Genomic DNA, 115343 nt, shown 5'->3' on the forward strand with positions numbered 1-115343 from the left:
GGTGCCGGCTGCGTTGATCGCCTCGGTGGTGTTCGCCGTGGGCAGACGGTGGTGGGCGGCCGGGCTGGCGGTGGTGGTGACTGCGGTGGGGCTGTGGTCGCAGGCTCCGCTGTACCGCGCCGACACCGCACACGCCGCCGGGGTGGAGCAACCGAGCGTACGCATCCTGCAGGCCAATATCATGCTGGGACAAGCAGATCCGGGTGCGCTGGTGTCCACGGTGCGGGACCGGTCGGTGGACGTCCTGACCGTGATCGAGCTCACCGATGCCGCGGTCGCCGGCCTCGATGACGCGGGGCTGCGTGAGCAGTTGCCGTACGCGGTGACGTTTCCGCGCTTCGGCGGCGGCGGTGCGGGCATCTTCTCGCGATATCCGCTGCGCTCGGGTGAGCTGTTGAATGGGTTCGCGCTGAACAACATCCGTGCGGAGATGACCGTGCCCGAAGCCGCCCCCCTGGCGGTGTACGCGCTGCACCCCATCCCGCCGTTTCCCGAGCCGTCCTGGAAATGGGCCGCAGAACTGGAGCACCTGCAGGCGCTGCTCGGCGATGAATCGGAGGACATACTCATCGGCGCGGACTTCAACTCGACGTTCGACCACAAACGTTTCCGTGACCTGCTCGCCGGTTCCGGTTCCGCCGGCTCGCCCGAGCTGCTCGACGCCGCCGAGCAGGTGGGCGCCGGCATCGTCGCCACCTACCCGGCGGGACGGCGGATCCCGCCGGTGCTGGCCATCGACCGCATCCTGGCCCGGGGAGCCAGTCCGGTCTCCTTCGCCAGGGTGGACCTACCCGGCTCCGACCACTACGGCGTGGTCGGCGAGGTTCGGCTGGATCAGCGCTAGTTGCCGCCCCATCGGGTACCGCCGAGGGCGCCGTCGCCGGGATTGATCTCGTCTTCCTGCAGTGCCTTGGCTCCCGGGTAGCGATAGACCACCGTCTGTCCGTCGCGGTGGATCTGCTCCCAGTTGGGTGCGGTGTTCAGGAACTGCTGGAACTTCTCGATCGAGTCGTCCGGATACTCCTGGTAGTAGTGCAGGGCAGTGTTGGACTGCTCGCTGAACACGACGTAGGTGGGGAACGTGTTGTTCTCCACCGACCACTGGAAGGCACCGGCCTGGTCCGCGGTGGGGAACGTGGATCTGTCCTGGGGCATGTCGGCGTTCAGCGGCTGATCGAAGTAGGGATCCTGCAGCGTCTGCGCGGCGTAGTGGTCGTTGAGCCGGGTGGGCATACCGCCCGGTTGCATCATGATGATGCGGGTGCCGGGTTCGATCTGCGCGGTCAGCTGGTCCATGTAGTCGACCTGACTGCGCGTCTCGAGCACCATGGGCCACAGCGCCACATACGCGTGCAGGCCGGCCAGCGACGTGACCGTCACCCACACCCAGGCCAGCAGCGGGCCGCGGCGGGCGGCCCCCGCCCGGTGCCGGATGTTGCGGGACCGGTTGAGCGCGACGGTGATCGCCGGGGCGATCAGCAGCCCGCACCCGAGCAGCCCGTACAGATACACCCGGAAGATCGCCTCGCCGCCATAGCTCTGTCCGAGCAGCAGCGCCACCGGCGAGAACGCCAGTAGTGCCGGCGCCAGCGCGGGCCGGCCGCGGCGGCGCAACCAGAGGGCGCACGCGGCGGCGCTGACGAAGATGACCGCGGACAGCCCGCGGCACACCCCGGAGGTGAACACCTTTTCGATGGTGCCCACCGCCGCGACGTTGCTGGACGCGTTGTCCAGGGGGTTACCACCGGACAGGATGCCGTAGGGGGCCACCGCGTCGAAGTTCACCACCAGATAAGCGCCCGCGATCACCGCCATCGCACCCACGGCCCACCACGGCCGGGCCCGCCTGGTGACCACCAGCAACCCGGCGGTGAACAGCAGCCAGAACGGCGTGAGCTGGTGGCTGGGCACGATGGCCGCGAACGGAATCACCGCCAGCACACCGGCGGTGCGGCTGGTCGGCGACGCCAGCAGCAGCGCCAGCACCCCGTAGGCCAATACCACCGCCCAGGACTGCGGGGAGAAATAGTCCTGCCCCACCCAGTTCGCGATCTCCACCACGTACGCCGCGGCCAGCGCAGTCCGCCTGCTGTACCTCAGGATTCGCGCCGCGGAGAACACCGTCAGCGCGATCAGGACGTGGATGGCGGGCGTGATCACGTGGGCCAGCGCGATGGGCGCCAGGCCGGTCAGATCGCAGAACCAGGCGGCGACGACAAAAAACGACGGCCACTGCGCGTAGATGTCGGTGCCGTCGGGGGTGATGGCGTTGTGCGTCAGGATGTAATCCGTCACCGCGATGTGCTTGTAGGCCCAGTCGTAGAGCGGAACCTCGGTGGCCAGCGTGGTGGTCAGCCGGGAGATGACGATGGCAGCACCCAGCGCGGCGACCGCGGTGCCCAGCATCCGGCGGCGCAGCGCGAGCAGGAAACCGGTGGAGCACAACACGAGTGTGACGGCCAGCAGCGGCCCGGTGCCGGAGAAGAGCAACCCCAGGAACCCGGCGTCCAGCCCAGGCAGCCCGGGCAGGGCAGCCGCCCAGATCACCAGGGCGAGTGCCACCAGGATCACCGCGGGTTGGCGCACCACCCCACTCACCGACACCCCGGGGCTCGGCAGGCGCAGACGGTGACGCTCCGGCCAGCCGTGGCGCGAGTACCACAGGCCGCTGCCGGCCGCCACGGCCGCCGCGCCGACGACCAGGAGGGCGTGGGGGTGCCACAGCGAGGCCCAGATGGCGCCGGTGGTCACGATGGTGGTCAGGGCCATGCCCAGCACGGGCACGGCAGCCAGTCGGGCGCGTGGCGGGATGTGCACCCAGCTGAGCAGGGCCGCGCCGGGGCCCAGCAGGATGAACGCGGTCAGTAGCAGCGCCCGCGCCGCGGCGGGAAGCGGCAGCAGCGCCAGAAAGCCGGCCGCCGCGCCCGCGGCGGCGATGTCGGCGGGCCGCGCACCCAGGCTGACGCGCGCAGCGGTGGGGGAGGGACGCGTTGGTGCGGCAACTGCGGACGCCTCGGTGTCATCTCCGACGAGTGGTTGCATCATCGCTCCAGGAGGGGAGTGGGCTCCACAACGGGACTCGGCTCCAGAAGGGGAGTCGCCCGGCGGCCTTGGCGCCGGCCCTGCCACAGCGCCAACGGTCCGCCGAGGACGGCAAAGACCTCATGGCGTCCGACCTCTTTGGGGATCTCGTCACCGAAATCCCGCGCGTGGGCCGCGATCGCGCCGTAGTCGGCGCCGCGGGCCAGCACCGAACGGAAGCGGCGACGCACGACGCGCAGGGCGAGGCGGCGGTGCTCACGGTGCAGGAACACCTTGGTCAGCCAGGCGCCCAGACCCAGGCCGTAGCCGCGGGCCTGGGTCAGCAGGGCGGCGCTGTCGCTGCGGTGGCGGTGCCACACGATGGCCGACGGCTCGTTGACCAGGGTGTCCCCGGCGGCCAGCACCCGGAAGAAGAGGTCGAGATCCTCCCCGCCGCAGGTTTTGGTCCCCACCCCCAGGGCCTCGTCAAAGCCACCCAGCTCCACCAACCGGCTGCGGCGGACGGCGAAATTGGCGCCGGTGCCGCACTTGCCGACCTGGAAGGGAAACAGAGGGTGGTCTGCCGGCGGGTTCTGGGTCGAGTACACCCGGGGTTCGATGGTGTCCGCCCAGGGCACCCGTTGATCGAAGTAGCCCTGCGCGGCGGTGCGCAGTTCGCCGCTGGGCACCATGCCGCAGACACAGGTCACGTTGTCCCCGCGGGTGAATCCGCGGGCGATGCCTTGCAACCACTGTGGGTCCACCACCACGTCGTCGTCGGTGAACGCCACGATCTCGTGTGTGGCGCTGAGCAATCCGGTATTCCTGGCGTTCGACAACCCGGGGGTGGGCTCCAGCACCCGCCGGATCCGGGAATCATCGCAGGCCGCCACGACCGCGGCGGTGGCGTCGGTGGCGGGGGCGTTGTCCACCACCACCACCTCGAAGTCCGCGTAGTCCAGCGCCCGGATCGAGGCCAGCGCACGCTCCAGATGCTCGGGGCGGTCCCGCGTGCACAACACCACCGAGACCGGCGGGTGCGGAACGGCATCCGACGCAGCCCGGCGATCGGGGACCTCGACGGTGACGGTGCCGTCGACGATGTCGGCGTCGACGAAGGTGACCGGGCTGCCGGCGCTGCGCAACAGCAACCGGGCGCGCCGGTAACCCTCGGCCTGCTCGGGGGTCACCGTCACTGTGCTGATGGAATCCGGGACGTCATCGAGGTCGATCATCGAGACCCACTGTGCGCCGGGCCAGACCGGAGGCTCGGTCAGCGGCATCGCAGGTGGGATCGAGCGGGTGGGACTCACAGCTTGCGCACCCGGACCCAATCCACCAGCATCTCTGCCGGGTTCGGCGTCGAGGCGTCCGTGGGGCCTGGCCAGTTGCCGCCCACCGCCAGGTTCAGCAGCAGATGGAACGGTTTGTCGAATACCCATCGCGCATTTCCTTGCAGGTCAGCGGGAGTCACGGTGAACAACGTGATGCCGTCGATACCGGTCACGATTTTCCCCGGGGTGCGCTCCACCCAGTAGGTGTGGAACTCGCCGAACAGCGGCACCGGGGACGGCCCGCCGGCCGAAACCTCTTGTCCGCGTGGGCTTCCGTCAGCAGGAGCGTGCACGCCGGTGTGGAAGTCCGGCACGTCGTTGATGGTCTCGATGACGTCGATCTCACCGGATTCCGGCCAGCCCACCTGGTCCACGTCGGAGCCCAGCAGCCAGAACGCCGGGTGCAGTCCGCGCCCGCCGGGCAGGGAGATGCGGGCCTCGGCGCGGCCGTAGGTGAAGGAGAACGAGTCGTGCGTGGTGATCCGCGCGGAGGTGACCGCACCGTTGGGTGCGGTGCGGGCGCTGATGACCAGGTGGCCCTGGCCGTCCTGGCGCACGTTGTCCGAGGCGGCGGTGTAGGTCTGGACCTCGTTGTTGCCCCAGCCGCCGGCACCGGCGTCGATCTCCCAGGGCCCGCCGGGAGGGGATCCGTCGGGGCCGTTGAAGTCGGTCTCGAACAGCATGTTCGGGTCCGGGGCGGGCTCGGCGTACCCGGGGCCGGCGCATCCGGTGCTGAGCACCAGGGCGGTGATCGCACCGACCACCAACGCCCGCAGCGGGGTTGCAGAGGTACGTGCTGATGAGAGCTTCATGCTCGGGTGTCCCTTCCGGCACGGCGCGCCCATGCCTGTTGTACGGCCCCGACGATGAATCCTGTTGCGGTGGCCGCGAATCCGGCCAGCAGCGCCGCGGCGCGGCGCGGGTTGGCGCGGGCATGCCACAAGCCCGTGGGCAGAATCTCGGTGGTGTAGGTGCGTTCACTCGACAACGCGGCCGAGGGCCCGCTGAGGCGGGACAGCACGGCTTTGGACCCACCCTCGTGGTAACAGCGACGCAGGAAGTAGGCGAACGTGGTGCGGTCGGCCGGAACGTGGTGTGCAACACGGAAACCGGTGTCGCGCACGATCCGCAGGTGCGGGAACTCCCGGCCCAGCGCCACGCCCATCAGGGTCTCCTCGCACCCGGCCGGCAGGGTGCCCACCCGGCCCAGCTCCGGGGAGAACCCGTTGATGCTCGACAACGCGTCCTTGCGGACCGCCATCGCCGCACCGATCGGATTGCGGATCGGCGCGCCGTCGGCGGGCAGGCCGCGGTAGTCGCAGCCCACCACCCAACCGAATTCCGGGGGAAACCATCCGGGTGCGCGGCCGGCCTGCCAGGCGGGTTCCACGCCACCGCCGAGCGCCACCACGTCGTCACCGGAGAACACCTCGCGGATGCGGTGCAGGGACCCGTCGTGCAGCACTGCGTCGTCGTCGAGGAACACCACCACGTCCCCGGGCGCCCAGCTCAGGCCGGTGTTCCGACCGCCCGACAGGCCGCGCTCGAAGCTGTTGGACAGCACGGTGATCCGGTTGTCGAGGGTGACGCTGAGGTCGGCCTGCAGGGCGGCGTTGTGGTCGACGACCACCACCACGTGTTCACCCGGCAGCAGTTGATCCAGCGCGGCCCGCGCGGCGGCGATGGTCTGGGCGCGCCGCCGATCGGTGAAACAGCAGATGACCACGGTCAGTGACGTGGTGGGCGGGGCGTCGACGGCGAGTGGTTCGGACACGAGTGGGGCTCCCGACGTCGCTAGATCACGGCCAGTGAATCGGTGGCGGCACCCTCGGCGATCGAGTCCAGGGCGGCGCGGACCTTGGCGGGGTCGATGGCGCTGCGGTGGAACTCGGCGGTGAACCACAGGTTGTTCATCGTCGTGACCGAGGTGACGGTGATGGAGTTGAGGTCGGCCGGATCGCTGGCCACCAGCATCCTGGCCTGCGCCGGATCGCGAAACGGCCACTGGCCTTTCCTCGGCAGCACTCCCACGCTGGAGTGCAGCAGGTGGACGGGACCCGTGGGCGATGCGGCGGGTTCGTCGCCGCCGCCGCGCAGAAGCTCGCGACGGGTCATCAGGGTGCCGATCAGCAGGTTGGCGACCGGACGGCCGGAGCGCGCAGCAGCGGTCATGGCCTCCTGCAGTGCCGCGGGGCCTTTCGTGGGTTCGATGCGGAAGTCCAGCCCGGCGGAGAAGGTGGCCAGGGTGTCGCGGCCCTCGGGCAGGTAGCGGCGCGCATCAAAAGGCAGCTTGACCACCGTGCTCATCGGCACACCTGCGTCGGCCAGCGCTCGCCACAGTGCGTGGGTGAACAGCGACACCAGGCTGACGCCGGGCAGCTGGGCGTCGCGGTAGCGGCGCACGCGTGCCACGGTCTCGGCGGGCAGCCCGACGGCCAGGGTGGTCGGCGCGGGCGAGGCGGGTGGGCCGGTCGCGGGCTCGACCGCCGGCCGGTCGTTGCGGGCGGCGGCCAGGGCGAGGGCTCTGCGCGGGTCGAGGGCGAAGGTGCGCAGCGCCGCGACGAGCAGCGGCGACAGACGGTGCCGGTAGCGCGCCCACATCTCGGGATCCGTGGGATCGGCGTTTCCCAGCAGCGAATCCACCAGCGAATTGATCATCAGGACCTCGCCGAGGCCGTGGCTGAAGTCGATGGCCAGGTAATCGCCGGCGGTGATGATCTGCATGCCGCGCTGGTCGTGGGTGGTTCTGACCCTGGCTGCCAGCACTGCGGGGTCCTCGCCGGGCCCAAGCGGGGCGGTCTCGAGCACCGCGGCCCGGCCCTCGGGCGCCACCGACCACCGGGTGCTCGTGGTCGACGGGTGCAGCGGCAGGCGGGTGATCGCCCCGTGCGCCGCCATCGCGCGGAAGCGGTCGTCCAGCACCGCGACCGGGGGGAGGTCGAAGGGCCCCACGATCGCGATGGAGCGGCGTCGACTGTGCGCGACGTCGAGCGCAGCCACCCGCACAGTCGCGTCCGAGGGCGCAGATTCGGCCAACCTTGTCATAGGAGGCCCACTGTAGCAAAGTCGAATTCAAAATCGCGTAACGCTGTGGCTAGGTGAGACGAGGATCATTTTGCCACTTACGACAATTTTGGCAAACGTTTGAAAAATGCGGAAAGTGGCTATTCAGCGTCGTCTGTTGATCACCGAGAGTGCCGGCCCCGCGGCGTCTGCCGGGGCAGCTGCACCGTCGGCGGGTCCTGCGGCACCGCAAACGCCGTGGTGGCGGTGTCATCCGGTGCGGGCTGGCCGCCGGCGATCTTCGGGTGTGCGCCCTTGGCTGCGATCAGCAACCCGACAACAGCGCCGACCACACACACCACCGCGGTGATGCCGAAGATCTCGCCGTACTGCATCGCAAAAGCCAGTCGGTAATTGCTCTGCACGGCGGCCGCCGTCTCGAGCAGGTTCCCGCTCGGCGGTTTCGGCAACTCGGCCAGGATGATGTTGAACCGGTAGAAGCCCCACGCCGACAACGCCGCGACGCCGACGAGCATGCCGGTCATGCGCGCCACCACCACCAGCGACGAGGCGATGCCGTGCTCCACCGGCGGCACCACCCGCAGCGCCGCCGACGTCAGCGGCCCGATCACCATGCCGAGCCCCAGCCCGGCGATGGCCAGGTCGGTGTCCAGCACCGGGACGGTGAACAGCCCCAGGTCGTGCCGGGCGGCCATCAGGTCCACCGGCCAGTGCGAGATCAGCCAGTACCCGCCCGCAGCGATCAGCAGACCGGCGAACGTGACGAGGCGGTCACCGAAGCGGGTGGCCAGCCACCCGCCCAGGACGGCGCCGATCGGCAGCGCCACCAGGAAGCGCATCAGCAGGAAGGCGGCCTGGTTCTGGTCCAGCGACAACACGCCCTGGCCGAACAGTTCGACGTTCACCAGCGTGACCATCAGCGCCGCGCCGGCGACGAACGACGCGGCCAGCGCGGCCAGGAAGGGGGTGAACCGCACCCCGGCGGGGTCGATCAGCTTGGTCTTGGCGTACCGCTCCCAGGCGAAGAATGCGATGAAGGTCACGGCGGCGCCGGCCAGCAGCCACAGCCGCCACGTCGGAACCACCTCGCGGGCGCTGGGCTCGGGGTTGTAGAGGCCGAAGACCACGAGGATCAGCACCACGGCCAGCAGCACGCCGCCCACCACGTCCACCTTGATGGGCGGGGCCTGCGACTCCTGCTTGCCCGGGACGCTGAAGTGGATCATCACCATGGCCAGCAGCGCCAACGGGATGTTGACCCAGAACACGGCCTGCCAGTGGGCGAACAGCGCCACCAGGCCGATGCCGTACAGCGGGCCGAGCACGCTGCCGAGTTCCTGGGCGGCGCCGATGCCGCCGAGCACCGCGGCCCGTTTGTGCTCTGCCCACAGATCCGCGGCCAGCGCCAGGGTGACCGGCAGCAGCGCACCGCTGGCCGAGCCCTGGATGATGCGGCCGATCACCAGCATGGTCAGGTCGGTCGACAACGCGGTGACCACCGAACCGATGGCGAACCCGGCCAGGCCGACCTGGATCAGCAGCTTGCGGCCGAAGCGGTCCGAGGCGCGGCCCAGCAGCGGCATCGCCGCGATGTAGCCCACCAGGTACCCGGTGATGATCGGCGCCACCCGCTGCAGCTGATTCAGCGGGATCCCGACATCGGTCATGATGTCGCGGATGATGGTGATCACCACATAGGTGTCGAGCGCACCCAGCAGCACCGCCAGTCCGCCGGCGCCGATCGCGATGGTGCGGTTGGTTCCTGTGGTGGAGCCGACGGCCGCGCCCGCGCGCATCAGATCTGCGGCTTGGTGACGGTGACGGGCTTGTTCCACCCGGACAGCTTCACCACGATGGAGTTGCCCTCACTCGGATCGATCTGCGCCTGGACCAGGTTGTGGTCGCCGTCCTTTTCGATCCACGCCGAGGCAGGCACGGCGTCGGTGGCCTTGAGCTGCGGGATGAGGGCGTTCACCGAATCGGCGCTGACGTTGCCGGACACCTTGACCGTGTCCACCCCGTCGATGGTCTCGGCGGCCTCGGATTTGGGATCGGTGAAGCTCTCCAGCATCGCCGAGAGTCCGCCGTCGGGGTTCAGGATGGTCGACGGATCGTAGATGTCGGCCGCCGGGCCCAGGTCCAGCCAGCTGTCCGGGGTCAGCGAGGCGTACAGCACGTTGTCGATGACGATCAGCCCGGCGTCGACGTCCGAGCCGGCCATGCTGATGGTGGCCTGGCCCTGCACGGCGGTGGCAGGCACGTTGGTCAGGTCACCGGTGAGCGTCTTCAGCGGCAGGCCGTCGATGGTGCCGTTGACGGTGATGTCGAGGTGGGCGCTCTGCAGGCCTTTGGTGGTCTGGGCGGACTGCGACAACAGTTCGGCGGCGTCCGGCAGGGACTCGGTGGACGTGTCGGACGACGAGCACCCGGCGACCAGCGCAGCGGCGGCGCCCAGGGCGACAAGCATTCTCGTGAAGCGAGGGGTCTGCATGCTTGCATCGTAGAGGGTGTGCCGGACGGCTTCCGGGCTCCGCTGCGCGCGTTGCGGGCCGTCGACGGCGGGGTTACAAGTGATGGTGTGACTGCCGCGCTGCGTTTCGAGCCTGTCGAGGTGGACCCGTCCGGGGCCGGAGACGCCGCGGCGCTGCTGGCCGCGATGGCCGCGGAGATGCGTGAACTCTACGAGGGCCTGGACCTGAACTCCGCGGCCATGCCCAGCGCGACACCCGCCGATCTGGGGCCGCCGGGCGGCACCTACCTGGTGGGATATTCGGCCGCCGGTGAGGTGGTCTGCGGCGGCGGGGTCAAACGCCTGCCCGACGGCGCATGTGAGATCAAACGCATGTACGTGGTGCCGCGGTTTCGCCGCCGCGGGGTCGCTCCACAGCTGCTGGCGGCGCTCGAGGACGCCGCCCGCGGCCTGGGCTACGGCGTGGTCCGGCTGGACACCGGCCCCCGTCAGGCGCACGCGCAGCGACTGTACGAGGCGCAGGGCTACCGGGCGATCGCCAACTTCAACGGCAATTCCGAAGCCAGCTTCTTCGGGGAGAAGCGGCTCTGACGGTCGCCGGTAGGCACGGATTAGGCTTGTCCGGTGTTCACCGGAATCGTCGAAGAGCTGGGCGAGATCGTCGGCAAGGAAGAGCTGACCGACGCGGCGCGGTTCGTCATCCGCGGGCCCGTCGTCACCTCGGACGCCGGACACGGCGACTCGATCGCCGTCAACGGCGTCTGCCTGACCGTGGTCGAGGTGCTGCCCGGCGGCGAGTTCAGCGCCGATGTGATGGCCGAGACCCTGGACCGCTCCAGCTTGGCGCAGGTGGACGTGGGCTCGCGGGTGAACCTGGAGCGGGCCGCCGCGGTGAACAGCCGCCTGGGCGGCCACATCGTCCAGGGCCACGTCGACGGCACCGGTTCGGTGATCTCGCGCTCCCCGTCGGAGCACTGGGAGGTGGTGCGGATCGCACTGCCCAACACGCTGGCGCGCTATGTGGTGGAAAAGGGCTCCATCACCGTCGACGGGATCTCGCTCACGGTGTCGGCGCTGGGTCGCAGCGGGTCCGACGACTGGTTCGAGGTGTCGCTCATCCCCACCACCCGGGAGCTGACGACACTGGGGACGGCGCCGGTGGGCACCCCGGTCAACCTCGAAGTGGACGTCATCGCGAAGTACGTGGAGCGATTGCTGGACCGGCCTGGGCAATAAGGCGGGCACTCTAGTGGTTCATACTGTCTGGCAGCAGTGGAATCCGTTCATTCGAAGGTGGCACAGATGACGAGGCTCGATCCCGTCGAACGGGCGATCGCCGACATCGCGGCAGGCAAGGCCGTCGTCGTCATCGACGATGAAGACCGCGAGAACGAAGGCGACCTGATCTTCGCCGCGGAGAAGGCCACCCCGGAACTGGTCGCATTCATGGTGCGCTACACCTCCGGTTACCTGTGCGTGCCGCTGGACGGCGAGATCTGCGACCGGCTGGGCCTGCTGCCGATGTATGCCGTCAACCAGGACAAGCACCAGACCGCCTACACCGTCACTGTGGACGCGAGAAGAGGTGTGGGAACCGGCATCTCGGCATCCGATCGCGCCACCACCATGCGGCTGTTGGCCGATCCCACCGCCGTCGCCGAGGAGTTCAGCAAGCCCGGCCACGTGGTGCCGCTGCGCGCCAAGGACGGCGGCGTGCTGCGCCGTCCCGGGCACACCGAAGCCGCCGTGGACCTGGCCCGCCTGGCCGGCCTGCAGCCGGCCGGCGCCATCTGCGAGATCGTCAGCCAGAAGGACGAAGGCGCCATGGCGCAGACCGATGAGCTGCGGGTCTTCGCCGACGAGCACGAGCTGGCCCTGATCTCCATCGCCGACCTGATCGAGTGGCGGCGCAAGCACGAAAAGCACATCGAGCGCATCGCCGAGGCCCGCATCCCCACCCGCCACGGAGAGTTCCGGGCTGTGGGCTACAAGAGCATCTACGAAGAGGTCGAGCACGTCGCGCTGGTGCGCGGCGAAATTGCCGGGCCCAGCAGCGACGGACACGACGTGCTGGTGCGGGTGCACTCGGAGTGCCTCACCGGCGACGTGTTCGGCTCGCGGCGCTGCGACTGCGGCCCGCAACTGGACGCCGCCATGGCGATGGTGGCCCGCGAAGGCCGCGGCGTGGTGCTCTACATGCGCGGCCACGAGGGCCGCGGGATCGGCCTGATGCACAAGCTGCAGGCCTACCAGCTGCAGGACGCCGGCGCCGACACCGTCGACGCCAACCTGAAGTTGGGCCTGCCCGCCGACGCCCGCGACTATGGCATCGGTGCCCAGATCCTGGTGGATCTCGGCATCCGGTCCATGCGGCTGCTGACCAACAACCCGGCCAAACGTGTCGGACTGGACGGCTACGGCCTGCACATCATCGAACGGGTGCCGCTGCCGGTGCGCGCCAACGCCGAGAACATCCGCTACCTGATGACCAAACGCGACCGGATGGGTCACGACCTGGCCGGGCTGGAGGATTACGAGCTGGGCGACGGAGGCGCGCTGTGAGTGGTGCCGGTGTTCCCGACATGCCGGAGCTGGACGCCTCGGGCATCTCGTTGGCCGTCGTCGCCAGCACGTGGCACGACACGGTGTGCGACGCGCTGCTGGAAGGAGCCATGCGGGTGGCCCGCAGCAGCGGGGTGACCACGGTCAAGGTGGTCCGGGTGCTCGGAGCCATCGAGATCCCGGTGGTGGCCCAGGAGCTGGCCAACCGCTACGACGCGGTGGTGGCGCTCGGGGTGGTGATCCGCGGGAGCACGCCGCACTTCGAGTACGTCTGCGACGCCGTCACCCAGGGCCTGACCCGGGTGTCGCTGGATGCCTCCACCCCGGTGGCCAACGGGGTGCTCACGGTCAACACCGAGGAGCAGGCCATCGCCCGGTCGGGCCTACCCGGCTCCGAGGAGGACAAGGGCGCCCAGGCCGCCGCCGCCGCGCTGTCCACCGCGCTGCTGCTACGGGATCTGCGTACCGGGTCGTGACCGCAGAGCAGAAGCCGCAGCAGTGGGATCTGACGATCCGCCCGCATCTGACGCCCTACTTCGCCTACGCGGCGGCCTTCGTGATCGCCGCCGCACACATCCTGGTCGGGTTCCTGCTCAAAGCCGGACAGACCGGTGTGATCTTCCAGACCTCCGACCAGGTGGGCATCGCATCGGTCGGGTTGGTGATCGCTGCGGCGGTGCTGATGTTCGCCCGCCCCCGCATGCGCCTGGGCCCGGCCGGCATCTCGGTGCGAAACCTGGCCAATGACAAGGTGATTCCGTGGAGCGACGTGGTGAGCGTGTCGTTTCCGCAGGGTGCGCGCTGGGCCCGGCTGAACCTGCCCGACTACGAGTACATCCCACTCATGGCCATCCAGTCGGTGGACAAGGACCGGGCGGTGGCCGCCATGGCGGAGGTCAGGGCGGCCCTCGACAAGTACCAGCAGCAGGCCGGCTGACGCTCGGTCCCTGCTGTCGCCGCGCGGTACTAGGCTGGCACGGTGCCTGATCCATCGACGTACCGGCCCGCGCCGGGTTCCATACCGGTGGAACCGGGCGTCTACCGGTTCAGCGACAGCCACGGCCGGGTCGTCTATGTCGGCAAGGCCAAGAGCCTGCGCAGCCGGCTGAACTCGTATTTCGCCGACATCTCCGGACTGCACCCGCGCACCCGCCAGATGGTCACCACCGCCGCCAAGGTCGAGTGGACGGTGGTCACCACCGAAGTCGAAGCGCTGCAGCTGGAATACAACTGGATCAAGGAATTCGACCCGCGGTTCAACGTGCGCTACCGCGACGACAAGTCCTACCCCGTGCTGGCGGTCAGCCTGGGGGAGGAGTACCCGCGGCTCTACGTCTACCGCGGACCGCGCCGCAAGGGCGTACGGTACTTCGGGCCGTACTCCCACGCGTGGGCCATTCGCGAGACCCTGGACCTGCTGACCCGCGTGTTCCCCGCCCGCACCTGCTCGGCCGGAGTGTTCAAGCGGCACAGCCAGATCGACCGGCCATGTCTGCTCGGCTACATCGACAAATGTTCGGCCCCGTGTGTGGGGCGGGTCACCGCTGAGCAGCATCGGCAGATCGTCGACGACTTCTGTGACTTCCTGTCCGGCAAGACGGACCGTTTCGCCAGGGAACTGGAAAACCAGATGACCGAGGCTGCCGAGGTTCTCGACTTCGAACGCGCCGCCCGGCTGCGCGACGACCTCGGGGCGCTGCGGCGGGCGCTGGAGAAACAGGCGGTGGTGCTCGGCGACGGCACCGACGCCGACGTGGTGGCCTTCGCCGACGACGATCTCGAGGTCGCGGTGCAGGTGTTCCACGTCCGCGGCGGCCGGGTGCGCGGCCAGCGCGGTTGGGTGGTGGAAAAGGCCAGCGAACCCGACGAGACCGGATCCCAGGCGGTGCTCGTCGAGCAGTTCCTCACGCAGTTCTACGGTGAGCAGGCCGAATTGGGCAGCGCGGCAGACGAAGCCACCAATCCGGTGCCACGCGAGGTGCTGGTGCCCTGTCTGCCGGACAACGCCGAGCAGCTGACCACCTGGCTGTCCGAACTGCGTGGGTCGCGGGTGTCGCTGCGGGTGCCCCAGCGCGGGGACAAGAAAGCCCTGGCCGAGACGGTGGCCCGCAACGCGCAGGAGGCGCTGCAACAGCACAAGCTGCGCCGGGCCGGCGACTTCAACGCCAGATCGGCTGCGCTGCAATCCATCCAGGATTCGCTGGGACTGGCCGAGGCCCCGCTGCGCATCGAGTGCGTCGACATCAGCCATGTGCAGGGCACCGACGTGGTGGCCTCGCTGGTGGTGTTCGAGGACGGCCTGCCGCGCAAGTCCGACTACCGGCACTACGCGATCAAGGAGGCCGCGGGCGACGGTCGCTCCGACGATGTGGCGTCCATCGCCGAGGTCACCCGGCGCCGCTTCTGGCGCCACGTCAAGGACCAGGCGACCCCGGAGGACTTCAGTGCGGAAGGCAAGTCGCGCCGGTTCGCCTACCCACCCAACCTCTACGTCGTCGACGGCGGCGCCCCCCAGGTCAACGCCGCCCAGGCGGTGCTCGACGAACTGGGGGTCACCGACGTCGCGGTGATCGGGCTGGCCAAACGCCTCGAGGAGGTGTGGGTGCCGGGCGAACCGGATCCGGTGATCATGCCGCGCACCGGCGAAGGGCTCTTCCTGCTGCAGCGCGTTCGCGACGAGGCGCACCGATTCGCGATCACCTTCCACCGCAGCAAGCGCTCCAAGCGGATGACGGCCTCGGCCCTGGACTCGGTCCCGGGCCTGGGGGAGCACCGGCGCAAGGCGCTGGTGACGCACTTCGGGTCGGTGGCCAAACTCAAACAGGCCTCCGTGGAGGAGATCACCGCCGTGCCGGGGATCGGCGTGACCACCGCCACGGCGGTGCTCGAGGCGCTCGGGGTGCCCGTGAGCACCGAGTCCGCCCCACCGGAGGCCGAAGTACGCGATGATGACTCCGGCCAACGGGTGTGGGGATGACGGACAACACAGGCGAAGCAGACGAAGCCGGCACCGGGATCGACGTCGTCCTGGTCACCGGCCTCTCGGGCGCCGGCCGCGGTACCGCGGCCAAGGTGCTCGAGGACCTGGGCTGGTACGTCGCTGACAACCTGCCGCCCGAACTGATCGCGCGAATGGTCGACTTCGGTCTGGCCGCCGGCTCGCGCATCACCCAGCTGGCGGTGGTGATGGACGCCCGGTCCCGCGGTTTCACCGGCGACCTGGACGCCGTCCGCAGCGAACTGGCCACCCGGGGCATCGCGCCGCAGGTGCTGTTCCTGGAATCCTCCGACGACATCCTGGTGCGGCGTTACGAGCAGAACCGGCGCAGCCACCCGCTGCAGGCCGGGATGACGCTGGCCGAAGGGATCGCCGCCGAGCGGGTGATGCTGGCCCCGGTGCGGGCCGGCGCCGACCTGGTGATCGACACCTCGAGCCTGCCGGTGCCCGCCCTGCGGGCCAGCATCGAGCAGGCGTTCGGCGGCGAGACGGTGCCGCTGACGTCCGTGACCGTCGAGTCGTTCGGCTTCAAGTACGGCCTGCCGATGGATGCCGACATGGTGATGGACGTCCGTTTTCTGCCCAACCCGCATTGGGTAGACCACCTGCGTCCGCACTCCGGCCAGCATCCGGAGGTACGGGACTACGTACTGGGTCAGCCGGGCGCAGACCGCTTCCTGCAGACCTACCGCGAGTTGCTGGGTCTGGTGGTCGACGGCTACCGCCGGGAGGGGAAGCGCTACATGACAGTCGCGATCGGCTGCACCGGTGGCAAACACCGCAGCGTCGCGATCGCGGAGGCATTGGCCGGCATGCTCACCGGCGGCGACCAGATGTCGGTGCGGGTGCTGCACCGCGACCTGGGTCGCGAGTGAGGGACCGGATGGACCTGGAGAACCGCAGGATCGTGGCACTCGGCGGCGGGCACGGCCTCTATGCCACGTTGTCGGCGGCGCGCCGCCTCACCGCGCACGTCACCGCCGTGGTCACCGTCGCCGACGACGGTGGTTCCTCAGGGCGACTGCGCAGCGAACTCGACATCGTGCCGCCCGGCGACCTGCGAATGGCGTTGGCGGCGTTGGCATCCGACAGCCCGCACGGCCGGCTGTGGGCCACCATCATCCAGCACCGGTTCAGCGGCAGCGGAGCGCTGGCGGGTCACCCGATCGGCAACCTGATGCTCGCCGGGCTCAACGAGGTCCTGGCCGACCCGGTGGCGGCGCTGGACGAGCTGGGTCGCGTCCTGGGGGTCAAGGGCCGGGTGCTGCCGATGTGTCCGATCGCGCTGCAGATCGAGGCCGACGTCGCCGGGCTGGAGACCGATCCCCGGATGAGCCGGGTGATCCGCGGACAGGTCGCGGTGGCCACCACTCCTGGCAAAGTTCGTCGGGTCCGGCTGCTGCCGGGCCACCCACCCGCCACCCGCCAGGCAGTGGACGCCATCATGAACGCCGACCTGGTGGTGCTGGGGCCGGGATCGTGGTTCACCAGCGTCATCCCGCACGTCCTGGTGCCCGATTTGCTGGCCGCGCTGCGGGCCACGTCCGCGCGGCGTGCGCTGGTGCTGAACCTGGCCGCAGAACCGGGGGAGACGGCGGGTTTCTCCGCCGAACGGCATCTGCACGTGCTGAGCCAGCATGCGCCCGACTTCACCGTGCACGACATCATCGTCGACGCGGGCAGTGTCAACGGAGAACGGGAACGCCAGCAACTGGTCCGCACCGCGAACGCACTCGATGCCCGAGTTCAGTTCGCCGATGTGTGCCGACCTGGTACACCTTTACATGATCCGGCGAAGCTGGCCGCGGCGCTGCACGGCGTCTCGGCACGGGGCGGCCAGCCGGTGGCACCGACCATGCCAACGGCGGCACCAGGTGCGCAGCCGAGTGCTGCAGACGAACAGAGCCAGACTGGACCGAGAGGTGACGATCCGTGGCGATGACGGCCGAGGTCAAAGACGAGTTGAGCCGCCTCGTGGTCAACTCGGTGAGCGCTCGGCGGGCGGAGGTGGCAGCACTGCTGCGCTTCGCGGGGGGCCTGCACATCGTGTCCGGTCGCGTGGTGGTGGAGGCCGAGGTGGACCTCGGCATCATCGCGCGCCGGCTACGCAAGGACATTTTTGATCTCTACGGCTACAACGCCGTGGTGCACGTGCTGTCGGCCAGCGGCATCCGCAAGAGCACCCGCTACGTGGTGCGGGTGGCCAAGGATGGTGAGGCGCTGGCCCGCCAGACCGGCCTGCTGGATCTGCGGGGCCGCCCGGTGCGCGGGCTGCCTGCTCAGGTGGTGGGCGGCAGCGTCGGTGACGCCGAGGCGGCGTGGCGCGGTGCGTTCCTGGCACACGGCTCACTGACCGAGCCCGGCCGGTCCTCGGCCCTGGAGGTCAGCTGCCCGGGCCCGGAAGCCGCGCTGGCGCTGGTGGGTGCGGCGCGCAGGCTCGGCGTCAGCGCCAAGGCCCGTGAGGTTCGCGGCGCCGACCGCGTGGTGGTGCGCGACGGTGAGGCCATCGGGGCCCTGCTGACCAGGATGGGCGCCCAGGACACTCGGCTGACGTGGGAAGAGCGCCGGATGCGCCGCGAGGTGCGGGCGACGGCCAACCGGTTGGCCAATTTCGACGACGCGAATCTGCGCCGCTCGGCTCGGGCCGCGGTTGCCGCGGCCGCGCGCGTGGAGCGGGCGCTGGAGATCCTGGGCGACACCGTGCCGGGACATCTGGCCACCGCAGGCAAGTTGCGCGTCGAGCACCGGCAGGCCTCGCTCGAGGAGTTGGGCCGCCTCGCTGACCCCCCGATGACCAAAGATGCTGTGGCAGGACGCATCCGGCGGTTGCTGTCGATGGCTGACCGCAAGGCCAAGCAAGACGGCATCCCCGACACCGAATCGGCCGTGACGCCGGATCTGCTCGAGGACGCCTGAGCGCTCCCAGCGTCACGCCGGCTAGCGCAGCCGGGCCAGCTTGTCGCGGGCGCGGTCCAATCCGTGCGCGCGCCTGCGCATGCCGTGCCAGGCGTCGCCGCGGCGGGAGATGCGGCCCAGCACGGTGGTGACGGTGAACTCGTCGGGGGACACCCGGTCCAATTCGTACCATTCGATGGGCGTGGACACCGGGGCGCCGGGAAGGGCCCGCGCGGCGTAGGGGGCGGCGGCAGTCTGGCCGTACCCGTTGCGGGCGACGTCGACGTACACCAAGCCGCCGCGCTTGTCCTTGCGCTGCGCCGTGGTCACCAGGCTGGGCGCCCGCTCCACCAGCGCCTCGGCCACCTCGCCGGCGAAAGCCCTTGTCTCGTCGAAGCTCTCGCGCTGGCGCAGAGGCACCACCACGTGATAGCCGCGGGCGCCGGAGGTCTTGACGAAGGATGTGAGCCCCAGCTCGTCGAGCAGCTCGCCGAGCATCGCGGTGGCCTTGCGCAGCCCGTCGAGATCTTCGGTCGACGGGTCCATGTCGAACATGAGCTGATCCGGGGCGTCCAGGGCGCGGGAGCGGCTCAGCCACGCGTGCGGGGTGATGCAGGCCTGATCAGCGAGGTAGACCAGGGTGCGCTGGTCGTTGACCATCACTTGGCACTGGACGTCCTCGGCGGTCTCGACCTTGACGTTGTCCACCCAGGCGGGGAAGTGCTTGGGGAGCTTCTTCTCGTAAAACCCCGGGCTGCCGATGCCGTCGGGGAAGCGTTGCATGCTGATGGGCCGGTCTGCGAGATAGGGCACCATGGTGGCCGCCACGGCCTGGTAATACTTGGCCAGCCCCAATTTGGTGAGGCCAGCAGTGGCGTCCGGGCCGAAGAGCTCCTTGTCCGGGTTGGAAATCTCCACTCGCGCGACTATCACTGGCGTCGAATACCCATCGTTGTACTTCTGATCACTTTCTTGTGCGTCAAACCTCGGGACAATGATTCTCCGCGATACTGGCCGACCAACCCGCACGACGCGCTGACTACACCACTAGGCTTGCTGCCGAGCAACACAAGAAGGCGAACCCTAGGGAGAGACAAGTGACCATCCGGGTAGGCGTGAATGGCTTCGGCCGTATCGGACGCAACTTCTACCGGGCACTCGCGGCGCAGCAGGCGGCCGGCAAGAGCGCCGACATCGAAATCGTGGCAGTCAACGACCTGACCTCGAACGCCACGTTGGCCCACCTGCTCAAGTTCGACTCGATCCTCGGTCGCCTCGATGCCGAGGTCAGCCTGGAGGGCGAGGACACCATCGTCGTCGGGGACCACAAGATCAAGGCGCTGTCGGTCAAGGAAGGCCCGGCGGCGCTGCCCTGGGGCGACCTGGGCGTAGACGTCGTGGTCGAGTCGACCGGCATCTTCACCAAGCGCGACAAGGCCCAGGGCCACCTCGACGCCGGCGCCAAGAAGGTCATCATCTCGGCGCCCGCCTCCGACGAGGACATCACCATCGTGCTGGGCGTCAACGACGACAAGTACGACGGCAGCCAGAACATCATCTCCAACGCGTCCTGCACCACGAACTGCCTGGGCCCGCTGGCCAAGGTCCTCAACGACGAGTTCGGCATCGTCAAGGGCCTGATGACCACCATCCACGCCTACACCCAGGACCAGAACCTGCAGGACGGCCCGCACAGCGACCTGCGTCGTGCCCGCGCCGCCGCCATCAACATCGTGCCCACTTCCACCGGTGCCGCGAAGGCCATCGGCCTGGTGCTGCCGGAGCTCAAGGGCAAGCTCGACGGCTACGCGCTGCGGGTGCCGATCCCCACGGGCTCGGTGACCGACCTGACCGCCGAGGTCTCCAAGTCGGCATCGGCCGAGGAGATCAACGCGGCGTTCAAGGCGGCCGCCGACGGACCGCTCAAGGGCATCCTGAAGTACTACGACGCACCGATCGTCTCCAGCGACATCGTGACCGACCCGCACAGCTCGCTGTTCGACTCGGGTCTGACCAAAGTAATCGACAACCAGGTCAAGGTGGTCTCCTGGTACGACAACGAGTGGGGTTACTCCAACCGCCTCGTCGACCTGGTCGGCCTGGTCGGTAAGTCGCTGTAGACCGGTGGCCGTCAAGACACTGGCCGATCTGCTGGCCGAAGGTGTTCAGGGGCGGGGCGTGCTGGTGCGCTCCGACCTCAACGTCCCGCTCGACGACAGCGGCAACATCACCGACCCGGGCCGCATCATCGCCTCGGCGCCGACGCTGAAGGCACTCTCCGATGCCGGCGCCAAGGTGGTCGTGATGGCCCACCTGGGCCGGCCGAAGGGCGAGCCGGACCCGAAGTTCTCCCTTGCTCCGGTGGCCGCCGCGCTCGCCGAGCAGCTGGGGCGCAACGTCCAACTGGCCGGTGACGTGGTGGGCACCGATGCGCTGGCCCGCGCCGAGGGTTTGACCGACGGGGACGTGCTGCTGCTGGAGAACATCCGCTTCGATCCCCGGGAGACCAGCAAGGACGACGCCGAGCGGCTGAAGCTGGCCAAGGCGCTCGCCGAGCTGGTCGACGACCCGGGCGGCGCGGAACCCGCGTTCGTCTCCGACGGTTTCGGCGTGGTGCACCGCAAGCAGGCGTCGGTGTACGACGTCGCCACCGTCCTGCCGCACTACGCCGGTGGCCTGGTGGCCACCGAAGTGGACGTTCTCAAGCAGCTGACCGGTTCTTCGGACCGGCCCTACGCGGTGGTGCTGGGCGGGTCCAAGGTGTCCGACAAGCTGGCCGTGATCGAGAATCTGGCGACCAAGGCCGACAGCCTCATCATCGGTGGCGGCATGTGCTACACGTTCCTTGCCGCGCAAGGCTTTTCGGTGGGCGACTCGCTGTGCCAGACCGAGATGATCGACACCTGCAAGAAGTTGCTGGAGGACTACGGCGATGTGATCCACCTGCCGGTGGACATCGTGGCGGCCGACTCGTTCGCCGCCGACGCACCGCACGAGACCGTCGCCGCGGACCAGATCCCGGACGGGAAGATGGGACTCGACGTCGGACCCGAGTCGGTGAAGCGGTTCTCGGCGCTGCTGTCGAACGCCAAGACGGTGTTCTGGAACGGCCCGATGGGTGTGTTCGAGTTCCCGGCCTTCGCCGCAGGCACCAAGGGGGTGGCCGAGGCCATCATCGCCGCCACCGGCAAGGGCGCCTTCAGCGTCGTCGGCGGGGGTGACTCCGCTGCCGCAGTGCGCCAGCTCGGCCTGCCTGAAGACGGCTTCTCGCACATCTCGACCGGCGGCGGCGCGTCGCTGGAGTTCCTCGAGGGCAAGTCCCTGCCCGGCATCGAAGTTCTGGAGTCTTGATTCATGGCACGTAAGCCGCTCATCGCGGGCAACTGGAAGATGAACCTCAACCACTTCGAGGCCATCGCTCTGGTGCAGAAGATCGCGTTCTCCTTGCCGGACAAGTACTTCGATAAGGTCGACGTCACCGTGCTGCCGCCGTTCACCGATCTGCGCAGTGTGCAGACGCTGGTGGACGGCGACAAGCTGCGGCTGACCTACGGCGCCCAGGACCTGTCCCAGCACGATTCGGGCGCCTACACCGGTGAGGTCAGCGGGGCGTTCCTGGCCAAGCTCGGCTGCACCTTCGTGGTGGTGGGACACTCCGAACGGCGGACCTATCACGCCGAGGGCGACGACCTGGTGGCCGCCAAGACGCAGGCGGCGCTCAAGCACGGGCTGACGCCGATCGTCTGCATCGGCGAGGGCCTGGAAGTCCGTGAGGCCGGCAATCACGTCTCGCATTGCACTGAGCAACTCACGGGGTCGCTGGCGGGACTGTCGGCTGAGCAGATCGCCTCGGTGGTGATCGCTTACGAGCCGGTGTGGGCCATCGGCACCGGGCGGGTGGCCAGTGCCGCCGACGCGCAGGAAGTCTGTGCCGCGGTCCGTGCCCAGCTGGTCGAACTGGCCGGCCAGGAGACCGCCGACACCGTGCGGGTGCTCTACGGCGGGTCGGTGAATGCCAAGAATGTCGGTGAGATCGTCGCGCAGAAGGATGTTGACGGCGCTCTGGTGGGTGGGGCGTCGCTCGATGGTGAGCAGTTCGCGACGCTGTCCGCGATCGCAGCGGGCGGACCCCTGCCGTAGGCAGCGTCCGAGACGCTGCGTCACGTTGAAGCAGCGGGCGGACCCCTGCCCTGATCCAGGGTTTTCGCTCGCAAATCCCCAGCATGTAAGGTGACCCCCATGGAATTGGCCCTGCAGATCGTCCTCATCGTCACCAGCCTGCTGGTGGTGTTGTTGGTACTGCTGCACCGCGCCAAGGGTGGCGGCCTGTCGACGCTGTTCGGTGGCGGTGTGCAGTCCAGCCTGTCCGGCTCGACCGTGGTCGAGAAGAACCTGGACCGGTTGACCCTGTTCGTCACCGGCATCTGGGTGGTGTCGATCATCGGCGTCGGACTGCAGATCAAGTACGGCTAGCCACTCAACGCACCTCGGCACCGCCGGACGGTCTTCGGACCGTCCGGCGGTGCTTTTTTGTGTCTCAGGGCCCCGCACCGTCATCGCCGAGGAGTTCGTCGGGGTGGTGGAAGCGGTTGACCTCGGGTGGGTGGCTGCCGTCGGTCCAGGCCAGGCGGCCGGTGTCGGTGACTTCGGTAATGTAGCGGCCGCGGGTCGCGCCGTCATGGTGGGGGTCGCAGCCCAGGTGCAGTGCATCGATGTCGGTGGTGCCGCCGCGGTTCCAGTCGGGCGTGTGGTGGAGTTCGCAGCGGTCGGCGGGGGTGGTGCAGGTAGGGAAGGTGCACCCTCCGTCGCGGGCATAGGCGGCAATGCGTTGGTCCAGGCTGGCAGTGCGCCGGGAGCGGCCCAGATACAAGGGGCGGTCGGAGTGGTTGTCGAAGACGGCGAGGTAATGCAGGGCGCCGGCCGCGGCCATCCGGATGAGGTCGCGAAACGGTAGCCGGCTGCCGCTCGCGGTGCGGGCCGGTGGGGGCATCGGCACGGTGGGGTCGACAGCGGCGCGGGCGGCTTGCTCGAGATCGGCGACGGTGGTGCGGGCGATGACGGTGACCGGGACGCCGCGATGAGTGCCGAGGTTGCCGGACTGCAGGGCGGTGCGCAGCCCCCAGTTCAGAGCGTCGTGACGGCGCTGGGCGGCGGTGCGGGTATCGGTGGCGGCATCGACAACGGTCTGGTCAGTGTCAGGCAGGTGGTGGCCGGGACGCACCGCAGCGGAGATGGCTTCGAGGTTGGCGCGGGCTTCGGGGGTGAGGTCGCCGGTGACGCGGCTCATGCCGTCGGGCCGCTGCTTGTGGATGGTCAGACCGCGGCGGGCCTGGCGGTCGGCGTCGTCGAAGACGCCGTCGGGGTTGTAGACGTCGGCCAGTGTGTTGCCGACCTCGGTGACGAATGCCGGGTCCTGCGTGCGGGCATGGCGGACCAGCTCGCGTTCGGCTCGGGCGTGATCGTCGGGGGAAACAGCATTGGGTAGGGCATCGAGGGCCTTGCGGATCTCTTGGAGGTGGGCCTCACTGAGGGCGCCGTCGTCGACGGCCGCGGCGACCTCGGGGAACTCGGGCGGGCGCGGCGGTCCGGTGAGGGAGCGCCGCGGCCTGATACGGGCGGCCAGTTTCATCCGGCGGGTGACCTCCCCGGCGGTGATGCGCAGACGTCGGCGCAGGAGGTCTTTGACGGTGATGTCGGGCGGTAGGCCGGGGTCGTCCGGGCTGTCGGGAGGGTCGGCGATCTCGCCGAAGATGCGGTACATCAGGCCGAGGTTGGTGCGGGATTGGGTTTCCAGGCTTTCGGCGATGTCGATGCGGAAGGCGTTGCCCACCAGGTCGGTGGACACCGATCGCAGCACGGTGTGGGCGGCGTCGATGGCGGCGAGTGCGTCGACCACCTGCCTGCGTGCTGTCGTCGGATCCATGCCCATCACGCTATTCGCACAGATGTTCGACAACCAGTCGCGACGGGCTATCTGTGGATGAAGGTGGAACTGTGCACAACTCAGGGTCGTCGATACGTCCGGCGGTCTTCTTTCATGCGGCCGAGGTGCTCCAATTCCACGCCACGGGCATGTATTGACAGTGTAACTATCAAAACCTAGGGTGGGTTCACCTCTCATGCCAACGATCAACGCGGAGAACGGATGACACACCCCAACCCCCGGTACGGTCAGCTCGATCTCGATTACGCCGCCCGGCTGGGAGGTGCGACGGCGGACTCCGGCAGGCCGGTCTGGATGGTCAATCTCATGAAGTACCGCGATGTCGCCGACTACGGCGACGGGCGCTCCAGCGCCATCACCGGGCGCGAAGCCGATGATCTGTATGCACCCTTGGATACGTTGGCCGAGATCGGCGCCGAGCTGTGCCTCTTGGCCGACGTCGACACCCAACTCCTCGGTGACGCGCCGGTGTGGGATCGGGTCGCCGTCGTGCGTTACCCGACCGGACGGGCGTTCATCGACATGCAGTCACGGCCGGCATTCCGGGCCGCGCACGTCCACAAGGAAGCCGGAATGGATCAGACGATCGTGCTGGGCTGCGATCCCCTGCCCCTTCCGCGTTTTCCCGAGGACGCTGAACAACACGATTGGGCCGACGTCCCCGAGCCGCCGACTGCCCAGGACGGACCGGTGATGATCGTGCACGTGCTGCGGTTCGCCGACCCCTGTTCCGCGCGCGCCACGCCCGAGGCCATGCGGGCTTACCAGGGCGCGGCCGCCCGGGTCGCTTCTGCCCACGGTGTGCGCGTGGCGGGGTGGTTCGCCGTGAACGGCACCATCGTGGGCGACGGTCGCAGCTGGCACCAGGTCCGGTTCAACCTCTTTCCCAGCAGGCGGGCGTTCATGGCGGTCGCCACCGACCCGGCACGACTCCAGGCCCAGAAGGCCCACCGCGACGTTGCCATCGCCGACACCTACTCGATGATCACCCGTCCCGTCATCAACACCCTTGCGGCTGTCCGCTAGGGATGTCAGCCGGTCAGGACGCGGGAGAGCGCCCTGGCCCACCCACGCCGGATCTGAGCAGGGGTGCGCCGGTGATCTTCGGTGAGCTCCGACCAGGCCTCGAACGAGGTCAGAGTGGCGATCGTGCCCACCATCTCGCCGGCCGTCACCGCGCCGAGCCCGTCGAGTTCGGTGGCGAAGTGACGCCGGACGTCGCGGGCCATGCCCGCACGGTGCCGATGCAGGATGTCGTGCAGCGCGGCCACCCTCGGGGCGCGGTTGCGCACCATTCGGGCCATCGGCGCAGTCGCGACGTACAGCTCGTGACGGATGTCGACGAAGCGGGTGATCCGCGCGTCCAAAGTGCCCTGACCGATCTCCGGAATCTCGAGCAGATGCGCGAACCGCTGGAAATAGCGACGGGTGGTCTCGTCGCGCAACTCGTCGAGGGTGTCGAAGTATCGGAACACCGACGCGGTGGAGACGCCCGCCCGGTCGGCGACCTGTTCCACTGTCGGCGGCGAGAAACCCTCCAGCACAAGATCGATTGTTGCCTCCACGACAGCGGCCCGACCCCGTGCACGCCGCGCGCGGCGGCCGTCGACCGGCTCGGCAGGCTCCGGCGGTGGCGTGTTCATCGATCGTGACGCTAGCACTGCCGGAAAGTATTGACAGTGGAACTATCAACACTTACGGTCGCGGTAGAGAAGGGCTCACCTGCGGCGATGACGCGCTGAGACCCCCGCCCAGTTCAGCCCAGGAGAAAACTCATGGATGTCGTGCGTACCCCCGACGAGCGCTTCGCCGACTTGCCCGGCTACGACTTCGCCCCGCACTATGCCGACATCCCCAGCGGAACCGGTCGAACCCTGCGCGTGCACTACCTCGACGAAGGCCCGCCAGACGCCGACCCGATCCTGCTGATGCACGGTGAGCCGTCCTGGAGCTATCTCTACCGGCATATGATCGGCCCTCTGGTTGCCCACGGTCATCGTGTGGTGGCGCCGGACCTGGTGGGGTTCGGGCGCAGCGACAAGCCCACCGCGACAAGCGACTACACCTACGCGCGTCACATCGGCTGGATGTCCTCCCTGCTCTTCGACACGCTCGAACTGCGCCGCATCACTTTCTTCGGCCAGGACTGGGGTGGCCTGATCGGACTGCGCCTGGTGACCGCACACCCGGAGCGCTTCGACCGGGTGATCGTGGCGAACACCGGGCTGCCCACCGGCGAATTCCCGCTCGGTGACGCGTTCGCTGCCTGGCAGAAGTTCTCCCAGGAGGTCCCGGACCTGCCCGTCGGCACCATCGTCAACGGCGGCTGCACCACCGACCTGCCCGCCGACGTCATCGCAGCCTACGACGCGCCGTTCCCCGACGACTCGTTCAAAGCCGGCGCCCGCGTCTTCCCCACCCTGGTTCCGACCACCACCGACGATCCCGAGTCTGCCGCCAACATCGCCGCGTGGGCGGTGCTGGCCACCTTCGAGAAGCCACTGCTGACCTGCTTCAGTGATCAGGACCCCATCACCCGCGGTGGTGAGCAGCTGTTCACGACCAAGGTGCCCGGTGCGCAGGGGCAGCCGCATACCACCATCACCGGGGGCGGGCACTTCTTGCAGGAGGACCGAGGCGCCGAACTCGCCGAAGTGATCGCAGAGTTCATCGCAGCGACACCCGTCGCGGGGCGCGCCGGTCGCTGACGGGACGACCGTTCTGTTCCTTGGAGACGATGCCTATCGGGCGCCGCCACGTTGCGTCGTCGATAATCGACGCATGGCAGAACCCGCGGAGACCGCCCTCGAACCGATCGGAGCCGTCCGTCGCACCCAGGTGGGACGGGAGGCGACCGAACCGATGCGCGAGGACATCCGCCTGCTCGGTGCGATCCTGGGTGACACGGTGCGCGAACAGAACGGCGACGCGATCTTCGATCTGGTGGAGCGCGCCCGGGTGGAGTCGTTCCGGGTACGTCGCTCCGAGATCGACCGGGCGGAGCTGGCCGAACTGTTCGACGGGATCGACGCCGCGACGGCCATCCCGGTGATCCGGGCGTTCACCCATTTTGCGCTGCTGGCCAACGTCGCCGAGGACATCCACCGCGAGCGTCGGCGCGCGATCCACGTGGCGGCGGGGGAGCCGCCGCAGCGCAGCAGCCTGGCCGCCACCTACCTGAAGCTCGACGCGGCGGATCTGGATGCGTCGGCCGTCGTCGATGCGCTGACCGGGGCGCTGGTGTCGCCGGTGATCACCGCGCACCCCACCGAGACCCGCCGCCGGACCATCTTCGACACCCAGCACCGGATCACGGAGTTGATGCGGTTGCGCGCGGCCGGTATGACCGACGCCGGCGAACACAGCATCGACTTCGAACTGCGCCGCCAGATCCTGATGCTGTGGCAGACCGCGCTGATCCGGTTGTCGCGGTTGAAGATCCAGGACGAGATCGAAACCGGGCTGCGGTACTACCCGGCGGCGTTCTTCGAGGTCATCCCGAGGGTCAATGCCGAAGTGCGCCAAGCGTTGCGGGCCCGCTGGCCCGAGGCCGAGCTGCTCGCCGAGCCGATCCTGCGGCCGGGTTCGTGGATCGGCGGTGATCGCGACGGCAATCCCAATGTCACCGCCGACGTGGTGCGACTGGCCACCGGCAGTGCCGCCTACACCGCCTTCGCGCACTACTTCAGCGAGTTGACGGCGCTGGAGGAAGAGCTGTCGATGTCGGCGCGGCTGGTGCGGATCAGTGCCGAGCTGACCGAGCTCGCCGACATGTGCAACGAACCGGCCCGCGCCGACGAGCCCTACCGCCGCGCCCTGCGGGTGATCCACGCCCGTCTGACGGCCACCGCGGCGAACATCCTGGACCGTCAACCCGAACACCTGCTGGATCTGGGGATGGAAGCCTACGAGACACCGGGTGAGCTGCTGGCAGATCTGGATGTCGTCGACGCGTCCCTGCGCGCGGGCGGCAGTGCGCTGCTGGCCGACGACCGCCTGGCTCGGCTGCGAGAAGCTGTGCACGTGTTCGGTTTTCATCTGTCCGGGCTGGACATGCGGCAGAACTCGGAGATGCACGAGCAGGTGGTGGCCGAGCTACTGGCCTGGGCCGGTGTGCATCCCGACTACGCGTCGCTGCCCGAAGACGAGCGGGTGGCGCTGCTGGTCGCGGAACTGAGCACCCGACGGCCCCTGGTCGGCGAACACGCCGAGCTCTCGGAACTGGCACACAAGGAACTCGGCATCGTCAAGGCCGCGGCGCGTGCGGTGGCGGTGTTCGGGCCCGCCGCGGTGCCCAACTACATCATCTCGATGTGCCAGTCGGTCTCGGACATGCTGGAGGCCGCGCTGCTGCTCAAAGAGGCCGGCCTGCTGGATGCTTCGGAGGAGACGCCCTACAGCCCGGTGGGCATCGTTCCGCTGTTCGAGACCATCGACGACCTGCAGCGCGGCGCCTCGATCATGCGCGACGTGCTGGGACTGCCGCTCTACCGGGCGCTGGTGCGCGCCCGCTGCGACAGCCAGGAGATCATGCTCGGTTACTCCGATTCCAACAAGGACGGCGGCTACCTGGCCGCCAACTGGGCGTTGTACCGCGCGGAGCTGGAACTGGTGGAGATGGCTGCCGACACCGGGATCCGGATGCGGTTGTTCCACGGCCGCGGTGGCACCGTCGGCCGCGGCGGCGGACCCAGCTATGACGCCATCCTGGCGCAACCCCCCGGAGCGGTGCGGGGGTCGCTGCGCATCACCGAGCAGGGTGAGATCATCGCGGCCAAGTACGCCGAGCCGCGGACCGCGCACCGCAACCTCGAGACCCTGGTGGCGGCGACGCTGGAATCGACCCTGCTGGACGTCGAAGGGCTGGGTGACGACGCCGCACCGGCCTACGAGGTGCTCGACGACCTGGCTGCCCTCGCGCAGCGGGCTTACGCCGAATTGGTCCATGACACACCGGGTTTCGTGGACTACTTCAAGGCGTCCACCCCGCTCAGCGAAATCGGCGCGCTGAACATCGGCAGCCGTCCGACGTCGCGCAAGCCCACCACCTCCATCTCGGATCTGCGGGCCATCCCGTGGGTGCTGGCCTGGAGTCAGTCGCGGGTGATGCTGCCGGGGTGGTACGGCACAGGTTCGGCATTCGAGTCCTGGATCGCCGACGGGGACGGGCGGCTGGAGGTGCTGCAGGACCTGTACCGGCGCTGGCCCTTCTTCCGGACGGTGTTGTCGAACATGGCGCAGGTGCTCGCCAAGGCGGACATGGGCCTGGCGGCGCGGTACTCCGAGCTGGTGGACGACGTCGAACTGCGTCACCGCGTCTTCGACAAGATCCTGGCCGAACACGACCGCAGCATCGCGATGCTCAAGGCCATCACCGGTCAGGACGACCTGCTGGCCGACAACCCGGCGCTGGCCCGGTCGGTGTTCAACCGCTTCCCGTACCTGGAGCCGCTGAACCACCTGCAGGTGGAACTGTTGCGGCAGCATCGCTCCGGTGCCACCGATGAACGCGTCCAGCGGGGCATCCTGTTGACCATGAGCGGGCTGGCCACTGCGCTGCGCAACAGCGGGTAGGCCTTGATCTTTGGTTAGGCTGTTCTAACATCGAGTCGTGATGTCGAGCAGCCGAAGCGTCCTGCGCTTTTTCGCCGGTGTGGTGACGATGGTGCTGGTGATCACCGGGTGCGGTTCTGCGGAGAACTCCGCGAGCGAGGCCCCGGAGGGTGTCACCATCACCCACAAGTTCGGCGAGACCGTCGTCCCCGCCGACCCGCAGCGGGTGGTGACCGTCGGCTGGACTGACCAGGACTACGTGCTGCCCTTCGGTGTCGTGCCGGTGGCCAGCCGCGAGTTCTTCGAGGAGTACAACGATTACCCCTGGGTGCAGGAAGCCACCGGCGGCACGCCCATCCCGACCTGGGGCGCCGACGAGATCGACTTCGAAGCCATCGCTGCAGAGCGCCCCGACGTCATCTTCGCCATCTACGAGACCATCGATCAGCAGACCTACGACCGGCTTTCGCAGATCGCCCCGACGGTGGTCCAGTCCGCGGACTACGCCGACGAGGAGACACCCTGGGATGTGCAGTTGCTGACCACCGGCACGGCGCTGGGCAAGGAGTCCGAAGCCCAGGATCTGGTGGCGCAGGTGCAGGGCCGTATCGACGAGGCCAAGACCGCCAACCCCGAGTTCGCCGGCAAGACGCTGGTGGTCGACTTCGGCCCGGAAAGCGGCGGGCACTGGCTGCTGCCGGAGAACGACCCGCGCCGCTCCCTGTTCACCGCACTGGGTTTCGCCACACAGGACGTCGACGGTGATGTCAGCGAGGAGAAGCTGGACCTGCTCAACCGCGACGTGCTGTTCGTCAACGGCGCCACCAAGGAACAGATGCTGGCCTCGCCGGCCTTCGCGCGGCTGCCCGTGGTCACCCAGGACCGCACCCTCTACACCACTTTCGAGTCGAATCTCAGTGGCGCACTGACCTACAGCGGCCCCGACGCGCTGCTCTACGCCCTCGACGTGCTGACTCCGCAGCTGGCCAATGCCTTGAATGGCCGACCCGTGGCGGATCTGGCCGACGCCTGAGCGGGTCTAGACTCGACTGCATGTCGGTGAGCGGATTCGCTGGGACCCGACCCCCGCGCGACGAGGTTTTGCTTCTGGGCCTCGTGGACTGGGTGCCGTTGGAGCGGATGCATCAGGCGGTCGTGGATGCCGATCCGGAGCGGCCGCCAGCGCAAACACAGCAACAGACGTTGAACCTGATCAATGACCTGGCCTCCGAGGGCCTGTTCACCATCGGAGATCTGACCGGTGAGGGTTCGCGTTTCGCGCCGTGGGCGATGACCATAGATCAATCTCTGCAGCGCATTCGGGACGTCTACGTCGACGGCTTTGACAACCCCGATTACTGGTTCTGGTTCTGTTGGCTGGACCTCACCGAGCGCGGGCAGCGCCTCGCCCAGCCGCTGGAGGACTCCCTCACCGCCGCCGGCGCAGATACGGTGACGCCACCGGCACCACCAGCGGAGTCCCCGTCTGCGGATCGTCGATGATCTGGCAGGCCAACCCGTAGACCTCGGACACCAGCGCCTCGGTGATCACGTCCGTCGGATCACCTTCGGCGACAATGTGTCCGGCCTTCATGGCGATGATGTGGTCGGCGTAGCGGCAGGCGTGGTTCAGGTCGTGCAGCACCGCCACCACGGTGCGGCCCTGCTCACGGTTCAGGGCCGCGAACAGATCCAGCAGCTCGACCTGGTGCGCGATGTCCAGATAGGTGGTGGGCTCGTCGAGCAGCAGCAGCGGGGTCTGCTGGGCGAGCACCATCGCCACCCAGACCCGCTGGCGCTGACCGCCGGACAGTTCGTCGACCAGCCGGGCCGACAGGGCCTCGACGTTGGTGGCGCGCATCGCGTCGGCCACCGCGGCTGCATCCTCGGCGGCCCACTGCCGCAACACCTTCTGGTGCGGGAAGCGTCCCCGGGCCACCAGGTCGGCGACCGTGATGCCCTCCGGGGCGATGGAGGTCTGGGGGAGCAGGCCCAACCGTCGGGCCACTTCCACGGTGTGCAGGGTGGAGATGTCGGAGCCGTCCAGGATCACCTGTCCACCAGCGGGTTTGAGCAACCGCGCCAACCCCCGCAGCAGGGTCGACTTGCCGCAGGCGTTGGGACCCACGATGGCGGTGATCCGACCGTCGGGGATGTCCACCGACAGGTCGGTGATGACGGTCGTGCGGTCGTAGCCGATGGTGAGGCGCTCGGTACGCAGACGGGGCACGGTCATCGGCTCCTGGCTTGGGTGACGAGCAGGTAGATCAGGTAGGCGCCGCCCAGGGACACGGTGACGGCACCCACCGGCAGTTCGGTGGCGAGCAGATGCTGGGCGAGCACGTCGCCGATCAGCAGCAGCACCGCACCCATGACCGCCGACGGCACCAGGCCCACTCCCGGGGTGGCGGTGAGGCGCCGCGCGATCTGCGGTGCCGCCAGCGCGATGAACGTGATGGGACCCGCTGCGGCGCAGGCAAAGGCGACCAGAGCGACGCCGGCTGCCAGGTACATCAACCGCACCCGCTCGGTGCGGACACCCAGTGCGCCCGCGGCGTCGTCGCCCAGCTGCAGGATCGGCAACTGCGGGCCCAGCGCCACCAGGGCTGCGCTCACCATCGCCACGCAGACGGCCATCGGCAGCACCTGCGCCCAACTCAGCCCGCTGAGCGTGCCCTGCTGCCACACCGACGCGGTGACGGCGGTGTGGAAGTCCAGCTTGATCACGATCCACTGGTTCACCGAGTTCAGCACGGCGCTGACGCCGATGCCGACCACGATCAGGCGATAGCCCGCCACCCCGTTGCGGTAGGACAGCGCGTAGACCAGCGCCGCGGTGAGCAGCGCACCCACCAGCGCGCCGCCGGCCACCGCGTAGTAGCCGACGCCGACGGTCGCCAGGACCGCCAGTGCACCGGTATAGGCACCGAAGTTGATCCCGATGATGTCGGGGCTGCCCAACGGATTTCGCGTCAGTGCCTGGAAGACGGCCCCGGACAGACCCAGCGCCGCCCCGACGAGCAGCGCCATCAACAACCGCGGCAGGCGCCACTGGAGAACCACCACCCGGTCGAAGGACGTGTTGGTACCGGCCAGCACACCGAGGACGTCGGCGGGTGCCACCGGGTACTTGCCGACGCCGACGGCGACGACGGCCAGCACCGCTGCGCCGGCCAGCAGGGCGCCCACCACCACGACCGCGCGCAGCGACATGCGCACCGACGCGCCGCCGAGGCGCACCACGCACTGGCGCCGGGCGAAAGCCACCGTCATGCCGCGCCCTGCCTGCGGATCAGCCAGATCAGCACCGGCGCACCCAGGAACGCCGTAACGATGCCCGCGGGGAGCTCGGCGGGCCGGATCACCACCCGGCCCACGATGTCGGCTGCTAATAGCAGAGCCGGCGCGACCACGGTCGCGTAGGCCAGGATCCAGCGCCAGTCGGGTCCGGTGAAGCGCCGTACCGCGTGCGGCACCATCAGCCCGATGAATCCGATGGGGCCTGCGCCGGCGGTGGCGGCGCCGGCCAGCAGGGTTACCGCGGCCAGGCTCAGCACCTGGGTGCGGACCACGGTGGCACCCATGCTCCTCGCCAGGTCGTCGCCCAGGGCGGTGACGTTCAGCGAGCGCGCCACCACCACACACAGGATCACCCCGGCCAGGATGAACGGGCTGATGGCCGCGGAGATGTCCAGGCCGCGGGCATCCAGAGCCCCCGCGTCCCAGAACCGCATGTTGTCAAACGCCCGCGGATGGCGCAGGCGGACGGCGAAGGCGATGCCGTCGAGCACGGCGGCGACTGCGACGCCGGACAGCAGTACCCGCACCGGGGTCGCCGCCCGGCGGCCTGTCATACCCACCAGGTACACCAGAACCATGGCGAACAAAGACCCGCCGAAGGCGAACCAGATGTAGCCACCCACATCGCGCACACCGAAGAAGGCGATCGCACTCACCACGAACAGCGCTGCGCCGGAGTTGATTCCGAGGATCTCGGTGTCGGCCAGCGGATTGCGCCCCACTGCCTGGATGAGGGCGCCCGCCAAGCCGAGCGCCAGGCCGACCAGGAACGCCAGCACCGTGCGGGGAATCCGGAGATCGTGCACGATCCACTGGTCCCCGATGTCGCGGTGGTCGGTGACGGCCTGCCACACCGTGCTCAGTGCGACGTTCTCGGTGCCGATGGTCAGGCTGGCCACACACATCAGCGTCAGCACCACCACCGCGACGCCCAGCCCGAGGGCGCGGCGGTCGGTTGAGAGCTGGTGCGGGCGTGCTTCGGTAGTGGTCAGAGGCCGGCCCGTTCGAGCGCCTCGTCGAACTCCTCGAAGGCCACCTTGTCGCTCTTGCCGGCGGCCAAGGCCTGCTGGTAGATCGCCACCACGTCGTCGCTGACCAGTGCGAACTGTGCATCCCAGGTCGCGGAGTCGACGCGCCAATAGCCGGTGACATCGAACCGCTCGATGCCCCAGCCGAGGCTGCGCAGGTATTTGCGCACGGCGCGGGACTCGGCGGCTTCCCCGGCGAACCAGCAGTAGCCGGTGCCGGCCGGCAGGGTCAGGTCACGGGTCAGAGTGGCGAGAGCGCTTGGTGCATGGCCGTTTCCGGTACCGACCGAGGAGGTGAGCGTGACATTCGGACGCTGCGGCAGGTAGTGCAGGTCGTCCTGGGCGGTGACTTCGGCGATCACCACCGTCGGCATCGCGGCGGGTAGGTTCTCGATGATGCGAGCACAGGCGGGCAGCCCCGACAAGTCGGTGACCAACAACTGCCAGTCGGTGTCGACGGGCGGTCGGTACCAGCTGCGGGCGTGGTCGAGGCCCACCCGGTCGCCGGGGTGGGCCTGCCGCGCCCAGGTGGTGCCAGGGCCAGTCGCATGCAGCACCACGTCGACGTCGATGCGGGCCCCGCGCTGGGCGCGCACAGAGTAGTTGCGACCCTCATCGGAGCCGGGGAAGTAGACGCCGACGGCCGAATCGGCTGCCGCGGTCACCGCCAACGCATCGGGGTCCTCGATGTCGAGCGTGATGCGCACCAGGCGAGTGCTCAGCGGGGTGGTCGCAACAACGGTGGCGTTCGAGAAGCTCATCGATGGACAGGCTAACCTAACCGCCGTATCGCAGCGGGCCCTGCCTAGAGACCGGTGCGCTGCCGGACCGCGCTGAGCATACCGCGCACCGCGCCCTCGGTGGCCGAGATGGGGGCCACCACGGCTTCGCCGACGCCGACAATGCGTTCCACCCGCTCGACGATGGACTCCAGCCGGTCGACGATGACCAGCAGCCGCGGCGCCAGCTCGTCGATCCGGCTGATGGTGGCGTTGAAGCGCTCCATGGTCGCGTCGAGGTTGTCGGTGGAGCTGTTCAGGTCCTCCAGCGTCTCGGCGAGACCGGCGAGCACGGCGTCGACCTGTCCCACCGTGACGTCGGCGTTGAGTGCGGCCTGAGCGAGCGTGCGCAGTCGTTGCTGCGCGGGACGCGGCGTGGCCGCCGTGCTGACGTCTCTGTCTGCCATGCCGCCATTATGGCGGGCTACAGCTGGGACGCGGCTCCGGAATCCAGTAGCCAGACGGTTTTCTCCGAACCCACCGCGCCGGCGGCGGGCCAGTCCAGCGGGTCGGCACCGCCCAAGGCAGCAGCCACCGCCTCGGCCTTGCCGTCGCCGGACACCACCAGCCACACCTCGCGGGAGCGGGCCACCGCGGGGAAGGTCAAGGTGATTCGTCGCGGGGGCGGCTTGGGGCAGTCCTCGACGCCTACTACGAACCGGGACTTCTCCGCGGCCTCGACGGTGTGCGGGAACAGTGAGTTGACGTGGCCTTCCGGACCCATCCCCAGCAGGTGCACGTCGAAGCGCGGAGTGGGCTCACCGTCGGGGGCGTTGGCAGCGAGCACCTGCGCGTACGCCAGCGCCGCGGCGTCGATGTCGGCGCCGAACTCCCCGTCCGACGCCGGCATGGTGTGCACGTTGCGCGCCGGGATGTCGATGTGATCCAGCAGCGCCTCGCGGGCCTGCTTGTCGTTGCGCTCGTCATCGGACTCCGGGACGTAGCGCTCGTCGCCCCAGTAGAGGTGCACCTTGGACCAGTCGATGTCCGCGCCCGCCGAGCGGACCCGCTTGAGCAGCCCGATTCCGGTGCCGCCGCCGGTCAGGGCAATGGCGGCCTGGCCGCGTTGCGCCAGCGCCGCGGTGATGGCCGACACCAGCCGGTCGCCAGCTGCTGCGACCAGTTCGTCTGTGTCGCTGTACTTCTCGACGACAGTTTCGCTCATGAGTAGTGCACCTTGTCGATTCCCTTCAGTGCTTCGAAGTAGATCTCGTCGGAGTCCAGCCTGCGCATGTCCTCGGCCAGACATTCCTTGGTCTCTCGCCGGGCCAGGGGCACCAGGGCGTCCGGGCGAGCGGTGCGACTCAGCGTTGCGGTGCGGCCCTCCTGCGGGCGGCTCAGCGTGATGGTCTCGGAGCCGCGCACCAGTTCCACCTTGAGCTCACCGACCACACGTCGCACCGGACCGTCGATCCGGGTGGCCAGCCAGCCGGCCAGCACGTCCAGCGCCGGCTCGTCGGCCAGCCCCGACACCACGGCCGACTCCAGCGGTTCGTGCGGCGCCTGGTCCAGCGCCGCGGTCAGCAGCGCCCGCCAGTAGGTGATCCGGCTCCATGCCAGATCGGTGTCACCGGCGGTGTAACCCGCCGCGCGTGACTTGATGGCCGCCAGCGGATCGGCATCGTTGGTGGCGTCGGTGATGCGGCGAATCGCCAACTGCCCCAGCGGATCCTGCGACGGATTGGCCGGAGCGATATCGGGCCACCACGTCACCACCGGGGTATCGGGCAGCAGGAACGGCATCACCACGCTGCTGGCGTGGTTGGCCAGCGGACCAGACAGCCGCAGCACCACCACCTCGTTGGCGCCTGCATCGCTGCCGACCCGCAACTGCGCATCCAGGCGTGCCTTGTCGGCCAGGCGGTCGGCGGGGCTGACGACGATCACCCGGCACGGATGCTCACGGCTGGCCGCGTTGGCCGCATCGATGGACTCCTCGAGCACCGCCTCGGTGTCAGGGGCGATCACCAGCGTGAGCACACGGCCCAGCGTGATGGCCCCGCCCTCTTCGCGCAGCGCGACGATCTTCTTGTTGATGGCACCGGTGTTGGTGTCCGGCAGATCGACGATCATGGCTAGGGCCGCCTCCATTCACGGCCCGAACGCCGCAACATCTCGAACGCCGACTCCGGGCCCCAACCGCCGGACTCATACGGGTCCGGCTTGCCGTGGCTGGCCCAGTACTCGAGCGCGGGATCGAGGATCTTCCACGACAATTCGACCTCTTCGTTCACCGGGAACAGCGACGGCTCACCCAGCAGCACGTCCAGGATCAGCCGCTCGTAGGCCTCCGGGGACTCCTCGGCGAACGCCGAACCGTAGGAGAAGTCCATGCTGACGTCACGGACCTCCATCGCGTTGCCCGGCACCTTCGACCCGAAGCGCAACGTGATGCCCTCGTCGGGCTGCACCCGGATCACAAGCGCGTTCTGCCCGAGTTCCTCGGTCATGGTGGCGTCGAAGGGCAGGTGCGGCGCGCGCTTGAACACCAGAGCGATCTCGGTGACCCTGCGGCCCAACCGTTTTCCGGTCCGCAGATAGAACGGCACCCCCGCCCAGCGCCGGGTGTCGACGTCCAGGGTGATCGCGGCGAACGTCTCGGTGGTGGAGGTCTTGGAGAACCCCTCCTCATCGAGCAGGCCGTCCACCTTCTCGCCGCCCTGCCAGCCCGTCGCGTACTGCCCGCGGGAAGTGGTCTCGTCGAGCGGTTCGGCCAACCGGGTGGCCGAGAGCACCTTGATCTTCTCGGCCTGCAGCTCGTCGGGGGAGAAGCTCACCGGCTCCTCCATCGCTGTGAGCGCCAGCAGCTGGATGAGGTGGTTCTGGATGACGTCGCGGGCGGCGCCCACGCCGTCGTAGTAACCGCCACGCCCACCCAGGCCGATGTCCTCGGCCATCGTGATCTGCACGTGGTCGACGTAGTGCGCGTTCCACACCGGCTCGAACAGTTCGTTGGCGAACCGCAGCGCCAGGATGTTCTGCACCGTCTCCTTGCCGAGGTAGTGGTCGATGCGGAACACGGACGACTCCGGGAAAACGCTGTTCACCACGCCGTTGAGCGCCTCGGCGCTGGCCAGGTCATGACCGAACGGCTTCTCGATGACCACGCGGGACCAGGAGCCCTCGGGCTTCTCGGCCAGCCCCGATTTCGACAGCTGCTCACACACCACCGGGAACGCGTTCGGCGGGATCGACAGGTAGAACGCGTGGTTGCCGCTGGTGCCACGTTCGGCGTCCAGGGTGGTCAGCGTCGACTTCAACCGCGCGAAGGCGTCGTCGTCGTCGAACGTGCCCTGCACGAACCGGATACCTTCGGCCAGGCGGTCCCAGACCTCCTGCCGGAACGGCGTGCGGGCATGCTGTTTCACGGCGTCGTAAACGACCTTCGCGAAATCCTCGTCCGCCCAGTCGCGGCGCGCGAAGCCCACCAGAGCGAAGGTCGGCGGCAGCAACCCACGGTTGGCCAGGTCGTAGATGGCCGGCATCAACTTCTTGCGGGCCAGGTCACCGGTGACGCCGAAGATCACCACACTGCACGGCCCCGCGATGCGGGGCATGCGCTTGTCGCGCTTGTCCCGCAGCGGGTTCACCAAGGCGCTCTGCGTCATTTCTTCTCGTCGAGCTGACCCTGGGTGGCCTCCATCAACTCCTGCCACGACTTCTCGAACTTCTCGACGCCCTCGTTCTCGAGTACCAGGAACACATCGGTGAGGTCGATACCGACGCCGGCCACCTTGTCGAAGGTCTCCTGCGCGGCGGCAGCAGTGCCGGTGATGGTGTCGCCGGTGACGACGCCGTGATCGGCCACCGCGTCGAGGGTCTTCTCCGGCATGGTGTTCACCGTGTTGGGCGCCACCAGTTCGGTGACGTACAGGGTGTCGGAGTAGTCGGGGTTCTTCACGCCGGTGGAGGCCCACAGCGGGCGCTGCACCCGGGCGCCGTCAGCCTTGAGCGCCTCGAAGCGCGCGCCGCCGACGAACACCTCCTCGTAGGCGGCATACGCCAGGCGGGCGTTGGCCACCCCGGCCTGACCGCGCAGCGCCAGCGCCTCCTCCGAGCCGATGTCCTCGAGGCGCTTGTCGATCTCGGTGTCCACGCGAGACACGAAGAACGACGCCACCGAATGGATCTTCGACAGGTCGTGACCGGCCTCCTTGGCCTTCTCCAGGCCCTTGAGGTAGGCGTCCATGACCAGGCGGTAGCGCTCCACCGAGAAGATCAGGGTGACGTTGACCGAAATGCCCTCGGCCAGCACCGAGGCGATGGCGGGCACGCCGGCTTCGGTGGCGGGGATCTTGATCAGCACGTTGGGCCGGTCGACGATCTTCCACAGCTCGATGGCCTGCTGCACCGTCTTGTCGGTGTCGTGGGCCAGTCGGGGATCCACCTCGATGGACACCCGGCCGTCTACTCCGTCGGAGGACTTGTAGATGTCGGCGAACACGTCGCAGGCGTTGCGCACGTCATCGGTGGTGACGGTGCGGATGGTGGCGTCCACGTCGGCGCCGCGTTCGGCCAGTTCCTTGACCTGGGCGTCGTAGGCCTCGCCCTTGGACAGGGCGGCCTGGAAGATCGACGGGTTGGTGGTGACGCCGACGATGCTCTTGGTGTCGATGAGCTCCTGCAGATTGCCGCTCTGCAGGCGGTCACGGGACAGGTCGTCGAGCCATACGGATACGCCGGCGGCGCTCAACGCCGCGAGGTTCTCGTTCTGAGTCATAGTGCTGGGTCCTTAGTTGTTGATGGTGCGTTCGGCGGCGGCGGCGACGTTCTCGGGGGTGAACCCGAACTCACGGAACAGCGTCTTGTCATCGGCCGACTCGCCGTAGTGCTCGATGGAGACGATCTCGCCGGTGTCGCCGACCAGCTTGTACCAGCTTTGCGCCACTGCGGCTTCGACGGCCACCCGGGCCGAGACAGTGGGCGGGAGCACCGAATCGCGGTACTCCTTGGGCTGGCTCTCGAACCACTCGACACACGGCATCGACACCACGGCGGCCTTGATGTCCTTCTCCGCCAGCAGCTTCTTGGCCTCGACGGCCAGTTGAAGCTCGGAGCCGGTGCCGATGATGATCACGTCGGCGTCGGCGGCGCTGCCACCACCGAGGACGTAGCCGCCCTTGGCGACACCCTCGGCGCTGGTGCCCTCCAGAACCGGGATGCCCTGACGGGTGAGGATGAAACCGACCGGGCCGCTGCCGTTGCCGCGGGCGATGATGCTGCGCCACGCGTACGCGGTTTCGTTGGGGTCACCCGGGCGCACCACCGACAGGTTCGGGATGGCGCGCAGCGCGGCCAGGTGCTCGATCGGCTGGTGGGTGGGACCGTCCTCACCCAGACCCACGGAGTCGTGGGTCCAGATGTAGATGGTGTCGATGTCCATCAGGGAGGCCAGCCGCACCGCGGGGCGCATGTAGTCCGAGAACTGCAGGAACGTACCGCCGAACGCGCGGGTGGGTCCGTGCAGCACGATGCCGGACAGGATCGAGCCCATGGCGTGCTCGCGGATACCGAAGTGCAGCACCCGGCCGTACCAGTCGGCCTGGAAGTCGTCGGTGGAGATTGACGGCGGGCCGAACGACTTCACGCCCTTGATGGTGGTGTTGTTCGAACCGGCCAGATCCGCCGAGCCGCCCCACAGCTCCGGCAGTTTGGGCGCGACGTCGTTGAGCACCTGGCCGAAGGCGGCGCGGGTGGCGACGGCCTTGGAGCCCGGCTCCCAGTAGGTGATGTCGGCGTCCCAGCCGTCGGGCAGTTCCTCGGCGGTGAGGCGGTCCAGCAACTTCTTGCGCTCCGGCTCACGCTCGGCCCAGGCGTCGAAGTCGGTCTGCCACTTCGCGTGGGCTTCCTGGCCGCGCTCGACGAGCTTGCGGGTGTGCTCGATGACCTCCGGGCGGACGTCGAACTTCTTGTCCGGATCGAAGCCCAGGATCTTCTTGGTGGCGGCCACTTCGTCGTCACCCAGGGCGGAGCCGTGCACACCGCCGGTGTTCATCTTGGTGGGGGCGGGATAGCCGATGATGGTGCGCACCGCGATGAACGACGGTTTGTCGGTGACCTTCTTGGCTTCTGCGATGGCCTTCTCGATGCCGACGACGTTCTCGCCGCCCTCGACCTCCTGGACGTGCCAGCCGTAGGCGCGGTAGCGATCGGCGACGTTCTCGCTCAACGCAATGTCGGTGTCGTGCTCGATGGAGATGTGGTTCTTGTCGTAGAACACGATGAGGTTGCCCAGCTGCTGCGTGCCTGCCAGGGACGAGGCTTCGCTGGTGACACCCTCTTCGATGTCGCCGTCAGAGGCGATGACGTAGATGTGGTGGTCGAACGGACTCTCACCCGCGGGGGCGTCGGGATCGAAGAGGCCACGCTCGTAGCGGGCCGCCATCGCCATGCCCACCGCCGAAGCCAGACCCTGGCCCAGCGGGCCGGTGGTGATCTCCACGCCCTTGGTGTGGCGGAACTCCGGATGCCCCGGGGTTTTGGACTTCCAGGTGCGCAGCGCCTCGATGTCCTCGAGTTCGAGGCCGAAACCGCCGATGTAGAGCTGGAGGTACAACGTCAGGCTGGAATGCCCGCAGGACAGGATGAACCGGTCGCGGCCCAGCCAGTGCACGTCGCTGGGGTCGTGGCGCATCTGGCGCTGGAACAAGGTGTACGCCAGCGGGGCAAGGCTCATGGCAGTGCCGGGATGGCCGTTGCCGACCTTTTGCACCGCGTCGGCGGCGAGCACGCGCACCGTGTCGACCGCTGCCGAGTCGATGTCGGTCCAGTCCTCGGGATGGTGGGGTTCGGTCAGCGTCGCGATTTCTTCGACGGTGGTCACAGGTTCACTCCTCGATGGCGTGTCTGGTTGGCAGGCCGCACCATCCAACCCTAGTGCTCGGTGGCGACCGAGTGCAGGCTGCATTCGGACAGTGTTCGTTCTCCCGTTACGGTGGGTAACGCGGAATCGACCCTGCGGTAATCCACGACTCGATCGTCGGTCTACCATCGTCTGTAGTAGATGCAGTGGGGCGGTCAGAACACTTCCGCGTGCGCGCCACCGGCCGAGGAGATGAGGAGTTGACTGCGTGAGCATTCGCGAGCGCCACCTCAGCTCCGGCTCCTCTTCCCGCGACGGCGCCCCGAAGCGGATTCGCAATACTTTGCTGGCGTACATCGCGCTGACGAAGCCGCGCGTTATCGAGCTGCTGCTGGTCACCGCGATCCCGGCGATGCTGCTGGCCAACCGCGGGGTCGTGGACCCGTTGCTGATCCTGAACACCCTGGTCGGCGGCATGCTGGCCGCCGCTGGGGCCAACACGCTGAACTGCGTGGCCGACGCCGACATCGACAAGGTCATGAAACGCACCGCGCGGCGCCCCCTGGCCCGCGCGACGGTGCCCACGCGGCACGCGCTGGTGTTCGGGCTGGTGCTCTCGGTCGGCTCGTTCTTCTGGCTGTGGTGGACCTCCAACCTGCTCTCCGGCGTGCTCGCGGTGGTCACCATCGCGTTCTACGTCTTCGTCTACACCCTGCTGCTCAAGCGGCGTACCTCGCAGAACGTGGTGTGGGGCGGCGCGGCCGGCTGCATGCCGGTGATGATCGGCTGGTCGGCGGTCACCGGGACCATCCAGTGGCCCGCGCTGGTGATGTTCGCCATCATCTTCTTCTGGACGCCGCCGCACACCTGGGCGCTGGCCATGCGCTACAAGGACGACTACGCCGCGGCCGGGGTGCCGATGTTGCCGTCGGTGGCCACCGAGAAGCACGTCACGCTGCAGATCCTGATCTACACCTGGCTCACTGTGCTGGCCACGCTGGCGCTGGTCCCGGCGACGGGCTGGTTGTACACCGGCGTGGCGCTGCTGGCCGGGGCCTGGTTCCTGGTGATGGCCCATCAGCTGTATGCCGGGGTGCGCCGCGGTGAGCCCGTGAAGCCCCTGCGGTTGTTCCTGCAGTCGAACAACTACCTGGCCGTGGTCTTCTGTGCGCTGGCCGTCGACTCGGCCATCGCGTTACCCACCGTTTTCTAGCGATTTGGGCGCGCTCGCAACCGCTCAGCGGTTACGAGCGCGCCAGAATCACTCAGCTCAGGGGATCAGGACGATGGAGCCGACGGTCTTGCGGCCCTCCAGATCGCGGTGCGCCTGCTCGGCATTCTCCAGCGGGTAGTGGGCGCTGACGTTGATGGTGATGGCGCCCGAGGAGATGGCGTCGAGCAACTCGCCGGCGCGCCAGGAGAACTCGTCGGGCGTGCGGGTGTGGTCGTTGAGCTTGGGCCGGGTCAGGAACACCGAGCCCGCGGCGTTGAGGCGCTGCGGATCCACCGGGGGCACCGGGCCGCTGGCCGCACCGAACAGCGCCAGCACTCCGCGCACCGCCAGGCTGGCCAGGCTGGCGTCGAACGTGGTCTTGCCCACCCCGTCGTAGACCGCGGCCACGCCGTCGCCGTCGGTCAGCTCACGCACCCGCGCCCCGAACGCGGCCGGATCGTCCGGGTAGTCCAGCACCTCGACCGCCCCGGCCTGGCGGGACAGCTCGGCCTTCTCCGGCGTCGACGCGGTGGTGATCACGCGGGTGCCGATGCTGGTGGCCCACTGTGTCAGGATCAGCCCCATGCCACCGGCGCCGGCGTGCACCAGGATGGTGTCCTGCGGCTGTACGGCATACGTGGACTTGAGCAGGTAGTGCGCGGTCATGCCCTTCAGCAGCGCCGAGGCCACCTGGTCGGGCGCGACCCCCTCGGGCACGTAGGCCACGAAGTCGGCCGGGGCCACGGTGTACTCGGCATAGGCGCCGTCGGCGGCGTTGGTGACCACCCGGTCGCCGACCTTGAGCGCGGCCACGTCGTCGCCGACGGCCTCGACGACGCCGCACACCTCACTGCCGGACACGAACGGCGTTTCCCGCGGGTAGCTGCCGGAGCGGAAGTAGGTGTCGATGAAGTTGACGCCGATGGCTTCGGCCTTGATGAGCACCTGCCCGGGGCCCGGCTCAGGCGTGGGACGCTCGACGTAGCTCAGGACTTCGGGACCGCCGGTTCGGGAGACTTCAATCGCATGCATGGTGACTATCATCCTTGAGCGTGAAGACCGGATGAAGCTGGCACGCCCTGATCTGTTCCATCCGAAGATCGTGTTGGCCGGATGCCCGAAGCTGGTGACCGGTGACGGCGACGACGACGGCCTGGTGGATGCGCTGCGTACCCGCGGCCTGAACGCGCGTTGGTTGTCGTGGGACGACCCCGCAACGCTGGACAGCGATCTGGTGATCATGCGCGCCACCTGGGACTACATCGAGCGGCTCGACGAGTTCCTGTCCTGGACCACCCGGGTGCCGCACCTGCTCAACGCGCCGGCGGTGGTGCGCTGGAACACCGAGAAGACCTACCTGGAGGACCTGGCCGTGGCCGGGGTGCCGGTGGTCGAGAGCGAGTTCTTCGCACCGGGCCAGATGGTGCACCTGCCCGCCGGGGAAGTGGTGGTCAAACCCGCGGTGGGCGCCGGGTCGGTGGGGGCGCAGCGGTTCACCGATCACTGCGCCGCCCGCGACCACGCCGCCACCCTGCAGGAGGGCGGTGTGACGGCGATGGTGCAGCCCTACGACCCGCGGGTCGAGGACGGGGAGATGGCGCTCGTGTTCCTGGCCGGGCAGCCGTCGCATGCCTTCACCAAGGGGCCGATGCTGCCGCCGCCGGGCAACACCCCGGTGTTCGACGCCTCCGGGACCTACGCCGAGGAGTCGCTGTCCTCAGCGGATCCGGACATGGCGCTGTGGGATGTCGGGCATGCGGCGCTGGCCGCTGCCGCCGCGCAGCTGGACTGCGCGCCGGCCGACTTCCTCTACGCGCGGGTGGACCTGCTGGGCGGGCACCGGGATCCGCTCTTGCTGGAGTTGGAGCTGGTGGAGCCGTCGCTGGGCTGGCGTCAGCTGGGCGCCGCCGAGCGCGACACCGCGCAGCGCCGGTTCGCGCTGGCCGTGGAGTCAGCTCTGGACAAGCTCGGGCTCGGACCGCTCTCGCACCGTCCGCGCCCGTAGTGCCGCATAGAGCGCCGCGGTGGCCGCGGTGCAGGCGCCCGCGCCGGCCACATGCAGCGCCACCAGGGCCTCCGGGACACCGGTGAAGAACTGGATGGCACCCAGCAGGCCCTGGGCGACCACGAGCCCGATCAGCACGTACAGCCGCAGCATCACGGGCCGGGGGGCGTGCACCGCCCACAGCCCGAAGCCCAGGCCGACGACCAGCGCCAGGTAACCGATCAGCAGCGACGAGTGCGCATGCACCAGGGTGACGATCTCCACCTGGAGTCGCGCGACGGGACGTTCGATGCTCTTGTCGCCGGCATGCGGACCGGCGCCGGTGACCAGGGTGCCGCTGACCAGCACTGCGGCCAGCGCCACGCCGGTCAGCGCGGACAGCAGGCGCAGTTGGCGGGGGGCAGTGCGGGTCGGCACGCCGTCGTCGGGTTCGCCGATCTTGACGAACAGCAGGGTGGCCACCCACACCATGGCCATTGAGGCCAGCAGGTGAATCGCCACGGTCCACCACAGCAGCCCGGTCAGCACGGTGATGCCGCCGATGATGGCCTGCACCACCGTGGACAGCGGCATCAGCCAGGCGTAGATCTTGACCTCGCGGCGCCGGTGGGCGCGGGTCACGGCGATCACCGCGGCGGCGGCGGTGGCCACCACCGCGAAGGTCAGCAGCCGGTTGCCGAACTCGACGGCCTGGTGGATGCCGGGCACCTCGGGGTGTGGGGTGGGGGTGAAGCTGCCGGGGAAGCACTGCGGCCAGGTGGGGCAGCCGAGGCCGGATGCGGTGACACGAACGATGGCGCCGGTGACGGCGATGCCGCCCTGGGTCAGGATGACCAGCGCGCCGATGATCCGCTGGGTACGCAGACTCGCTGCGGGAAGCCGGTCGACCAGCCGCTGAAACCACACGCTGAACAGAGTAGGCGTACGTTAACTACCGGCTGTAGTAGGGGTTACCAGGGGTAGCAGGATGTCGTCGACCAACCGCACCGCGAGCGCGTCGTCGATGGGGTCGCCGGTGATCAGGAGGCGGTGCCAGAGCACACTCTGCGCCAGCTCGCGCAGCAGGTCCACGGGCACGTCGGCGCGTACCTCACCGCGGGCCACGCCGCGAGCCAACAGCTCGGCCATCTGCTCCTTGCGCCAGCCGATGACATCTGAGCGGAACGCCTCGGCGAGTTCGTCGTCGTGGTCCATCGCGGCGATCACCGCACGCAGCGCCGGGGCCGTCGGTCCGGTGAACAGCGCCACCCAGCCGCGCAGGGTCGCCAGCATGTCGGTGCGGTAGCTACCGGTGTCGGCTGCGGGGATGGCCGTGGTGGCCAGGCGCAGCAGGGTGTCGCGCACCAGCGCGGGGCCGTCGGGCCACCGGCGGTACAGGACCGGCTTGCTGGTTCCCGCCACGGCGGCCACCGCTTCCATGGTGACCCCGGCGGCGCCGCGCTCGGTGATCAACTGCAGGACGGCGGCGCGGATCGCGTCCTCCAATTCGGCTCCCCGGCGGCGCTGCATGAACACTCCTCAAGACACGCTTGCGTTTCTTATGGCTCGACCTTACATTAGACACGCAACCGTATCTAATTGGCCTTGCCGAGCAGACGCGAATGCGGGCTCTTCCACGCCTCTGAGGCCGAGCTCGCGTCTGCTCGCGAAATCTAGGGAGCCCCGGCCGTGACCTGTCCTGTGCTGTATCCGATGCGGACCGTCGACTCCGCGGTGGTCCGCCACACCCACGCCCCGCACCTGCGCAGGCGCATCACCATCGACCACCGGCCGCTGCCCGGCATCACCCCGGCGATGCTGCTGGACTGGTTCACCCACCTCGGCGAGACGATGACCTACAACGGCGTGACGACGGCGCGCTACCTGGCCTGGCATCCCGTCGACCACATCGCCTGGGAGCTGGCCCGGGCGGCTCGCGGCGGGGGAGCCGCAGAAGGTGCGCGGTTCCGGATCGTCGAACAGTTCGGCAGTGACCGCTACGCCGTCGACGTCACCGACCGGGTCGAGAAGCTCGACGAGACCGGGATCCGCCTGGTGCAGCGCGTCGCCGGAGTGCCGATCCTGCAGCTCGAGCACACCTGGTCGGCGGGCACCGAGGGCACCCACTATGTCTCGGTGCTCGACATCGGCGCCCGCGCCGCGCTGCTGACGCCGCTGAACTACCTGCTGACGCGCCGCTTTCCCGACGCCATGACCCGGGCCTGGGTGAAGCACAACATCGAAGAGGTGGGCCGGCTGGAGTTCTTGCTGCCCGGGCTCGAGTGAAAGCCGGGGGTCCGCCGAGCAGACGCGAACTCGGACGGCGCCGCGCCTCTGAGGCCGAGTTCGCGTCTGCTCGCCAAACTGGGAACCGGGAAAATCAGGTGAAGCGGAACCACCGCAGCGCACACACCGCGGCCACCGCGCCCCACGCCGCCAGCACCGCCAGGCCGAACCAGTCCACCGACATGGCCATCGCCTGGGTCAACGACTCGGTGAGCGCGCCCGAGGGCGTCAACCGGGCCACCCAGCGCACCGCCGATGGCACCGCCTGGGCCTCCAGCGTCAGCGCGCCGAGGCCGGCGAACACGAACCACAGCAGGTTGGCCAGCGCCAGCACGATCTCGGCCTTGAGGGTGCCACCGAGCAGCAGCCCCAGCGCGGCGAAGCCCGCGGTGCCCAGCGCGATGATCACCGCGCCCAGCAGCAGACCGAGCGGGCTCGGCCGCCACCCCAGTGCCAGCCCCATGGCCCCCAGGATGAGGGCCTGCAGGAATACCACCGTCACCACTGCCAGCGACTTGCCGGCGATGATGCCCCACACCGGCAGCGCCGTGGCGCCCAGACGTTTGAGCGCACCGTAGCGCCGGTCGAAGGCCACGGCGATGGCCTGACCGGTGAAGGCGGTGGAGATGACGGCCAGCGCCATGATGGCCGGGACGAACGTCGCCGCCCGGTTCTCCCCGAACGAACCCAGCGGCAGCAGTGTCAGGCCCACCAGCAAGGTGATGGGGATGAACATCGTCAACAGCAGCTGTTCGCCGTTGCGCAGCAGCAGCTTCAGTTCGAGGCCGAACTGCGCCTTGAGCATCTGGGCCACGGTGTTGGGCCGCGGATCCGGGGTGAAGGTGCCGTCCGGGAACAAGATCCTGCTCACCGCAACTCCCGTCCGGTCAGATCGAGGAATACGTCTTCGAGGCTGCGCTGTTCCACCCGCATGTCGGTGGCCAGCACGTTCAGCCGGGCACACCACGCCGTCACGGTGGCCAGCACCTGCGGATCGATGTGGCCTTCGACCAGGTACTCGCCCGGGGCGATCTCGACGGCACGGTAGTTCTCCGGCAACGCGCTGACCAGCAGGGCGAGGTCCAGCTTCCGGGGCGCGGTGAAACGCAGCTGATCTTCGGCGCCGCTGCGCATCAGCTCCGCGGGAGTGCCCTCGGCCACGGCCTTGCCGCGGTCGATGATGATCAGCCGGTCGGCCAGCTCCTCGGCCTCCTTGAGCTGATGAGTGGTCAGAACGACGGTGACCCCGTCGCGGCGCAGACCGTCGATCAGCTCCCACACCACCAGGCGGGCGTGGGCGTCCATGCCGGCGGTGGGCTCGTCGAGGAACACCAGCTCCGGCCGGCCCACCAGGGCGCAGGCCAGCGCCAGGCGCTGCTGCTGCCCCCCGGACAGCCGCCGGTAGGTGGTGCGGGCAGCGTCGGTGAGGCCCAGGGTGTCCAGCAGCCACTTCGGGTCCAGCGGGTTGGCGGCGTAGGCGGCCACCAGGTTCAGCATCTCGCCGGCCCGTGCGGCCGGATAACCGCCCCCACCCTGCAGCATCACCCCGATGCGAGCCCGCAGCCGCGCATTGTCGGCGAACGGATCCAGGCCCAGGACCTCGATGGTGCCGCCGTCAGGGCGCAGGAAGCCTTCGCACATCTCCACGGTGGTGGTCTTGCCCGCGCCGTTGGGGCCCAGCAGGGCCAGCACTTCGGCGCGCTGCACCTCGAGGTCCAGACCGTTGACGGCGATGACCGCGCCATAGCGCTTGGTGACCCCGCGCAGTCGCAGGGGCACGGGTGCAGTCGAGCTCACGGGGACTCAGCGTAGGCGTCGGGGGCGACGCGGGTTGCTGCTGGTGCTCCGGCAGAGCTGGGGGCGGGTTCGGGCGGGTCGGTCTCGGTGACCGGCGGCGCCACCGCACGCCAGGGCAGCCTGCGGAAGGTGAGGGCGATGAGGATGAGGATGATGACGGTGCTGGCGACTGTCGCGTCGACGATCTGGAACAACGCGAACCGGTCCCCGTTGGCGGTGGGGCCGAAGATGCCGACCACCAGGGTGCCGACGATCGCCGCCGTCCGGAAGCCGGGTTTGGTGGCCCAGCACGCCAGCGGGATGATCGCCCAGAGCAGGTACCAGGGCTGTACGACGGGCGACAGCAGCAGCGTCGCGCCGAGGGCGACACCGAGCCCGCCCACCGGGTGTAGCCGACCCCGCAGCACCGAGAGCAGCAGCCAACTCACCACCACGGTGATGATGAGCACCCCGATGGCGCGGGTGAGGCCCAGCACCGCGGTGGTGTGATCGCCGAGGCCCAACAGGATGCCGACCTGTCCGGTGCCCAGCGCGATCAGGGTGGGCGGGGACATCCAGCTGCGCACCACATTGGCGGTGCCCAGGGTGAACAGCCAGCCGAAGCCCAGGCCGCTGGCCCATCCGATGAGCGTCATGACGGCCAGTGACACCGCGCCCAAACTGCAGCTGGCCAGGAGGAACGCCTTCACGGTGCCGCCCCAACGACAGGCCAGCGCCATCGCGACGAACCCCAACGCCAGCAGCGACGGGAGTTTGACCTGCGACGACATCGTGATCAGCACGGTGCCGGCGACCAGCATCCCCAGAGGCGCCCAGGCGGCCCACTGCGCCCGGGCGCGCGGCAGTTGCAGCGGCCGGGGGATCAGTCGGCGAGTGCCCTCGATGCCGCGCAGGGCGAACTCGGTGCCGGCCAGCATCAGGCCCAGCATCAGCGCCTCGTTGTGGATGCCGGCCACCAGGTGCATGAACAGCAGGGGATTGGTGGGCCCGAGCCACAGGGCGGACACCTCGGCCACCCCGCAGCGCCGCGCCAGGCGGGGAGTGGCCCAGACGATGAGCCCGACGCCCAGCAGTACCACCAGCCGGTGGAACAGCACCGCCCAGACGATGTTCTCCCCGGTCAGCGCCGAGATGCCTTCACCCAGCCACAGGAACAGCGGACCGTAGGGGGCCGGAGTCTCGCGCCACAGGCTGGGCACCGAGAGCGTGAACACGTGGTCGAGACCCAGGCCAGGCGCCGGGCCCACGCTGTAGGGGTCCTGACCGTTGCGGGCGATCTGGCTCTGCGCCAGATACGAGTAGACGTCCTTGCTGTACATCGGGGGCGCCATCAGCAGGGGCAGCGTCCACAGCACCAGCGTGCGGTCCAGCTGGCCGCGCGACATCTTGCGCTTGCCGAGCGCGAAGCGGCCCAGCATCAGCCAGGCCAGCGCCATCATCACCGCACCGGTGGTGGTCATGGTCAGCGAGACGGTCTGGATTCGCGACGGCAAATTGAGGAGCCTGACCCCGAAGGTGGGGTCCTGCACCACCGGCCGCGCGCCCGCACCGAGGGCGCCGATGGCCATCAGTACCGTGCCGGTGGCGCCGAACCACCGGGTGCGCCGCATGGCGACGGTCTCGTCCTCGTTCAGAGGCGAGCCGACGGGACGTTCGTCGCCGTGCCAGCCCGCGATCGACGAACTCCACGAACGTCGACGGCCGGCCATCAGAGCAGACTAACGGCCGGGGTCGAAGGTTCCGTGAGGGTTCCCCAGCGGATCGACAGGGCGGACGGGGACGTGGAGGAGCTCTGCCCGACGACCCGGCCGGGGGTATTCCCGAATTCACGTGTGACAATTCAGACGCACCCGGTAAGGGTGACCTTGCTAGACCGCCTCCGGCAATTGCGTCACACTGGTGTTGTGAAATTCCACCCTGAGGTTCCGCGTGCGCATGACGCCATGCCGGCCACCCAGGACGGACACACCCGCAAGGCCGTCATCCGCCTGCTGGTCGAGTCGGGTTCGATCACCGCCAGCGCGATCGGCGACCGGCTCGGACTGTCCGCGGCGGGGGTGCGACGCCATCTCGACGCGTTGATCGAGGCCGGCGATGCCGAAGCCAATGCGGCCGCTGCCTGGCAGCAGGAGGGCCGCGGCCGGCCCGCCAAGCGCTACCGGCTGACCCCGGCGGGTCGGGCCAAGTTGGAGCACGCCTACGACGACCTGGCCTCGGCGGCCATGCGCCAGCTTCGCGAGATCGGCGGCGACGAGGCCATCCAGACCTTCGCGCGTCGGCGGATCGACTCGATCCTGGCCGAGGTGCCGCCCAGTGCCGACGTCGAGGACGGCGCCGACCGGGTGGCCGACGCGTTCACCAAGGCCGGCTACGTCACCACCACCGCGAAGGTGGGCGGCGGCGTCCAGATCTGCCAGCACCACTGCCCGGTGTCGCACGTCGCCGAGGAGTTCCCGGAGCTGTGCGACGCCGAGGCCAAGGCCATGGCCGAGGTGCTGGGCACCCACGTCCAGCGTTTGGCCACGATCGTCAACGGCGACTGCGCCTGTACCACCCACGTGCCGCTCACCAGCTGAGCCCCGAACACCAGATCGACCTTCGGCACACAGCCCGCGCCGAAGCCAACCAGAGAGCAAGGAGTGTGTCGTCATGACACTCACACCGGAGACGCCGTTGACTCAAGAGGAGACCATCGCCTCCCTGGGTAACTACGGCTACGGCTGGTCCGACTCCGATGTCGCAGGCGCCAGCGCCCAGCGCGGGCTGTCCGAGGCCGTGGTCCGCGACATCTCGGCCAAGAAGAGCGAGCCCGAGTGGATGCTCGACGTGCGCCTCAAGGCGCTGCGCACCTTCGACAAGAAGCCGATGCCGAACTGGGGTTCGGAGCTCGACGGCATCGACTTCGACAACATCAAGTACTTCGTGCGCTCGAGCGAGAAGCAGGCGGCCACCTGGGACGACCTGCCCGCCGACATCAAGAACACCTACGACAAGCTGGGTATCCCGGAAGCGGAGAAGCAGCGGCTGGTCTCCGGTGTGGCCGCCCAGTACGAGTCCGAGGTGGTCTACCACTCGATTCGCGAGGACCTCGAGGCCCAGGGCGTGATCTTCCTGGACACCGATTCCGGGCTGCGGGAGCATCCCGAGTTGTTCCGGCAGTACTTCGGCACGGTGATCCCGGCCGGAGACAACAAGTTCTCCGCGCTGAACACCGCCGTGTGGTCGGGTGGCTCTTTCATCTACGTGCCCAAGGGTGTCCACGTCGATATCCCGCTGCAGGCCTACTTCCGGATCAACACCGAGAACATGGGCCAGTTCGAGCGCACCCTGATCATCGCCGACGAGGGCTCCTACGTGCACTACGTCGAGGGCTGCACCGCGCCGATCTACAAGTCGGACTCGCTGCACTCGGCCGTGGTGGAGATCGTGGTGAAACCCGGTGCGCGCGTGCGGTACACCACCATCCAGAACTGGTCGAACAACGTCTACAACCTGGTGACCAAGCGGGCCCGCGCCGAGGCCGGCGCCACCATGGAGTGGATCGACGGCAACATCGGCTCCAAGGTCACCATGAAATACCCGGCCGTGTGGATGACCGGTGAGCACGCCAAGGGTGAGGTGCTCTCGGTGGCGTTCGCCGGCGAAGGCCAGCACCAGGACACCGGTGCCAAGATGCTGCACCTGGCGCCGAACACGTCGAGCAACATCGTCTCCAAGTCGGTGGCCCGCGGCGGCGGCCGGGCGTCCTACCGCGGCCTGGTGCAGGTCAACAAGGGCGCACACGGCTCCAAGTCCAGCGTGAAATGTGATGCGCTGCTGGTGGATACCGTCAGCCGTTCCGACACCTACCCGTACGTCGACATCCGCGAGGACGACGTGACGATGGGGCACGAGGCCACCGTCTCCAAGGTCAGCGAGGATCAGATGTTCTATCTGATGAGCCGCGGCCTCACCGAGGACGAGGCCATGGCGATGGTGGTGCGCGGCTTCGTCGAGCCCATCGCCAAGGAGCTGCCGATGGAGTACGCGCTGGAGCTCAACCGCCTGATCGAACTGCAGATGGAAGGCGCTGTCGGCTAAATGACCCAGAATCTGACCGATGCCGTCGAAGGCATCGTCAAGAACAAGGGCGAGCTGTTCGCCTCGTTCGACGTCAACGCATTCGAGGTGCCCGGCGGGCGCGACGAGCTGTGGCGTTTCACCCCGCTCAAGCGGCTGCGCGGCCTGCACGACGGCTCCGCTACCGCGTCGGGGTCCCTCACGGTCGCCGTGTCGGAGAACCCCGGTGTCACCGTGGAGACCGTGGGCCGCGACGACGTCCGCCTGGGACAGGGTGGTACCCCCACCGATCGTGTTGCAGCGCAGGCGTATTCGTCCTTCGAGTCCGCCACCGTGATCACCGTCGGCCGCGATACCGAGGTGGCCGACCCCATCGTGATCACCGTCGACGGTCCCGGCGCGGACGCGGTGGCCTACGGCCACCTGCAGATCCGGGTCGAGGAGCTGTCCCGCGCCACCGCGGTGGTGGATCTGCGCGGCAGCGGCGTGGTGGCCGACAACGTCGAGATCATCGTCGGTGACGCCGCGACGCTGGGGGTCATCTGGATCGCCGACTGGGCCGACGACACCGTGCACGTCAGCTCGCACCACGCCACTCTCGGCAAGGACGCCCGGCTCAGCCACGTCAACGTGACCCTGGGCGGCGACGTGGTGCGGACCGCGGCCGCCGTCCGCTTCACCGCCCAAGGCGGCGACGCCCAGCTGCTGGGCACCTACTTCGCCGACGACGGCCAGTTCTTCGAGTCCCGGCTGCTGGTGGACCACGCTGTCCCGAACTGCAAGTCCGACGTGCTGTACAAGGGTGCGCTGCAGGGTGATCCGGACTCGAAGAAGCCCGACGCCCACACCGTGTGGATCGGCGACGTCCTGATCCGCGCCGAGGCCACCGGCACGGACACCTTCGAGGTCAATCGCAACCTGGTGCTCACCGACGGTGCCCGTGCGGACTCGGTGCCCAACCTGGAGATCGAGACCGGCGAGATCGTCGGCGCCGGACACGCCAGTGCCACCGGACGTTTCGACGACGAGCAGCTGTTCTACCTGCGCGCCCGCGGCATCCCCGAAGCGCAGGCCCGCCGACTGGTGGTGCGCGGCTTCTTCAACGAGATCATCGCGAAGATCGCCGTGCCCGCCGTGCGCGAGCGCCTCACCGAAGCCATCGAACGAGAACTGGCCATCACCGAATCGAGAAGCAGTTAATGACCACTCTGGAAATCAAGGACCTGCACGCCTCCGTCTTCACCGCCGAAGGTGACGAGGTGCCCATCCTCAAGGGCGTCGACCTGACCGTGAAATCCGGCGAGACCCATGCGGTCATGGGCCCCAACGGCTCCGGCAAGTCCACCCTGTCCTATGCCATTGCCGGCCACCCCAAGTACACCGTGACCTCGGGGTCGATCACCCTGGACGGGCAGGACGTCCTGGAGATGAGCGTCGACGAGCGGGCTCGCGCCGGACTTTTCCTCGCGATGCAGTACCCGGTTGAGGTGCCCGGGGTGTCGATGTCGAACTTCCTGCGCACCGCGGCCACCGCCGTGCGGGGCGAGGCGCCGAAGCTGCGGCACTGGGTCAAAGAGGTCAAATCCGCCATGAGCGACCTCGACATCGACGCCGCCTTCGGCGAACGCAGTGTCAACGAGGGCTTTTCCGGCGGCGAGAAGAAGCGCCACGAGATCCTGCAGCTGGGGCTGCTGAAGCCGAAGATCGCCATCCTGGACGAAACCGATTCCGGCCTGGATGTCGATGCCCTGCGCGTGGTCAGCGAAGGGGTGAACCGCTACAAGGAGACCGAGGATGGCGGCGTCCTGCTGATCACCCATTACACCCGCATCCTGCGCTACATCCAGCCGCAGTTCGTGCACGTGTTCGTGGCCGGACGCATCGTCGAGTCCGGCGGCCCCGAATTGGCCGACGAGCTGGAGGCCAACGGTTACGAGCGCTTCGCCCAGGCAGCCGCTGGGGCCTAGGAGGCAGCCATGACCACATCCGTCGGTATGCCGCTGGATGCCGCGGAGCTCAGCCGGATCAGGGCCGACTTCCCGATCCTGTCCCGGGTGATGCGGGGCGGAAACCAGTTGGCCTATCTGGATTCCGGTGCCACCTCACAACGTCCGCTGCTGGTCCTCGACGCCGAGCGGGAGTTCCTGCTGAACTCCAACGGCGCCGTGCACCGGGGCGCTCACCAGTTGATGGAAGAGGCCACCGACGCCTACGAGCAGGGTCGCGCCGACATCGCGGCCTTCGTCGGCGCCGACGACGACGAGCTGGTGTTCACCAAGAACGCCACCGAGTCCATCAACCTGGTGTCGTATGCGGTGGGGGACACTCGGTTCGAGGGTGCCATCGGCCCGGGTGATGTCATCGTCACCACCGAGTTGGAACATCACGCCAACCTGATCCCGTGGCAGGAACTGGCCCGGCGTACCGGCGCCACCCTGAAGTGGTATTCGGTGACCGATGACGGGCGCATCGACCTGGACTCGCTGCAACTCGACGAGCGGGTCAAACTCGTCGCTTTCACCCACCATTCCAACGTCACCGGTGCCGTGGCGCCGGTGGCCGAACTCGTCCAACGCGCGCACGCCGTCGGTGCCCTGACGCTGCTCGATGCATGCCAGTCGGTGCCGCACCAGCCGGTGGACTTCCACGCACTCGGGGTGGACTTCGCCGCGTTCTCCGGGCACAAGATGCTGGGGCCCAACGGGATCGGCGTGCTCTACGGCCGCCGTGAGCTGCTGAACGCATTGCCGCCGTTCATCACCGGCGGTTCGATGATCGAGACCGTCACCATGGAGGCCACCACCTACGCGCCGGCACCGCAGCGCTTCGAAGCGGGCACCCCGATGACCTCTCAGGTGGTCGGACTGGCCGCGGCCGCCCGGTATCTCGGCGCCATCGGCATGCCCGCGGTGGAAGCGCACGAGGCTGCGCTGGTGTCTGCCGCGCTGGACGGTCTGTCAGCCGTGCCCGGGGTCCGGATCATCGGGCCGGCGGCGGCGGAGTTGCGCGGGTCGCCGGTCTCGTTTGTGGTGGACGGTATCCACGCCCACGACGTCGGGCAGGTGCTCGACGACGACGGAGTGGCCGTGCGGGTGGGGCATCACTGCGCGTGGCCGCTGCACCGCCGATTCGGTGTGGCTGCGACGGCCAGGGCGTCGTTTGCGGTGTACAACACCCTCGACGAGGTGGACCGCTTGGTGGCCGGGGTGAAGCGGGCGGTCGATTTCTTCGCATGAGACTGGAACAGATGTACCAGGAAGTGATCCTGGATCATTACAAACACCCGCACCACCGCGGCCTGCGCGAGCCGTTCGGCGCCGAGGTGCACCATGTCAACCCGACCTGCGGCGACGAGGTGACACTGCGGGTGGCGCTGTCCGCCGACGGGGAGCAGGTGACCGACATCTCCTACGACGGGCAGGGCTGTTCCATCAGCCAGGCCGCGACATCGGTGCTCACCGACCAGGTGATCGGGCAGACGGTGGGCGACGCCCTCAAGACCGTGGCTGCCTTCTCCGAGATGGTGTCGTCCCGCGGCACCATCGAGGGTGACGAGGATGTACTGGGTGACGGCATTGCCTTCGCGGGGGTGGCGAAGTACCCGGCGCGCGTGAAGTGTGCGCTGCTGGGATGGATGGCATTCAAGGACGCGTTGGTGCAGGCGAAGGAGAAGGTGCAGTGAGTGAGACCCCGTTCAACGAAAAGACGGCGATCAACGAAGAGATGCTGGCCGATCTCGAAGAGGCCATGCGCGACGTGGTGGATCCCGAGCTCGGTATCAACGTGGTGGACCTCGGCCTGGTGTACGGGCTTGACGTCGAAGAGGCCGACGCCGGCAAGGTGGCGCTGATCGACATGACGCTCACGTCGGCTGCCTGCCCGCTGACCGACGTCATCGAGGATCAGTCCCGCACCGCCTTGGTGGGCGCCGGACTGGTCAAGGACATCAAGATCAACTGGGTGTGGAACCCGCCTTGGGGGCCGGACAAGATCACCGAGGACGGCCGCGAGCAGTTGCGGGCGCTCGGCTTCACGGTCTGAGTCGCCGGACCCGAGCGGGGTCTGACGTCCGCCGAAATGCGCCTGACCGCGGTCAGGCTCACCTGAGGTCTGCCGGGCGCGCGCGGCGCCGCAGCCGGTCGCGTGGTTGCTGAATCAGCGCGACACGAACCACCATTGTGCGCGACACGCCGATGAATTCTTTTCGCGGGCCGATGGGGTATCTGGCCGTCAGTGGCGCTGATCGGGAGTTAGCTGCGAATCCCTGTTTCACTTGCTGGGGTGGGTGTAGGCAAGGAAACCGCTGCTCAGCATGCTGTTCGCGTCAGCCCCCACGGCAGTAACGGTCATGTTATGTCATGCCCAAAATATTTTCTGTGGCGAATTGTCGTCGTCAGCACCGGGCTCGTGCGATTCACGGGTGATCGCGGTAAAACGGCACGTGAAAGCAGATGCACCCCAATCCTCTGACTGATGTGGCTCCTGCGACACAACGGTGTCAGCTATCTATTTCCGTCCATTACTCGGCCGTGGCGATGCTCGGCAAACTTCTCGGCAACTGCGACGCGGCTGGCGAATGGCCACACTCTCAGCAAATATCAAGTCCGCTTGCTCAAGCTTCCTGCCGGTAATCGGTCACCCGGCCTCTCCGTGGGTCTGCACACTGTTTTCCGCTCTGCCCTGGCGCCGGTAAGCAAACAAAGTTGCGGCTTTAACTAACGGTCCTGCAAAAACTCCGCTACATTTCTGCCTGCGCAGTTCTCGTGGGAAACCACGAGGTCTTGTACTCGGGAACCGCTGGCCAGTCGGCCCCGAGAGCAGCGGAAACGAACCAACGACGAACATCGTGTCCGCTGCACATCACGTGAACCCACCTGTGAAACCACCGCGGTCGTCTGCGATCCGCCGACGTGCTCGGATAGCTGTCCAGCGAACTCCTTTGGGGTGACCGGACGCTGTCCGAACGCTATCGGCGAATCAGCCGACCCCGATTCACCTGAACCGAGGTACCCGCAATGGCTGCTCGCTCTCGCACGAATGCGCAAGCATCGGCGCGCACCAAGAAACGCAAGAAGGCTGCTCGCAGGCAGCCGTTGCCCTGCACCTACTGGCTGGGTGTCGGGGTCGTCGCTGCCGGTCTCGGCGTGGCGATGGGCACCGCCGGGATGGCGGCGGCGACCGACGGCTCTTCCGGGGGCACGACATCCAGCAGTGCGGCGTCGAGCAGTGCATCCGATTCGGGCAGTGAGTCCTCCGGCAGTGACTCGACCAGCAGTGACTCCACGGGCACCGACTCCACGGATGCTGATTCCACGGACTCCGATTCCGAGGACGCTGATTCCACGGACTCCGATTCGGAGGACACTGATGCGGGGGACGCCGACGCCGACGCCGACGACGCTGATGACGACGTGGACGAGGCCGATGACGAGACGGACGGCGACGACGAGACGGCCACCGACGACGACACGACCACCGACGACGACACGAACGCCGGGACGTCGGTTGAGCCGGTCGCCGCGACCACGCCGAGTCGCGACCATCAGTCCATTCCCGCGGAGGAGTCCGAGGACGCCCCGGCTCCTGCGGTCGACACGCAGGCGCCCGCCGAGGTGGAGCCCGCCGAGGCCGCGCCGGCCCCCGAGAGTGTGCAGACGCCCGAGGCCGTCACCACACCCACCACGGCGGTGACCACCAGGGCCACTGCCGTGAGCACGGCCAAGATCAGCAATGCCGACGCCGCGCTGGTTGCCGGCCATGTGACGCTGGGAACCATGATCGTCGACGTCATGACGTGGATCGGTCTGGGTCCGTCGCCGTCGGCGGCCACCCTGTTGCCGATCAGGATGCCGGGATTCGTGGAGTCCTTCTGGGTGTCGCTGCGCACGCAGATGTACGGCAGCAACCCGGGGCCCAACCCCGGCAACCCGGGGCCGAACCCCGGTGATCCGGGAAACCCAGGCAATCCCGGAACCCCAGGAACAGGATTGCCCGACACCGAGGACCTGCCGCTGGTGTGGGAGACCAACTTCACCAGCATCGAGGAGGCGCTGAAGTACTGGGGCGTGCAGACCGGCCGCTGGGGCCAGTCGGCGGGGGAGAACCAGTACTACACCGACTTCGAGAACGTCTACCTCAACGACGAGGGCCACGTCGTCATCGTCACCCGGCAGGAGACCGCGCCCGACGGCCTCGGCGCACCCAACAACTACACCTCCACCCGTCTGGTCACCTACGGCAAGGCGTCGGTGACGGTGGGCCAGCGCATCGTGGCCCGGATCCAGATGCCCTACACCCAGGGCAGCCTGCCGGCGTTCTGGACGGTCGGCCTCGAGCCCGGGCACGAGTTCGACTGGCCGCGGCAGGGCGAGATCGACATCGTGGAACTGCCGGGCTTCGGCAACGTCGACGGCAGCAAGCACTGGACCGGCAACATCCACGGCCCGGCCCAGGGCAACAACACCGTCGACGTCAAGCTGCACGGCAACGGCGCCGACATGGGTGTCGACCTGTCCCAGGGCTTCCACGACTACGGCATCGACTGGCACGCCGACCGGATCGTCTGGCACGTCGACGGCAAGCAGGTCGGCGAGATCACCAAGCAGCAGTACGAGGCGCTCGGCGGCGACTGGACCCCGTTCTCCGGCAAGTGGCCGCACTACCTGATCCTCAACAACGCGGTGGGCAACCCCTGGACCGGCGATCCCGACAAGACCTCGGTGTTCCCGATGGAGATGAAGATCGACTGGGTCAAGGTCTACGAGCTCTGACCGGGGCTGATCCCATCCGGGAACATGCCCGGGGAGGGTCGCGTTGAACACCACGTGGCAACTCGAGATATCACAGCCGAACAGTTCAACGACACCATCAACGACAACGACATCGTGCTGGTGGACTTCTGGGCGTCCTGGTGCGGTCCGTGCCGCTCCTTCGCCCCGACCTTCGCCAAGTCCTCCGAGGAGCACACCGATGTGGTGTTCGCCAAGGTGGACACCGAGGCCGAGCAGCAGCTCGCCGCCGCGGCGCAGATCCGGTCCATCCCCACGCTGATGGCGTTCAAGAAGGGCAAGCTGGTGTTCAACCAGGCCGGGGCGTTGCCGCCGGCAGCCCTGGAGGACCTCATCAAGCAGGTGAAGGACTTCGACGTAGAAGCAGCGGAAGCCGCCGCCTCCGCAGAGGGCAACACCGAGGAAGCCTGACCCCCCCGGGAGGTCACGCGCTAACGTGCCTTCCCGTGAGCAGCGACACCTTCGTCCTCGTCGACCGGCCCCGCCCACACGTGGCGGTGGTGACGTTGAACCGCCCGGAGCGGATGAACTCCATGGCCTTCGACGTGATGGTGCCGCTCAAAGAGGTGCTCGAAGAGCTCACCCACGACAACAGCGTGCGTGCGGTGGTGCTGACCGGAGCTGGACGCGGCTTCTCCTCGGGTGCCGACCACAAGTCGGCGGGCAGTGTGCCGCACGTCGACGGCCTCACCCGCCCCAGCTTCGCGCTGCGGTCCATGCAGGTCCTCGATGACGTGATCCTGGGCCTGCGACGCCTGCACCAGCCCGTGATCGCCGCGGTCAACGGAGCCGCGATCGGTGGCGGGCTGTGTCTGGCGCTGGCGTGCGACATCCGGATCGCCGGTGCGGCTGCGTACTTCCGTGCCGCCGGCATCAACAACGGGCTGACCGCCAGCGAACTGGGACTGTCCTACCTGTTGCCCAGGGCGATCGGGACCTCGCGGGCGTTCGAGCTGATGCTGACCGGCCGCGACGTCGACGCCGCCGAGGCCGAGCGGATCGGTCTGGTGTCGCGCCAGGTTCCCGACGAGGACCTGCTGGAGACCTGTCTGGACATGGGGGAACGCATCGCCTCCTTCTCCCGTCCGGGAATTGAGTTGACCAAGCGGACTCTGTGGAGTGGGCTGGACGCCGGTACCCTGGAGGGGCACATGCAGGCAGAAGGCCTGGGCCAACTCTACGTACGCCTGCTCACCTCGAACTTCGAAGAGGCGGTGGCGGCGCGCGCGCAGAGCCGGCCCCCGGTTTTCACTGACGATCGAACCTGACACCGCACCAGCGGTGTCTCTCTTTGCGCGAGGAGCTGTACCCGGTGATCACCGCAACGGACCTGGAGGTTCGTGCCGGCGCACGTACGTTGTTGGCCGCCGAGGGACCCGCGCTGCGCGTGCAGCCCGGCGACCGGATCGGGCTGGTGGGGCGCAACGGCGCCGGCAAGACCACCACGCTGCGGATCCTGGCCGGTGAGGGTGAGCCCTACGCGGGTGCGGTCACCCGCGCCGGTGAGGTCGGGTATCTGCCGCAGGATCCCAAAGAAGGCGACCTGGATGTGCTGGCCCGCGACCGGGTGCTCTCCGCGCGCGGTCTGGACGTGCTGATGACGGACCTGGAGAAACAGCAGGTGCTGATGGCCGAGGTGGCCGACGACGCCGCCCGCGACAAGGCGGTGCGCCGCTACGGTCAGCTGGAGGAACGTTTCGCCGCGCTCGGCGGGTACGCCGCCGAGAGCGAGGCAGGCCGGATCTGCGCCAGCCTCGGTCTGCCCGACCGGGTACTCACCCAGCCGCTGCGCACGCTCTCGGGCGGGCAGCGCCGCCGGGTCGAGCTGGCCCGCATCCTCTTCGCAGCCTCGGACTCCGGGTCCGGGTCGGCCACCACGCTCTTACTCGACGAGCCCACCAACCACCTCGACGCCGACTCCATCGTGTGGCTGCGCGACTTCCTCAAGAGCCACTCCGGCGGGTTGATCGTGATCAGCCACGACGTCGAACTGCTGGCGGCGGTGGTGAACCGGGTGTGGTTCCTCGACGCCGTGCGCGGTGAGGCCGACGTCTACAACATGGGCTGGCAGAAGTACCTCGACGCCCGCGCCACCGATGAGCAGCGTCGCCGCCGCGAACGGGCCAACGCCGAGAAGAAGGCCTCGGCGTTGCGCACCCAGGCGGCGAAGATGGGCGCCAAAGCCACCAAAGCCGTTGCGGCACAGAATATGCTCCGTCGCGCCGAGCGCATGATGGCCGAGCTGGACGACGAGCGGGTGGCCGACAAGGTGGCCAAGATCAAGTTCCCCACCCCGTCGCCGTGCGGCCGTACGCCGTTGGTGGTCAAGGGGTTGAGCAAGAACTACGGGTCGCTGGAGATCTTCACCGGACTCGACCTGTCCATCGACCGCGGCTCGCGGGTGGTGGTGCTGGGTCTCAACGGTGCGGGCAAGACGACGCTGCTGCGGCTGCTGGCGGGGGTGGAAACCCCGGACTCCGGCGGCCTGGAACCCGGGCACGGCCTCAAGATCGGCTACTTCGCCCAGGAACACGACACCCTCGACGACCACGCTTCGGTGTGGGACAACATCCGCCACGCCGCCCCCGATACCGGCGAGCAGGATCTGCGTGGCCTCCTGGGGGCGTTCATGTTCACCGGTGCGCAGCTGGACCAGCCGGCCGGGACGCTCTCCGGCGGTGAGAAGACGCGGTTGGCGCTGGCCGGTCTGGTGGCCTCGTCGGCGAACGTCCTGCTGCTCGACGAGCCCACCAACAACCTGGACCCGGCCTCGCGCGAGCAGGTGCTGGATGCGTTGCGCAGTTATCTGGGGGCGGTGGTGCTGGTGACCCACGATCCGGGGGCGGCCGAAGCGCTGAACCCGCAGCGGGTGGTGTTGCTGCCGGACGGTACCGAGGATTTCTGGTCCGACGAGTACCGGGAACTCATCGAACTCGCTTGATGCGACTGGCCTTTCCGGCTGCTCGATTTGGGTGATTCACGTCACAGCGGGGCGTACTGTTCCTAGTCTGAGGAGCGGTCGGGGTCCTGGTCCACAGCTGGAGGCGTCGGTGAGGAAAACGGACGAGGCGCGCGCGCAACTGCTCGGCGAGCTGCGCGACGCGTACGAGAACGGAGCGAGTATCCGTACCCTGGCTGCCACCACCGGGCGGTCCTACGGATCGGTGCACAGCATGCTGGTGGAGTCGGGAACAACGCTGCGCAGCAGGGGAGGGCCCAACCACCGCACCCGCCACCGGTAGCGGCGCCGGGTGCTGCGCGAGCCGAAAGTTGCTGTCGCGCAGCACCACTGGCGCTGCTAGCCCAGTGAGGCCGAGGCTGTCTGCGCCGGTAGCGAGCTACCGTGACGCACCGAGGCTTCGACCAGGTCCAGCACCGCCGACAGCCGCTTCGGGTCCTCGCCAGAGGCCAGCCGGGCGACCAGGCCGTCGAGTACCAGGTCCAGATAGACGTGCAGCACGTCGCTGGGTACGTCGTCGCGTACCCGGCCCGCCTGGGTCTGGCGGCGCAGCCGGTCGGTGGTCGCCGCCGACAGCTCCGCCGAACGCTCCGCCCAGCCCCGGTTGAAGGCGGGGTCGTGGCGCAACTTGCGTGCGATCTCCAGACGTGTTGCCAGCCAGTCGAATTGCTCCGGCGTGGCCAGCATATCCCGCATCACCTGGATCAGCCCCTCACGGGAGGCCACCTCCGCCATGCGCTCGGCATCCTCGCGCGCGAGCTCGAAGAACAACGAGTCCTTGTCGCGGAAGTGGTGGAAGATGGCCCCGCGGGACAGCCCGATCGACTGCTCGAGCCGGCGCACCGTCGCCTTGTCGTAACCGAACTCGGCGAAGCAGCGACGGGCGCCGTCGAGGATCTGGCGGCGGCGGGCCGCCAGATGGTCCTCGCTGACTTTCGGCATCTACGACTTCAGCATGTTGCGCAGGACGTACTGCAGGATGCCGCCGTTGCGGTAGTAATCCGCCTCACCGGGGGTGTCGATGCGGACCACCGCGTCGAACTCGACCTTGCTTCCGTCTTCCTTGGTGGCAGTCACCTTGACCGTCTTGGGCGTCTTGCCCTCGTTGAGTTCGGTGATGCCGGTGAAGTCGAAGGTCTCGGTGCCGTCGAGCTTCAGCGAAGCCGCCGACTCCCCGGCGGGGAACTGCAGCGGGATGACGCCCATGCCGATCAGGTTGGACCGGTGGATGCGCTCGAAGGACTCGACGATCACCGCGCGAACGCCCAGCAGGCTGGTGCCCTTGGCCGCCCAGTCACGCGACGACCCGGAACCGTATTCCTTGCCGCCGAGCACCACCAGCGGGATCCCGGCATCGGCGTAGTTCACGGACGCGTCATAGATGAACGCCTGCGGCCCGCCATCCTGGGTGAAGTCGCGGGTGTAGCCGCCCGACACGTCGTCGAGGAGCTGGTTCTTGAGGCGGATGTTGGCGAAGGTGCCGCGGATCATCACCTCGTGGTTGCCGCGCCGCGAGCCCAGGGAGTTGAAGTCCTTGGGCTCCACGCCATGCGCCTCCAGGTACTGCGCTGCCGGGGTGCCCTTCTTGATGGCCCCGGCGGGGGAGATGTGGTCGGTGGTGACCGAGTCGCCCAGCAGGGCCAGCACCCGCGCGCCGGTGATGTCGGCGACCGGCTCCGGCTCGGCGGGCATGCCGTCGAAGTAGGGCGCCTTGCGGACGTAGGTGGAGTTCTCGTCCCACTCGAAGGTGTTGCCCTCCGGGGTGGGCAGCGCGCGCCACCGGTCGTCGCCCTTGAAGACGTCGGCGTAGGAGTCGGTGAACATGTCCCGGTTGATCGAGGAGGCGATGGTCTCCTGGATCTCCTGGGCCGAGGGCCAGATGTCCTTGAGGTAGACGTCGTTGCCCTCGGTGTCCTGCCCCAGCGGGTCGGATTCGAAGTCGAAGTCCATGGTGCCCGCGATGCCGTAGGCGATGACCAGCGGCGGGGACGCCAGGTAGTTCATCTTCACGTCGGGGGAGATGCGGCCCTCGAAGTTGCGGTTGCCGGACAGCACCGCGGTCACCGACAGGTCATTGTCGTTGATGGCTGCCGAGATCTCCTCGGGCAGCGGACCGGTGTTGCCGATGCAGGTGGTGCAGCCGTAGCCGCCCAGGAAGTAGCCCAGCTTCTCCAGGTAGGGCCACAGACCGGCCTTGTTGTAGTAATCGGTGACGACCTGCGAGCCGGGGGCCATGTTGGTCTTGACCCAGGGCTTGGTGGTCAGCCCCTTCTCGACGGCCTTCTTGGCCAGCAGGGCGGCGCCGAGCATCACCGTCGGGTTGGAGGTGTTGGTGCAGGAGGTGATGCCGGCGACCACCACCGCGCCGTGGTCGAGGACGAACTCGCCGCGCTCCTCGGAGCGCACGGTGATCGGCTTGCTCGGCCGGCCGTCGGAGCCGTTGGCCGCAGACGGACGGACGTCCACGGCGCCGTCGTCGGCGAAGGACAGCGACACCGGGTCACTGGCCGGGAAGGACTCGTCGACCGCTTCGTCCAGCTTGGTCTCCGGCGCCGGGTGGTTCTCCTCGACGTAGTTGTGGATGTCCTTGCGGAACGCGGTCTTGGCGTCGGACAGTTCGATACGGTCCTGCGGGCGCTTGGGGCCCGAGATCGACGGCACCACCGTCGACAGGTCGAGCTCCAGGTACTCGGAGAACACCGGCTCCTTGGCCGGGTCGTGCCACATGCCCTGTTCCTTGGCGTAGGCCTCGACCAGGGCCAGCTGCTCGTCGGTGCGGCCGGTCAGGCGCAGGTAGTTGATGGTCTCCTCGTCGATGGGGAACATCGCTGCGGTGGAACCGAATTCGGGGCTCATGTTGCCCAGGGTGGCGCGGTTGGCCAGGGGGACCTCGGCCACACCCTTGCCGTAGAACTCGACGAACTTGCCGACCACACCGTGCTTGCGCAGCATCTCGGTGACGGTGAGCACGACATCGGTGGCGGTGACGCCCGGCTTGATCTCGCCGGTGAGCTTGAAGCCGACGACGCGGGGGATGAGCATCGAGACCGGCTGACCCAGCATGGCGGCCTCGGCTTCGATGCCGCCGACGCCCCAGCCCAGGACGCCGAGGCCGTTCTCCATCGTGGTGTGGCTGTCGGTGCCCACGCAGGTGTCCGGATAGGCAACACCGTTTCGGGTCATCACGACCCGGGCCAGGTACTCGATGTTGACCTGGTGCACGATGCCGGTGCCCGGGGGGACGACCTTGAAGTCGGCGAACGCGCCCTGGCCCCAGCGCAGGAACTGATAGCGCTCGCCGTTGCGCTGGTACTCCAGCTCGACGTTGCGCTCGAAGGCGTCGGCGCGGCCGAACACGTCCAGGATCACCGAGTGGTCGATCACCATCTCCGCAGGCGAGAGGGGGTTCACCTTGTCGGGGTCGCCGCCGAGTGCGGCGACGGCCTCGCGCATGGTGGCCAGGTCGACGATGCAGGGGACGCCGGTGAAGTCCTGCATCAGGACGCGGGCGGGGGTGAACTGGATCTCGATGCTGGGATCGGCATTCGGGTCCCAGTTGGCGATGGCCTCGATGTGCTCTTTGGTGATGTTGGCGCCGTCTTCGGTGCGCAGCAGGTTCTCGGCGAGCACCTTCAGGCTGTAGGGGAGCTTCTCCGTACCGGGTACCGCATCGAGGCGGTAGATCTCGTAGGAATTGTCACCGACTTCGAGGGTCTGATGGGCATCAAATGAGTTCTTGCTGGTCACGTCAACTCCCGGCGATTGTTTTCCTCGCCGGCGGGCTGTGCCGGCGATCGGCTGTAACTCTAACAGTACGCTTGTCCTGTAATTCACCGACCCGGCACGGTTGCGTCGGTACCGGTCGTGTATCAGTCTTCCCCCGCAGCGCGCCGTATACCACCTGCTTCGGTGGCGCTCGCGTACCGTGCGTGTGAACGTTGCGGGCTGTCGTGAGAGTGGATGGTGGAGATGTCGGAGTCGGTACTGGGCAATCTCGGGGTGTACATCCCGCCCGAGGTCGACATGCCGGTGGTTCAGGCCGAGGTCGCACGTGACGGGGTGAGCGCACCGCCGGCCGACGAGCCCGGTCTGGCCGGCGTGGTGCAGGAGGCCGCGCGCGACGGCATCGATCTGAAGATCGTCGTGATCGACAACAATCCGCCGATCGACACCCCACTGCGCGACATCGCCACCGAAGTCGGTCAGGCCAACCCCGGTTCGACGGTGCTGGTGTTGAGCCCGTCGTTCGCCGGCACGTACAGCACGGAGTTCGACCGGGTGACCCTGGAGGCCGGCGAGGACCTCGCCAAGACCGGCAACCCGGTGCAGTCGTCGCAGAATTTCGTGAGCCAGTTGAATACGCCGGATTTCCCGTGGACCGCACTCACGATCGTGCTCACCGTGGCCGTTTTCCTGGCCGTTGTCGTTACGCGAGTCCTTACGGTAAAGGCGAAGTCGTCCGACGCGGAAAAAGAGCCTGCGACCAGCGACTCCTGAGCGAATTGCCGCGCTGCGGCCAATTCGAATTGTCACCGTTCGATAACGGCGTCCGAATTACATTCTTGTAGTTCGTAACTAAAGTTTCTTCAGGGACAATTGTGACGTACGGTTCTGAAGGTATCCATTGTTGTAGGTGTGCCTCCAGTGACTGGTGATACCCGTTTTGCGGGAGAATCCGGTCGCGTCGAACCATGAGGAGACATGAGTCGCATGAGACCCGTCCACGGCGCATCTCCGTTGCTGACGCTGGCCCTGCTGCTCAGCACCCCCGCCTTGGCGCACGCCGAACCCGCACCCGCGCCGTCCAGCCTGGCCGCCCTGATCGCCGACGTGGCCGAGGCCAACCAGCGACTCTCCGAGCTCGGGGCCGCCGTGCAGACGGAGCAGGAAACCGTGAACAAGGCGATCCTGGACGTGCAGACCGCCCGCGATGACGTCGTCGCCGCACAGCATGACCTCGACCGCAGCCAGCAGGGCGTGCGCGACGCCGAGGCCGCCATCGCCGCCGCGCAGCGCAAGTTCGACGACGTCGCCGTCGCCTCGTACATGAACGGTCCCTCGGCGTCCTATCTGACCGCGGCCGATCCCACCGAGATCATCGCCAGTGCCGCCACCGAACACACGCTGGCGCTGAGCACCCAGAAGGTGTTCGCCGACCTACAGCAGGCGCGCACCGAGCAGCTGAACTCCGAGTCGCAGGCCCGCGCCGCCAAAGCCAAGGCCGATGCCGCCGCCGGCACCGCCCAGGCCAGCCAGGACAACGCGGTGGCCGCGTTGGCCGCCGCGCAGCAGAACTTCCGCGACCAGCAGAACCAGATCACCGAGCTCGGTGCCCAGCGCGACGCCGCCGAGGCGCAGCTGGCCCAGGCCCGCGCCGCGGCCACCCCGCCGTCGGCGGATGCCGCGGTGATCCGCCCGCAGGCCGCCGCAGCCCGGCCGGCCGGCCCGGTGGCCGGGGACTGGGACCATGCGCCCACCGCGGCGGTGCCCTACGGCAACGCCAGCCAGTGGGACACGACGCTGCCGATGGTGCCCAGCGCGTTCGTCTCCGGCGATCCCATCGCCATCATCAACGAGATCCTCAAGATCGGTTCCACCTCGGCCCAGGTCACCGCCGATCTGGGCAAGGGTTTCCTGCAGAAGCTCGGCATCCTCAAGCCCGCCGACACCGGCATCACCAACGGCGGTGTCATCCCCCGGGTCTACGGCCGCCAGGCCTCTGAGTACGTCATCCAGCGCGCCATGCGGCAGATGGGTGTGCCGTACTCGTGGGGCGGTGGCAACGCGGCCGGCCCCAGCCGCGGAATCGACCAGGGCGCAGGCACTGTCGGCTTCGACTGCTCCGGGTTGATCCTGCACGCGTTCGCCGGGGTGGGCATCAAGCTGCCGCACTACTCGGGCTCGCAGTACAACATGGGCCGCAAGATCCCGTCGTCGCAGATGCGCCGCGGCGACGCCATCTTCTACGGCCCCGGCGGCAGCCAGCACGTCGCCCTGTACCTGGGCAACGGGCAGATGCTCGAAGCGCCCTACACCGGTTCGGTGGTCAAGGTCTCGCCGGTGCGCACCAGTGGGATGACACCGCACGTCGTCCGCTACATCGAATACTGATGGGTTCTGATTTGCTTTCGTTCACTCTGCCTCCCTTGCTCCTTCGCCTGCTGCGGCCGATCGCCGCCGCACTGGTGGCGATGGTGCTGGCGATCGGCACCGCCACCGGGGCGGCTGCCGAACCCGATCCGGGACAGTGGGATCCGACCCTGCCCAAACTGATCAGCGCCGGGGCTCCCGGGGATCCGCTGGCCATCGCCAATGCCTCGCTGGCGGTCACCGCCCAGGCCACCGAGGCCACCATGAATCTGGGCCGCAGCTTCCTGCAGAAGCTGGGGCTGGCGCCCGGCGACGCCCCGGCCGGCGTGGCGCCGGGCCGGGTCCGCGGCCCGCAGGCCATCGAGTACGTCATCCGCCGCGGCGCCTCCCAGATCGGCACGCCCTACTCCTGGGGCGGCGGCAAGCCGACCGGGCCCAGCACCGGCGTGGACTCCGGGGCCAACACCGTGGGCTATGACTGTTCGGGTTTCACCCAGTTCGCGTTCGCCGGCGTGGGGGTGCTGATCCCCAAGTACTCCGGTGACCAGTACAACACCGGCCGCAAGATTCCCCAGTCCCAGGCCAAGCGCGGCGACCTGCTGTTCTGGGGTCCCGGCGGCAGCCAGCACGTGGCGATCTTCCTGGGCAACGGCCAGATGCTGGAATCCTCCGGCAGCGCCGGGGGAGTCAAGGTCAGCCCGTTGCGCACCGCCGGCCTGCAGCCCTACCTGGCCCGCATCATCGAATCCTGAACGACCCGCCCACGGGTGGGCACGTCGACGTAATCCGAAGTGCCTGGAATAGTTGAGTCCAGCGCGGTGGCCCGACGTGGTGGCCGCCCGTACGGAGATCACGTTCAGCTGTGGAGGATTGTCGATGACGTCACCAGGTGGGTCGCCCAACTACACGCCGGGAGGTGCGCCGGGTGCGCACGCCGCCCCGGCCGCGCCGGCGCCGACCCAGAACAACCTGGCCGCCGAGGTGCACACGCTCGAACGCGCCATCTTCGAGGTCAAGCGCATCATCGTGGGCCAGGACCAACTGGTCGAGCGCATCCTGGTGGGCCTGCTGGCCAAGGGCCACGTGCTCCTCGAAGGTGTGCCCGGGGTGGCCAAGACGCTGGCGGTGGAGACCTTCGCCAAGGTGGTGGGCGGCACCTTCGCCCGCATCCAGTTCACCCCCGACCTGGTGCCGACCGACATCATCGGTACCCGCATCTACCGGCAGGGCCGCGAGGAGTTCGACATCGAACTGGGGCCGGTGGTGGTGAACTTCCTGCTCGCCGACGAGATCAACCGCGCCCCGGCCAAGGTGCAGTCCGCCCTGCTGGAGGTGATGGCCGAGCGCAAGATCTCCATCGGCGGCAAGACCTACCCGCTGCCCAAGCCGTTCTTGGTGATGGCCACCCAGAACCCCATCGAGAACGAGGGCGTCTACCCGCTGCCCGAGGCGCAGCGCGACCGCTTCCTGTTCAAGATCAACGTCGACTACCCGTCGCCGGAGGAAGAACGCGAGATCATCTACCGGATGGGCGTCACCCCGCCCAACCCCAAGGGCATCCTCAACCCCGGTGATCTGCTGCGCCTGCAGGACCTGGCCGCCAACAACTTCGTCCACCACGCGCTGGTCGACTACGTGGTGCGTGTCATCACCGCCACCCGCCAGCCCGAGCAGTTCGGCCTCGGCGACGTGAAGTCGTGGATCGCCTTCGGCGCCAGCCCGCGCGCGTCACTGGGCATCATCGCCGCCGCCCGCGCGCTGGCGCTGGTGCGTGGCCGCGACTACGTGATTCCCCAGGACGTCATCGAGGTCATCCCCGACGTGCTGCGCCACCGCCTGGTGCTGACCTACGACGCGCTGGCCGACGAGATCTCCGCCGAGACGGTGATCAACCGCATCCTGCAGACCGTCGCGCTGCCGCAGGTCAATGCCGTTCCGCAGCAAGGTCATTCGGTGCCGCCGGTGCAGACCGGGCCGCCGCCGGCCAACGTGGCGGCCAACGGGCGGTGACCGAACCGCAGTCCATCCATCCGCCGTCGTTCCAGCGCGGTGAGATCGGGGACCCCAAACTCGCCGCGGCGCTGCGCACCCTGGAGCTGACCGTGCGCCGCAAGCTGGACGGGGTACTGCACGGTGACCACCTCGGCCTGATCCCGGGTCCGGGTTCCGAACCCGGGGACTCGCGGATGTACCAGCCCGGCGACGACGTGCGCCGGATGGACTGGTCGGTGACCGCCCGCACCCAGGTGCCCCACGTGCGGCAGATGATCGCCGACCGCGAACTGGAGACCTGGCTGGTGATCGACATGTCGGCCAGCCTCGACTTCGGCACCACCGGGTGCGAGAAGCGGGACCTGGTGGTGGCGGCCGCCGCGGCCATCACCTATCTCAACAGCGGGGGCGGCAACCGCCTCGGTGCCATCATCGCCAACGGCGACAGCATCGTCCGGGTGCCCGCGCTGTCGGGACGCCAGCACGAGCAGAGCCTGCTGCGGGCCATCGCGACCGCCCCGCGCGCCCCGCAGGGCGTGCGCGGGGATCTGGCGGCCGCCATCGACGCGCTGCGCCGGCCCGAGCGCCGCCGCGGCATGGCGGTGGTGATCAGCGACTTCCTGGGTCCGATCACCTGGATGCGGCAGCTGCGCGCCATCGCTGCCCGCCATGAGGTGCTCGGCATCGAGGTGCTCGACCCGCGCGACGTCGAGTTGCCCGATGTGGGCGATGTGATCCTGCAGGACACCGAATCCGGTGTCACCCGCGAGTTCCGCATCGATGCGCAACTGCGCGACGACTTCGGCAAGGCCGCCGCGGCACACCGCGCCGAGGTGGCCCGCACCATGCGACGCTGCGGCGCGCCGCTGATGACCTTGCGCACTGACCGGGACTGGATCGCCGACATCGTCCGGTTCGTCGCGTCCCGCCGGCGCGGTGCGCTGGCCGGAATCTGAGTTGAGAAAGAAGTGACTGGGTTTTCATGACGTTGCCACTGCTGGGGCCGATGTCGCTGTCGGGCTTCGAACACCCGTGGTTCTTCCTGTTCTTCCTCGTGATCGCGGCGCTGGTCGTGCTCTATGTGATGGTGCAGCGGGCCAGGGAGAAGCGGGTCCTGCGGTTCGCCAACATGGAGCTGCTGGAGACGGTGGCGCCCAAGCGGCCCACCCGCTGGCGCCACCTGCCGGCCATCGCGCTCATCACGTCGCTGTCGCTGCTGACCATCGCCATGGCCGGCCCCACCCACGACGTGCGGATCCCGCGTAACCGCGCCGTGGTGATGCTGGTGATCGACGTGTCCCAGTCCATGCGCTCCACCGACGTCTCGCCGAGCCGGCTGGTGGCCGCCCAGGAAGCCGCCAAGCAGTTCGCCGACCAGCTCACCCCCGGCATCAACCTGGGCCTGATCGCCTACGCCGGCACCGCCACCGTGCTGACCTCGCCGACCACCAACCGCGAGGCCACCAAGAACGCCATCGACAAGCTGCAGCTGGCCGACCGCACCGCCACCGGCGAGGGCATCTTCACCGCGCTGCAATCCATCGCCACCGTGGGCGCCGTCATCGGCGGCGGCGACGAACCGCCTCCGGCGCGCATCGTGCTGATGTCCGACGGCAAGGAGACGGTGCCGTCGAATCCGGACAACCCCAAGGGCGCCTACACCGCCGCGCGCACGGCCAAGGACCAGGGCGTGCCGATCTCGACCGTGTCCTTCGGCACGCCGTACGGCTACGTGGAGATCAACGACCAGCGCCAGCCGGTGCCCGTCGACGACGAGATGCTGGCCAAGATCGCCGATCTCTCCGGCGGCAGTGCCTACACCGCGTCCAGCCTGGAGCAGCTCAAAGAGGTGTTCACCTCCCTGCAGGAACAGATCGGCTACGAGACCATCAAGGGTGACGCCAGCGTGGGCTGGCTGCGCCTGGGTGCCCTCGCGCTGGCCCTGGCCGCGCTGGCCGCCCTGGTGATCAACCGCCGCCTACCCGGGTGATGCGATTTCAACCGAGCGCGGGGCAGGCGATAAGTTGACGACCATGACCGACACCGCCGCTACCGAGGTCCCCGTGGGACGACCCCCGTTCATCGCCCGCTCCGTGCTGGTCACCGGCGGAAACCGGGGCATCGGTCTGGCCATCGCGCAGCGGCTGGCCGCCGACGGGCACAAGGTCGCCGTCACCCACCGCGGTTCCGGCGCCCCCGAGGGACTGTTCGGCGTGGAGTGCGACGTCACCGACACCGCCGCCATCGACCGCGCGTTCACCGAGGTCGAAGAACACCAGGGCCCGGTCGAGGTGCTGGTGTCCAACGCCGGGATTTCCAAGGACGCCTTCCTGATGCGGATGACCGAGGAGCGCTTCACCGACGTCATCAACGCCAACCTCACCGGCGCGTTCCGGGTGACGCAACGCGCGTCGCGGAGCATGCAGCGCAAACGGTTCGGCCGCATCATCTACATCGGCTCGGTCTCGGGCATGTGGGGGATCGGCAACCAGGCCAACTACGCGGCCGCCAAGGCCGGCCTGATCGGGATGGCACGCTCCATCTCGCGCGAACTGTCGAAGGCCGGCGTCACCGCCAACGTCGTCGCCCCCGGTTACATCGACACCGAGATGACCCGGGCCCTGGATGAACGGATCCAGGCCGGAGCACTGGATTTCATCCCCGCCAAGCGCGTCGGCACCGCCGCCGAGGTGGCGGGGGCCGTCAGCTTCCTGGCGTCGGAGGACGCGAGCTACATCGCCGGCGCGGTCATCCCCGTCGACGGCGGCATGGGCATGGGCCACTAGAAAGGGCAACAACACAACAATGACCGGATTTCTTGAAGGCAAGCGCATCCTCGTCACGGGGATCATCACCGACAGCTCGATCGCGTTCTACATCGCCAAGGTGGCCCAGGAGGCCGGCGCCGAACTGGTGCTGACCGGATTCGACCGGATGAAGCTGATCCGCCGCATCGCCGACCGGCTGCCCAACCCGGCGCCGCTGATCGAACTCGACGTGCAGAACTCCGAGCACCTGGACACCCTGGCCGACCGGGTGACTGCCGAGATCGGTGAAGGCAACAAGCTCGACGGCGTGGTGCACTCGATCGGCTTCATGCCGCAGACCGGTATGGGCATCAACCCCTTCTTCGATGCCCCCTACGAGGACGTCGCCAAGGGCATCCACATCTCGGCCTACTCCTACGCCTCACTGGCCAAGGCCGTGCTGCCGATCATGAACCCGGGCGGCGGCATCGTCGGGATGGACTTCGACCCCACCCGCGCCATGCCCGCCTACAACTGGATGACGGTGGCCAAGAGCGCGCTGGAGTCGGTCAACCGCTTCGTCGCCCGTGAGGCCGGCAAGGTGGGTGTGCGGTCCAATCTCGTTGCCGCCGGGCCCATCCGGACGCTGGCGATGAGCGCGATCGTGGGCGGCGCACTGGGTGCGGAGGCCGGCGATCAGATGAAGCTGCTCGAGGAGGGCTGGGACCAGCGCGCCCCGATCGGCTGGAACATGAAGGACCCGACACCGGTGGCCAAGACCGTGTGCGCCCTGATGTCGGACTGGCTGCCCGCCACCACCGGCAGCATCATCTACGCCGACGGCGGCGCGCACACGCAGCTGCTCTGAGGATGGACTTTCACGCGATCCTGCTCCTGTCCTTCGGGGGTCCCGAAGGGCCGGAGCAGGTCATGCCGTTCCTGGAGAACGTCACCCGCGGCCGCGGCATCCCACCCGAGCGCCTGGAATCCGTCGCCGAGCACTACTACCACTTCGGCGGCGTGTCACCGATCAACGCCATCAACCGCGCACTGATCGACCAGCTGCGCACCGTCACCGACCTGCCGGTGTACTTCGGCAACCGCAACTGGGACCCGTTCGTCGAGGACACCGTCGCCGCCATGCGCGACGACGGCATCGGCCGGGCGGCGGTGTTCGCCACCTCGGCCTGGGGCGGCTACAGCGGGTGCGCGCAGTACCAGGAGGACATCACCCGCGGACGCGCCGCCGCCGGGCCGGGCGCGCCCGAGCTGGTGAAGCTGCGTCAGTACTTCGACCACCCGCTGTTCGTGGCGATGTTCGCCGACGCGATCGCCGAGGCCGCCGCCACCCTGCCGGCCGGGCGGCAGGCACGGCTGGTGTTCACCGCTCATTCGATCCCGCTGCGCGCGGCCTCGCGGTGCGGCACCGATCTCTACGAGCGGCAGGTCCGCTACGCCTCGGCGCTGGTGGCTGCCGCGGCCGGATACCGGGACTTCGACGTGGTGTGGCAGTCCCGGTCGGGACCGCCGCAGGTGCCGTGGCTGGAGCCCGATGTGGGTGACCACCTCGACGAGCTGGTGGCCCGCGGGGTGGACGCAGTTGTGGTGTGCCCCATCGGTTTTGTGGCCGACCACATCGAAGTGGTGTGGGATCTGGACAACGAGCTGCGCGAGCAGGCCGATGCGGCGGGCGTGGCCTTGGCCCGCGCGCTGACGCCCAACGCGCAGCAGCGGTTCGCCGAGCTGATCATGGACCTGGTGGACGAACAGCGCCAGGGCCGCCCACCGGCCCGCGTCCCCGGTCCCGATCCGGTGCCGCTGCAGGGCAGCAGCGTCGACGGGGCGTACTGCACCGCGGCGTGCCGGCCGCCGGTCAGCTCTCCCAGGCCGAGTACAGGATCGCGCTGACCGCAGCCAGGCGTGCCGAGCGCACCACCTGACCGAGCGGGCGCAACGCGTCGCTGGCGATCTGCACCTCCGACGAGGACTGCGTGGAGATGGGCATCAGGCCCGCGCTGACGGTCATGATGGCGTCGACGTGGGCGGCATTGTCGAGTACCCGCAGCGCCCGGGTGGGCGCGTGTTCGGGGATCAGGTGCCCGCGCCCGGACTCCAGGATCTGTTCGACCATGCCGCGCGGGTCCTCGATGTCGACCCCCGTGCCGCCGGCCCGCAGCGCCGTCAGCGCTTCCGCCGCCGCACGCACCGCTGAGCGCAGGGCGAATTCGGCCTCGCCCAGGTCGGCGTGGGCGGGCACCGGCGGGGCGGGCAGCGAGTACACCGTCCAGGCCAGTCGGCGCAGTTCGGGAGCGTCGTCGAGATCGTCGTCCTCGGACCCGAAATCGAAAGCGTCGTCTGTGTCCTCGTACTCGAAGTCGGGCACCAGCCCCACCGGGGTGCCGCGCTCGGAGGTGACGATCACCGCTTCGCCGGCCTCTAGGGCGTCGCGGGCGAACGTGGTACCGGCGGGCAGTCCGCGCACGTCGCCGGGCACCGGCAGCGCCAGGGCCACCGACGGCTGGGCCGAGGTGCGCGGGCCCGCGGCGGTGCGCAGCGTCTGCAGCATGGACACCGCGCCGGCGTCGTTGACATCCGGCCACGGCAGGCCGGTGGCCGAAGCTGCCCCGGCGTCATAGGCCGTCACTGAATGTGTTGGCGCCCATTGGGATAACGCGTCCAGAACATCGTCGGGCGCGGCCTTGCCCGCCAACCAGGCATTGGCCCACACCACCAGGGAAACGCTCGGGCACCACATGATGGCAGCAGTGTAGTGCGTGGGCGGGAACGCCACCGGACGCGGCGCAGTCGACACACCCGCCGCGTCGCAGCAGCTAGGGTGGAGGTATGCCTGCGGCCCTGATCTGGCTTGTTGTCGCGTTGGGGCTGGCCGGTGCCGAAGCGCTCACCGGAGATCTGTTCCTGCTGATGCTCGGCGGGGGCGCGTTGGCCGCGGCGGGCACGGCAGCGGTGTTCGACTGGCCCATCTGGGCCGACGGGGTGGTGTTCCTCGTCGTGTCGATCCTGCTGCTGGTGTTGGTGCGGCCGGCGCTGCGCCGGCGGTTCACCTCGGCACCCGCCCTGGAGACGGGACCCGAGGCGCTCGAGGGCAAACCCGCTCTGGTCCTGGACAGGGTGAGTCAGCACGAAGGCCAGATCAAGCTCGAGGGTGAGGTCTGGACGGCTCGCCCGCTCAACGATCACGATGTCTACGAACCCGGTGATCAGGTGACCGTGATGCACATCGACGGCGCTACCGCCGTCGTCTGGAAGAACGCCTGACTCGAAGGAGGAACCGTCATGGACGGCGCTGTCGCAGGTCTGGTTCTACTGGCCGTTCTGGTCATCCTGGCGGTGATCATCGTGGCCAAGTCCGTGGCCCTGGTGCCGCAGGCGGAGGCGGCGGTGATCGAACGCCTGGGCCGGTACAGCAAGACGGTGTCCGGTCAGCTGACCCTGCTGGTGCCGTTCATCGACCGGATCCGGGCCAAGGTGGACCTGCGGGAACGAGTGGTCTCCTTCCCGCCGCAGCCGGTCATCACCGAAGACAACCTGACGCTGAACATCGACACCGTGGTGTATTTCCAGGTCACCAACCCGCAGGCCGCGGTGTACGCGATCAGCAACTACATCGTGGGCGTCGAGCAGCTCACCACCACCACGCTGCGCAACGTGGTGGGTGGCATGACGCTGGAGCAGACGCTCACCTCGCGTGACTCCATCAACGGGCAGTTGCGCGGGGTGCTCGACGAGGCCACCAACAAATGGGGTCTGCGGGTGGCCCGCGTGGAGCTGCGTTCCATCGACCCGCCGCCGTCGGTGCAGGAGTCGATGGAAAAGCAGATGAAGGCAGACCGCGAGAAGCGCGCCATGATCCTCAACGCCGAGGGTGTCCGGCAGGCGTCGATCACGCAGGCCGAGGGGCAGAAGCAGTCCCAGATCCTGGCGGCCGAGGGCGCCAAGCAGGCCGCCATCCTGGCTGCCGAGGCCGACCGGCAGTCCAGGATGCTGCGGGCCCAGGGTGAGCGGGCAGCGCAATACCTGCAAGCCCAGGGCCAGGCCAAGGCCATCGAGAAGACCTTCGCGGCGATCAAGGCCGGCCGGCCCACTCCGGAACTGCTGGCTTATCAGTACCTGCAGACGCTGCCGCAGATGGCCAAGGGTGAGGCCAACAAGGTGTGGGTGGTGCCCAGCGATTTCGGCGCCGCGCTGCAGGGGTTCACCAAGATGCTCGGCGCACCCGGAGAGGACGGCGTGTTCCGGTACACGCCGTCACCGGTGGAGGACGGATTGTCCAAGCCGGAGGACGACTCCGATGAGGTCAAGGACTGGTTCACCACCCAGACCGACCCGGAGATCGTCCGCGCGGTCGCCAAGGCGGAGGCCGACGCCCGGGAAGCCGTACTGCCCGAGATCGGCGCTCCTGCCCGGCCGGCCTCGGTGGAGCCCAGATACCCGACCGACGTCGACGCGTCCCACGGTCAGGAACCGCTGCCGCCCAGTGGCGCACACCGTTCGCCCTGATCGTCGGGGGCCGGTCGGGTGCTGCTGCGGCGGTGACTGCGGGCCTCGTGGTACAGCCCCGCCACCCCGAGGCTGGCGGTGGCCAGCGACACCACCACCAACAACGGGTTGACGCTGCCGGTGAGCGCATCGCCGAGGACCACCACCGCGACGGTGCCCGGCAGCAGCCCGACCAAGCTGGCCAGGGTGTAGGGCACCAGTCGCACCGCCGAGGCACCGGCGGCATAGTTCAGCACCGAGAACGGCACCGCCGGGATCATCCGCAGCGAGAGGATGGCCGGCCAGCCGCGGCGGCGCAGTCGGGCATCGAGTGCGTCCAGGGACGGATTACTGACCAGTCCGCTGAGCTGCCACCCGACGGCGCGCACCAGCAGCACCGCCAGCAGCGCACTGATGGTGCTGGCCGCGACCGCCAGCGCCACACCCAGCAGCGGACCGAACAGAAGGCCTGCTGCCAGCGTGAATGCCGTCCGGGGGAACGGGAAGACGGTGACCACGACGTGGGCGCCGAAGAACGCCAGCGGGAACCACGGTCCCACCGAGGTGGCCCAGTCCCGCAGCTGCAGGGCCGTCGGGAGCGGGACGAACACCGCGACTGCGACGAGAATCACACTGACAATCGCGGTGGTCACCAACCGGCGGCGGGGGATCTGCCGGACCGTCGCAACGACCGCTGCGCGCACACTGCGCACCGTACGAAGACTGGGCCTGGCCACGGCAAACAAGGGTACGCAACCCCTGTGAACGGTGGGGGACCCACCGGTTGCGCAGCACCTCCGGGCGCCTCCCGGTGCGTGACGGGCATCATTTAGCCTGGGAGTTCGGGTGGCCGGACACAGGCGTGTTCAGCCCGTAGTGAACCTCAGGAGCTGCCGGTGTCCCCAGAGACCTCAGTTGTACCCGCAGATCAGGCCGCTCTGACCGAGGCCCGCGACCGGTGGCGCGCCGGGGTGGCGGGGGTGCTGGCCAAGAGTCTGCGCACGGACATCGCGGACCTGCCCGCCGAGCCCGAACGACTGCTGGACACCGACACCTACGAGGGTTTTGCGGTGCGCCCCCTGTACACCGCGCTGGATGCGCGCCCCGAACCGGCGCTGCCCGGGCAGTGGCCCTACACCCGCGGCGGGGACGCCGGCCGCGACGTGCTGGCGGGCTGGAAGGTGCTCGAGGTGTTCCCGGCCCCGGGGCACGGCCTGTCCGACGGTAACGAGGCCGTGCTGGGCGCCCTCGCCGACGGGGTGTCGGGGCTGGTGTTGCGGGTGGGTGCCGACGGCGTCGCCGCAACCGACGTCGACCGCCTCCTGGAGGGGGTGTACCTGGAACTGGTGCCGGTGCTGGTGGACGCCGGCGCGGACTTCACGGCCGCGGCGGCAGCCCTGACCGCGCTGGTGACGGCGGTGGGCGAGGACAAGCGGCCCACGCTGTCGGTGGACCTGGGTGCAGACCCGCTGTCGGCGGGCCTGGTCGGGCGGGCAGCGCCCACCATGGACGAGGTCATGACCGTGGCGACCGGGCTGACCGGCTTCCACGGCGCGGTGCGCGCGGTCACCGTCGACGGCCCCACCGCCCACGGCCTGGGAGCGGGCGCGGCCTGGGAGCTGGCCGCTGCTCTGGCCGCGGCAGTGGAGTACGCGCGGGCCTTCGCCGACGCCGGTCTGCCGGTACCGGATGCGCTGCGCCAGATCAGCTTCCGCTTGGCCGCCGATGACGACCAGTTCATGACCATCGCCAAGTTCCGGGCCGCCCGGCAGCTGTGGGCGCGGGTCGCTGAGGTGGCGGGTGCTCCCGACGCAGGGGCGGCCCGGGTGCACGCGGCCACCTCGCTGGCCATGATGGCGCAGCGCGACCCGTGGGTGAACATGCTGCGCTGCACGCTGGCCGCGTTCGGCGCCGGCGTCGGCGGCGCAGACACCGTGCTGGTGCACCCGTTCGACGTGGCCATCCCCGGCGGCGCACCAGGGGTGTCGACGAACTTCGCACGCCGCATCGCCCGCAACACCCAGCTGCTGCTGCTCGAGGAGTCACACCTGGGCCGGGTGCTCGATCCCGGCGCCGGCTCGTGGTTCGTCGAGGACCTCACCGCGGAGCTGGCCGCCGCGGCCTGGGCGCTGTTCCAGGACATCGAGGCCCGCGGTGGCTTCACCGAGGCCCGCGAGCACATCCTGGCCGGGATCGCCGAGGTGGCGGCGGCGCGGCAGTCCGACATCGCCCACCGCCGGACCTCGGTCACCGGGATCAACGAGTTCCCCAACCTGGGTGAGGCGCCGCTGACCCAGACCGGCGACCTGCCGGACGTGGCCCGCTACGCCGCCGGGTTCGAGGCGCTGCGTAACCGCTCCGATGCCCACCTGGACAAGTTCGGCACCCGGCCGCGGGTGCTTCTGCTGCCGCTGGGGCCGCTCGCCGAGCACAACATCCGCACCACCTTCGCGGCGAACCTGCTGGCCTCGGGCGGCATCGAGGCCGTCAACCCGGGCCCGGTGGACGCCGCCGGCGTGGGTGCGGCCGTCGCCGACGCCGGTTCGCCGTCGGTGGCCGTGATCTGCGGCACCGACGCCCGGTACGGCGCCGAGGTGTCCGACGTGGTGGAGGCCGCGCACGTGGCGATGATCGAGCACGTGTACCTGGCCGGCCCGGACAAGGCCGTCGGGGACGCGGTACACCGGCCCGACGAATATCTGACCGCGAAAATCGATGCGGTACAAGCACTGTCAGAGCTGTTGACCCGATTGGGGGCATGAGCATGACCACCACCAAGCCGAGCATCGGCAGCTTCGCCGACGTCCCGCTGCACGGTGACGGCACGTCGACGCCGGCCACCGCCGACGGCGTGGCGCAGCTGGTGTCCACGGCCGCCGCGGCCCACGGGTACACCGCCGAGCAGCTGACCTGGACCACCCCGGAAGGCATCGACGTCAAGCCGGTCTTCATCGAGGCCGACCGCGCCGACGCCGCGGCGGCGGGCTACCCGCTGGACAGCTTCCCGGGCGCACCGCCGTTCATCCGCGGTCCGTACCCCACCATGTACGTCAACCAGCCCTGGACCATCCGCCAGTACGCCGGGTTCTCCACGGCCGCCGAATCCAACGCCTTCTACCGCCGCAACCTCGCCGCGGGGCAGAAGGGTCTGTCGGTGGCCTTCGACCTGGCCACCCACCGGGGTTATGACTCCGACCACCCCCGGGTGCAGGGCGATGTCGGGATGGCCGGCGTGGCAATCGATTCCATCCTGGACATGCGCCAGCTCTTCGACGGCATCGACCTGTCGACGGTCAGCGTGTCGATGACCATGAACGGTGCGGTACTGCCCATCCTGGCGCTGTACGTGGTGGCCGCCGAGGAGCAGGGCGTGCCACCGGAGAAGCTGGCCGGGACCATCCAGAACGACATCCTCAAAGAGTTCATGGTCCGCAACACCTACATCTATCCGCCGAAACCCTCGATGCGGATCATCTCCGACATCTTCGGCTACACCAGCGCCAAGATGCCGAAGTTCAACAGCATCTCGATCTCCGGCTACCACATCCAGGAGGCCGGGGCCACCGCCGATCTGGAGCTGGCCTACACGCTGGCCGACGGTGTGGAGTACATCAAGGCCGGCCTCGATGCCGGGTTGGACATCGACAAGTTCGCCCCGCGGCTGTCCTTCTTCTGGGGCATCGGGATGAACTTCTTCATGGAGGTGGCCAAGCTGCGGGCCGGCCGGTTGCTGTGGAGCGAGCTGGTGGCCGAGTTCAGCCCCACCAGCGACAAGTCGCTGTCCCTGCGCACCCATTCGCAGACCTCCGGCTGGTCGCTGACCGCCCAGGACGTGTTCAACAACGTCGCGCGCACCTGTGTGGAGGCGATGGCCGCCACCCAGGGTCACACGCAGTCGCTGCACACCAACGCCCTCGACGAGGCGCTGGCGCTGCCCACCGACTTCTCCGCCCGCATCGCCCGCAACACCCAGCTGCTGCTGCAGCAGGAATCCGGCACCACCCGGCCCATCGATCCCTGGGGCGGCTCGTACTACGTGGAGTGGCTGACCCATCAGCTGGCCACCGCGGCGCGCATGCACCTCGGTGAGGTGGCCGCGCACGGCGGCATGGCCCAGGCCATCAGTGAGGGCATTCCCAAGCTGCGCATCGAGGAGGCCGCTGCACGCACCCAGGCCCGCATCGACTCCGGTGCCCAGACCGTCATCGGCGTGAACAAGTATCGCGTGGATGAGGACGCCGAGATCGAGGTCCTCAAGGTGGAGAACAGCCGCGTGCGCTCCGAGCAGCTGGCCAAGCTGGAGAAGCTGCGGGCCGAGCGCGACGAGGCAGCCACCCAGGCCGCGCTGGCCGAATTGACCAGGGCCGCAGGGGAAAACACTGCCGCTGGGGAGGACGGGCTGGGCAACAACCTGATGGCGCTGGCCATCAACGCCGCCCGCGCGCACGCCACCGTCGGTGAGATCTCCGACGCCCTGGAGAAGGTGTACGGCCGGCACGTGGCCGAGATCCGCACCATCTCCGGGGTGTACCGGGACGAGGCGGGAAGCGGGGGAAACATCAGCAGCGCAATCGAATTGGTGGAGAAGTTCGCCGAGGCCGACGGTCGCCGACCGCGCATCCTGATCGCGAAGATGGGCCAGGACGGTCACGACCGCGGCCAGAAGGTGATCGCCACGGCCTTCGCCGACATCGGCTTCGACGTGGATGTGGGCTCGCTGTTCTCCACCCCGGACGAAGTGGCGCGCCAGGCCGCCGACAACGACGTGCACGTGGTGGGCGTGTCGTCGCTGGCGGCCGGGCACCTCACGCTGGTGCCGGCGCTGCGCGACGCGCTGGCCGAGGTGGGCCGCCCCGACATCATGGTGGTGGTGGGCGGCGTCATCCCGCCGGGTGACTTCGACGAGCTCTACGAAGCGGGCGCCACCGCGATCTTCCCGCCGGGCACCGTGATCGCCGACGCCGCCATCGGCCTGTTGCACAAGCTGGCCGAGCGCCTCGGCTACACCCTGAGCTAGATGGTCCCGTCTGTCGAAGACCTGGCGGGGGCGATCCGTACGGGTGACCGTTCGGCGCTGGCCCGCGCCATCACCCTGGTGGAGTCCACCCGGCGAGACCACCGCGACACCGCCCAGGAGCTGCTGCTGGAGCTGATGCCGGAAGCGGGATCGGCCATGCACGTCGGGATCACCGGGGTGCCGGGGGTCGGCAAGTCGACCGCGATCGAGGCGCTCGGGATGCAGCTGATCGAGCTCGGGCACCGGGTGGCGGTGCTGGCCGTGGACCCGTCGTCGACCCGCACGGGTGGCTCGATCCTGGGTGACAAGACCCGGATGTCGCGGTTGGCGGCGCAGCCGCAGGCCTACATCCGGCCCTCGCCCACCTCGGGCACGCTCGGCGGGGTGGCCCGGGCCACGCGGGAGACCATCGTGCTGCTGGAGGCCGCCGGCTTCGACGTGATCCTGGTGGAGACAGTGGGCGTGGGGCAGTCGGAGGTGACTGTCGCCAACATGGTGGACACCTTCGTGTTCCTCACCCTGGCCCGCACGGGAGACCAGCTGCAGGGCATCAAGAAGGGGGTGCTGGAACTCGCCGACATCGTGGTGGTGAACAAGGCCGACGGCAACCACGCCCTGGAGGCCACGAAGGCGGCGCGGGAACTGTCGGGTGCCATCCGGCTGATCTACCCGCCGAATTCGGTGTGGCTACCGCCGGTGCTGACCATGAGCGCACTGGAGGGCACCGGGCTCGCCGAGCTGTGGGAGACGGTCGAGAAACACCGGCAGGTGCTCACCGAGGCGGGGGAGTTCGAGGCACGCCGACGCGCTCAGCAAGTGGAGTGGACGTGGTCGATGGTGCGCGACACGGTGCTCGACCGGGTGTTGGCCCACCCCGGGGTGCGCGACATCCGGCGTGAGGTGGAGCGGCAGGTGCGCGACGGTGAGCTGACCCCCGCGCTGGCCGCACAGCAGATCCTGGACGCTGCCGCCGGCCCGGCCGGGTAACAACTCGCTAACAGGCCGGTCAGAGTGTGACCTGACACATGTAAATTCATCCATTGTGACTCCTGCAACAGGGCGCAGCGCGGCGCTCCCCGGCGGTGTGCACGGCGCCGCTGACCCCAGTTTTGCCTGTGCAGTGCGTTCCTTCGCCCGGTTGTTCCCAAGCCGGCGCTTCGGCGGCGGCGCCTTGGCGGTGTACCTGCACGGCGAACCCGTTGTCGACGTCTGGACCGGCTGGGCGGATCGCCGCGGCCGGGTGCCGTGGACGGCGGACACCGGCGCCATGGTGTTCTCCGCCACCAAGGGGATGGCATCGACGGTGATCCACCGGCTGGTGGACCGCGGCCTGATCCGGTACGACGCACCCGTGGCCGACTACTGGCCGGAGTTCGGGGCCGCCGGCAAGGCGGATCTGACCGTCCGCGAGGTGCTGGCGCACCGCGCCGGGCTCTCACACCTGCGAGGGGTCGGCCGGACCGACCTGCTGGACCATCTGCGCATGGAACAGCTGCTGGCGGCGTCGCCGGCGTCCTCGCTGCGCGGTAAGCCCGCCTATCACGCCCTGACCTACGGCTACCTGCTCTCGGGTCTGGCCAGAGCTGTCACCGGGTTGGGCATGCGGACCCTGATCCGCCAGGAGATCGCCGAACCGCTGGGCACCGACGGACTGCACCTGGGCCGCCCGCCCGCCGGGGCCCCCACCCGCAACGCGCAGATCATCGGCCCACAGCTGAACATCCAGAACCCGGTCTTCAACGCGGTGGCCCCGAGGCTCGCCGGAATTCAGCGCTCAGCGATCTTCGGCGCCATGTACTTCCCGGGCATGAAGGCCACCGTGCAGGGGGACATCCCGCTGCTGGACGCGGAGCTGCCCTCGGCCAACGCCGTGGCGACGGCGCGGGGGTTGGCCAGGATGTACGGCGCGCTCGCCAACGGCGGCGAGGTCTGCGACGCCCCGGAGCGGTTCCTGTCCCGGGAGCTGGCCGCGGCGCTGGTGGGCCGGCCCAGCTTGGCGCTGGACCACAGCATCGGGATGCCGCTGTCTTTCCACCTGGGGTACCACGCGCTGCCTCTACCTGGGGTGATGCCCGGTTTCGGGCATGTGGGCCTGGGCGGCTCGCTGGGCTGGGCGGTGCCGGAGACTGGTCTGGCCTTCAGCATGGTCCACAACCGGCTGCTGACCCCGTTCCTGGCCGCCGACCAGGCCGGATTCGTGGCCACCGCGGCGCTGGTACGTCGCGGGGCGGCGGTGGCGCGCGCGCGGGGGTATCGCCCGGTCTCAGAATTCGGGGCGCCGTACCCGAAGGAGTCGACACCTGTCGCGGGTTAGCTCGTCCGCCGTCGGCGGGCGTGGCTGACGCCGGCGCCGTAGCGGCGGGGCGGCCCTTTTCCGCCGACTGTGCACCAGCGGGTGCCCGGCTGCCCGGGGCAATCGGAGTTGTCCGCCAAAAGCCCTGCGCAGCAGCTGTTTTGACTGGTTTTCCTGCTGGTTCACTGAGAATTGTCTGAGTTTGCTGACAAGGAGGTTGATGTTTGCCACGAGTTCACAGGCGCGGTATGGCCGTTACGGGTCTGTCGATTGCCGACATACCGTAACCGCGAATCACTTGTGCCCCGTACGTATAAATTCATCACGCGACAACGGCGGCCACCGGGTGCCGCCGGAACGCACCTCGGAGGTGTTTTCCCTGAGACAACGCCAGTTTTCAGTCGACTGTTCTTGTCTGGAGTCTTCGCCGATGAGGGCGCATCGACGCCGCGGGGATGCCCCAGCTGTCTTCATCAAAGTTAGCTGCAGATCGGGTCAGCGAAAGATTTGGTCGAAAATGTCAAGACAAACTTTATAACGACAACGTAAATAACCTTCAACAGGCCAGGTGGGTTAAGGTTGCTGTTTGATTCAGCAAATCGAGGGGGCCTCGTGTAGTGTTTCGCCCGCAGAACTTGAATTTGCAAACTGCGACACGGCTTTGCTCGATATTTTGCACGGACGTCAGTGACAGTCGTTAGAGTACCGGTTCGCACACCAAACTCAGGGAAAACTCAGGAAGACCTAAGGGGACGAACGACCGGCCAGCAACACAGCCGATGTGGAGTGCGGGGGTGAACCACGTCGGCCATCGGCCGATCGAACGTCCCACAGCAAGCGCGGAAGAGGTTCGGATTCGTGGTTCAGGCATCAGTCACTCCCGTGGCGGTCATCGGCATGGCCTGCCGGCTGCCGGGTGGGATCGATTCGCCGCAGCGGTTCTGGGAAGCGCTGCTGCGCGGTGAGAATCACGTCACCAAGGTCCCCCTGGACCGCTGGGACGCCGAGGAGTACTACGACCCCGAGCCAGGTGTGCCCGGACGCTCGGTGTCGAAATGGGGCGCCTTCATCGAGGACATCGCGGGCTTCGACGCCGACTTCTTCGGCATCAGCGAGCGCGAAGCCACCGCCATCGATCCGCAGCACCGCCTGCTCATGGAGACCGCCTGGGAGGCCGTCGAACACGCCGGCATCGACCCGGCGACGCTGAGCGAGCAGTTGGCCGGTGTCTTCGTCGGCATGACCCACGGTGACTACCAGCTGCTGGCCGCCGACGCCCACGCCGTCGAGGGGCCCTACGGCTTCACCGGCAACAACTTCAGCCTGGCCTCGGGCCGCATCGCCTACCACCTCGGGGTACACGGTCCCGCCTACACCGTGGACTCGGCCTGCTCGTCGAGCCTGCTGGCCGTGCACATGGCCTGCCGCAGCCTGCACGACGGCGAGAGCGACCTCGGTCTGGCCGGCGGCGTCTCGGTCATGCTCGAGCCGCGCAAGATGGCCTCGGGGTCCGCGCAGGGCATGCTGTCGCCCACCGGTCAGTGCCACGCCTTCGACGTCGACGCCGACGGGTTCGTCTCCGGCGAGGCCAGCGTGATGTTCCTGCTCAAGCGCCTCGACGACGCCCAGCGCGACGGTGACCGGATCCTCGGCATCATCCGGGGCACCGCCAGCAACCAGGACGGTCACACCGTCAACATCGCCACCCCGTCGCGGCCGGCCCAGACCGCGGTCTACCGATCCGCGTTGCGCGCCGGCGGCATCGATCCCGCCAGCGTTCGCATGATCGAGGCGCACGGCACCGGAACCCCGGTGGGCGACCCCATCGAATACTCCAGTCTCGCCGACGTCTACGGCGGCGCGGGCCCGGTGGCCCTCGGCTCGGCCAAGACCAACTTCGGCCACGGCCAGTCCGCCTCCGGCGCCGTCGGCCTGATGAAGGCGCTGCTGGCTCTGCAGCACGGTCTGGTGCCGCAGAACCTGCACTTCAACAAGCTGCCCGACGAGATGGCGGCCATCGACACCGACATGTTCATCCCCACGGCCACCGTGCCGTTCCCCGACAGCGACGCCCACCCGCGCCGCGCCGCGGTGTCGGCGTACGGCCTGTCGGGCACCAACGTGCACGCCGTCCTGGAGCAGGCGCCGTCGGTCGAGGCGCCCCGCGTGGTGTCCGCCGAGGGCGCCCGGCGCAACGGCGGGCTGCTGTTCCCGCTGTCGGCCACCTCCGCCGACGAACTGCGCCGCACCGCCGGCCGGCTGGCCGACTGGGTCGCCGAGCGGGCCCGCGGCAACGCCCCCGCCACCGATCTCGAACTCGAGGACCTGGCCTACACCCTGGCGCGCCGGCGCTCGCACCGCCCGGTGCGCACCGCGGTGCTGGCCGCCGATCACGAGGAGCTGATCAAGGCGCTGCGCGAGGTCGCCGACGGCGACACCCCGTACCAGCCCGCCGTCGGCTCCGGCGACCGCGGGCCGGTGTGGGTGTTCTCCGGGCACGGCTCGCAGTGGGCCGGCATGGGCACCGCCGCGCTGGCCGCCGAGCCCGTCTTCGCCGCCACCATCGCCACCCTCGAACCGCTGATCCAGGCCGAGTCCGGCTTCTCCGTCACCGAGGCCATGACGGCCGACGAGAAGGTGTCGGGCATGGACCGCACCCAGCCCACCATCTTCGCGATGCAGGTGGCGATGGCCGAGACCATGAAGTCCTACGGCGTGCTGCCCGGAGCGGTGATCGGCCACTCCATGGGCGAGGCCGCCGCGGCCGTGGTCTCCGGCGCCCTCTCGCTCGAAGACGGCGTCAAGGTGATCTGCCGCCGCTCCAAGCTGATGGCCAGCATCTCCGGTGCCGGCGCCATGGCGTCGGTGGAGTTGCCCGCCAAACAGGTGCTCTCCGAGCTCGCCGCCCGCGGGGTGCGCGACGTCGTGCTGGCCGTGGTCTCCTCACCGCAGTCCACCGTGGTCGGCGGCGCCAAGGACTCCGTCCGCGACCTCGTCGAGCACTGGGAGTCGCGCGGCGTGCTGGCCCGCGAGGTGGCCGTCGAGGTGGCCTCGCACTCCCCGGAGGTCGACTCGATCCTCGACGAGCTGACCGAGGTGCTCGAGGACCTCGAGCCGATGGAGCCGTCGGTGCCCTATTACTCGGCCACGCTCTACGATCCGCGCGACCCGGCCGACTACGACGCCTACTACTGGGCCGACAACCTGCGCCACACCGTGCGGTTCTCCGCCGCGGTGCAGGCCGCCCTCGAGGACGGGTTCCGCGTGTTCGGCGAGCTCTCGCCGCACCCGCTGCTGACCTATGCCGTGGAGCAGACCGGGCGCGGGCTGGACATGCAGCTGGCCGCGATCGCCGGCCTGCGTCGCGAGCAGGAGCTGCCCAGCGGCCTGCGCGGCTTCCTGGCCGACCTGCACGCCGCCGGTGCCGCGGTGGACTTCGCCACCCAGTACCCCGACGGCCGGCTGGTCGACGCACCGCTGCCCACCTGGAACAAGGTGCCGCTGATCCTCACCCGCGACGCTGCCGAGCAGGCGGCGGGCGGCAACACCGTGGCCGTGCACCCCCTGCTCGGGGCGCACGTCCGGCTGCCCGAAGAGCCGGAGCGCCACGTCTGGCAGGCCGACATCGGCACCGCCGCCCAGCCGTGGCTGGGTGACCACCAGGTGCACAACGTGGGCGCACTGCCCGGCGCGGCCTATTGCGAGATGGCATTGGCCGCGGCGCGCACCGTGCTCGGTGAGGACACCGAGGTCGACGACATCACCTTCGAGCAGATGCTGCTGCTCGAAGACCAGACGCCGGTGTCGGTGGTGGCCGAGGTGAAGACCCCCGGCGTGGTGGACCTGGTGATCGAGACCTATGCCGATGGCGAGCAGACCCGCCGCGCGTCGGCGACCCTGCGCACCGCCGCTGCCGGGGAGCCCAAGTCCTACGACATCGACACGCTGGTGACGGCGCATCCGCAGCGCTTCGAAGGCGCCGACATGCGCGACTGGTACGCCGAGCGCGGCATCCAGTACGGCCCGGCATTCGCCGGGCTGGTGGCGGCCAACACCGCCGAGACCGATTCCAGCGCAACGGTGCTCGCCGAGGTGTCGCTGCCCGGCTCGATCCGGTCGCAGCAAGGCGCCTACGACATCCACCCCGCACTGCTGGATGCCTGCTTCCAGGCCGTCGGTGCGCACCCGGACCTGCACTCCGACACCACCGGCACGCTGATGCTGCCGCTGGGAGTGCGCTCGCTGCGGGTGCACGCCTCGACCCGCAACGCCCACTACTGCTACGTGACGATCACCAGCGCCACCGCCACGGCCGTCGAGGCCGACATCGAGGTGCTCGACGAGCACGGCGCGGTGCTGCTGACCGTCGGTGGCCTGCGCCTGGGCACCGGCGCGTCGGCCACCGGCCGGGCCCACCGCGTTCTCAACGAACGGCTGCTCACCATCGACTGGCGCCGCCAGGAACTGCCCGACGCCGAAGGTGCCGAGGCCGGCCGTTGGCTGGTGATCGGCCTGACCGCCGACGCCGAGGCCACCACCGCGGCGCTGGCCGGCGAGCTCACCGGCAACGGTGCCACCGTCACCAGCTTCACCTGGGCCGAGGAGGCCGCGGCGACGCTGCGGGACACCCTCTCGGCCGAACACCACGCCGGTGTGGTGCTGGTAGCCGGCAGCGCGGGGGAGTCCGTTGCGGCGGCCGCCCAAGGTGCGGACTACGTGCGCACCGTGGTGCGCATCGCTCGCGAGCTGCCCGAGATCGCGGGCGAGCCGGCACGGTTGTTCGTCGTCACCCGCAATTCGCAGGTGGTCAGTCCCGAGGACATCCCCAATCTGGACCAGGCAGGCCTGCGCGGTCTGATGCGTGTGCTGGCCATGGAGCAGCCCGGGCTGCGGGCCACCCAGATCGACCTCGACGACGCCACCGAGCCGGCGTCCGTCGTCACCCAGCTGCTGTCCGGCTCCGAGGAGGACGAGACGGCCTGGCGCGAGGACGAACTGCACGTTGCCCGGCTGAACCTGACGCCGCTGCAGGCCGAGGAGCGGCGCACCACCGTGGTCGACAACGCCACCGACGGCGTTCGCCTGCAGATCCGGGTGCCCGGAGACCTGCAGTCTCTCGAGCTGGCCGCCTTCGACCGGGTGCCGCCGGGTCCCGGCCAGATCGAGGTCTCGGTCGCCGCGTCGAATCTCAACTTCGCCGACGTCCTGGTGGCCTACGGCCGCTACCCGTCCTTCGAGGGCCGGTTGCCCCAGCTGGGCGCCGACTTCGCCGGCGAGGTCACCGCGGTGGGCCCGGGCGTCACCGACCACCGGGTGGGGGACCGGGTGGCCGGCATCTCGCTCAACGGGGCCTGGACCACGTTCGTCACCTGCGACGCCAGTCTGGCCGTCACGCTGCCGGATTCGGTTCCGGCCGGCCGCGCCGCCGCAGTGCCCAGCGCGCACGCCACCGCCTGGTACGGCCTGCACGACCTGGCCCGCATCTCTGCGACGGACAAGGTGCTCATCCACTCCGCCACCGGCGGCGTGGGGCAGGCGGCGGTGGCCATCGCCAAGGCCGCCGGCGCCCAGATCTTCGCCACCGCGGGCACGCCCGAGAAGCGAAAGCTGTTGAACGAGTGGGGAATCGAGCACGTCTACGATTCGCGCACGCTCGAGTTCGCCGAGCAGATCCGCGCCGACACCGACGGTTACGGCGTGGACATCGTGCTCAACTCGCTGCCCGGCGCGGCGCAGCGGGCCGGGCTGGAACTGCTCACCTTCGGCGGCCGCTTCGTCGAGATCGGCAAGCGCGACATCTACGGCGACACCAAGATGGGCCTGTTCCCGTTCCGCCGCAACCTGTCGTTCTACGCCGTGGACCTGGCGCTGCTGACGCTGACCAACCCCGATCACACCCGCCGCCTGATGCAGACGGTGTTCGACAAGATCGCCGACGGCACCCTGCCGATGCCGGAGACCACCCACTTCCCGCTGGCCGACGGAGCCACCGCCATCCGCGTGATGGGGGCCGCCGAGCACACCGGCAAGCTGGTGCTCGATGTTCCGCACGCCGGTTCCAGCAGCGCGGTGGTGCCCCCGGAGAACGCCACGGTGCTGCGCGCCGACGGCGCCTACGTCATCACCGGCGGCCTGGGCGGCCTCGGGTTGTTCCTGGCCGAGAGGATGGCCGACGGCGGCGCCGGACGCCTGGTGCTCAACGGACGTTCGGAGCCCGGCGCCGAAGCCCAGGAGGTCATCGACCGGATCCGCCGCGGCGGCACCGAGGTCGAGGTCACCCGCGGGGACATCGCCGACCCGGACACCGCCCGCCGCCTGGTGGAGGCGGCGTCGGCCACCGGCAAGCCGCTGCGCGGTGTGCTGCACGGCGCCGCGGTGGTCGAGGACGCCACGTTGGCCAACATCACCGACGAGCTGATCGAGCGCGACTGGAACCCCAAGGCCAAGGGGGCGTGGAACCTGCACGAGGCCGTCAAGGGCACCGAGCTGGACTGGTTCTGCTCGTTCTCCTCGGCGGCGGCCATGGTCGGCTCGCCCGGCCAGGGTGCCTACGCCGCGGCCAACAGCTGGCTGGACAGCTTCACCCGGTGGCGGCACGCCCAGGGTCTGCCCGCCAGCGTCATCGCGTGGGGAGCCTGGGCCGAGATCGGCAAGGGCCAGGCGATGGCCGAGGGCGGCGCCGACGGCGGGGCCATGGCCATCGATCCCGAGGATGGCGCCTACGCCTTCGACCAGCTGCTGCGCCACAACCGCACCTACACCGGCTACGCGCCGGTCGCGGGCACGCCATGGCTGGCCGCTTTCGCCCAGACCAGCAAGTTCGCCGAGTCCTTCGCCTCCATCGGGAAGAACCCATCGGGCACCAGCGCCTTCCTGGCCGAGCTGCACGAACTGCCGCTCGAGGAGTGGCACGCCCGGCTGCGCAGGCTGATCTCCGACCAGATCGGCCTGGTGTTGCGGCGCTCGGTGGATCCGGACCGGCCGCTGGCCGAGTACGGGCTCGATTCGCTGGGGATCCTCGAGGTCCGCACCAAGATCGAGACCGAGACCGGGGTGCGGATCGGCTCCACGGACATCACCACGGTCCGCGGTCTGGCGGAGCGGCTCTACGACGAGTTGGCCGCAGATCAGGTTTCGGCCGATACAGTGTCGGCGGCGAAGTAATGATCAAGATCGTTGATTCGATAGATCTGCGGGCGGCGGACCGGCGGGCCGTAGCCATGCACGCACAGTCGGCACGACGAGTTCGGGGAGAGTGAATGGTTGCAATCAAGGCCATCCATGACTGGATGGGCGAGCCGGGCACGGTCGTGTCCTGGCACCCGTCGCCAGCCACACTCAAGAAAGTGGAGCAGGCGCCCGTCAGCGACGTCCCGGTCAGCTACCAGCAGGCCCAGCACATCCGCGGCTACCGCAGCCACGTCGCCGCCGGTACCGACATGGCCCGGCTCAACATCCCGGCGTGGGACATCCCGGGGCAGTGCGACCTGCGGGCGATGACCCACGTCATCAACTCCTATGTGCGCCGCCACGACACCTACCACAGCTGGTTCGAGCTGCCCGAGGGCAGTGACGAGGTCATCCGGCACACGGTGGCCAACCCCAAGGACATCAAGCTGGTCCCCACCGATCACGGTGAGATGACCCCGGCGCAGTGGCGTGAGCACGTGCTGGCCACCCCGGATCCGCTGACCTGGGACTGCTTCCACTTCGGGATCATCCAGCGCGACGACCACTTCACCTTCTACATCAGCGTCGACCACGTGCACACCGACGCCATGTTCATGGGTCTGGTGCTCGTCGAGATCCACATGATGTACCTCGCCCTGGTCGACGGTGCCGCACCCCTGCAGTTGCCGCCGGCCGGCAGCTACGCCGACTTCTGCCACCGCCAGGCGGCCTACACCGCCGCGCTGACGCTGGACACCCCGGAGGTGCGGGGCTGGGTCGAGTTCTTCCAGCGCAACGACGGCACCATGCCGGTCTTCCCGCTGCCGCTGGGCGACTTCTCGCTGACCAACACCGGCGACGTGATGACCGTGCAGTTGCTCGACGCCCAGCAGTCGCACGCGTTCGAAGCGGCCTGCATGGATGCCGGTGCCCGCTACAGCGGCGGGGTGATCGCGTGCGCGGCCATCGCCGAGGCCGAGCTGACCGGCACCGACACCTACCACATCATCACGCCGACCACGACGCGCAACGGTCAGTCGGAGTTCATGACCACCGGGTGGTTCACCGGCCTGGTGCCGATGAGCGTGCCGGTGGGGTCGTTCGCCGAGACCGCCCGCGCCGGTCAGCAGGCCTTCGACGCGGGGATGCCGCTCAAGGACGTCCCGCACGACCGGGTATTCGAACTCGCCGAGGGCACCGATCTGGGGCTGCGGACGCCGGGCCCAGGGGTGCCGATGCTGTCCTACCTCGACGCCGGTCTGCCGCCGCTGTCGCCTGCCGTCATCGCGCAGTGGGAAGCCATGAACGGCAAGGTCTTCAGCGATGCCCGCGCGGCCTACCAGGTGGGGATGTACGTCAACCGTTCGGCCACCGAGACGGCGCTGACGGTCACCTTCCCCAACAACCCGGTGGCGCGGGAGTCGGTGCTGCGCTACGTGGCGGCCATGAAGGCGGTCTACGTCCGGGTGGCCGAAGGTCGTGAGGTCCCCAGCCCCAGTGGCCGACCGGAATTGACGCGCGTCGTCGGCGGCTGACGCCGGTGCTGCAGGACAACCGCCTCCATCACATCGATCAGGCGCTCTACCTCGGGCTGCGCGCCACCGGCCAGGCCGCGGTCTGCCAATGCCTCTGGATCTATGAACACGACGTCGACGTCGAGGGCCTCACGAGGTTCCATCAGCAGTTCGGGCACGGTCTCGCCGGCCGCCGCATCGAACCCTCGCCGCTGCCGTTCGGCCGGCACCGCTGGGTGGCCTGCCCGGGTCCGCAGGCCGACATCCGTTTCGAAGAGGGGGTGCGCCCCCGCGACGAGCTGATGGAGTGGGCCGACGAACACGCCTGCCTGCCGGTCGACCCCGAATGGGGCCCGGTCTGGCACATGGGTGTGCAGCGCTTCGACGACGGGTCCACCGCGGTGAGCCTGGTCGGATCGCACTGTGTCGGCGACGGCGGCGGTGCCTGCCTGACCGTCTTCGAGGCCGTCACCGGCAACACCCGCGACCTCGGCTATCCGGCGCCCCGCTCCCGCACCCGGCGTCAGGCGCTGCGTGCCGACGCCCGCGACACCCTGCGCGACCTGCCCGAGGTGGGTCGCACCCTGGTCAACGCGGCCAAGCTGGCGGTGAAGCGCCGCGGTGAGCTCACCAAGTCCGGCGGTCCGAAGGAGGCCGACAGCCTGGGCCCGGCCGGCGATCAGCACGTCCGGGTGCCCGCGGTGGCGGTCTACGTCGACGGTGCCGCCTGGGACGCCCGCGCCGCCGAGCTCGGCGGCAACAGCTACTCGTTGGTGGCGGGCATCGCTGCGCGGCTGGGGGAGCGGATGGGCCGGCGCAGCACCGTCGACGGCACGGTGCCCCTGACGGTGCCCATCAACGACCGCACGCTGGAAGACACCCGGGCCAATGCCGTGGTGCTGGCGAACGTCCGGGTGGATCCCACCAACGCCGCCACCGACCTCTCGGGGGCCCGGGCAGCGTTGAAGGAGGGTCTCAAGACCGCCAAGGACACCCCCGACGAGACGCTGGCCCTGCTGCCGCTGACGCCGTTCCTGCCGAAACGCGCGGTGCGCAGGACCGCGGATCTGGCGTTCGGGTTCAGCTCCGACCTCCCGGTGTTCTGCTCGAACATGGGGCAGTTGCCCGCCGAGATCGGTCGGGTCGACGGCACCGACGCCGAGCACACCGTGCTGCGCGGGGTGGACCAGTTCGTCCCGCTGCGGGTGCTCGAACAACGCCGCGGGTTGCTGACCGTGGTCGCGGCCCGGGTGGGATCCGAGCAGTCCCTGGCCATCGTCGGCTACCGTCCCGGCGCCGAGAACACCAAGGCCCGGCTACGGGAGATCGTCTCGGAGACCCTCGAGGAGTTCGGCGTGACAGGCAGTCTCGAATGACGCGGCGTGACGACCGCCTCGACTACATCGACCAGGCGTCGTTCCTGTCGATCCGCGCCACCGGCCGCCAGCAGCTGGGGCAGCTGGTGTGGCTCTACGAGCACCCCGTCGACTACGACGCCCTGCGCCGGTTCCACCGCAATTACGGCCACGGGCTGGTGGGCCGGCGGATCGAGCGGTCACCGCTGCCGTTCGGCCGGCACCGCTGGGTCGCCGACGTCGGGACCACCCGCGAACTCGAGATCTCCTCGCCGCGCCCGCGCGAGGACCTCAATGCCTGGATGGACGAACAGGCGGAACTGCCCATCGACCCCGAACACGGACCCGGCTGGCGGGTGGGGGTGCTGCCGATGACCGACGGCTCCACCGCTGTCAGCGCCGTGCTGTCCCACACCCTGGCCGACGGTATCGGGCTGCTGCTCACCAGCGCCCGGGCGGCCACCGGCCAGGTCACCGACTTCGACTACCCCGCCCGCCAGGCTCGGACCCGGCGGCGGGCTCTGGCCTCCGATGCCGCCCAGACCATCCGGGACCTGCCGGAGGTGGGCCGGACCCTGGCCGCGGCGGCGAAACTGGCCTATAAGCGCCGCGGCGATCTCGGGGGCGGGGACGCGCCGTCGCCGACCCCGACGGGTGCCGACGCGCACGTCGTGGTTCCCACCGCGGCGGCGTTTGTCAGCGCGGCGGAGTGGGACGCGCGCGCAGAAGCTCTCGGCGGCAACAGTTACTCACTGATGGCCGGCTTCGTGTCCCGGCTCGCCATCCAGATGGGACGTCACCGTCCCGACGGCACGGTGAGCCTGCTGGTGGCGATGAGCGACCGCACCGAGGGCGACACGCGTGGCAACGCGGTCTCGCTGGCCACCGTGGTGGTGGACCCGGCGCCGGTGGCCGAGGATCTGTCCGCGGTGCGGGCAGCGATGAAAAAGGGTCTCCAGGAGCTCAAGGACACCCCCGACGAGACCTTCGCGCTGTTGCCGCTGAACCCGTTCGTGCCGAAGAAAGCGGTGCAGCGCACCGCCGGCCTGATGTTCGGTGACCTGCCCGTGTCGTGCTCGAACGTCGGCCCGCTCGATCCCGCGGTCAACCGCCCCGACGGCACCGACGCCGAGTACCTGTTCCTGCGTCCGGTCGACCAGGGCGTCACCCGTCACGAACTCGAACGCGTCGGCGGCCATCTGGTGGTCGCCTCGGGTCGTCTCAACGGCACCGTGAGCATCGGCGTGGTGGGGTACAAGGTGGGCGGCGCCAACACCCACGCCGCACTGCGCGCGACCGTGACGCAGGTACTGGCCGAGTTCGGCCTCACCGGCACCATCATCTAGGTTCGCGAGCGCGCGCCTCCAGCAGATCCGCCGTCATCCGCACAGTCTCATTTGCCGGCGTCAGCCGCGGGGACAGCTCTCGGATGTTGGTCATCACCTCCGCCGACAGGGTCCGGCGCAGTGCGGTGCGCAGGTTCTCCGGTGTGGTCTTGGCGAACCGCTGCGCGGTGCCCACCTTCAGCCGCTTGATCTGATTGGCAAAGAACGGCTGGTCGGCCCCCACCCACAGCACCAGCGTCGGCACCCCGGCGCGCATCCCGGCCGCCGTGGTTCCCGCCCCGCCGTGATGCACCACCGCGCGACAACGCGGGAACACCGTCCGGTGGTTCACCGCACCCACCAGCAACACGTTCTCGGGCACGGTGAGCCCGCGCAGGTCCCAGGTCCCTGACGAGATCAGCGCGCGCTCACCCAGCTCGGCGCACACCTGTGCGATCATCGCGACGGCGTTGGCGGGGGATTCCACCGGCATACTGCCGAAGCCGAAGTAGATCGGGGCCGCCCCGGCGTCGATCCAGCTGTGCACGTCACCGTCGGTGGCGGTGTCGCGCTGCAGGGTCAGGGCGCCGACGAATGGCCGCACCCCGGCCCACTCGTCGGCCAGCCCGGGGAACAGCATCTTGTCGTAGGCCTGGATCTCCAGAGAGCCCGCTTCGGTGAGCCGGCGGATGGCCCGGGTCCGCGCCTTCGGCAGGCCCAGGCTGCTGCGCTGCGCGTCTTCGGCCTGGCGCATCACCTGCCAGTGCAGCCATTCGCCGGCGGCGTACCCGGAGTCCACCACGGCGCCGGGCAGCCGGACCGGCAGCACGCTGCGGTTGGCGCGGTGCGGAAAGTAGTGCAATGCGGCCAGGGGGATGCCGCGCGCCTGGGCCACATTGCCCGCGACCTCCTGGTAGGTGGTGCCGGTCAGCAGCAGATCTGCGCCGTCGGCCACCGCCTCGGCCGCCCGGCCCATGTCCGCCCAGCCTTCCGTGGCGTATTCGCGGCTCTCGTGCCACACCGTCACCGGGTTGCGCAGCGTCCAGAACTTCCGGAACACCTCCGCTTCGAGCTGCTTCTGGGAATCGACGCCGTAGGCGATCGCCGGCCCCAGGCCGACCTCCTCGACGAAACCGACGAGGTTCGGGGGCACCGCCAGCCGGACCTCGTGGCCGCGGGAACGCAGTTCCAGGGCGGCCGCCGCGCACGGTTCGATGTCTCCCCGGGTCCCGTGCACCGCTACGGCGAAAATCACAGCGCCGATCTAAGCACGGGTCTGTGTCCGTGCTGCAAACCCGCTGCGTGGTGGCTTTTGGGGCACTTTGCGGACCGGTTCACCGTGTAACCTGTTTGGGATGTTCAAACGCGCCTTCACCCGCGGTGCGTTGTCGGGGGGCGGGTTTCCATTGCTGTCCCGCGTGGTGGTTCGCCACCCGCTGTGGGTGATCGCCACGTGGGTGATCGCCGGAATCGTACTGCTGCTCTCGCTGCCGTCGCTTGCTGTGGTGGCGGCCAAGAACCCCCCGGAATTCCTGCCGGAGGAAGCGCCGGTGTACGCCTCGACGGACGTGATGAACGAGGCGTTCTCCGAACCCGCGGCCGCCAACAGCGTCGTGATCGTCCTGATCAACGAAGACGGGCTCACGCCGCAGGACGAAGCGACCTACCGCGAGTTGGTGCAGAAGCTGCGCGCCGACACCGACCACGTGATGAACACGCAGGACTTCGTGTCCATCCCCGAGCTGCGCACGGTGATGACCAGTGAGGACAACAAGGCTTACAACCTGCCAGTGAGCCTGACCGGTGTGATGGCCTCCGGGCCGGGGCAACGGTCCTACAACGCCGCCCTCGACATCGTCAAAGAAGTGACCGACGGCTCCACCCTCACCCCGAACATCGTCGGCGCCGCCGCCACCCTGGATGACGTCAACAAGATCGGTGTCCGGGACCAGATCGTCATCGAGACCACCACCGGCATCCTGGTGTTCACCATCCTGGTCCTGGTCTACCGCAGCTTCGTGGCGATGATGCTGCCGCTGTTGACGATCGGCGCCGCGCTGGTGGTGGCGCAGCAGGTGGTGGCGGGCCTCGGTCTGGTGGGGCTGGGCGTCGGCCCGCAGACGCTGCTGCTGATGACGGCGATGATGCTCGGCGCCGGCACCGACTACGCCATCTTCCTACTGAGCCGCTACCAGGAGGTGATGCGTTCCGGCGTCACCTCGGACGAGGCCATGGAGACGGCGCTGACGTCCATCGGCCAGGTGATCGCCGGTTCCGCCTTCACGGTGGCCGCGGCGTTCATGGGGATGGCGTTCACCGACCTGGGGGTGTTCTCCACCGTCGGGCCGCCGCTGGCGGTCACGATCCTGGTCGGGTTCTTCGGCGCGGTCACCATGCTGCCCGCCCTCATGGTGCTGGCCGGCCGGCGCAACTGGCTCAAACCCCGCAAGGACCTCACCGGCCGGATCTGGCGTCGCTCCGGGGCTGAGATCGTCCGCCGTCCCCGCATCGCGCTGGCCGGCAGCCTGAGCGTCCTGTTGGCGTTGGCCGCCTGCATGGCGCTGATCGAATACAACTATGACGACCGCAAGAACCTGCCGGACGACATCGACAGCAACCTCGCCTACGAGGCGATGAACAAGCACTTCACCACCAGCAGCACCGCTCAGCAATTCCTGCTGATCCAGTCGCCGGGGGATCTGCGCTCCCCAGAAGCGCTCGCAGACATGGAGATGATGGCGCAGCGCATCGCCGATCTCCCCGGCATCGACGCGGTGCGCGGCATCACCCGGCCCACCGGCGAGATGATCGAACAGGGCAAGGCCACCTGGCAGGCCGGCGAGGTGGGCACCCGCCTCGGCGACGCCGCCACCCTCATCGACGACAACAACGACAACCTCACGGCGCTCACCAGCGGCGCCGACCGGCTGGCCGACGCTCTCGATGAGATCCGCCGCACTGTTGTCAACGCCGTCGGCAGTGTCCGGGGGCTGGCCTCGGCGCTGGACGACATGGCCGACAAGTACGGCGGCACCAAGACCCTCAACGAGATCGACAAGACCGCCAGCCTGGTGTCCAACATGCGTTCGCTGGGCAAGGCCCTGGGCTTCGACCGGGTGCGGCTCGGCGATGTCGGCGGCTGGGCGGCCCCTGTGCTCGGGCCGCTGAACAGCAGCCCGACCTGTTCGGCCGACCCGGAATGCGTCGCCTCCCGCGCTGACCTGCAGAAGCTGGCCAACCTGCGCGGCGACCCGGCGCTGGACAAGATCGCCGAGCTGGGCGACCTCCTGGTGTCCACCGATCCGAACCAGACACTGGACCAGACCGTCGGCGGACTGAGCCGCACCCTCACCGAACTCACCACCGCCGCCCGCGACCTGGGTCTCGGCGAATCCGGCGGGGTCTCGAGCCGGCTGAACACCGCCATGGAAGGCGCCAACACGCTGGCAGATTCCAGCCGGCAGCTGGCCGAAGGTGTGCAGCTGCTGGTCGATCAGACCCGCAACATCGGCTCCGGGCTGGACCAGGCGTCGAGCTTCCTGATGGCGATGAAGCGCGACGCCGCCGACCCGCCGATGTCCGGCTTCTACATCCCCCCGGAGATGCTCACCCAGGAGGAGTTCAAGAAGGCCGCCGAGCTGTTCATCTCACCCGACGGCCACACCGCGCGCTACCTGGTGCAGACCGCCCTGGACCCCTTCAGCGTCGAGGCGATGGATCAGCTGCAGCTGATCGTCAAGACCGCCGAGGACGCCCGCCCCAACACCACACTGCAGGACGCCACCATCTCGATGGTGGGGTTCACCGTCGTCAACGACAATCTGCGGACCTACTACAACGGCGACATCAAGTTCATCATCTTCGTCACGCTGGTGGTCGTCTTCCTGATCCTGGCGATCATCCTGCGGGCGGTCATCGCGCCGCTGTACCTGGTGGCGTCGGTGGTGCTGTCGTTCGTCTCGGCGGTCGGCATCGGGGTGCTGTTCTTCCAGTTCCTGCTGGACCAGCCCCTGCACTGGAGTGTGCCGGGAACGGCCTTCCTGGTGCTGGTGGCCGTGGGTGCCGACTACAACCTGCTGTTGATCCACCGAATACGCGATGAGGTCCGCCACGGCCACACCATGAAGGCGGCGGTGGTGCGCACCGTCGGCGCCACCGGTGGCGTCATCACCTCGGCGGGCATCATCTTCGCGGTGTCGATGCTGAGCCTGACGGTCAGCAGCCTGAGCACCGTGGTGCAGATGGGCTTCGTCATCGGGGTGGGCCTGCTGCTCGACACCTTCATCGTGCGCACCGTCACGGTGCCCGCGATGGCGGTGCTGGTGGGCGACCGCAACTGGTGGCCGTCGAAGTCGGTCGGCACGCTTTACCTGCCGTCGAAACCGGCGGCGGGGGCAGGCGACGAGGACACCGACCGCATCCCGGACGGGGTGTTCCACGACGCGACCACCGATCCGCTGGACCTCGACTTCTCCTCGGACACCGATCAGCTGTGCCTGGATCTGGACATCGACACCGCGTCTCTGCACCGGGCCTACTCAGCGGTGGATACCGATCAGCTGGATACCGAGGAGCTGGCCGCTCACGTCGACGAGCCGCGGGACGACGACGATGAGCTCGACCTCGAGACCGAGGCCGAGGAGCCGGAGTCTGAGGTCGAGGCTGAGGCCGACGAGGTCGAGCCGGAGCCGGCGGCCGACGAGCCGGAGACCGAGGAGGCCGACGAGGTCGAATCGGAGGCCGACGAGGTCGAGCCGGAGGCCGACGAGGCCGAGGCGGAGGAGCCCGAGGTCGAAGCTGCCGAGGTTGAGGTCAGCGAGGAGACCGACGAGCCGCAGCTCGAGACGGATGATGCCGAGGCGGAGGAGCCCGAGGCCGAAGCTGCCGAGGTTGAGGTCAGCGAGGAAACCGACGAGATCACAAACAGCCCTGCCGACACCGACGCCCCGACGAAGCGGCGCTGGTTCGGGCGGTGGCGCAGGTGAGCACCCCGGGGGGGACCTGGTGTGCCGATACAGAGGATGTGAATGACCGAGAAGTCCATCGAGGTGATCATCCCGGTGCGCAATCTGGCCGGCCAGATTCCGGAGCTGGCCCGGCCGCTGCTCGAGCAGCGCCACGAGGGTGACGTCATCACGGTGATCAACGACGCGTCCACCGACGACACCGCGGAGGTGGCCGCCGGCCTGGGCCTGAACGTGATCACGCTGACCGCGAGCCACGGACCCTATTTCGCCCGGCAGACGGCGGCCCGGCGGTCGACGGCGGACATCCTGTTGTTCATCGACGGCCGATGCCGCCCGCTACCCGGCCTGCTCGACGCGCACCGCGAGATGCAGTCGCGCGACGGCGTGGCGCTGTCGTGCACCGATGTGCGGACCCGCACCGGGCCGTCGCTGGCCGCCCGGGTGGCCGAGCTGCAGCAACCGTTCAGCCTGCGCGGGCGGGTCGACATCCCCGGGCGGCCGCCGTATTTCCCGACCTGCAACCTCGGCATCGCGCGCCCCGCGTTCGAGGCCGTCAACGGCTTCCGGGTGATGCGCGGTGGGGGCGATGTGGACATCTGCTGGCGCATCCAGGAACAGCAGCTGGGGGAGATGGCCGTCGACCACCGGGTGCTGATGGAGTGGGAGCCGCGCACGTCGATGCGTGATCTGGCCAGCCAATACCGCCGCTACGGTCGCAGCACCGCCTACCTCAAGTGGGCGTTCGGGGACCAGTCGCCCGCGGTGTACCGCAAGGACTCACTGGTGGAAGCGGTCAAAGGCGAGATCGCCCGGCGCAAGGCCATCCGGTGGCCCACCGTCACCGAGGAGCTGGCCCGGATCAGCATCGACACGGTGTTCCAGTTCGGATATCTCGAGGCCAAACGCAAACGCGACACCTTCGAACCGCCCCGCAACTACGGCGCCGAGGTGCGCTGAGGGTCAGGGCGCGGTTTCGGCGGTCAGGCGGTACTGGCGCATCACCAGCGGGCAGAAGATCAGGGCCAGGCCCACGATCCACGCCGCGGCGATCACGATCGTGCCCAGCGCCGGCTCGCCCTCCGACAGCGCCCGCATGCTCTCGATGACGGGCGCCATGGGCTGGTAGGCCACGATCGGCTGCAGCCAGCCGGGGAACGACTCCACCGGAGCGATGCCGGGGCTGCAGAACGTAAGACCCACCGCACTGGTGCCCAGCCACATGAACAGGGCGTTGCCCGTGGCCCGCAGCGACAGCGCGGTCACCATCACCGAGAACGTCAGCACCACGAGCACCGGCAACAGCAGGTAGGGGATGAGGCCCAGCAGGTTGCCGCTGAACCGCAGGCCCAGCGCCACTCCGACCGCGGTGATGATCAGCACGCCCAGGAACGTCCGCAGCGCCTCGGCCAGCAGCCGGCCCAGGATCGCGCTCATCCGGTGCACCGGCTGGGTCCAGAACCGCCGCAGCAGCCCGGACCCGCGTTCGATCTGCAGGGACAGCGCGCTGCTGATGGCGCCGAACATCCCGCCGGCGAGCGCACACATCGGCACCAGACGTTCCAGGTTGTCGGTGCCGTTGATGGCGACCATCGATTCGCCCGCCAGCAGGTGGTAGAAGACCAGCAGCGCCGTCGGGAACAACAGGCCCTGGATGGGGACGGCCGGATAGCGGCGCCAGCCGCGCAGCAACCGGCCCGCAAAGATGACGCTCTCAGCCGGCAACGACAGCTTGCTCGTCGGATACTCGGTCATTCCGCCCGCCTCTGGGACCGGGCGGCGATCACGCCGAAGACGAGCAGCAGGCCGAAGCACCACGCCAGCGTCCCGGCAAGGCTGCTCGACGACACCGAACCGTCGGTGAAGCCCCGCAGCGTCCCGGTGATCACCGACACCGGCTGCATCCGCACGAACGGCTCCACCCAGTCGGGGAACGCACTGGCCGGCGCCATGCCGGTGGACAGCAGCACCAGGCCCAGGATCGGGATCAGCAACAGCTGGCTGGACGCGTCGATGCGTTTGATGCGGGTGCCGATCGCGTCGGCACCGAGGGACAGCGCCAGCGTCAGCACACCGATCACCAGCACGAAGGCGACGGCGTAACCGACACCGCCGGCCAGCCGGAAGCCGAAGGGGTAGGCGATGGCGATGGAGGCCACCACCACGACGGCCGAGCGGATCAGGCAGTACAGCATCCGGGCGGCCAGCGGCACCAGAGTGTGCATCGGCATGGTCAGCATCCGGCGTCCGAACCCGTGGGAGGCGTCCCGGGCGGCGCGGTCAGCGGCGGTCAGCGCCCCGAAGAGCAGGGTCTGCATGATGATCGTCGGCAACACGTATTGCGCGTACGGCATCGAGCCGGTGTTGATCACGTCGCGCAGCACCAACGTGAACCCGACGAATGTGGCGACGGGAACCACGACGGCGAGGACCAGATCGAAGTCGCGCAGGGTGCCGCGGAAAACTCGTTCGGTCAGGGTGACCAGTGCGCTCATGCCGTGACTGGACGCTCCGTGAGATGCAGGAACACCTCGTCGAGCGACGGTTTACGCAGCGAGATGTCGAGCAGTTCGACGCCGAGACCCTCGATGCGGCGGAACACCTCGCCGAGGGTGGCGACCCCGTTCGCCGCGGGCAGCGACACCGTGTTCAGGTCCGTGTCGATCTCGAGGCCCTCGTAGTCGGCCAGCGCCGTGGCCACCGCGGACAGATCGTCCGGGCTCACGGGGGTGACCTGGCAGTAGGCGAAACCCAGATGCCGCTTCAGCTGCTCGGCGGTTCCGCTGGCGATGATCTCGCCACCGTTGAGGATGATGATCGAGTCACTGAGGACGTCGGCTTCCTCCAGGTATTGGGTGGTCAGCAGCACCGTGACACCCTGGTCGCGCAGCTCGGAGACCAGCGACCAGACGTCGCGCCTGCTGCGCGGGTCCAGGCCGGTGGTGGGCTCGTCGAGGAACAGCACCTGCGGGGTCACCACCAGCGACGCGGCGATGTCGATGCGGCGCCGCATACCGCCGGAGTAGGTCATCACCTGTCGGTCGGCGGCCTTGGCGAGGTCGAAGCGCTCGATCATCTCGTCGGCGCGTTTGCGCGCGTCGCGCCGGCTGAGCCCGCGCAGGCGGGAGAACAGAATGAGGTTCTCGCGGCCGGTGAGCAGCAGATCCACCGAGGCGTCCTGGCCGGTCACCGAGATGGCCGCCCGCACCTTGTCGGCGTCGCGCACCACGTCGTGGCCGCCCACCAAGGCGTGACCGGTGGAGGGCCGCAGCAACGTGGAGAGGATGTTGACGGTGGTTGTTTTGCCGGCGCCGTTGTGACCCAGCAGCGCACACACCGATCCGGTGGGCACGGCGAAGGTGATGTCGTGCAGAGCACGCATAGCCCCGAATGTCTTTCCGACACCACTGAGCTCGATCACGGGTCAACGATACAGGCGCAGGTGGTCCGTTCAACCGCCACGTGAAGCCTGTCACCCCGGGCTTCGCGAGGTGCGGTCGGGGCTCGGCGTGACGCTACGGTGGTTACCGCCAGCCGCCACGCCCACTGTCTGGGGGACTCTTGATCAGCCTGTCCGAGCCGACATCCGTTGTCGCGGCGATCCCCAACTACAACATGGGGGAGTCGCTGCAGCGGTTGCTGCCGCAGGTGCTGGGTCAGGGATATGACCGCGTCCTGGTCCTCGACGACGCGTCCACCGACCACAGTGTCGACGTGGTGGCGGGCTTCTCCGGCGCGGTCGAGATGGTGCGCAGCCCGGTGAACCAAGGCGCCGGCGCCAACCGCAACCAGGTGCTCAACCACGTGGCCGACGGTGACCTCATCCATTTCATCGACGCCGACATGGATCTGGCCACCGACAACATCGGCGCGGTGGCCCGCGACGTGTTCACCCGGTATGCCGCCGACGGCGTCGGGGCCGTCGGCGGCCTGGTCAGCCGTGCCGACGGCAGCCAGGAGCCCTTCAACTTCGGTCCGGTATTCTCCCTCAAGACCGTGCTGGCCTCGGCGCCGCCGATGCTGGACCGGATCCGCCACCGGCCGCGGCTGGTGCGGGCCATCCGCCGGGTCGGCGTGCCCGGCCAGCGGTACTGGCCGGACGTCTTCGCCACTCCGGTTGCGCGCCCGGCCTATTGGCTGCACGAGGGCAACATGCTGATCAATGCCGGGGTGTTCGCCGCGGTGGGCGGCTACGACACCAAGGTGCGCTATCACGAGGCCCAGGACCTCGGGATCCGGTTGGAGAAACTGGGCGTCAAGCGCCAGTTCGACCCCGTGATCGCGGTGGTGCACCACTACATCGACGTTCGCGGCACCAGTCGCGGCAAACAGGAACGCGATTCAGTGGCCTACCTGATCCGCAAACACGGCGTCGGTCGTTTCCTGTTCGAGCGCTGAGACGGGTCAGGCCCCCGCGGGTACGCCGTTGGCCACGTCGAGACGCTCGAACTTGTCGGCCTCGTAGAGCTGCGCGCAGCTGGCGCGGCGGATCTTGCCGCTGGTGGTGATGGGCAGGGCGCCGCGGCCCACCAGGACGATGTCCGCCGGGCTGAGGGCATGCGCCTGGGAGATGGCAGCGGTGAGCCGGCCTTTGAGGGACGTCAGCTTTTCGCGCAGGTTCTCGTCACCGTTCTGGTTGGTCTTCACCTCGACGATGACCACGAGTTGCTCGGCCCGGTCCTTGTCCACCGAGATCGCCGCGGAACGGCCGTTGCTGATCTCGGTGATGGTGGCCTCGATGTCGTCGGGGTAGTGGTTGACCCCTCGCACGATCAGCAGGTCCTTGATGCGCCCGACGATGAACAGCTCGCCGTCGGCCAGGAAGCCGAGGTCTCCGGTGCGCAGCCAGGGCCCGGCGTCGGTGCCCTCCGACGGCTGATTGATGACGGCGCCGAAGACGGACTCCGACAGCTCGGGCTTGTGCCAGTAGCCGACACACACGTTGTCGCCGCGCACCCAGATCTCACCGACTGTTCCCTCCGGGCATTCGGTGGCGGTGTCCGGGTCCACGATGCGCACGGTCGGCGACGTCGGCCTGCCGTACCCGACCAGCGGGGTGCCGCCGTCGTCGGTGCTGACGCGCGGTTGCCCCGCCGAGAGCGACTCGGGCTCGAACGACACGACGGTGGGCGGCTTGTTCGGTCCGTCGGTGGCCACGTAGAGGACGGCCTCGGCCAGGCCGTAGGACGGTCGCAGCGTCTCCGGCTTGAGGTTGAACCGGGCGAAGCGGGCCGCGAAACGTTTCAGCGTCGCGTCGTGCACCCTTTCGCTGCCACTGATGATGGTCAGCACGGCGCCCAGGTCCATGCCCTCGAGGTCGGCGTCCGAGGTGCGCCCGGCGGCCAATTCGAACGCGAAGTTGGGGCCCGCGGTCAGCGCGCCGGGGTGGGTGGCCAGCAGCTGCATCCAGCGGGCCGGCCGCGCCAGGAAGCCCAACGGGGTGGTGAACACCGTTTTCCAGCCGCCCATGATCGGGGCCACGACGCCCAGCAGCAGACCCATGTCGTGATAGAAGGGCAGCCAGGACACCACGGTGGTGCCCATCGGGGCCACCCCGCCGTGGTCGGAGAAGTAGGCGTTGACCTGCTGCTCGAAGTTCACCGCCAGGTTGTCGTGGGTGACCATGACCCCGGCCGGGGTGCGGGTGGACCCCGAGGTGTACTGCAGGTAGGCGACGTCGGGGCGCACCAGGTTGCGCAGGGTGGACTTGCGCCGGGACTCCAGATCCAGCTGGTCGACGGCGAGGACCGTCGGGGTGCGGCCCGAACTGTCGGGGGTGAGGTACTCGGACAGGACCTCGGTCAGCGCCGCGGTGGTCAGGATGGCGGTGGGTGCGGAGTCAGCCAGGACCGCGCTCACCCGCTCGTCGTGCTGGCCGGCGAACGGCATCGACAACGGGACGGCGATCACCCCGGCCTGCAGCGCGCCCAGGAAGGCGACGAGGTAGTCCAGCCCCTGAGGCGCGACGATCACCGCGCGATCACCGGCGGCGGCGTGGGTGCTCAGTTCCTCGGCCATGTTCAGCGTGCGCCGGTAGAGCTCGGCCCAGGTCAGGGTGCGCTCGACGCCGTCCCAGTCCTGGTCGTAATCCATGAAGACAAATGCGGTGTCGGTCGGCTGCAAACTCGCACGTTCCCGGAGGATCGCGGGAATCGATGACGCGGTCATGAACGCGGCGCCTCGCAGTGACCGGCTGGCAATCGTGTCGACATCCCCCGAGCATAGGGCCACCGCTGCCGTCGATGTGCGAGAGGGCGATCCCGCACGCCGCCGCACGCTGGGGTCGGGGCTACCGCGCTGAGACGCGAATCACCCACGGCGGGTGTGGAGTTGACGGCGGTGTCAGATCAGCGCGAGAGGCGGCTGAACCATTTGGTCTTGATGCGCCAGGAGTGCGCCGCGGCCACAGCGAACACGGCGCCGCAGGTGCAGGCGAACAGCCACACCGCCTTGCCCTCTTCCCAGGCGGCAAAGGCGGGCCAGTAGGCGGTCAAGATTCGCACCGCGCACGCGATGATGCCGCTGGCGGTGGCCACCAGATACACGTCGGCCATCATCCGGGAGCGGGGGTCCTTGCGCAGGATCAGCAGGGCCCGCCCGCCGTAGCCCAAGAGGTAGATGAGCATGCCGCAGAGCACCAGCCAGTACGCGCTGAGCCAGAAATCGGTGGGCACCAGGAAGAAGTCGGGCCGGTAGATGGCGGCCCCGTTGCCGAGGGTGAACAGTACGAGCAGCACCGGGATGCACAAGGTTGCCGGGCGCTCGATGTGTTGCTTGAAAACCTTGTGCATCGACTGGTCGTCGTGCAGGCGGCCCAGCGCGTTGTAGACGATCGCTGAAGCGGCCACGATGTAGGCGTCATGACCGATGTAATCTTCGAGATTCCACTTGCCCGTCAGGGCGTGTAGCCAGTGGCCGAGGGTCTCGGACGCCAGCGGCGTCATGAGCAGGATGGCCAGACCCTGCAGCGCGACGTTGAGGGTGGCGGCAACTTCCCATCGGCACGACCAGGTGACGCGGCGGATCCACAGGCTCCACGCGATGCACGCGATGGTGATGACGATGAGAGTGGCCAGTGCCATTACCTGACGCCTTCTAGCTGAATTCCGGTCAGCAAATTGTAACGCTAGAGCGGTGGGGCGTCTCGGCGCGGCGACAATTCCGACAACCGCGGCAGCCGGTGGCGAATGCCGGTGGCTGTGGGAGCGGCGGCGGTGACGGTGGCAGTTGTGCCTGCTTCGGGGGCCGTCTGGACCATCAGCGGCGACGACTCGATGTAGCGCCAGACCTCGTCCCGGGTCATCAGCCCGAACCGTATCTGGAGGTCCGGGTAATTCAGATCAAAACGATCTGCGACCAGGCGCAGCTCCTCGGCGTTCGGGTAGTCGGGCTCTTTGAGTCGCCGGTAATAGGTGGAGCTCGACACACCCAGGGCGTCATAGATGTGCTTGGCTTCGACATCCCCGTCCAGGAGATAGTCGAGCAGCGCTTTGAGCTGTCTGCCGTTCTCGTCGGTACGTGGCACGAATACAACCATAGACGCCAATCCCGGGAATGGGCACCAGCAACCACTAATTAGACAACACTCGTTTTATTGACATAGCCGTCACACTTTCGGGATGGGTCTCCCATTTCTGGGACATCCGTGTACGGTTGGCCACATGGTCGCACCCTCCATCGCGTGGCAACCCGGGCAGATTGCCCGCGTAACCGATCACCTCGTTGCCGGTGCACCCGGCCTCAACGACATCGTCCCGCTGTCCGCACCGCTGAGCGAGATCCTCAGCGCGGAATTCGACGGCGCCATCGAAAGCCTCGGCGTCGCTCCTGATGCATTGCTGCTCGCCACCCTCGGCCGTGCCGTCGAACGCACTCTGGGTGCCGGACACATCGCCGTCGACATCGCCGACGGGAAGTTTGCCGGCGCCACGGTGGCACTGCGTTGCGCCTCGGCCCGGGACACCAACGCCAACGAGATGCTGCTGGAGGCCGAGAGCGTGCTCGGCCTCAGCGGGGTGCAGGCCGCGGCCTCGCTCACGGGTGCCGAGGTGGCGCTCTCGCCCGCCGGTACCGCACCGGTGGAGATCACCGAGACCCGGGCCCTGCAGCTGTGCGCTTCGCGGCGTGACGAGCTGGTGCAGTTGGACTGGTGGTACGACTCGCGCCGGTTCAACAGCTACACCGTGGAGGAACTCGCCGAGCAGTTCGCCCTGTCGCTCATCGAACTCACTTCTGAGGCCGCGGCGCCGCTGCACAGCTGACCATCCGGCGATTTGCACCCCCGGCGTAGACTCCACACCCGAAGCACCAGCGGCGTCGATCCGGCCATCACCGGGGAGCCTTCGGAAGAACGGCCGGGAAATACTGCGGCTCAGTAGAACCGAACGGGTGGGCCCGTCACAGCCCGCAATGAGCGGCCACGCCCTGTGCGTGTGCAAGCGGGGTGGTACCGCGGCGCTCGCGCCCATGCGCGTCGTCGTCCCCGTGCCCGAGACGGCACGCAGGACGCAGGAGACGCAGTGACTGAACACCAGGCCTACCCCAAGCCGGCCAGTGGCACCCCCAGCTTTCCGGCGCTCGAGGCCGACGTGCTGGCCTACTGGGCCGCCGACGACACCTTCCGCGCCAGCATCGCCGGTCGCGACGGCGCCCCGGAGTACGTCTTCTACGACGGCCCGCCGTTCGCCAACGGTCTGCCGCACTACGGGCACCTGCTGACCGGCTACGTCAAGGACATCGTTCCCCGCTACCGCACCATGCGTGGCTACAAGGTCGAGCGGCGGTTCGGCTGGGACACCCACGGGCTGCCCGCCGAGCTCGAGGTGCAGCGCCAGCTCGGCATCACCGACAAAGCCCAGATCGACGAGATGGGCATCGAGAAGTTCAACGATGCCTGCCGCGCCTCGGTGCTCAAGTACACCGACGAGTGGCGCAGCTACGTCACCCGCCAGGCCCGCTGGGTGGACTTCGACAACGACTACAAGACGCTGGACCCCAGCTTCATGGAATCGGTCATCTGGGCGTTCAAACAGCTCTGGGACAAGGGTCTGGCCTACGAGGGCGTGCGGGTGCTGCCGTACTGCTGGAACGACGAGACCCCGCTGTCCAGCCACGAACTGCGCATGGACGACGACGTCTACCAGAGCCGCCAGGACCCGGCCATCACCGTGGGCTTCCAGGCCGTGGACGGTCCGCTGGCCGGCTCGTACTACCTGGTGTGGACAACCACACCCTGGACCCTGCCGTCGAATCAGGCCGTGGCCGTCAACCCCGAGGTCGCCTACGTCCAGGTCGAAGGCCCCGACGGCAAGCGCTGCGTGCTGGCGGAGGCCCGCCTGGGTGCCTATGCCCGCGAACTGGGGGAGGAGCCGGCTGTGCTGGCCACCGTCACCGGTGGGCAGCTGCTCGGCACCCGGTATCTGCCGCCGTTCCCGTATTTCGTCGATACCGACAAGGCGCACAACGCTTTCCAGGTGCTGCGCGGCGACTTCGTCACCACCGAGGACGGCACCGGTATCGTGCACATGGCACCGGCCTACGGCGAGGACGACAAGGCCACCACCGACACCGTCGGGATCATCCCCGTCACCCCGGTCGACTCGAAGGGTCGGTTCGACGTCACCGTGCCGGACTACCAGGGTCAGCACGTGTTCGAGGCGAACCCGAACATCATCCGCGACCTCAAGAACGGCACCGGTGCCGCGGCCGCCAACGGTGCAGTGCTGGTGCGTCACGAGACCTACGAGCACTCCTACCCGCACTGCTGGCGGTGCCGCAATCCGCTGATCTACCGCGCGGTGTCGTCGTGGTTCGTCAAGGTCACCGAGTTCCGCGACCGCATGGTCGAGCTGAACCAGCAAATCACCTGGTATCCCGAGCACGTCAAGGACGGCCAGTTCGGCAAGTGGCTGCAAGGCGCCCGGGACTGGTCGATCTCGCGAAACAGGTACTGGGGCACGCCGATTCCGGTGTGGAAGTCCGACGACCCGGCGTATCCGCGCATCGACGTCTACGGCAGCCTCGACGAGCTCGAGCGCGACTTCGGGGTGCGCCCGGACAACCTGCACCGGCCCTTCATCGACGAGCTGACCCGGCCCAACCCCGACGACCCGACCGGGAAATCGACCATGCGCCGCATCGAGGACGTGCTCGACGTGTGGTTCGACTCCGGGTCCATGCCGTACGCGCAGGTGCACTACCCGTTCGAGAACCAGGCGTGGTTCGACGGGGATCAATCCCAGGACGCCCATTTCCCCGGCGATTTCATCGTCGAGTACATCGGCCAGACCCGCGGCTGGTTCTACACCCTGCACGTGCTGTCCACCGCGCTGTTCGACAAGCCGGCGTTCAAGACCTGCGTCAGCCACGGCATCGTGCTGGGCAACGACGGGCAGAAGATGAGCAAGTCGCTGCGCAACTATCCCGACGTCTCCGAGGTGTTCGACCGCGACGGCTCCGATGCCATGCGGTGGTTCCTGATGGCCTCGCCGATCCTGCGCGGCGGCAACCTGGTGGTCACCGAGCAGGGCATCCGCGACGGGGTGCGCCAGGTGCTGCTGCCGCTGTGGAACGCCTACAGCTTCCTGACGTTGTACGCCCCGAAAGTCGGTACCTGGCGCACGGATTCGACGCACGTGCTGGATCGCTACATCCTGGCCAAGCTGGCCGAACTGCGGATGAGTCTGACCCCGGCGCTGGACACCTGTGACATCTCGGGGGCGTGTGAGCAGCTGCGGCAGTTCACCGAGGCCCTGACCAACTGGTACGTACGACGCTCTCGCAGCCGGTTCTGGGAAGAGGACGCCGACGCCATCGACACCCTGCACACCGTGCTGGAGGTGACCTCCCGGCTGGCGGCACCGCTGCTGCCCATGGCCACCGAGGTGATCTGGCGCGGACTCACAGGTGGGCGTTCGGTGCATCTGACCGACTGGCCCGATGATGACATCCTGCCGCGTGACCCCGACCTGGTGGCCGCGATGGACCAGGTGCGTCAGGTGGCCTCGGTGGGCTCCTCGCTGCGCAAGGCCAAGAAGCTGCGGGTGCGCCTGCCGCTGCCGAAATTGACTGTGGCCGTGCAGGATCCGGATCAGCTGGCGCCGTTCGCCGACCTGATCGCCGACGAGCTGAACGTCAAGGCCGTCGAGCTCACCGACGACATTGCCGCCTACGGCCGCTTCGAGTTGGCCGTCAATGCGCGCGTCGCGGGCCCCCGCATCGGCAAGGACGTGCAGGCAGCCATCAAGGCGGTGAAATCGGGTGCAGGCGTGGTCAATTCGGATGGCACGCTGACCGCGGGGCCGGCCACGCTGCTGCCCGAGGAATACAGCTCCAAGCTGGTGGCCGCCGATCCCGAGTTCACCGCGGCGCTGCCCGACGGCGCCGGGCTGGTGGTGCTGGACGGCACCGTCACCCCGGAACTCGAAGCCGAGGGCTGGGCCAAGGACCGCATCCGCGAACTGCAGGATCTGCGCAAGTCCAGCGGCCTGGAGGTCTCGGATCGCATCCGGGTGGTCATCGAGGTGCCCGAGGACAAGCTGGACTGGGCGCGCACCCACGCCGATCTGATCGCCGGAGAGATCCTGGCGACGTCCTTCGAGTTCGGCGCGCACCCCGAGGCCGCCGAGATCGGCGACGGCGTGAGCGTCGCGATCGCCAAGGCCTGACCTCAGCCGTCGGTCACGCGCGCGCCGCGGCCCGCATAGCTCACCACGTCACCGGGGTGCAGCTGGCGGCCGCGGCGCGTCTCGACCTCGTCGTTGACCTGCACCAGCCCGTCGGCGATCACCGCCTTGGCATCGGCACCCGAATCGATCAGCCCTGCGGCCTGCAGGAACTGACCGAGCCGGATGACGCCGGTGATGGGGACCTCGGTGATGCTCACGCCGGTCAGGTTACTCAGTTCAGCCGGGGGTCGATCAGGTACTTGCTGCCCACGCCCTTGGCCATGTCCTCGAGGCTCTCGATCAGCTGATCCAGCGGTCGCACCTCGGTGATCAGGTCCTCACCGTTGAGTTGCCCGGTTTCGATCAGCCGCAGGGCGCGCTCGACGTACAGCGGTTCGTGGTGGAAGACGCCGGTGACGGTGTACTCGAAGTAGTGCATGTCGTTGGCGTTCAGCGAGAAGTGCGCGCCCACCGGCGGGCCGCCGAACATCACGGCCTTGCCGCCCGGGCGCAGGCACTTGGCGGTCTGCTCCCAGACCTGCGGCAGTCCGACGGCCTCGATGGCCACATCGGAGCCCTTGCCGTACGGGGTGAGCGCGCGCACCGCGGCGGCCACCTCGTCGACACCCGGATGCTCGGAGATGTCGATGATCTCCTTGGCGCCCATCTTCTTCGCGGCCTCGAGGCGGAAGGGGGACTGGTCCACAGCGATGACGTGCGCGCCGCGCAGGGTGGCCAGCCGGATGAACATCTGGCCGATGGGCCCGGCGCCGTTGACGGCCACCACGTCCCCGAGTTCGATTCCACTGACGTACATTCCGTGCACCACGGTGGCCAGCGGCTCCAGCGGGGCGACGGAGGCGAACGATGTGGTGTCGGCGATCTGGTAGGTGTTGCGCCGCACGATGGCCGCGGGGATCACCACCTCCTGGGCGAAGGCGCCGTTGAGGAACTCCAGGTTCTCGCACAGGCTCAGCCGCCCGGCCTTGCACGCCCAGCATCCGCCGCAGGGCGCGGTGTTGGCAGCCACCACCCGCATGCCGGGTTCAAAATCCGCCACCCCGGCACCCACGCGCGTCACCACACCGGCGAATTCGTGGCCGAAGGGGGCGGGGAAGCTCTTGAACAGCTTGTGGTGGCCGCGGCGGTAGGCCTTGAGGTCGGTGCCGCAGGTGGCGGCGGCGTGCACCTCGACGACGATCTCACCGGCACCGGGATCGCGGCTGGGGACGTCCTCGATCCGCAGGTCGCCGGGTCCGTAGAAGACGGCTGCGCGCATGGTTTCTCCCTGTTCAGGCGGCTCGTAAAGATAACATCAAAAATGTTCGATTTAACTTATTGTGCCATGCGCCCCGGTCCTCACCGAGGCGGGGCGACGGTGACGCTGCTGTGGTGCTGGCACAGCGCCTCCAGCGTGGCCTCCGGGATCGCGGAGTCCACCACCACATGGTCGAAGTCCGCCAGCGCGCACAGTTTGAACAGGGCGCGGCGCTCGAACTTGGTGTGGTCCACCAGCAGCACCCGCGTCTCGGCTGCCGCCATGAGGGCGCGCTTGACCGAAATGGTGTCCTGCCGTTGGTGATAACACGCAGCGCCGGTCACCGCCGAGGTGGACATGATCAGCACATCGGCGTGCAGCGCGGCGATGGCGTCCAGCGTCATCTGGCCCATGAAGGAATTGCACCAGGACCTGTACTCGCCGCCGATCAGCACCACCTCGACGTCTTCGGTGTCCACCAGGGCGTTGACGACGCTGAGGTTGTTACTGGCCACCGTCAGCGGGGCCTTGGCGCCCAGCAGGTCCAGCAGGGGCAGCACGGTGGTCGAGTCGTCCAGCATGATCGTGTCGCCCGGGTGGACGAATTCGGCCGCCGTCGCCGCCAGGGCCCGCTTCTCGGCGCGTTGCTGCCCGCG

98 protein-coding genes (2 of these 98 running past the window's edge) are annotated in these 115343 nt (G+C 68.7%); 58 read left to right on the top strand and 40 right to left on the bottom strand.

The features are described 5' to 3' along the window. Nucleotides 1-844: the 3' portion of an endonuclease/exonuclease/phosphatase family protein gene (locus G6N58_RS21945; RefSeq protein ID WP_115277290.1), read on the top strand. It extends 134 nt beyond the left edge of the window; only the last 844 of its 978 coding nucleotides appear in the window; its start codon lies beyond the left edge, outside the window; its stop codon occupies nucleotides 842-844. Here the strand turns inward: G6N58_RS21945 and G6N58_RS21950 are convergent. The 7 genes from G6N58_RS21950 to G6N58_RS21980 form a co-directional block, all read right to left on the bottom strand. Then, nucleotides 841-3042 (bottom strand): hypothetical protein, encoded by a 2202-nt coding sequence (locus G6N58_RS21950; protein ID WP_174904639.1) that lies wholly within the window; start codon nucleotides 3040-3042, stop codon nucleotides 841-843. The genes G6N58_RS21945 and G6N58_RS21950 overlap by 4 nt on opposite strands. Further along, nucleotides 3042-4334, bottom strand: a complete 1293-nt coding sequence (locus G6N58_RS21955) for a glycosyltransferase family 2 protein (RefSeq protein WP_435406123.1) — start codon at nucleotides 4332-4334, stop codon at nucleotides 3042-3044. The genes G6N58_RS21950 and G6N58_RS21955 overlap by 1 nt, the downstream gene beginning before the upstream one ends. After that, entirely contained in the window at nucleotides 4331-5167 is an 837-nt protein-coding gene (locus G6N58_RS21960; protein WP_083231085.1) for a glycoside hydrolase family 16 protein, read from the bottom strand. Before G6N58_RS21960 ends, G6N58_RS21955 begins: the two co-directional genes overlap by 4 nt. Next, nucleotides 5164-6129 carry a glycosyltransferase family 2 protein gene (locus tag G6N58_RS21965; protein WP_115277288.1) on the bottom strand — a complete coding sequence of 322 codons (966 nt, stop codon included), beginning with the start codon at nucleotides 6127-6129 and terminating at the stop codon, nucleotides 5164-5166. Before G6N58_RS21965 ends, G6N58_RS21960 begins: the two co-directional genes overlap by 4 nt. A 20-nt stretch (nucleotides 6130-6149) precedes the next feature. Continuing rightward, complete coding sequence (locus G6N58_RS21970) at nucleotides 6150-7400, bottom strand: hypothetical protein (protein ID WP_147289286.1); 1251 nt, start codon at nucleotides 7398-7400, stop codon at nucleotides 6150-6152. Nucleotides 7401-7540: 140 nt separating this feature from the next. Continuing rightward, complete coding sequence (locus G6N58_RS21975) at nucleotides 7541-9175, bottom strand: MFS transporter (RefSeq protein WP_068916676.1); 1635 nt, start codon at nucleotides 9173-9175, stop codon at nucleotides 7541-7543. After that, nucleotides 9175-9870 (bottom strand): LppX_LprAFG lipoprotein, encoded by a 696-nt coding sequence (locus G6N58_RS21980; RefSeq protein ID WP_068916677.1) that lies wholly within the window; start codon nucleotides 9868-9870, stop codon nucleotides 9175-9177. The genes G6N58_RS21975 and G6N58_RS21980 overlap by 1 nt, the downstream gene beginning before the upstream one ends. A gap of 18 nt (nucleotides 9871-9888) precedes the next feature. Here G6N58_RS21980 and G6N58_RS21985 point away from each other — a divergent pair, with 18 nt between their 5' ends. From G6N58_RS21985 to whiA, 9 genes are all read left to right on the top strand, one after another. Then, entirely contained in the window at nucleotides 9889-10440 is a 552-nt protein-coding gene (locus tag G6N58_RS21985; protein ID WP_147289285.1) for a GNAT family N-acetyltransferase, read from the top strand. 33 nt (nucleotides 10441-10473) lie between these two features. Then, nucleotides 10474-11085: a riboflavin synthase gene (locus G6N58_RS21990; protein ID WP_115277285.1), complete on the top strand. Its 612-nt coding sequence runs from the start codon at nucleotides 10474-10476 to the stop codon at nucleotides 11083-11085. Nucleotides 11086-11151: 66 nt separating this feature from the next. After that, nucleotides 11152-12411 carry a bifunctional 3,4-dihydroxy-2-butanone-4-phosphate synthase/GTP cyclohydrolase II gene (locus G6N58_RS21995; RefSeq protein ID WP_068919808.1) on the top strand — a complete coding sequence of 420 codons (1260 nt, stop codon included), beginning with the start codon at nucleotides 11152-11154 and terminating at the stop codon, nucleotides 12409-12411. After that, the gene (gene ribH, locus G6N58_RS22000) at nucleotides 12408-12887 is read left to right on the top strand and encodes a 6,7-dimethyl-8-ribityllumazine synthase (RefSeq protein ID WP_068916679.1); all 480 of its coding nucleotides are present in this window, start codon (nucleotides 12408-12410) and stop codon (nucleotides 12885-12887) included. The genes G6N58_RS21995 and ribH overlap by 4 nt, the downstream gene beginning before the upstream one ends. Further along, nucleotides 12884-13348, top strand: a complete 465-nt coding sequence (locus G6N58_RS22005) for a PH domain-containing protein (protein ID WP_115277284.1) — start codon at nucleotides 12884-12886, stop codon at nucleotides 13346-13348. The genes ribH and G6N58_RS22005 overlap by 4 nt, the downstream gene beginning before the upstream one ends. A 42-nt stretch (nucleotides 13349-13390) precedes the next feature. Beyond that, a complete protein-coding gene (gene uvrC, locus G6N58_RS22010) occupies nucleotides 13391-15388 on the top strand; it encodes an excinuclease ABC subunit UvrC (protein WP_163908319.1) in 1998 nt (665 codons plus the stop codon). Next, nucleotides 15385-16284, top strand: a complete 900-nt coding sequence (gene rapZ / locus G6N58_RS22015; protein ID WP_068916682.1) for an RNase adapter RapZ — start codon at nucleotides 15385-15387, stop codon at nucleotides 16282-16284. The genes uvrC and rapZ overlap by 4 nt, the downstream gene beginning before the upstream one ends. Before the next feature lie 8 nt (nucleotides 16285-16292). Then, nucleotides 16293-17351 carry a gluconeogenesis factor YvcK family protein gene (locus G6N58_RS22020; RefSeq protein ID WP_115281353.1) on the top strand — a complete coding sequence of 353 codons (1059 nt, stop codon included), beginning with the start codon at nucleotides 16293-16295 and terminating at the stop codon, nucleotides 17349-17351. Further along, nucleotides 17348-18325: a DNA-binding protein WhiA gene (gene whiA / locus G6N58_RS22025; protein ID WP_068916684.1), complete on the top strand. Its 978-nt coding sequence runs from the start codon at nucleotides 17348-17350 to the stop codon at nucleotides 18323-18325. The genes G6N58_RS22020 and whiA overlap by 4 nt, the downstream gene beginning before the upstream one ends. Nucleotides 18326-18346: 21 nt before the next feature. On the opposite strand, the gene ligD is transcribed toward whiA, so the two are convergent. Continuing rightward, the gene (ligD, locus tag G6N58_RS22030; protein ID WP_197746437.1) at nucleotides 18347-19222 is read right to left on the bottom strand and encodes a non-homologous end-joining DNA ligase; all 876 of its coding nucleotides are present in this window, start codon (nucleotides 19220-19222) and stop codon (nucleotides 18347-18349) included. A 179-nt stretch (nucleotides 19223-19401) separates the two neighbouring features. Here ligD and gap point away from each other — a divergent pair, with 179 nt between their 5' ends. The 4 genes from gap (at nucleotide 19402) to secG (ending at nucleotide 22777) form a co-directional block, all read left to right on the top strand. Next, nucleotides 19402-20424: a type I glyceraldehyde-3-phosphate dehydrogenase gene (gene gap, locus G6N58_RS22035; protein ID WP_115277282.1), complete on the top strand. Its 1023-nt coding sequence runs from the start codon at nucleotides 19402-19404 to the stop codon at nucleotides 20422-20424. 4 nt (nucleotides 20425-20428) lie between these two features. Beyond that, nucleotides 20429-21655: a phosphoglycerate kinase gene (locus G6N58_RS22040; protein WP_115277281.1), complete on the top strand. Its 1227-nt coding sequence runs from the start codon at nucleotides 20429-20431 to the stop codon at nucleotides 21653-21655. Nucleotides 21656-21658: 3 nt separating this feature from the next. Continuing rightward, nucleotides 21659-22444 (top strand): triose-phosphate isomerase, encoded by a 786-nt coding sequence (gene tpiA, locus G6N58_RS22045; protein ID WP_115277280.1) that lies wholly within the window; start codon nucleotides 21659-21661, stop codon nucleotides 22442-22444. A gap of 99 nt (nucleotides 22445-22543) precedes the next feature. Then, the gene (gene secG, locus G6N58_RS22050; protein WP_068916689.1) at nucleotides 22544-22777 is read left to right on the top strand and encodes a preprotein translocase subunit SecG; all 234 of its coding nucleotides are present in this window, start codon (nucleotides 22544-22546) and stop codon (nucleotides 22775-22777) included. A gap of 64 nt (nucleotides 22778-22841) precedes the next feature. Here secG and G6N58_RS22055 read toward each other — a convergent pair whose 3' ends face one another. Continuing rightward, nucleotides 22842-24227, bottom strand: a complete 1386-nt coding sequence (locus tag G6N58_RS22055) for an HNH endonuclease signature motif containing protein (protein WP_115281352.1) — start codon at nucleotides 24225-24227, stop codon at nucleotides 22842-22844. A gap of 222 nt (nucleotides 24228-24449) precedes the next feature. Here G6N58_RS22055 and G6N58_RS22060 point away from each other — a divergent pair, with 222 nt between their 5' ends. Then, nucleotides 24450-25274: a DUF1330 domain-containing protein gene (locus tag G6N58_RS22060; protein ID WP_115277279.1), complete on the top strand. Its 825-nt coding sequence runs from the start codon at nucleotides 24450-24452 to the stop codon at nucleotides 25272-25274. 5 nt (nucleotides 25275-25279) lie between these two features. On the opposite strand, the gene G6N58_RS22065 is transcribed toward G6N58_RS22060, so the two are convergent. Beyond that, entirely contained in the window at nucleotides 25280-25891 is a 612-nt protein-coding gene (locus G6N58_RS22065; RefSeq protein WP_115277278.1) for a TetR/AcrR family transcriptional regulator, read from the bottom strand. A gap of 132 nt (nucleotides 25892-26023) precedes the next feature. Between G6N58_RS22065 and G6N58_RS22070 the strand changes: the two genes are divergently transcribed. The 4 genes from G6N58_RS22070 (at nucleotide 26024) to G6N58_RS22085 (ending at nucleotide 31304) form a co-directional block, all read left to right on the top strand. Then, nucleotides 26024-26956 carry a haloalkane dehalogenase gene (locus tag G6N58_RS22070; protein ID WP_115277277.1) on the top strand — a complete coding sequence of 311 codons (933 nt, stop codon included), beginning with the start codon at nucleotides 26024-26026 and terminating at the stop codon, nucleotides 26954-26956. A 73-nt stretch (nucleotides 26957-27029) separates the two neighbouring features. After that, nucleotides 27030-29822 carry a phosphoenolpyruvate carboxylase gene (ppc, locus tag G6N58_RS22075; protein WP_115277276.1) on the top strand — a complete coding sequence of 931 codons (2793 nt, stop codon included), beginning with the start codon at nucleotides 27030-27032 and terminating at the stop codon, nucleotides 29820-29822. Between the two features lie 88 nt (nucleotides 29823-29910). After that, nucleotides 29911-30834 carry an ABC transporter substrate-binding protein gene (locus tag G6N58_RS22080; protein WP_435406189.1) on the top strand — a complete coding sequence of 308 codons (924 nt, stop codon included), beginning with the start codon at nucleotides 29911-29913 and terminating at the stop codon, nucleotides 30832-30834. A gap of 20 nt (nucleotides 30835-30854) precedes the next feature. Next, the gene (locus tag G6N58_RS22085; RefSeq protein ID WP_115277274.1) at nucleotides 30855-31304 is read left to right on the top strand and encodes a hypothetical protein; all 450 of its coding nucleotides are present in this window, start codon (nucleotides 30855-30857) and stop codon (nucleotides 31302-31304) included. Here G6N58_RS22085 and G6N58_RS22090 read toward each other — a convergent pair. The 10 genes from G6N58_RS22090 to tkt all read right to left on the bottom strand — a co-directional run bounded on the left by G6N58_RS22090 (nucleotide 31231) and on the right by tkt (nucleotide 41731). After that, nucleotides 31231-32037 carry an ABC transporter ATP-binding protein gene (locus G6N58_RS22090; protein ID WP_115277273.1) on the bottom strand — a complete coding sequence of 269 codons (807 nt, stop codon included), beginning with the start codon at nucleotides 32035-32037 and terminating at the stop codon, nucleotides 31231-31233. The two genes, G6N58_RS22085 and G6N58_RS22090, sit on opposite strands and share 74 nt — an antisense overlap. Then, nucleotides 32034-33074 carry a FecCD family ABC transporter permease gene (locus tag G6N58_RS22095; RefSeq protein ID WP_115277272.1) on the bottom strand — a complete coding sequence of 347 codons (1041 nt, stop codon included), beginning with the start codon at nucleotides 33072-33074 and terminating at the stop codon, nucleotides 32034-32036. The genes G6N58_RS22090 and G6N58_RS22095 overlap by 4 nt, the downstream gene beginning before the upstream one ends. Then, a complete protein-coding gene (locus tag G6N58_RS22100; protein WP_435406374.1) occupies nucleotides 33071-34024 on the bottom strand; it encodes an iron chelate uptake ABC transporter family permease subunit in 954 nt (317 codons plus the stop codon). Before G6N58_RS22100 ends, G6N58_RS22095 begins: the two co-directional genes overlap by 4 nt. 65 nt (nucleotides 34025-34089) lie before the next feature. Beyond that, on the bottom strand, nucleotides 34090-34890 hold the full coding sequence (locus tag G6N58_RS22105) for a siderophore-interacting protein (RefSeq protein ID WP_115277271.1): 801 nt from the start codon (nucleotides 34888-34890) through the stop codon (nucleotides 34090-34092). 44 nt (nucleotides 34891-34934) lie between these two features. Next, the gene (locus tag G6N58_RS22110) at nucleotides 34935-35315 is read right to left on the bottom strand and encodes an ATPase (protein ID WP_115277270.1); all 381 of its coding nucleotides are present in this window, start codon (nucleotides 35313-35315) and stop codon (nucleotides 34935-34937) included. Between the two features lie 17 nt (nucleotides 35316-35332). Continuing rightward, nucleotides 35333-36073 (bottom strand): 6-phosphogluconolactonase, encoded by a 741-nt coding sequence (gene pgl, locus G6N58_RS22115; RefSeq protein WP_068916699.1) that lies wholly within the window; start codon nucleotides 36071-36073, stop codon nucleotides 35333-35335. After that, nucleotides 36070-36981: a glucose-6-phosphate dehydrogenase assembly protein OpcA gene (gene opcA, locus G6N58_RS22120; RefSeq protein ID WP_068919811.1), complete on the bottom strand. Its 912-nt coding sequence runs from the start codon at nucleotides 36979-36981 to the stop codon at nucleotides 36070-36072. Before opcA ends, pgl begins: the two co-directional genes overlap by 4 nt. 2 nt (nucleotides 36982-36983) lie before the next feature. Next, nucleotides 36984-38516 (bottom strand): glucose-6-phosphate dehydrogenase, encoded by a 1533-nt coding sequence (zwf, locus tag G6N58_RS22125; protein WP_115277269.1) that lies wholly within the window; start codon nucleotides 38514-38516, stop codon nucleotides 36984-36986. Beyond that, complete coding sequence (tal, locus tag G6N58_RS22130) at nucleotides 38513-39628, bottom strand: transaldolase (RefSeq protein WP_115277268.1); 1116 nt, start codon at nucleotides 39626-39628, stop codon at nucleotides 38513-38515. The genes zwf and tal overlap by 4 nt, the downstream gene beginning before the upstream one ends. Nucleotides 39629-39640: 12 nt before the next feature. After that, nucleotides 39641-41731 carry a transketolase gene (gene tkt, locus G6N58_RS22135; protein WP_115277267.1) on the bottom strand — a complete coding sequence of 697 codons (2091 nt, stop codon included), beginning with the start codon at nucleotides 41729-41731 and terminating at the stop codon, nucleotides 39641-39643. Nucleotides 41732-41978: 247 nt separating this feature from the next. Between tkt and G6N58_RS22140 the strand changes: the two genes are divergently transcribed. Further along, nucleotides 41979-42923, top strand: a complete 945-nt coding sequence (locus tag G6N58_RS22140) for a heme o synthase (protein WP_115277266.1) — start codon at nucleotides 41979-41981, stop codon at nucleotides 42921-42923. A 57-nt stretch (nucleotides 42924-42980) separates the two neighbouring features. Here the strand turns inward: G6N58_RS22140 and G6N58_RS22145 are convergent, their stop codons facing one another. Next, nucleotides 42981-43955: a quinone oxidoreductase family protein gene (locus tag G6N58_RS22145; protein ID WP_068916704.1), complete on the bottom strand. Its 975-nt coding sequence runs from the start codon at nucleotides 43953-43955 to the stop codon at nucleotides 42981-42983. Between the two features lie 31 nt (nucleotides 43956-43986). Between G6N58_RS22145 and G6N58_RS22150 the strand changes: the two genes are divergently transcribed. Beyond that, complete coding sequence (locus G6N58_RS22150; RefSeq protein WP_115277265.1) at nucleotides 43987-44928, top strand: ATP-grasp domain-containing protein; 942 nt, start codon at nucleotides 43987-43989, stop codon at nucleotides 44926-44928. Here the strand turns inward: G6N58_RS22150 and G6N58_RS22155 are convergent. After that, nucleotides 44875-45834, bottom strand: a complete 960-nt coding sequence (locus tag G6N58_RS22155; RefSeq protein WP_232067953.1) for a COX15/CtaA family protein — start codon at nucleotides 45832-45834, stop codon at nucleotides 44875-44877. The genes G6N58_RS22150 and G6N58_RS22155 overlap by 54 nt on opposite strands. A 21-nt stretch (nucleotides 45835-45855) precedes the next feature. Further along, entirely contained in the window at nucleotides 45856-46437 is a 582-nt protein-coding gene (locus tag G6N58_RS22160; protein ID WP_115281350.1) for a TetR/AcrR family transcriptional regulator, read from the bottom strand. 159 nt (nucleotides 46438-46596) lie between these two features. Between G6N58_RS22160 and G6N58_RS22165 the strand changes: the two genes are divergently transcribed. Then, nucleotides 46597-47193, top strand: a complete 597-nt coding sequence (locus G6N58_RS22165) for a hypothetical protein (protein WP_232067954.1) — start codon at nucleotides 46597-46599, stop codon at nucleotides 47191-47193. 94 nt (nucleotides 47194-47287) lie between these two features. Here G6N58_RS22165 and G6N58_RS22170 read toward each other — a convergent pair whose 3' ends face one another. Genes G6N58_RS22170 through mptB form a run of 3 tightly spaced genes read right to left on the bottom strand, consistent with a single transcriptional unit; the run spans nucleotide 47288 to nucleotide 50699 of the window. Continuing rightward, entirely contained in the window at nucleotides 47288-48064 is a 777-nt protein-coding gene (locus G6N58_RS22170) for an ABC transporter permease (RefSeq protein WP_172544952.1), read from the bottom strand. Next, the gene (locus tag G6N58_RS22175) at nucleotides 48061-48990 is read right to left on the bottom strand and encodes an ABC transporter ATP-binding protein (protein ID WP_115277263.1); all 930 of its coding nucleotides are present in this window, start codon (nucleotides 48988-48990) and stop codon (nucleotides 48061-48063) included. The genes G6N58_RS22170 and G6N58_RS22175 overlap by 4 nt, the downstream gene beginning before the upstream one ends. After that, nucleotides 48987-50699 (bottom strand): polyprenol phosphomannose-dependent alpha 1,6 mannosyltransferase MptB, encoded by a 1713-nt coding sequence (gene mptB / locus G6N58_RS22180; RefSeq protein ID WP_115277262.1) that lies wholly within the window; start codon nucleotides 50697-50699, stop codon nucleotides 48987-48989. Before mptB ends, G6N58_RS22175 begins: the two co-directional genes overlap by 4 nt. A 123-nt stretch (nucleotides 50700-50822) precedes the next feature. Between mptB and G6N58_RS22185 the strand changes: the two genes are divergently transcribed. The 12 genes from G6N58_RS22185 to G6N58_RS22240 all read left to right on the top strand — a co-directional run bounded on the left by G6N58_RS22185 (nucleotide 50823) and on the right by G6N58_RS22240 (nucleotide 63079). Beyond that, the gene (locus G6N58_RS22185) at nucleotides 50823-51566 is read left to right on the top strand and encodes a helix-turn-helix transcriptional regulator (protein ID WP_115277261.1); all 744 of its coding nucleotides are present in this window, start codon (nucleotides 50823-50825) and stop codon (nucleotides 51564-51566) included. A 73-nt stretch (nucleotides 51567-51639) separates the two neighbouring features. After that, on the top strand, nucleotides 51640-53070 hold the full coding sequence (gene sufB / locus G6N58_RS22190; protein WP_115277260.1) for a Fe-S cluster assembly protein SufB: 1431 nt from the start codon (nucleotides 51640-51642) through the stop codon (nucleotides 53068-53070). Beyond that, complete coding sequence (gene sufD / locus G6N58_RS22195) at nucleotides 53071-54249, top strand: Fe-S cluster assembly protein SufD (protein ID WP_115277259.1); 1179 nt, start codon at nucleotides 53071-53073, stop codon at nucleotides 54247-54249. It begins immediately after the preceding gene. After that, nucleotides 54249-55016 carry a Fe-S cluster assembly ATPase SufC gene (gene sufC, locus G6N58_RS22200; RefSeq protein WP_068916713.1) on the top strand — a complete coding sequence of 256 codons (768 nt, stop codon included), beginning with the start codon at nucleotides 54249-54251 and terminating at the stop codon, nucleotides 55014-55016. Before sufD ends, sufC begins: the two co-directional genes overlap by 1 nt. Before the next feature lie 9 nt (nucleotides 55017-55025). Continuing rightward, complete coding sequence (locus G6N58_RS22205; protein WP_068916714.1) at nucleotides 55026-56285, top strand: cysteine desulfurase; 1260 nt, start codon at nucleotides 55026-55028, stop codon at nucleotides 56283-56285. Next, entirely contained in the window at nucleotides 56282-56731 is a 450-nt protein-coding gene (sufU, locus tag G6N58_RS22210) for a Fe-S cluster assembly sulfur transfer protein SufU (protein ID WP_068916715.1), read from the top strand. Before G6N58_RS22205 ends, sufU begins: the two co-directional genes overlap by 4 nt. 41 nt (nucleotides 56732-56772) lie before the next feature. Beyond that, entirely contained in the window at nucleotides 56773-57090 is a 318-nt protein-coding gene (locus G6N58_RS22215) for a metal-sulfur cluster assembly factor (RefSeq protein WP_068919814.1), read from the top strand. A gap of 974 nt (nucleotides 57091-58064) precedes the next feature. Further along, entirely contained in the window at nucleotides 58065-59819 is a 1755-nt protein-coding gene (locus G6N58_RS30870) for a glycoside hydrolase family 16 protein (protein WP_232067955.1), read from the top strand. 54 nt (nucleotides 59820-59873) lie between these two features. After that, nucleotides 59874-60248, top strand: coding sequence for a thioredoxin (gene trxA / locus G6N58_RS22225; RefSeq protein ID WP_068916716.1), 375 nt, complete (start codon nucleotides 59874-59876; stop codon nucleotides 60246-60248). Nucleotides 60249-60283: 35 nt separating this feature from the next. After that, nucleotides 60284-61105, top strand: coding sequence for an enoyl-CoA hydratase (locus G6N58_RS22230; RefSeq protein ID WP_115277256.1), 822 nt, complete (start codon nucleotides 60284-60286; stop codon nucleotides 61103-61105). A 44-nt stretch (nucleotides 61106-61149) separates the two neighbouring features. Further along, nucleotides 61150-62778 (top strand): ABC-F family ATP-binding cassette domain-containing protein, encoded by a 1629-nt coding sequence (locus tag G6N58_RS22235; RefSeq protein ID WP_115281346.1) that lies wholly within the window; start codon nucleotides 61150-61152, stop codon nucleotides 62776-62778. Nucleotides 62779-62887: 109 nt separating this feature from the next. Further along, nucleotides 62888-63079: a helix-turn-helix domain-containing protein gene (locus G6N58_RS22240; protein ID WP_068916718.1), complete on the top strand. Its 192-nt coding sequence runs from the start codon at nucleotides 62888-62890 to the stop codon at nucleotides 63077-63079. 56 nt (nucleotides 63080-63135) lie between these two features. Here G6N58_RS22240 and G6N58_RS22245 read toward each other — a convergent pair whose 3' ends face one another. Both G6N58_RS22245 and G6N58_RS22250 read right to left on the bottom strand, forming a co-directional pair. Then, on the bottom strand, nucleotides 63136-63738 hold the full coding sequence (locus G6N58_RS22245; protein WP_068916719.1) for a TetR/AcrR family transcriptional regulator: 603 nt from the start codon (nucleotides 63736-63738) through the stop codon (nucleotides 63136-63138). Continuing rightward, on the bottom strand, nucleotides 63739-66543 hold the full coding sequence (locus G6N58_RS22250; protein ID WP_115277255.1) for an aconitate hydratase: 2805 nt from the start codon (nucleotides 66541-66543) through the stop codon (nucleotides 63739-63741). Nucleotides 66544-66765: 222 nt separating this feature from the next. On the opposite strand from G6N58_RS22250, the gene G6N58_RS22255 reads away from it, so the two are divergent. The 9 genes from G6N58_RS22255 to G6N58_RS22295 all read left to right on the top strand — a co-directional run bounded on the left by G6N58_RS22255 (nucleotide 66766) and on the right by G6N58_RS22295 (nucleotide 75533). After that, on the top strand, nucleotides 66766-67293 hold the full coding sequence (locus tag G6N58_RS22255) for an Rv1476 family membrane protein (protein WP_172544951.1): 528 nt from the start codon (nucleotides 66766-66768) through the stop codon (nucleotides 67291-67293). A gap of 213 nt (nucleotides 67294-67506) precedes the next feature. After that, on the top strand, nucleotides 67507-68907 hold the full coding sequence (ripA, locus tag G6N58_RS22260) for an NlpC/P60 family peptidoglycan endopeptidase RipA (protein ID WP_435406122.1): 1401 nt from the start codon (nucleotides 67507-67509) through the stop codon (nucleotides 68905-68907). Nucleotides 68908-68987: 80 nt separating this feature from the next. Continuing rightward, on the top strand, nucleotides 68988-69638 hold the full coding sequence (gene ripB / locus G6N58_RS22265) for an NlpC/P60 family peptidoglycan endopeptidase RipB (protein WP_115281345.1): 651 nt from the start codon (nucleotides 68988-68990) through the stop codon (nucleotides 69636-69638). 124 nt (nucleotides 69639-69762) lie between these two features. Next, nucleotides 69763-70896, top strand: coding sequence for a chaperone MoxR1 (gene moxR1, locus G6N58_RS22270; RefSeq protein ID WP_115277252.1), 1134 nt, complete (start codon nucleotides 69763-69765; stop codon nucleotides 70894-70896). Then, nucleotides 70893-71834, top strand: a complete 942-nt coding sequence (locus G6N58_RS22275; protein WP_068916723.1) for a DUF58 domain-containing protein — start codon at nucleotides 70893-70895, stop codon at nucleotides 71832-71834. Before moxR1 ends, G6N58_RS22275 begins: the two co-directional genes overlap by 4 nt. Before the next feature lie 26 nt (nucleotides 71835-71860). Next, on the top strand, nucleotides 71861-72868 hold the full coding sequence (locus tag G6N58_RS22280; RefSeq protein WP_068916724.1) for a VWA domain-containing protein: 1008 nt from the start codon (nucleotides 71861-71863) through the stop codon (nucleotides 72866-72868). A gap of 43 nt (nucleotides 72869-72911) precedes the next feature. Beyond that, complete coding sequence (fabG1, locus tag G6N58_RS22285; RefSeq protein ID WP_068916725.1) at nucleotides 72912-73664, top strand: 3-oxoacyl-ACP reductase FabG1; 753 nt, start codon at nucleotides 72912-72914, stop codon at nucleotides 73662-73664. Nucleotides 73665-73683: 19 nt separating this feature from the next. Next, nucleotides 73684-74493, top strand: a complete 810-nt coding sequence (inhA, locus tag G6N58_RS22290; protein WP_068916726.1) for an NADH-dependent enoyl-ACP reductase InhA — start codon at nucleotides 73684-73686, stop codon at nucleotides 74491-74493. Nucleotides 74494-74495: 2 nt separating this feature from the next. Continuing rightward, entirely contained in the window at nucleotides 74496-75533 is a 1038-nt protein-coding gene (locus G6N58_RS22295; protein WP_163908322.1) for a ferrochelatase, read from the top strand. Here G6N58_RS22295 and G6N58_RS22300 read toward each other — a convergent pair. Further along, nucleotides 75499-76380: an Rv1486c family protein gene (locus G6N58_RS22300; RefSeq protein ID WP_115281344.1), complete on the bottom strand. Its 882-nt coding sequence runs from the start codon at nucleotides 76378-76380 to the stop codon at nucleotides 75499-75501. The two genes, G6N58_RS22295 and G6N58_RS22300, sit on opposite strands and share 35 nt — an antisense overlap. Nucleotides 76381-76469: 89 nt before the next feature. On the opposite strand from G6N58_RS22300, the gene G6N58_RS22305 reads away from it, so the two are divergent. Next, the gene (locus G6N58_RS22305; RefSeq protein WP_068916728.1) at nucleotides 76470-76904 is read left to right on the top strand and encodes an NfeD family protein; all 435 of its coding nucleotides are present in this window, start codon (nucleotides 76470-76472) and stop codon (nucleotides 76902-76904) included. 18 nt (nucleotides 76905-76922) lie between these two features. Next, nucleotides 76923-78146 carry an SPFH domain-containing protein gene (locus tag G6N58_RS22310; RefSeq protein ID WP_115277251.1) on the top strand — a complete coding sequence of 408 codons (1224 nt, stop codon included), beginning with the start codon at nucleotides 76923-76925 and terminating at the stop codon, nucleotides 78144-78146. Here the strand turns inward: G6N58_RS22310 and G6N58_RS22315 are convergent. Next, nucleotides 78104-78829, bottom strand: coding sequence for a TVP38/TMEM64 family protein (locus tag G6N58_RS22315; protein ID WP_232067956.1), 726 nt, complete (start codon nucleotides 78827-78829; stop codon nucleotides 78104-78106). The two genes, G6N58_RS22310 and G6N58_RS22315, sit on opposite strands and share 43 nt — an antisense overlap. A 192-nt stretch (nucleotides 78830-79021) precedes the next feature. Here G6N58_RS22315 and mutA point away from each other — a divergent pair, with 192 nt between their 5' ends. From mutA to G6N58_RS22355, 8 genes are all read left to right on the top strand, one after another. Beyond that, nucleotides 79022-80887, top strand: a complete 1866-nt coding sequence (gene mutA, locus G6N58_RS22320; RefSeq protein WP_232067957.1) for a methylmalonyl-CoA mutase small subunit — start codon at nucleotides 79022-79024, stop codon at nucleotides 80885-80887. Then, nucleotides 80884-83142 carry a methylmalonyl-CoA mutase gene (gene scpA, locus G6N58_RS22325; RefSeq protein ID WP_068916732.1) on the top strand — a complete coding sequence of 753 codons (2259 nt, stop codon included), beginning with the start codon at nucleotides 80884-80886 and terminating at the stop codon, nucleotides 83140-83142. The genes mutA and scpA overlap by 4 nt, the downstream gene beginning before the upstream one ends. Further along, a complete protein-coding gene (gene meaB, locus G6N58_RS22330; RefSeq protein WP_115277248.1) occupies nucleotides 83143-84129 on the top strand; it encodes a methylmalonyl Co-A mutase-associated GTPase MeaB in 987 nt (328 codons plus the stop codon). Nucleotides 84130-84184: 55 nt separating this feature from the next. Further along, nucleotides 84185-85456: an esterase/beta-lactamase LipL gene (lipL, locus tag G6N58_RS22335; protein WP_272953881.1), complete on the top strand. Its 1272-nt coding sequence runs from the start codon at nucleotides 84185-84187 to the stop codon at nucleotides 85454-85456. 837 nt (nucleotides 85457-86293) lie between these two features. Next, a complete protein-coding gene (gene pks2 / locus G6N58_RS22340) occupies nucleotides 86294-92599 on the top strand; it encodes a sulfolipid-1 biosynthesis phthioceranic/hydroxyphthioceranic acid synthase (protein ID WP_115277246.1) in 6306 nt (2101 codons plus the stop codon). 95 nt (nucleotides 92600-92694) lie between these two features. Beyond that, nucleotides 92695-94140, top strand: coding sequence for a condensation domain-containing protein (locus G6N58_RS22345; RefSeq protein WP_115277245.1), 1446 nt, complete (start codon nucleotides 92695-92697; stop codon nucleotides 94138-94140). A 5-nt stretch (nucleotides 94141-94145) separates the two neighbouring features. Further along, a complete protein-coding gene (locus G6N58_RS22350; protein ID WP_308213283.1) occupies nucleotides 94146-95495 on the top strand; it encodes a hypothetical protein in 1350 nt (449 codons plus the stop codon). After that, complete coding sequence (locus G6N58_RS22355) at nucleotides 95492-96820, top strand: hypothetical protein (RefSeq protein ID WP_115277244.1); 1329 nt, start codon at nucleotides 95492-95494, stop codon at nucleotides 96818-96820. The genes G6N58_RS22350 and G6N58_RS22355 overlap by 4 nt, the downstream gene beginning before the upstream one ends. On the opposite strand, the gene G6N58_RS22360 is transcribed toward G6N58_RS22355, so the two are convergent. Continuing rightward, nucleotides 96813-98054 carry a glycosyltransferase gene (locus tag G6N58_RS22360; RefSeq protein ID WP_115277243.1) on the bottom strand — a complete coding sequence of 414 codons (1242 nt, stop codon included), beginning with the start codon at nucleotides 98052-98054 and terminating at the stop codon, nucleotides 96813-96815. The genes G6N58_RS22355 and G6N58_RS22360 overlap by 8 nt on opposite strands. 100 nt (nucleotides 98055-98154) lie before the next feature. On the opposite strand from G6N58_RS22360, the gene G6N58_RS22365 reads away from it, so the two are divergent. Both G6N58_RS22365 and G6N58_RS22370 read left to right on the top strand, forming a co-directional pair. Next, nucleotides 98155-101784 (top strand): MMPL/RND family transporter, encoded by a 3630-nt coding sequence (locus G6N58_RS22365; RefSeq protein WP_178057578.1) that lies wholly within the window; start codon nucleotides 98155-98157, stop codon nucleotides 101782-101784. 42 nt (nucleotides 101785-101826) lie between these two features. Next, nucleotides 101827-102723 (top strand): glycosyltransferase family 2 protein, encoded by an 897-nt coding sequence (locus G6N58_RS22370; protein ID WP_115277242.1) that lies wholly within the window; start codon nucleotides 101827-101829, stop codon nucleotides 102721-102723. Between the two features lie 3 nt (nucleotides 102724-102726). Here the strand turns inward: G6N58_RS22370 and G6N58_RS30875 are convergent, their stop codons facing one another. From G6N58_RS30875 to G6N58_RS22380, 3 genes are read right to left on the bottom strand one after another with little or no spacing between them, the layout of a single operon-like run. Continuing rightward, complete coding sequence (locus G6N58_RS30875) at nucleotides 102727-103518, bottom strand: ABC transporter permease (protein WP_170314356.1); 792 nt, start codon at nucleotides 103516-103518, stop codon at nucleotides 102727-102729. After that, nucleotides 103515-104258, bottom strand: a complete 744-nt coding sequence (locus tag G6N58_RS30880) for an ABC transporter permease (RefSeq protein ID WP_170314357.1) — start codon at nucleotides 104256-104258, stop codon at nucleotides 103515-103517. Before G6N58_RS30880 ends, G6N58_RS30875 begins: the two co-directional genes overlap by 4 nt. Next, nucleotides 104255-105184, bottom strand: coding sequence for a daunorubicin/doxorubicin resistance ABC transporter ATP-binding protein DrrA (locus G6N58_RS22380; protein WP_068916744.1), 930 nt, complete (start codon nucleotides 105182-105184; stop codon nucleotides 104255-104257). The genes G6N58_RS30880 and G6N58_RS22380 overlap by 4 nt, the downstream gene beginning before the upstream one ends. A gap of 140 nt (nucleotides 105185-105324) precedes the next feature. Here G6N58_RS22380 and G6N58_RS22385 point away from each other — a divergent pair, with 140 nt between their 5' ends. After that, nucleotides 105325-106161 (top strand): glycosyltransferase family 2 protein, encoded by an 837-nt coding sequence (locus tag G6N58_RS22385; RefSeq protein WP_232067958.1) that lies wholly within the window; start codon nucleotides 105325-105327, stop codon nucleotides 106159-106161. Between the two features lie 6 nt (nucleotides 106162-106167). Here G6N58_RS22385 and G6N58_RS22390 read toward each other — a convergent pair whose 3' ends face one another. From G6N58_RS22390 to G6N58_RS22400, 3 genes are all read right to left on the bottom strand, one after another. Next, complete coding sequence (locus G6N58_RS22390) at nucleotides 106168-107931, bottom strand: AMP-binding protein (protein WP_115277241.1); 1764 nt, start codon at nucleotides 107929-107931, stop codon at nucleotides 106168-106170. Nucleotides 107932-108110: 179 nt separating this feature from the next. Beyond that, on the bottom strand, nucleotides 108111-108845 hold the full coding sequence (locus tag G6N58_RS22395) for a hypothetical protein (protein ID WP_068916746.1): 735 nt from the start codon (nucleotides 108843-108845) through the stop codon (nucleotides 108111-108113). A gap of 44 nt (nucleotides 108846-108889) precedes the next feature. After that, nucleotides 108890-109288 (bottom strand): DNA-binding protein, encoded by a 399-nt coding sequence (locus G6N58_RS22400; RefSeq protein WP_068916747.1) that lies wholly within the window; start codon nucleotides 109286-109288, stop codon nucleotides 108890-108892. A 136-nt stretch (nucleotides 109289-109424) separates the two neighbouring features. Between G6N58_RS22400 and G6N58_RS22405 the strand changes: the two genes are divergently transcribed. Together G6N58_RS22405 and ileS are read left to right on the top strand one after the other, a co-directional pair. Continuing rightward, a complete protein-coding gene (locus tag G6N58_RS22405; RefSeq protein WP_068916748.1) occupies nucleotides 109425-110024 on the top strand; it encodes a hypothetical protein in 600 nt (199 codons plus the stop codon). Nucleotides 110025-110282: 258 nt separating this feature from the next. Continuing rightward, entirely contained in the window at nucleotides 110283-113429 is a 3147-nt protein-coding gene (gene ileS, locus G6N58_RS22410; RefSeq protein ID WP_115277239.1) for an isoleucine--tRNA ligase, read from the top strand. Nucleotides 113430-113431: 2 nt separating this feature from the next. On the opposite strand, the gene G6N58_RS22415 is transcribed toward ileS, so the two are convergent. From G6N58_RS22415 to G6N58_RS22425, 3 genes are all read right to left on the bottom strand, one after another. Further along, nucleotides 113432-113647 (bottom strand): RNA-binding S4 domain-containing protein, encoded by a 216-nt coding sequence (locus tag G6N58_RS22415; RefSeq protein ID WP_068916750.1) that lies wholly within the window; start codon nucleotides 113645-113647, stop codon nucleotides 113432-113434. 14 nt (nucleotides 113648-113661) lie between these two features. Then, complete coding sequence (locus G6N58_RS22420) at nucleotides 113662-114708, bottom strand: zinc-dependent alcohol dehydrogenase (RefSeq protein ID WP_068916751.1); 1047 nt, start codon at nucleotides 114706-114708, stop codon at nucleotides 113662-113664. Nucleotides 114709-114788: 80 nt separating this feature from the next. Next, nucleotides 114789-115343 carry the 3' portion of a DeoR/GlpR family DNA-binding transcription regulator gene (locus tag G6N58_RS22425; RefSeq protein WP_068916752.1) on the bottom strand. Its footprint extends 246 nt past the window's final position, so only the last 555 of its 801 coding nucleotides appear in the window; its start codon lies off the right edge, out of view; it ends in the stop codon at nucleotides 114789-114791.

The sequence above is a fragment of the Mycolicibacterium tokaiense genome, assembly GCF_010725885.1.
Lineage (GTDB): Bacteria > Actinomycetota > Actinomycetes > Mycobacteriales > Mycobacteriaceae > Mycobacterium > Mycobacterium tokaiense.

Excerpts from the sequence above, each read along its gene's own strand:
- G6N58_RS21950 (WP_174904639.1), bottom strand. The coding sequence starts at position 3,042 with ATGCAACCACTCGTCGGAGATGACACCGAGGCGTCCGCAGTTGCCGCA.
- G6N58_RS21960 (WP_083231085.1), bottom strand. The coding sequence starts at position 5,167 with ATGAAGCTCTCATCAGCACGTACCTCTGCAACCCCGCTGCGGGCGTTG.
- G6N58_RS21970 (WP_147289286.1), bottom strand. The coding sequence starts at position 7,400 with ATGACAAGGTTGGCCGAATCTGCGCCCTCGGACGCGACTGTGCGGGTG.
- G6N58_RS21975 (WP_068916676.1), bottom strand. The coding sequence starts at position 9,175 with ATGCGCGCGGGCGCGGCCGTCGGCTCCACCACAGGAACCAACCGCACC.
- G6N58_RS21980 (WP_068916677.1), bottom strand. The coding sequence starts at position 9,870 with ATGCAGACCCCTCGCTTCACGAGAATGCTTGTCGCCCTGGGCGCCGCC.
- G6N58_RS21995 (WP_068919808.1), top strand. The coding sequence starts at position 11,152 with ATGACGAGGCTCGATCCCGTCGAACGGGCGATCGCCGACATCGCGGCA.
- rapZ (WP_068916682.1), top strand. The coding sequence starts at position 15,385 with ATGACGGACAACACAGGCGAAGCAGACGAAGCCGGCACCGGGATCGAC.
- G6N58_RS22020 (WP_115281353.1), top strand. The coding sequence starts at position 16,293 with ATGGACCTGGAGAACCGCAGGATCGTGGCACTCGGCGGCGGGCACGGC.
- whiA (WP_068916684.1), top strand. The coding sequence starts at position 17,348 with ATGACGGCCGAGGTCAAAGACGAGTTGAGCCGCCTCGTGGTCAACTCG.
- tpiA (WP_115277280.1), top strand. The coding sequence starts at position 21,659 with ATGGCACGTAAGCCGCTCATCGCGGGCAACTGGAAGATGAACCTCAAC.
- secG (WP_068916689.1), top strand. The coding sequence starts at position 22,544 with ATGGAATTGGCCCTGCAGATCGTCCTCATCGTCACCAGCCTGCTGGTG.
- G6N58_RS22055 (WP_115281352.1), bottom strand. The coding sequence starts at position 24,227 with ATGGATCCGACGACAGCACGCAGGCAGGTGGTCGACGCACTCGCCGCC.
- G6N58_RS22060 (WP_115277279.1), top strand. The coding sequence starts at position 24,450 with ATGACACACCCCAACCCCCGGTACGGTCAGCTCGATCTCGATTACGCC.
- G6N58_RS22065 (WP_115277278.1), bottom strand. The coding sequence starts at position 25,891 with ATGAACACGCCACCGCCGGAGCCTGCCGAGCCGGTCGACGGCCGCCGC.
- G6N58_RS22070 (WP_115277277.1), top strand. The coding sequence starts at position 26,024 with ATGGATGTCGTGCGTACCCCCGACGAGCGCTTCGCCGACTTGCCCGGC.
- ppc (WP_115277276.1), top strand. The coding sequence starts at position 27,030 with ATGGCAGAACCCGCGGAGACCGCCCTCGAACCGATCGGAGCCGTCCGT.
- G6N58_RS22080 (WP_435406189.1), top strand. The coding sequence starts at position 29,911 with ATGGTGCTGGTGATCACCGGGTGCGGTTCTGCGGAGAACTCCGCGAGC.
- G6N58_RS22085 (WP_115277274.1), top strand. The coding sequence starts at position 30,855 with ATGTCGGTGAGCGGATTCGCTGGGACCCGACCCCCGCGCGACGAGGTT.
- G6N58_RS22090 (WP_115277273.1), bottom strand. The coding sequence starts at position 32,037 with ATGACCGTGCCCCGTCTGCGTACCGAGCGCCTCACCATCGGCTACGAC.
- G6N58_RS22095 (WP_115277272.1), bottom strand. The coding sequence starts at position 33,074 with ATGACGGTGGCTTTCGCCCGGCGCCAGTGCGTGGTGCGCCTCGGCGGC.
- G6N58_RS22105 (WP_115277271.1), bottom strand. The coding sequence starts at position 34,890 with ATGAGCTTCTCGAACGCCACCGTTGTTGCGACCACCCCGCTGAGCACT.
- G6N58_RS22110 (WP_115277270.1), bottom strand. The coding sequence starts at position 35,315 with ATGGCAGACAGAGACGTCAGCACGGCGGCCACGCCGCGTCCCGCGCAG.
- pgl (WP_068916699.1), bottom strand. The coding sequence starts at position 36,073 with ATGAGCGAAACTGTCGTCGAGAAGTACAGCGACACAGACGAACTGGTC.
- opcA (WP_068919811.1), bottom strand. The coding sequence starts at position 36,981 with ATGATCGTCGATCTGCCGGACACCAACACCGGTGCCATCAACAAGAAG.
- zwf (WP_115277269.1), bottom strand. The coding sequence starts at position 38,516 with ATGACGCAGAGCGCCTTGGTGAACCCGCTGCGGGACAAGCGCGACAAG.
- tal (WP_115277268.1), bottom strand. The coding sequence starts at position 39,628 with ATGACTCAGAACGAGAACCTCGCGGCGTTGAGCGCCGCCGGCGTATCC.
- G6N58_RS22145 (WP_068916704.1), bottom strand. The coding sequence starts at position 43,955 with ATGCATGCGATTGAAGTCTCCCGAACCGGCGGTCCCGAAGTCCTGAGC.
- G6N58_RS22150 (WP_115277265.1), top strand. The coding sequence starts at position 43,987 with ATGAAGCTGGCACGCCCTGATCTGTTCCATCCGAAGATCGTGTTGGCC.
- G6N58_RS22160 (WP_115281350.1), bottom strand. The coding sequence starts at position 46,437 with ATGCAGCGCCGCCGGGGAGCCGAATTGGAGGACGCGATCCGCGCCGCC.
- mptB (WP_115277262.1), bottom strand. The coding sequence starts at position 50,699 with ATGGCCGGCCGTCGACGTTCGTGGAGTTCGTCGATCGCGGGCTGGCAC.
- sufB (WP_115277260.1), top strand. The coding sequence starts at position 51,640 with ATGACACTCACACCGGAGACGCCGTTGACTCAAGAGGAGACCATCGCC.
- sufD (WP_115277259.1), top strand. The coding sequence starts at position 53,071 with ATGACCCAGAATCTGACCGATGCCGTCGAAGGCATCGTCAAGAACAAG.
- sufC (WP_068916713.1), top strand. The coding sequence starts at position 54,249 with ATGACCACTCTGGAAATCAAGGACCTGCACGCCTCCGTCTTCACCGCC.
- G6N58_RS22205 (WP_068916714.1), top strand. The coding sequence starts at position 55,026 with ATGACCACATCCGTCGGTATGCCGCTGGATGCCGCGGAGCTCAGCCGG.
- sufU (WP_068916715.1), top strand. The coding sequence starts at position 56,282 with ATGAGACTGGAACAGATGTACCAGGAAGTGATCCTGGATCATTACAAA.
- G6N58_RS22215 (WP_068919814.1), top strand. The coding sequence starts at position 56,773 with ATGCTGGCCGATCTCGAAGAGGCCATGCGCGACGTGGTGGATCCCGAG.
- G6N58_RS30870 (WP_232067955.1), top strand. The coding sequence starts at position 58,065 with ATGGCTGCTCGCTCTCGCACGAATGCGCAAGCATCGGCGCGCACCAAG.
- G6N58_RS22245 (WP_068916719.1), bottom strand. The coding sequence starts at position 63,738 with ATGCCGAAAGTCAGCGAGGACCATCTGGCGGCCCGCCGCCGCCAGATC.
- G6N58_RS22255 (WP_172544951.1), top strand. The coding sequence starts at position 66,766 with ATGTCGGAGTCGGTACTGGGCAATCTCGGGGTGTACATCCCGCCCGAG.
- ripA (WP_435406122.1), top strand. The coding sequence starts at position 67,507 with ATGAGACCCGTCCACGGCGCATCTCCGTTGCTGACGCTGGCCCTGCTG.
- ripB (WP_115281345.1), top strand. The coding sequence starts at position 68,988 with ATGGTGCTGGCGATCGGCACCGCCACCGGGGCGGCTGCCGAACCCGAT.
- moxR1 (WP_115277252.1), top strand. The coding sequence starts at position 69,763 with ATGACGTCACCAGGTGGGTCGCCCAACTACACGCCGGGAGGTGCGCCG.
- G6N58_RS22280 (WP_068916724.1), top strand. The coding sequence starts at position 71,861 with ATGACGTTGCCACTGCTGGGGCCGATGTCGCTGTCGGGCTTCGAACAC.
- fabG1 (WP_068916725.1), top strand. The coding sequence starts at position 72,912 with ATGACCGACACCGCCGCTACCGAGGTCCCCGTGGGACGACCCCCGTTC.
- inhA (WP_068916726.1), top strand. The coding sequence starts at position 73,684 with ATGACCGGATTTCTTGAAGGCAAGCGCATCCTCGTCACGGGGATCATC.
- G6N58_RS22295 (WP_163908322.1), top strand. The coding sequence starts at position 74,496 with ATGGACTTTCACGCGATCCTGCTCCTGTCCTTCGGGGGTCCCGAAGGG.
- G6N58_RS22300 (WP_115281344.1), bottom strand. The coding sequence starts at position 76,380 with ATGTGGTGCCCGAGCGTTTCCCTGGTGGTGTGGGCCAATGCCTGGTTG.
- G6N58_RS22305 (WP_068916728.1), top strand. The coding sequence starts at position 76,470 with ATGCCTGCGGCCCTGATCTGGCTTGTTGTCGCGTTGGGGCTGGCCGGT.
- G6N58_RS22310 (WP_115277251.1), top strand. The coding sequence starts at position 76,923 with ATGGACGGCGCTGTCGCAGGTCTGGTTCTACTGGCCGTTCTGGTCATC.
- scpA (WP_068916732.1), top strand. The coding sequence starts at position 80,884 with ATGAGCATGACCACCACCAAGCCGAGCATCGGCAGCTTCGCCGACGTC.
- meaB (WP_115277248.1), top strand. The coding sequence starts at position 83,143 with ATGGTCCCGTCTGTCGAAGACCTGGCGGGGGCGATCCGTACGGGTGAC.
- G6N58_RS22345 (WP_115277245.1), top strand. The coding sequence starts at position 92,695 with ATGGTTGCAATCAAGGCCATCCATGACTGGATGGGCGAGCCGGGCACG.
- G6N58_RS22355 (WP_115277244.1), top strand. The coding sequence starts at position 95,492 with ATGACGCGGCGTGACGACCGCCTCGACTACATCGACCAGGCGTCGTTC.
- G6N58_RS22365 (WP_178057578.1), top strand. The coding sequence starts at position 98,155 with ATGTTCAAACGCGCCTTCACCCGCGGTGCGTTGTCGGGGGGCGGGTTT.
- G6N58_RS22370 (WP_115277242.1), top strand. The coding sequence starts at position 101,827 with ATGACCGAGAAGTCCATCGAGGTGATCATCCCGGTGCGCAATCTGGCC.
- G6N58_RS30875 (WP_170314356.1), bottom strand. The coding sequence starts at position 103,518 with ATGACCGAGTATCCGACGAGCAAGCTGTCGTTGCCGGCTGAGAGCGTC.
- G6N58_RS30880 (WP_170314357.1), bottom strand. The coding sequence starts at position 104,258 with ATGAGCGCACTGGTCACCCTGACCGAACGAGTTTTCCGCGGCACCCTG.
- G6N58_RS22390 (WP_115277241.1), bottom strand. The coding sequence starts at position 107,931 with ATGACCGCGTCATCGATTCCCGCGATCCTCCGGGAACGTGCGAGTTTG.
- G6N58_RS22395 (WP_068916746.1), bottom strand. The coding sequence starts at position 108,845 with ATGGCACTGGCCACTCTCATCGTCATCACCATCGCGTGCATCGCGTGG.
- G6N58_RS22405 (WP_068916748.1), top strand. The coding sequence starts at position 109,425 with ATGGTCGCACCCTCCATCGCGTGGCAACCCGGGCAGATTGCCCGCGTA.
- G6N58_RS22420 (WP_068916751.1), bottom strand. The coding sequence starts at position 114,708 with ATGCGCGCAGCCGTCTTCTACGGACCCGGCGACCTGCGGATCGAGGAC.